The sequence below is a fragment of the Paenibacillus sp. GCM10027628 genome, from assembly GCF_042676385.1.
Lineage (GTDB): Bacteria > Bacillota > Bacilli > Paenibacillales > NBRC-103111 > Paenibacillus_E.
The window spans coordinates 403,701-519,043 of the sequence record NZ_JBHTHA010000002.1; the positions used below are offsets into that span (position 1 = coordinate 403,701).

Annotated in this window: 100 protein-coding genes and 1 pseudogene (1 of these 101 only partly in view); 23 read left to right on the top strand and 78 right to left on the bottom strand. The window is 47.2% G+C overall.

Translation table 11 applies throughout. The features are described 5' to 3' along the window. Positions 1-63: 63 nt before the first annotated feature. Entirely contained in the window at positions 64-1,161 is a 1,098-nt protein-coding gene (locus tag ACFQZT_RS02995) for an AbrB family transcriptional regulator (RefSeq protein WP_379296389.1), read from the top strand. Here ACFQZT_RS02995 and ACFQZT_RS03000 read toward each other — a convergent pair. From ACFQZT_RS03000 to ACFQZT_RS03030, 7 genes are all read right to left on the bottom strand, one after another. Further along, a complete protein-coding gene (locus tag ACFQZT_RS03000; RefSeq protein ID WP_379296391.1) occupies positions 1,118-2,347 on the bottom strand; it encodes an aminotransferase-like domain-containing protein in 1,230 nt (409 codons plus the stop codon). The two genes, ACFQZT_RS02995 and ACFQZT_RS03000, sit on opposite strands and share 44 nt — an antisense overlap. Before the next feature lie 54 nt (positions 2,348-2,401). After that, positions 2,402-3,184: an ABC transporter permease subunit gene (locus ACFQZT_RS03005; protein ID WP_379296393.1), complete on the bottom strand. Its 783-nt coding sequence runs from the start codon at positions 3,182-3,184 to the stop codon at positions 2,402-2,404. Between the two features lie 32 nt (positions 3,185-3,216). Continuing rightward, positions 3,217-4,278, bottom strand: a complete 1,062-nt coding sequence (locus ACFQZT_RS03010) for an ABC transporter substrate-binding protein (protein WP_379296395.1) — start codon at positions 4,276-4,278, stop codon at positions 3,217-3,219. 33 nt (positions 4,279-4,311) lie between these two features. Next, on the bottom strand, positions 4,312-5,421 hold the full coding sequence (locus ACFQZT_RS03015) for an iron-containing alcohol dehydrogenase family protein (RefSeq protein ID WP_379296397.1): 1,110 nt from the start codon (positions 5,419-5,421) through the stop codon (positions 4,312-4,314). Next, a complete protein-coding gene (locus tag ACFQZT_RS03020) occupies positions 5,418-6,749 on the bottom strand; it encodes an LLM class flavin-dependent oxidoreductase (RefSeq protein ID WP_379296399.1) in 1,332 nt (443 codons plus the stop codon). The genes ACFQZT_RS03015 and ACFQZT_RS03020 overlap by 4 nt, the downstream gene beginning before the upstream one ends. A gap of 19 nt (positions 6,750-6,768) precedes the next feature. After that, positions 6,769-7,299: a GNAT family N-acetyltransferase gene (locus ACFQZT_RS03025; RefSeq protein ID WP_379296401.1), complete on the bottom strand. Its 531-nt coding sequence runs from the start codon at positions 7,297-7,299 to the stop codon at positions 6,769-6,771. 282 nt (positions 7,300-7,581) lie between these two features. Further along, positions 7,582-7,989: a carboxymuconolactone decarboxylase family protein gene (locus ACFQZT_RS03030; RefSeq protein WP_379296403.1), complete on the bottom strand. Its 408-nt coding sequence runs from the start codon at positions 7,987-7,989 to the stop codon at positions 7,582-7,584. Between the two features lie 125 nt (positions 7,990-8,114). Here ACFQZT_RS03030 and ACFQZT_RS03035 point away from each other — a divergent pair, with 125 nt between their 5' ends. Next, a complete protein-coding gene (locus ACFQZT_RS03035) occupies positions 8,115-8,567 on the top strand; it encodes an Lrp/AsnC family transcriptional regulator (protein WP_379296405.1) in 453 nt (150 codons plus the stop codon). A gap of 920 nt (positions 8,568-9,487) precedes the next feature. Here ACFQZT_RS03035 and ACFQZT_RS03040 read toward each other — a convergent pair. The 6 genes from ACFQZT_RS03040 to ACFQZT_RS03065 form a co-directional block, all read right to left on the bottom strand. After that, positions 9,488-10,216: a nucleoside phosphorylase gene (locus tag ACFQZT_RS03040; RefSeq protein ID WP_379296407.1), complete on the bottom strand. Its 729-nt coding sequence runs from the start codon at positions 10,214-10,216 to the stop codon at positions 9,488-9,490. 1 nt (position 10,217) lies between these two features. Beyond that, a complete protein-coding gene (locus ACFQZT_RS03045) occupies positions 10,218-10,883 on the bottom strand; it encodes a sulfite oxidase-like oxidoreductase (RefSeq protein WP_379297926.1) in 666 nt (221 codons plus the stop codon). Between the two features lie 50 nt (positions 10,884-10,933). Beyond that, the gene (locus ACFQZT_RS03050; protein ID WP_379296409.1) at positions 10,934-11,857 is read right to left on the bottom strand and encodes an ABC transporter permease; all 924 of its coding nucleotides are present in this window, start codon (positions 11,855-11,857) and stop codon (positions 10,934-10,936) included. Continuing rightward, positions 11,841-12,914, bottom strand: coding sequence for an ABC transporter permease (locus ACFQZT_RS03055; RefSeq protein WP_379297928.1), 1,074 nt, complete (start codon positions 12,912-12,914; stop codon positions 11,841-11,843). The genes ACFQZT_RS03050 and ACFQZT_RS03055 overlap by 17 nt, the downstream gene beginning before the upstream one ends. Beyond that, a complete protein-coding gene (locus tag ACFQZT_RS03060) occupies positions 12,901-14,400 on the bottom strand; it encodes an ABC transporter ATP-binding protein (RefSeq protein ID WP_379296411.1) in 1,500 nt (499 codons plus the stop codon). The genes ACFQZT_RS03055 and ACFQZT_RS03060 overlap by 14 nt, the downstream gene beginning before the upstream one ends. 91 nt (positions 14,401-14,491) lie before the next feature. After that, positions 14,492-15,538 carry a BMP family lipoprotein gene (locus ACFQZT_RS03065; RefSeq protein ID WP_379296413.1) on the bottom strand — a complete coding sequence of 349 codons (1,047 nt, stop codon included), beginning with the start codon at positions 15,536-15,538 and terminating at the stop codon, positions 14,492-14,494. A 177-nt stretch (positions 15,539-15,715) separates the two neighbouring features. Between ACFQZT_RS03065 and ACFQZT_RS03070 the strand changes: the two genes are divergently transcribed. Beyond that, a complete protein-coding gene (locus ACFQZT_RS03070; protein ID WP_379296415.1) occupies positions 15,716-16,138 on the top strand; it encodes a GNAT family N-acetyltransferase in 423 nt (140 codons plus the stop codon). A gap of 85 nt (positions 16,139-16,223) precedes the next feature. Beyond that, complete coding sequence (locus ACFQZT_RS03075) at positions 16,224-17,582, top strand: S-layer homology domain-containing protein (RefSeq protein WP_379296417.1); 1,359 nt, start codon at positions 16,224-16,226, stop codon at positions 17,580-17,582. Between the two features lie 56 nt (positions 17,583-17,638). Here the strand turns inward: ACFQZT_RS03075 and ACFQZT_RS03080 are convergent, their stop codons facing one another. From ACFQZT_RS03080 to ACFQZT_RS03140, 13 genes are all read right to left on the bottom strand, one after another. Then, positions 17,639-18,670 (bottom strand): LacI family DNA-binding transcriptional regulator, encoded by a 1,032-nt coding sequence (locus ACFQZT_RS03080; protein ID WP_379296419.1) that lies wholly within the window; start codon positions 18,668-18,670, stop codon positions 17,639-17,641. Between the two features lie 74 nt (positions 18,671-18,744). Next, positions 18,745-20,361: an ABC transporter substrate-binding protein gene (locus ACFQZT_RS03085; RefSeq protein WP_379296421.1), complete on the bottom strand. Its 1,617-nt coding sequence runs from the start codon at positions 20,359-20,361 to the stop codon at positions 18,745-18,747. A gap of 59 nt (positions 20,362-20,420) precedes the next feature. Then, complete coding sequence (locus tag ACFQZT_RS03090) at positions 20,421-21,317, bottom strand: carbohydrate ABC transporter permease (RefSeq protein WP_379297930.1); 897 nt, start codon at positions 21,315-21,317, stop codon at positions 20,421-20,423. 31 nt (positions 21,318-21,348) lie between these two features. Then, positions 21,349-22,224, bottom strand: coding sequence for an ABC transporter permease (locus ACFQZT_RS03095; RefSeq protein ID WP_379297932.1), 876 nt, complete (start codon positions 22,222-22,224; stop codon positions 21,349-21,351). A gap of 131 nt (positions 22,225-22,355) precedes the next feature. Continuing rightward, a complete protein-coding gene (locus tag ACFQZT_RS03100; protein ID WP_379296423.1) occupies positions 22,356-25,133 on the bottom strand; it encodes a beta-galactosidase in 2,778 nt (925 codons plus the stop codon). A gap of 272 nt (positions 25,134-25,405) precedes the next feature. After that, positions 25,406-26,746 (bottom strand): alpha/beta hydrolase, encoded by a 1,341-nt coding sequence (locus tag ACFQZT_RS03105; protein WP_379296425.1) that lies wholly within the window; start codon positions 26,744-26,746, stop codon positions 25,406-25,408. Beyond that, positions 26,706-28,085 (bottom strand): alpha/beta hydrolase, encoded by a 1,380-nt coding sequence (locus ACFQZT_RS03110; RefSeq protein ID WP_379296427.1) that lies wholly within the window; start codon positions 28,083-28,085, stop codon positions 26,706-26,708. Before ACFQZT_RS03110 ends, ACFQZT_RS03105 begins: the two co-directional genes overlap by 41 nt. 23 nt (positions 28,086-28,108) lie before the next feature. Continuing rightward, a complete protein-coding gene (locus ACFQZT_RS03115) occupies positions 28,109-29,023 on the bottom strand; it encodes a LacI family DNA-binding transcriptional regulator (RefSeq protein WP_379296429.1) in 915 nt (304 codons plus the stop codon). Positions 29,024-29,060: 37 nt separating this feature from the next. Further along, positions 29,061-30,827, bottom strand: a complete 1,767-nt coding sequence (locus ACFQZT_RS03120; protein ID WP_379296431.1) for a glycoside hydrolase family 13 protein — start codon at positions 30,825-30,827, stop codon at positions 29,061-29,063. Positions 30,828-30,861: 34 nt separating this feature from the next. Next, positions 30,862-31,695 (bottom strand): sugar ABC transporter permease, encoded by an 834-nt coding sequence (locus ACFQZT_RS03125; RefSeq protein WP_379296433.1) that lies wholly within the window; start codon positions 31,693-31,695, stop codon positions 30,862-30,864. Positions 31,696-31,712: 17 nt separating this feature from the next. Continuing rightward, on the bottom strand, positions 31,713-33,011 hold the full coding sequence (locus ACFQZT_RS03130; protein WP_379296435.1) for a sugar ABC transporter permease: 1,299 nt from the start codon (positions 33,009-33,011) through the stop codon (positions 31,713-31,715). Between the two features lie 12 nt (positions 33,012-33,023). Continuing rightward, positions 33,024-34,316 carry a sugar ABC transporter substrate-binding protein gene (locus ACFQZT_RS03135; protein ID WP_379296437.1) on the bottom strand — a complete coding sequence of 431 codons (1,293 nt, stop codon included), beginning with the start codon at positions 34,314-34,316 and terminating at the stop codon, positions 33,024-33,026. A gap of 178 nt (positions 34,317-34,494) precedes the next feature. Beyond that, the gene (locus tag ACFQZT_RS03140; RefSeq protein WP_379296439.1) at positions 34,495-35,406 is read right to left on the bottom strand and encodes a YVTN family beta-propeller repeat protein; all 912 of its coding nucleotides are present in this window, start codon (positions 35,404-35,406) and stop codon (positions 34,495-34,497) included. A gap of 178 nt (positions 35,407-35,584) precedes the next feature. Here ACFQZT_RS03140 and ACFQZT_RS03145 point away from each other — a divergent pair, with 178 nt between their 5' ends. Continuing rightward, positions 35,585-36,637 carry an LLM class flavin-dependent oxidoreductase gene (locus ACFQZT_RS03145; RefSeq protein ID WP_379297934.1) on the top strand — a complete coding sequence of 351 codons (1,053 nt, stop codon included), beginning with the start codon at positions 35,585-35,587 and terminating at the stop codon, positions 36,635-36,637. Positions 36,638-37,166: 529 nt separating this feature from the next. Here ACFQZT_RS03145 and ACFQZT_RS03150 read toward each other — a convergent pair. The 10 genes from ACFQZT_RS03150 to ACFQZT_RS03200 all read right to left on the bottom strand — a co-directional run bounded on the left by ACFQZT_RS03150 (position 37,167) and on the right by ACFQZT_RS03200 (position 49,062). Beyond that, positions 37,167-38,723 (bottom strand): response regulator transcription factor, encoded by a 1,557-nt coding sequence (locus tag ACFQZT_RS03150; RefSeq protein ID WP_379296441.1) that lies wholly within the window; start codon positions 38,721-38,723, stop codon positions 37,167-37,169. 73 nt (positions 38,724-38,796) lie between these two features. Beyond that, the gene (locus ACFQZT_RS03155) at positions 38,797-40,608 is read right to left on the bottom strand and encodes a sensor histidine kinase (protein ID WP_379296443.1); all 1,812 of its coding nucleotides are present in this window, start codon (positions 40,606-40,608) and stop codon (positions 38,797-38,799) included. Between the two features lie 27 nt (positions 40,609-40,635). Further along, positions 40,636-41,937: an ABC transporter substrate-binding protein gene (locus ACFQZT_RS03160; RefSeq protein ID WP_379296445.1), complete on the bottom strand. Its 1,302-nt coding sequence runs from the start codon at positions 41,935-41,937 to the stop codon at positions 40,636-40,638. Between the two features lie 449 nt (positions 41,938-42,386). Next, complete coding sequence (gene pckA, locus ACFQZT_RS03165) at positions 42,387-43,955, bottom strand: phosphoenolpyruvate carboxykinase (ATP) (protein WP_379296447.1); 1,569 nt, start codon at positions 43,953-43,955, stop codon at positions 42,387-42,389. Positions 43,956-44,084: 129 nt separating this feature from the next. Beyond that, positions 44,085-45,125, bottom strand: a complete 1,041-nt coding sequence (gap, locus tag ACFQZT_RS03175; RefSeq protein ID WP_379296451.1) for a type I glyceraldehyde-3-phosphate dehydrogenase — start codon at positions 45,123-45,125, stop codon at positions 44,085-44,087. Positions 45,126-45,352: 227 nt separating this feature from the next. Then, positions 45,353-45,850, bottom strand: a complete 498-nt coding sequence (locus ACFQZT_RS03180; protein WP_379296453.1) for a DinB family protein — start codon at positions 45,848-45,850, stop codon at positions 45,353-45,355. Between the two features lie 69 nt (positions 45,851-45,919). Beyond that, positions 45,920-46,918 carry a helix-turn-helix transcriptional regulator gene (locus tag ACFQZT_RS03185; RefSeq protein WP_379296455.1) on the bottom strand — a complete coding sequence of 333 codons (999 nt, stop codon included), beginning with the start codon at positions 46,916-46,918 and terminating at the stop codon, positions 45,920-45,922. Between the two features lie 45 nt (positions 46,919-46,963). Continuing rightward, a complete protein-coding gene (locus tag ACFQZT_RS03190; RefSeq protein WP_379296457.1) occupies positions 46,964-47,548 on the bottom strand; it encodes a YdeI/OmpD-associated family protein in 585 nt (194 codons plus the stop codon). Positions 47,549-47,621: 73 nt separating this feature from the next. Beyond that, on the bottom strand, positions 47,622-48,224 hold the full coding sequence (locus tag ACFQZT_RS03195) for a hypothetical protein (RefSeq protein ID WP_379296459.1): 603 nt from the start codon (positions 48,222-48,224) through the stop codon (positions 47,622-47,624). Between the two features lie 76 nt (positions 48,225-48,300). Next, positions 48,301-49,062, bottom strand: coding sequence for a hydroxypyruvate isomerase family protein (locus ACFQZT_RS03200; protein ID WP_379296461.1), 762 nt, complete (start codon positions 49,060-49,062; stop codon positions 48,301-48,303). Between the two features lie 156 nt (positions 49,063-49,218). Between ACFQZT_RS03200 and ACFQZT_RS03205 the strand changes: the two genes are divergently transcribed. Genes ACFQZT_RS03205 through ACFQZT_RS03220 form a run of 4 tightly spaced genes read left to right on the top strand, consistent with a single transcriptional unit; the run spans position 49,219 to position 52,702 of the window. After that, a complete protein-coding gene (locus ACFQZT_RS03205; protein ID WP_379296463.1) occupies positions 49,219-50,139 on the top strand; it encodes a decaprenyl-phosphate phosphoribosyltransferase in 921 nt (306 codons plus the stop codon). Positions 50,140-50,161: 22 nt separating this feature from the next. Then, positions 50,162-50,521 (top strand): SMR family transporter, encoded by a 360-nt coding sequence (locus tag ACFQZT_RS03210; protein ID WP_379296465.1) that lies wholly within the window; start codon positions 50,162-50,164, stop codon positions 50,519-50,521. Continuing rightward, entirely contained in the window at positions 50,508-52,289 is a 1,782-nt protein-coding gene (locus ACFQZT_RS03215; protein ID WP_379296467.1) for a hypothetical protein, read from the top strand. The genes ACFQZT_RS03210 and ACFQZT_RS03215 overlap by 14 nt, the downstream gene beginning before the upstream one ends. Positions 52,290-52,294: 5 nt before the next feature. Next, positions 52,295-52,702 (top strand): divergent PAP2 family protein, encoded by a 408-nt coding sequence (locus ACFQZT_RS03220; protein ID WP_379296469.1) that lies wholly within the window; start codon positions 52,295-52,297, stop codon positions 52,700-52,702. On the opposite strand, the gene ACFQZT_RS03225 is transcribed toward ACFQZT_RS03220, so the two are convergent. From ACFQZT_RS03225 to tdh, 3 genes are all read right to left on the bottom strand, one after another. Beyond that, complete coding sequence (locus ACFQZT_RS03225; RefSeq protein ID WP_379296471.1) at positions 52,699-53,463, bottom strand: SDR family oxidoreductase; 765 nt, start codon at positions 53,461-53,463, stop codon at positions 52,699-52,701. The two genes, ACFQZT_RS03220 and ACFQZT_RS03225, sit on opposite strands and share 4 nt — an antisense overlap. Positions 53,464-54,154: 691 nt before the next feature. Then, entirely contained in the window at positions 54,155-55,333 is a 1,179-nt protein-coding gene (locus ACFQZT_RS03230) for a glycine C-acetyltransferase (RefSeq protein WP_379296473.1), read from the bottom strand. A gap of 15 nt (positions 55,334-55,348) precedes the next feature. Beyond that, complete coding sequence (tdh, locus tag ACFQZT_RS03235) at positions 55,349-56,389, bottom strand: L-threonine 3-dehydrogenase (RefSeq protein ID WP_379297936.1); 1,041 nt, start codon at positions 56,387-56,389, stop codon at positions 55,349-55,351. A gap of 141 nt (positions 56,390-56,530) precedes the next feature. On the opposite strand from tdh, the gene ACFQZT_RS03240 reads away from it, so the two are divergent. After that, entirely contained in the window at positions 56,531-57,091 is a 561-nt protein-coding gene (locus ACFQZT_RS03240; RefSeq protein WP_379296475.1) for a helix-turn-helix domain-containing protein, read from the top strand. 1,044 nt (positions 57,092-58,135) lie between these two features. Here ACFQZT_RS03240 and ACFQZT_RS03245 read toward each other — a convergent pair. From ACFQZT_RS03245 to ACFQZT_RS03265, 5 genes are all read right to left on the bottom strand, one after another. Next, the gene (locus ACFQZT_RS03245; protein ID WP_379296477.1) at positions 58,136-59,404 is read right to left on the bottom strand and encodes a Gfo/Idh/MocA family protein; all 1,269 of its coding nucleotides are present in this window, start codon (positions 59,402-59,404) and stop codon (positions 58,136-58,138) included. 75 nt (positions 59,405-59,479) lie between these two features. Then, entirely contained in the window at positions 59,480-60,319 is an 840-nt protein-coding gene (locus ACFQZT_RS03250) for a carbohydrate ABC transporter permease (protein WP_379296479.1), read from the bottom strand. Between the two features lie 12 nt (positions 60,320-60,331). Next, positions 60,332-61,216, bottom strand: a complete 885-nt coding sequence (locus tag ACFQZT_RS03255) for a carbohydrate ABC transporter permease (RefSeq protein WP_379296481.1) — start codon at positions 61,214-61,216, stop codon at positions 60,332-60,334. A gap of 75 nt (positions 61,217-61,291) precedes the next feature. Beyond that, positions 61,292-62,614, bottom strand: a complete 1,323-nt coding sequence (locus tag ACFQZT_RS03260) for an ABC transporter substrate-binding protein (RefSeq protein ID WP_379296483.1) — start codon at positions 62,612-62,614, stop codon at positions 61,292-61,294. A 156-nt stretch (positions 62,615-62,770) separates the two neighbouring features. Further along, positions 62,771-63,817, bottom strand: a complete 1,047-nt coding sequence (locus ACFQZT_RS03265; RefSeq protein ID WP_379296485.1) for a LacI family DNA-binding transcriptional regulator — start codon at positions 63,815-63,817, stop codon at positions 62,771-62,773. 279 nt (positions 63,818-64,096) lie between these two features. Between ACFQZT_RS03265 and ACFQZT_RS03270 the strand changes: the two genes are divergently transcribed. Beyond that, positions 64,097-64,894, top strand: coding sequence for a polysaccharide deacetylase family protein (locus ACFQZT_RS03270; protein ID WP_379296487.1), 798 nt, complete (start codon positions 64,097-64,099; stop codon positions 64,892-64,894). A 44-nt stretch (positions 64,895-64,938) separates the two neighbouring features. Here ACFQZT_RS03270 and ACFQZT_RS03275 read toward each other — a convergent pair whose 3' ends face one another. The 12 genes from ACFQZT_RS03275 to ACFQZT_RS03330 form a co-directional block, all read right to left on the bottom strand. After that, complete coding sequence (locus ACFQZT_RS03275; RefSeq protein ID WP_379296489.1) at positions 64,939-66,060, bottom strand: Ger(x)C family spore germination protein; 1,122 nt, start codon at positions 66,058-66,060, stop codon at positions 64,939-64,941. A gap of 26 nt (positions 66,061-66,086) precedes the next feature. After that, positions 66,087-67,196 carry a GerAB/ArcD/ProY family transporter gene (locus ACFQZT_RS03280; protein WP_379296491.1) on the bottom strand — a complete coding sequence of 370 codons (1,110 nt, stop codon included), beginning with the start codon at positions 67,194-67,196 and terminating at the stop codon, positions 66,087-66,089. 13 nt (positions 67,197-67,209) lie between these two features. Beyond that, positions 67,210-68,676: a spore germination protein gene (locus tag ACFQZT_RS03285; protein ID WP_379296492.1), complete on the bottom strand. Its 1,467-nt coding sequence runs from the start codon at positions 68,674-68,676 to the stop codon at positions 67,210-67,212. Between the two features lie 226 nt (positions 68,677-68,902). Continuing rightward, a complete protein-coding gene (locus ACFQZT_RS03290; RefSeq protein ID WP_379296494.1) occupies positions 68,903-69,451 on the bottom strand; it encodes a hypothetical protein in 549 nt (182 codons plus the stop codon). A 122-nt stretch (positions 69,452-69,573) separates the two neighbouring features. Then, entirely contained in the window at positions 69,574-70,383 is an 810-nt protein-coding gene (locus tag ACFQZT_RS03295; protein ID WP_379296496.1) for a carbohydrate ABC transporter permease, read from the bottom strand. Then, positions 70,380-71,330 (bottom strand): carbohydrate ABC transporter permease, encoded by a 951-nt coding sequence (locus ACFQZT_RS03300; protein ID WP_379297938.1) that lies wholly within the window; start codon positions 71,328-71,330, stop codon positions 70,380-70,382. Before ACFQZT_RS03300 ends, ACFQZT_RS03295 begins: the two co-directional genes overlap by 4 nt. A gap of 35 nt (positions 71,331-71,365) precedes the next feature. Next, positions 71,366-72,679 carry an ABC transporter substrate-binding protein gene (locus ACFQZT_RS03305; RefSeq protein WP_379296498.1) on the bottom strand — a complete coding sequence of 438 codons (1,314 nt, stop codon included), beginning with the start codon at positions 72,677-72,679 and terminating at the stop codon, positions 71,366-71,368. Between the two features lie 250 nt (positions 72,680-72,929). Continuing rightward, a complete protein-coding gene (locus ACFQZT_RS03310; RefSeq protein WP_379296500.1) occupies positions 72,930-74,063 on the bottom strand; it encodes a response regulator transcription factor in 1,134 nt (377 codons plus the stop codon). Further along, complete coding sequence (locus ACFQZT_RS03315; RefSeq protein ID WP_379296502.1) at positions 74,064-75,773, bottom strand: sensor histidine kinase; 1,710 nt, start codon at positions 75,771-75,773, stop codon at positions 74,064-74,066. 124 nt (positions 75,774-75,897) lie between these two features. Further along, entirely contained in the window at positions 75,898-77,589 is a 1,692-nt protein-coding gene (locus tag ACFQZT_RS03320) for an amylo-alpha-1,6-glucosidase (RefSeq protein ID WP_379296505.1), read from the bottom strand. 173 nt (positions 77,590-77,762) lie between these two features. After that, positions 77,763-78,050 carry a late competence development ComFB family protein gene (locus ACFQZT_RS03325; RefSeq protein WP_379296507.1) on the bottom strand — a complete coding sequence of 96 codons (288 nt, stop codon included), beginning with the start codon at positions 78,048-78,050 and terminating at the stop codon, positions 77,763-77,765. A 134-nt stretch (positions 78,051-78,184) separates the two neighbouring features. Next, positions 78,185-78,880 carry an aspartate/glutamate racemase family protein gene (locus tag ACFQZT_RS03330; protein WP_379296509.1) on the bottom strand — a complete coding sequence of 232 codons (696 nt, stop codon included), beginning with the start codon at positions 78,878-78,880 and terminating at the stop codon, positions 78,185-78,187. Between the two features lie 135 nt (positions 78,881-79,015). Here ACFQZT_RS03330 and pdxR point away from each other — a divergent pair, with 135 nt between their 5' ends. Further along, a complete protein-coding gene (gene pdxR, locus ACFQZT_RS03335; protein WP_379296511.1) occupies positions 79,016-80,437 on the top strand; it encodes a MocR-like pyridoxine biosynthesis transcription factor PdxR in 1,422 nt (473 codons plus the stop codon). Positions 80,438-80,514: 77 nt separating this feature from the next. On the opposite strand, the gene ACFQZT_RS03340 is transcribed toward pdxR, so the two are convergent. From ACFQZT_RS03340 to ACFQZT_RS03355, 4 genes are all read right to left on the bottom strand, one after another. Then, positions 80,515-81,225: an anti-sigma factor domain-containing protein gene (locus ACFQZT_RS03340; RefSeq protein WP_379296513.1), complete on the bottom strand. Its 711-nt coding sequence runs from the start codon at positions 81,223-81,225 to the stop codon at positions 80,515-80,517. A 3-nt stretch (positions 81,226-81,228) separates the two neighbouring features. Then, complete coding sequence (locus ACFQZT_RS03345; RefSeq protein ID WP_379296515.1) at positions 81,229-81,795, bottom strand: sigma-70 family RNA polymerase sigma factor; 567 nt, start codon at positions 81,793-81,795, stop codon at positions 81,229-81,231. Positions 81,796-81,938: 143 nt separating this feature from the next. Beyond that, the gene (locus tag ACFQZT_RS03350) at positions 81,939-83,618 is read right to left on the bottom strand and encodes a hypothetical protein (protein ID WP_379296517.1); all 1,680 of its coding nucleotides are present in this window, start codon (positions 83,616-83,618) and stop codon (positions 81,939-81,941) included. 866 nt (positions 83,619-84,484) lie between these two features. Then, entirely contained in the window at positions 84,485-85,921 is a 1,437-nt protein-coding gene (locus tag ACFQZT_RS03355; protein ID WP_379296519.1) for a serine hydrolase domain-containing protein, read from the bottom strand. Positions 85,922-86,068: 147 nt separating this feature from the next. Between ACFQZT_RS03355 and ACFQZT_RS03360 the strand changes: the two genes are divergently transcribed. Beyond that, complete coding sequence (locus ACFQZT_RS03360) at positions 86,069-86,266, top strand: carbon starvation CstA family protein (RefSeq protein ID WP_379296521.1); 198 nt, start codon at positions 86,069-86,071, stop codon at positions 86,264-86,266. A 36-nt stretch (positions 86,267-86,302) separates the two neighbouring features. After that, on the top strand, positions 86,303-86,674 hold the full coding sequence (locus ACFQZT_RS03365) for a YbdD/YjiX family protein (protein ID WP_379296523.1): 372 nt from the start codon (positions 86,303-86,305) through the stop codon (positions 86,672-86,674). An 86-nt stretch (positions 86,675-86,760) separates the two neighbouring features. Here ACFQZT_RS03365 and ACFQZT_RS03370 read toward each other — a convergent pair whose 3' ends face one another. Continuing rightward, positions 86,761-87,282 (bottom strand): hypothetical protein, encoded by a 522-nt coding sequence (locus ACFQZT_RS03370; protein WP_379296525.1) that lies wholly within the window; start codon positions 87,280-87,282, stop codon positions 86,761-86,763. A gap of 178 nt (positions 87,283-87,460) precedes the next feature. On the opposite strand from ACFQZT_RS03370, the gene ACFQZT_RS03375 reads away from it, so the two are divergent. Beyond that, positions 87,461-87,601, top strand: coding sequence for a hypothetical protein (locus ACFQZT_RS03375; protein WP_379296527.1), 141 nt, complete (start codon positions 87,461-87,463; stop codon positions 87,599-87,601). 208 nt (positions 87,602-87,809) lie between these two features. On the opposite strand, the gene ACFQZT_RS03380 is transcribed toward ACFQZT_RS03375, so the two are convergent. Both ACFQZT_RS03380 and katA read right to left on the bottom strand, forming a co-directional pair. Beyond that, complete coding sequence (locus tag ACFQZT_RS03380; protein ID WP_379296529.1) at positions 87,810-89,621, bottom strand: transposase; 1,812 nt, start codon at positions 89,619-89,621, stop codon at positions 87,810-87,812. 374 nt (positions 89,622-89,995) lie between these two features. Next, positions 89,996-91,447 (bottom strand): catalase KatA, encoded by a 1,452-nt coding sequence (gene katA, locus ACFQZT_RS03385; RefSeq protein ID WP_379296531.1) that lies wholly within the window; start codon positions 91,445-91,447, stop codon positions 89,996-89,998. Between the two features lie 229 nt (positions 91,448-91,676). On the opposite strand from katA, the gene ACFQZT_RS03390 reads away from it, so the two are divergent. Together ACFQZT_RS03390 and ACFQZT_RS03395 are read left to right on the top strand one after the other, a co-directional pair. Beyond that, entirely contained in the window at positions 91,677-92,051 is a 375-nt protein-coding gene (locus tag ACFQZT_RS03390) for a DEAD/DEAH box helicase family protein (protein WP_379296533.1), read from the top strand. Next, positions 92,029-92,157, top strand: a complete 129-nt coding sequence (locus ACFQZT_RS03395; RefSeq protein WP_379296535.1) for a hypothetical protein — start codon at positions 92,029-92,031, stop codon at positions 92,155-92,157. Before ACFQZT_RS03390 ends, ACFQZT_RS03395 begins: the two co-directional genes overlap by 23 nt. Here the strand turns inward: ACFQZT_RS03395 and ACFQZT_RS03400 are convergent. Beyond that, positions 92,154-92,447, bottom strand: coding sequence for a Dabb family protein (locus ACFQZT_RS03400; protein ID WP_379296537.1), 294 nt, complete (start codon positions 92,445-92,447; stop codon positions 92,154-92,156). The two genes, ACFQZT_RS03395 and ACFQZT_RS03400, sit on opposite strands and share 4 nt — an antisense overlap. A 392-nt stretch (positions 92,448-92,839) precedes the next feature. Here ACFQZT_RS03400 and ACFQZT_RS03405 point away from each other — a divergent pair, with 392 nt between their 5' ends. Beyond that, positions 92,840-93,427, top strand: coding sequence for a response regulator transcription factor (locus ACFQZT_RS03405; RefSeq protein ID WP_379296539.1), 588 nt, complete (start codon positions 92,840-92,842; stop codon positions 93,425-93,427). A gap of 7 nt (positions 93,428-93,434) precedes the next feature. Here ACFQZT_RS03405 and ACFQZT_RS03410 read toward each other — a convergent pair whose 3' ends face one another. After that, positions 93,435-94,892 carry a sensor histidine kinase gene (locus ACFQZT_RS03410; RefSeq protein WP_379296541.1) on the bottom strand — a complete coding sequence of 486 codons (1,458 nt, stop codon included), beginning with the start codon at positions 94,890-94,892 and terminating at the stop codon, positions 93,435-93,437. Between the two features lie 177 nt (positions 94,893-95,069). Here ACFQZT_RS03410 and ACFQZT_RS03415 point away from each other — a divergent pair, with 177 nt between their 5' ends. After that, positions 95,070-95,378, top strand: coding sequence for an ArsR/SmtB family transcription factor (locus tag ACFQZT_RS03415; RefSeq protein WP_379296543.1), 309 nt, complete (start codon positions 95,070-95,072; stop codon positions 95,376-95,378). 287 nt (positions 95,379-95,665) lie between these two features. Here ACFQZT_RS03415 and ACFQZT_RS03420 read toward each other — a convergent pair whose 3' ends face one another. Next, the gene (locus ACFQZT_RS03420; protein WP_185671303.1) at positions 95,666-96,010 is read right to left on the bottom strand and encodes a winged helix-turn-helix transcriptional regulator; all 345 of its coding nucleotides are present in this window, start codon (positions 96,008-96,010) and stop codon (positions 95,666-95,668) included. Between the two features lie 222 nt (positions 96,011-96,232). On the opposite strand from ACFQZT_RS03420, the gene ACFQZT_RS03425 reads away from it, so the two are divergent. After that, positions 96,233-96,871, top strand: coding sequence for a carboxylesterase family protein (locus ACFQZT_RS03425; RefSeq protein WP_379296545.1), 639 nt, complete (start codon positions 96,233-96,235; stop codon positions 96,869-96,871). Between the two features lie 65 nt (positions 96,872-96,936). After that, complete coding sequence (locus tag ACFQZT_RS03430) at positions 96,937-98,445, top strand: MDR family MFS transporter (protein WP_379296547.1); 1,509 nt, start codon at positions 96,937-96,939, stop codon at positions 98,443-98,445. 318 nt (positions 98,446-98,763) lie between these two features. Here ACFQZT_RS03430 and pruA read toward each other — a convergent pair whose 3' ends face one another. Together pruA and ACFQZT_RS03440 are read right to left on the bottom strand one after the other, a co-directional pair. After that, the gene (gene pruA / locus ACFQZT_RS03435) at positions 98,764-100,332 is read right to left on the bottom strand and encodes an L-glutamate gamma-semialdehyde dehydrogenase (RefSeq protein WP_379296549.1); all 1,569 of its coding nucleotides are present in this window, start codon (positions 100,330-100,332) and stop codon (positions 98,764-98,766) included. Positions 100,333-100,359: 27 nt separating this feature from the next. Continuing rightward, complete coding sequence (locus ACFQZT_RS03440) at positions 100,360-101,274, bottom strand: proline dehydrogenase family protein (protein WP_379296551.1); 915 nt, start codon at positions 101,272-101,274, stop codon at positions 100,360-100,362. Positions 101,275-101,512: 238 nt separating this feature from the next. Here ACFQZT_RS03440 and ACFQZT_RS03445 point away from each other — a divergent pair, with 238 nt between their 5' ends. Next, positions 101,513-103,258 (top strand): sigma-54 interaction domain-containing protein, encoded by a 1,746-nt coding sequence (locus ACFQZT_RS03445; protein ID WP_379296553.1) that lies wholly within the window; start codon positions 101,513-101,515, stop codon positions 103,256-103,258. Between the two features lie 46 nt (positions 103,259-103,304). On the opposite strand, the gene rocF (ACFQZT_RS03450) is transcribed toward ACFQZT_RS03445, so the two are convergent. The 10 genes and pseudogenes from rocF (ACFQZT_RS03450) to ACFQZT_RS03495 form a co-directional block, all read right to left on the bottom strand. Then, complete coding sequence (gene rocF, locus ACFQZT_RS03450) at positions 103,305-104,210, bottom strand: arginase (RefSeq protein ID WP_379296555.1); 906 nt, start codon at positions 104,208-104,210, stop codon at positions 103,305-103,307. A 32-nt stretch (positions 104,211-104,242) separates the two neighbouring features. Next, positions 104,243-105,430, bottom strand: a complete 1,188-nt coding sequence (locus ACFQZT_RS03455) for an ornithine--oxo-acid transaminase (protein WP_379296557.1) — start codon at positions 105,428-105,430, stop codon at positions 104,243-104,245. 17 nt (positions 105,431-105,447) lie between these two features. Next, positions 105,448-106,359 (bottom strand): arginase, encoded by a 912-nt coding sequence (rocF, locus tag ACFQZT_RS03460; protein WP_379296559.1) that lies wholly within the window; start codon positions 106,357-106,359, stop codon positions 105,448-105,450. Between the two features lie 175 nt (positions 106,360-106,534). After that, a complete protein-coding gene (locus tag ACFQZT_RS03465) occupies positions 106,535-107,407 on the bottom strand; it encodes a LysR family transcriptional regulator (RefSeq protein WP_379296561.1) in 873 nt (290 codons plus the stop codon). A 30-nt stretch (positions 107,408-107,437) separates the two neighbouring features. Further along, positions 107,438-108,553, bottom strand: a complete 1,116-nt coding sequence (locus ACFQZT_RS03470) for an S-methyl thiohydantoin desulfurase family protein (RefSeq protein WP_379296563.1) — start codon at positions 108,551-108,553, stop codon at positions 107,438-107,440. A 74-nt stretch (positions 108,554-108,627) separates the two neighbouring features. Continuing rightward, positions 108,628-108,861: an MFS transporter gene (locus tag ACFQZT_RS03475; RefSeq protein ID WP_379296565.1), complete on the bottom strand. Its 234-nt coding sequence runs from the start codon at positions 108,859-108,861 to the stop codon at positions 108,628-108,630. A gap of 3 nt (positions 108,862-108,864) precedes the next feature. Continuing rightward, positions 108,865-109,962: an MFS transporter gene (locus ACFQZT_RS03480; protein WP_379296567.1), complete on the bottom strand. Its 1,098-nt coding sequence runs from the start codon at positions 109,960-109,962 to the stop codon at positions 108,865-108,867. Positions 109,963-110,072: 110 nt separating this feature from the next. Beyond that, positions 110,073-111,815, bottom strand: coding sequence for a hydantoinase B/oxoprolinase family protein (locus ACFQZT_RS03485; protein ID WP_379296569.1), 1,743 nt, complete (start codon positions 111,813-111,815; stop codon positions 110,073-110,075). Beyond that, positions 111,816-113,861: pseudogene (locus tag ACFQZT_RS03490) on the bottom strand (hydantoinase/oxoprolinase family protein). 25 nt (positions 113,862-113,886) lie between these two features. Further along, on the bottom strand, positions 113,887-114,429 hold the full coding sequence (locus ACFQZT_RS03495; RefSeq protein WP_379296571.1) for a helix-turn-helix domain-containing protein: 543 nt from the start codon (positions 114,427-114,429) through the stop codon (positions 113,887-113,889). A gap of 305 nt (positions 114,430-114,734) precedes the next feature. Here ACFQZT_RS03495 and ACFQZT_RS03500 point away from each other — a divergent pair, with 305 nt between their 5' ends. Then, positions 114,735-115,343 carry the 5' portion of a ParB/RepB/Spo0J family partition protein gene (locus ACFQZT_RS03500; RefSeq protein ID WP_379296573.1) on the top strand. It continues 378 nt past the right edge of the window, so 609 of the gene's 987 nt are visible here — the first part of the coding sequence; the start codon lies at positions 114,735-114,737; its stop codon lies beyond the right edge, outside the window.

Genomic DNA, 115,343 nt, shown 5'->3' on the forward strand with positions numbered 1-115,343 from the left:
TGTTGTATGATGCAAGGATATTAAACCGGACGCTGAATGCTTGAACGGGAGTGAATGCTAGTCATGAAAATGAGTCTTAAACCAACGTCCAGGTGGATGCAATATCTATGGACCTGCGTAATATCTATCGCCGGCGGAGTCCTCTTTACCTGGATTCACATGCCGATCCCTTGGCTGCTGGGACCCATGATCGCCGTGCTGATCGCCTCCAAATGGGGCGGAATGCCGCTCGCGTGGCCCGGTCCCATACGGGATACGGGCATTCTGATCGTCGGATACTCGATCGGCTTATCGTTAACGAAGAATGCGTTCGTGGAAATTTTCCACCAGCTGCCTTCTATGCTGCTCATGACCGTCACCTTAATCGCCTTATGCGCGATCGTCGCTTTTCTCATGTCCAAGCTTACCGGCATTGACTTTCCGACCATGATGACGGGCAGCATTCCCGGCGGACTGACACAGATGATCACGCTTGCTGAAGAGTTCAAAAATATCGACATTACGCTTGTGACCTTTTTCCAAGTCATTCGGCTGATGATGATTGTATTCATTGTGCCGCTGCTCGTATTCAGCCCACTCTTCGGATCCGGTCATATGAGTACGGCCTTGCCAACCGCTCAAGTCGCAGTTGTCTCGTGGAGCGGACTCTTCCCCCATATGTTGGTTTATGCGCCGGTATGCATACTGTGTGCATGGCTGGGCAAGAAGATCAACCTGCCCACCGCTTATATGCTCGGGCCTATGATCGGGACCTCGCTTGTGCATATCAGCGGGTTTTATGGACCTCCGCTGCCAGCAACGCTGCTCAATCTTTCGCAATTTATGATTGGCAGCTACGTGGGATTGCTGCTTCAGCCGGGTCAATTGGAGCGCAAAGCGAGAACCATCACGATGGCGCTTATCGGCGGAGCAATCCTGATCGCCAGCGCACTCGGGCTTAGCCTGCTGCTTACTCGCATGCACGCTATTTCCGGGTCCACCGCTTTCCTCAGCATGGCTCCAGGCGGCATGGATCAAATGGGCATCATGGCGCACGAAGTCGGCGCCGACCTATCGGTTGTATCCGGCTACCAAACTTTCCGGATTTTGTTCATCTATTTCGTCGTTTCTTATGCACTTAAGATGTTATTCCGCTATTCGACGAAACGGGAGAGGCTTTAATATAGGCAAAATAAGCTGCCGCCATACTCTTTACGCCTTGAACGAGTTGATCTTCATTCACATAACTGAAACAAAGTCTTGCGTGGCGATGGCCTTCCGGGTTTACAAAAAAGCTTTTTCCGTCTACAAAACTAACGCCACGGTCTGCTGCATCCTGCAAAAATGCAGTCGTATTCACATGCTCGCGGAATGTAAGCCAAATATAGAAGCCTCCGTCCGGCAAATGGAACGTTACATGATCACCAAAGCTCTCTTTTACGGCTGCTGCCAAAATATCTCTTTGATTGCGGTAATGGTCACGAAGACGGTCTACATGCGCTTGGAAAGGTAAATGTTCCAACAGTTCGGCAAGAATCTCTTGGGTGAACACACCGATGCTGCCGCCGAGATTCAGAAGCTTCAGTTTATCAATGACGGTTGGATCGGCAATTACCCATCCAAGGCGAAGGCCAGGCCCTATGATTTTGGAGAACGTGTTCAGGTAAATGACTCTTTCGGGAACGAGCGTATACAAGGGCGGAAACTTATCGCCTGTAAAATTAAGTTCGGAATAGGCGTCATCTTCGAGAATAAAGAAGTTATACGTTTCAGCCAGACGGGCTAAACGCTTCCTTCTTTCAATCGAGAGAGTTACGCCTCCCGGATTATGGTAAGTAGGCATTGTATAGACAAATTTGGGGAGCGGCTTGTTATTCTGTTTCGCGTCCAAAAGCGCGTTCTCGATCAAATCGACACGAACGCCCTCCTCATCGATCGGAAACGAAGTGATTCGTGCTTCCGCCGTTCGGAAGGCTTGGAGTGCGCTGAAAAAGGATGGCGATTCCACCCAAACATGATCGCCCGGATCAACAAGAATGCGGGTCGCTAAATCAATGCCCTGCGTGGAGCCATACGTGACCAAAATTTGGTTCAAATCAGCCTGGATCCCGTGAACAAGGGAACGATTCTGAATCCATTTTAGAATCTTGCCGGGTCCTCCCGAGCCTGAATATTGCAGCGCTTTTCTCCCATAGAGCGTGACTGCGTCAGCCGCCGCTTGGGAGAGTTGCGGAATGGGGAACAGATCCGGAGCGGCGAAACCGAATGATAAATGAACATGATCCGGCTTCGTTATCGTTGTACTTCCGATGGATGGAGTCGCCGGTATCCGTTTGGCAAAAGAAAAAGGTTCTAAATTTCGAGTCATCAAATTCCCCACCTCTATTTGGTTATGTGATCCACCAGGCACGTTACCTTCCGTTCAGCGTTTGGAAAAGTTAGGATTCCACTGCAGCCACCATTTTTCCAGCAACTTGGCGATGCTGTCCGAAAGCTTCCCCAGCAAGGCATAGATCACAATGCTCAGAACAATCACATCCAGCTGAAAAAATTCTCTGGCACTATTCGCCATGTACCCGATACCTGATTTTGCCGCGACTGTCTCCGCGACGATCAAGGTCAGCCACATGATGCCGAGCGCATACCGGACGCCTACCAAAACCGATGGCAATGCGCCGGGCAAAATAATATGCCAGTAGAGAGAGAATCGGTTCAGCCCGTACACTTTACCCATCTCAATCAGCCCGGGATCGATGGATCGAATGCCATGGAAAGTATTCAGATAGACCGGGAAAAATACCCCCAGAGCTACTAGCAGCAGTTTGGCCGATTCCTCAATGCCAAACCAGATAATAACGAGTGGAATCAGCGCGAATAGCGGAATGTTCCGGATCATCTGGATCGATGAATCCGCCAGCTTTTCTGCCGTGCGTGAGAAGCCGTTCAGCAGCCCCAGCAAAAACCCGACCCCGCCGCCGAGTGCAAAACCGCTTAGCGCCCTTTTGGCGCTAACGCCGATATTCGTAAACAATTCGCCGTTTTTCAGCAAGACGATCAGGGTATTTAGCACTTTAATCGGCTGCGGCAATACATTCGCCGGAATGATACCGGTGGTCGTCAACACATGCCAAACCAAAATCGTTGTAACGGGAATGATCCAGGGGGCGACCTGATAGAAGCGTTCTAAGCCTCTTGATTCTTTCAACTCTTTTACCCTCCTTACGCTCGGCACGGATACTATGGAGCCGTTATTTTTTTCAGCTCTTCCTCAAAAGATTTGCTCCAAATGGCGTTGACGTCGATTTTGCTTTTCAGCAATCCCACGCTGCTTAAAGCATCCGCAACATCCTGCTGGGAAGCGATCGCCTTCTGGAAGTTCGCCGAGAGCTTGGACGGCCGCTGCGCCTCGCCTTGCTTAAGCGTATCCAGCGCTTGCTCGACCGGCTGTTTGGTATTTGACGCCGTGATCTCCGCCCATTTTTGCTGGTTGTTTCTGCTCCATTCATAGAACTTGTTCAACCGGGTCAGATAATCGACGATAGCTGCATGCTTAACCGGGTCATTAATCGCATCGGGCGTAGCCTCGTAAAGGAAATTTCCGGATAGGATATCCTTGGCGCTGGCCAAAAGGGTAGCCCCGTTCTGATGGGCGGAAATAATCGCATTTCCGTAGCTTGCCAAAGCATCGACTTTACCGCTGATCAAAGCGCTAAGTCCATCCGATGTGGATAAAGGCACCGCCTCGATATCCGTCCAGGACAATCCGGCTTGCTGAAGGATTTTGACCAGGAAATAATGAGCGGTTGTGCTGCTGACGTAAGCTACTTTTTTCCCCTTTAATTCAGCAACGCTTTTGAGCGGCGAACCTTTGGGGATGACAACCTCTTGATTTAAGGTGGTAGACTCAAACGATGCGATGACCTTGAAATTGCCCCCGTTCGCAGCCAGTGAAGCAAATAAAGGCGGGATTTCGCTCGTCGAACCTAAGTCCAGATTGTTTGCCGCCATTGCTTCCAACTGCAAATTGCCGCCTTGGAATACGCTGTACTGCACTTTGTATGGCGTATTATCCAGACCTGCTTCTTTAAACCCTAACTCCAAACTGCCCCATCCCGTTTGCCCGACCCGCAGCGTGACTTTACTCAGATCAACTGAAGGGGAAGCAGGTGCACCGCTTGCCGCCGCTGTAGATACGGGAACTTGGGAAGTTGGTGTTGTGTTGTTGGCGCATCCGGCTGCTAGACCAACGATCAATAACGAAAGAATTGTACGGCGGGCATACTTGTTAACTCGAAACATGAACGAATTTCCACCTTTCTGAATAACGCACAGTTAAGCTTTGGAATATGCTTCGCGGATGATCCGGTGACCCCATTGATCCGCTTTCTGAATCGCTTGGGCAATCAGGTTCTCATTGATTTCAAAAGACAATCCGCTTGTCGAGCCTTCCCGCAGCTGAACGCCTTTTGCAATTTCCACGGCAATGTTTGCAGATTCTTTATCGATGCCCAGTTCTTTCAATGTAATCGGCAGCCCAAGTTTATGGAGGAGAACCGCTAGTCCGTTTATTTCCGCTTCCGCCCGCCCTTCAAGAACAACCTGAGTCAGAAGCCCAAAGGCGACCTTTTCGCCGTGAAGTGTGTTCCCCGTTTCCGGAAAGTGCGTCAGGCTGTTATGAATCGAATGGGCGATCGCTGCGCGGGCTGTAGAGCCTTGAACGGTTCCGGCCAGTCCTGCCAATGCAATGATAGCATCGACGGTTTCTAAGAAGGCAGGCGTCACCTCGCCGGACCCGGCCGATTGGTACGCCTCCAAGGCATGGAGGTGCAGCCTGTCGAGCGCGATCTTGGCCGTTTGCGTAGCGATTCTGATATCCAGCCCATCAGGATCGTCGTTCAAATTCACGACAGTTTCATACCATTTCACGATCGTATCGCCGATTCCCGCGGCGAGATAACGCTTCGGGGCAGAGGCGAGAACATCCGTATCCGCAAGCACCAGTTCCGGCGATCGCTCGTTCAGCAAATACCCGGAAGATCGCCCAAGATCATCGTAGAGAACAGTGACAGCCGCCCAAGAAGCGCATGTAGCCGCTATGGTTGGCACTGCGACAACCGGGATCCCCAGCTTGCCGCCCACGGCCTTGGAGATGTCCAGCGCCTTTCCTCCGCCGACTCCGATAATGACGTCAGCCTGTACTTTCGCAGCTTTTTCAGTAAAACTGTCGATTTCAACTGATGTGACTTTCCCGCTAAATAAGGCTATTGTGTATGAAATCCCTGACTCATCTAAAGTGCTGATGAATGATGCATTTACTGCTTCCAGCGCTCTTCTTCCGGCAATGATCAGGGCGCGTTTGCCAATAGATGCGATCAACGGCCCGCTTTTAGCTAGAATCCCAGGCTCGTTCCAGTATTTTCCCGGTGCTTTCACTGTAATCATCTCTGGATCACCTTCGAATATCGATTTACAGGAATCTTCAAACCCAGATTTTCACGAAGCGTACCATGCTCATATTCTTCGCGGTATATGCCGCGTTCTTGCAAAATCGGCACGACGAGGTCGACAAAGTCATCCAAACCACCCGGTAAAGAAGAATGAATGATAAAGCCGTCCGCCGCTTTTTCCTCGAACCATTGCTGGATCAAATCAGCGACTTGCTCCGGCGTTCCAACGAACTCTCCGCGCGGCGTAGCCGATTGGAGAGCGACTTGGCGCAGCGTCAAACCCTGCTCCTTAGCATTTTGCTTGATTTTATTCGTGCCGCTTTGGAAGCTGTTGCTGCCGAAATCCCCTAAATCCGGAAATGGCTCATCCAGCGGATGCTGGGAAAAATCGTAATGCTCAAAAAATCGGCCTAAGTAATCCAGCGCGCGTTCAATCGTCACCAGGCTTGCAAGCTCCTGATATTTGCGCTCCGCTTCTTCTTCCGTACGCCCTACAATCGGACCGATTCCCGGCAAAATCACGATATCCTCTTCCGAGCGCCCAAATGCCGCGGCACGCCCTTTGACATCGGCGTAGAAGCTCTTCGCCTCTTCAATCGTCTCATGATGCGTGAAAACGGCGTCTGCCGTTTTGGCCGCCAGATTCTTCCCCGCTTCCGACGATCCGGCTTGGAACACGACCGGATGCCCTTGTTTGGAACGGGCAATATTCAAAGGCCCTTGAACGGAGAAAAACTCTCCTTTGTGATCCAATCTGTGCAGCTTTTCAGAGTCAAAAAATACACCAGATTCTTTATCCCGAACAAATGCGTCATCCTCCCATGAATCCCATAAGCCTTTCACGACTTCCAGATGCTCTTCGGCAATTCGGTAGCGTTCCGGGTGCGAAGGGTGCTCGCCTTTGTTAAAGTTTTTGGCTGAGCCTTCCAGCGGGGAAGTAACGACGTTCCAACCTGCACGACCGCCGCTAATATGATCCAACGAAGCGAATTGTCTGGCTACGGTGAACGGCTCGCTGTAGGACGTAGAAAGCGTTCCGACGAGACCGATTTTGGAGGTGACGGCGCCGAGCGCCGAGAGAATGGTCAGCGGCTCAAAGCGATTCAAGAAGTGAGGAATCGACTTCTCCGTGATATAGAGCCCATCAGCGATAAAGACGAGGTCGAATTTGCCCGACTCTGCTTTCAATGCTTGTTGCTTATAAAACTCCACATTTACGCTCGCATCAACGAGCGCATCCGGATGTCTCCAGCCTGAAATATTGCCGCCGACACCATGAATAATGGCACCGAACTTTACTTTTCTTTGTTTTGGATTTGTCAAATGTCTCTCTCCTCTTTTTCTAAATAATTGCGCTCTCCTTCAGGTGAAGCCTGAAACTCTTCACTAACGTCTGGCCATTGTAAAAATCCTTATCTTCAGCGCGTTCGAAGCCAAGTCGTTCGTACAGTCTGACTGCCGACTCCATCATGTCAGAAGTATGCAAATGGAGCGTCTCGGCGCCAAGCTCAAGCGAGCGGCGTACACTTTCCTTAATCAGAGCCGTCGCGATCCCTCTTCCACGCGTTTGGGGCGCAACAGCCAGAAGGCGAATAATAGGCGAGTGAATATTCAGATCAGGCAAGCCGTAGGCAACCTCTGAAGAAGTAAATAACTGAACGCTTCCCACAATCTGACCATCCATCTCTGCAACGATGCGGGCAATCGGGCCATCTCCGTCTACTGAAGCTCGTATATTAGCTTGGTAAAGCTCCCACCGCTCAGCAGGCAGTACAGCCGCATATTGCTGATAAGCCTCCACGACAAGCTTTTCAATGCCATCGCGATCCGCCTTCCGCGCTTCACGAATTCGTATTTCGCTCTGTAAAGCCATCTTCACCCCACCTGACTTTTTTTAAAATAATAATTACGATAATTCCTATTGGTTATATATGATTTATAGATAATACTGTATCACCGCACCATCTATGGCGTCTAATTGATGTTTTCTATTCATTTATAGAAGAGTTCTATTCAAGGAATTGAACCTTCTTGATATATCCCTTCCAACGGTTCATGGTTGTAAAAACAAAAAAACCTGACTCTGTAGCAGTGGGAGTGGGATCCACTTCCGCATGAGCAGGTTTTAGGTTGTCTATGTTTGTTTCGCCCTCTGTTACAGTTTCAAATTCATGATTGCGCCGAACAATTGCGAGCCTGTAGTGAAGCAAATGTAAGCACACAATTCTGCAATTTCAACTTCCGAGAATTGCTGCCTAAGGATATCAAAGTGACGGTCATCGAGCGACCCTCGGTCTTTGAGAAATACCTCGGCGAAAGCCACAGCTAGACTGATCCGCTCATCTTCTTGATGAAGCGCCGGCTTTCCTCTGGCTTGACAGTACTCGCATCCGTTGCCGAAGGCAAGTGTCCTGCGTACCTGCTCTTTCAATTCATCGCTTAGCAGCCCTTGATTGTAAAACGTTCCTTCCAGGCTCGCCCATTGTTCGAGTACCGCTTCATTGTGCCCCAACAATTTCTGAAATGGTGTAAGACCGTTTTCCGAGTATGAAATTCTAGCCATTGTAACTCTCCCCCTTCGCTATACATTTATCTTATATGCTTTTTAGGGATATTTACATTATAATTGAAACGAATAAAAGGTAATTGGATTATAAATGAAATACATTCTATCTAAGGAGTTCACATATGAAAATTGATGAAATTGATCTGGCTATTCTTAACGAGTTACACCAAGATGCCAGGATGTCCATGAGAGAATTAGGAAAAAAGATTAATCTTTCTCCCCCATCCGTCGCCGAAAGAGTCCGCAAGTTAGAAAGCGAAGGCATTATAGAAGGCTATACGATCAAAATCAACCGCAAGGAACTGGGTTTTCAACTGGAATGCATCATGGAAATTACAGTTAGAAACGGGGATTATGAAAGATTTAAATCCTTTGTTCAAACCCATCCGCGGGTTATGGGCTGCTGGCGGACAGCAGGACGAGCCTGCTTTTTTGTCAAGTTGAGTGTCGTAAGTCTTGGGGAAATCGAGGGGTTTGTGAACCAGGTCGCTTCGTATACATCTCCATCGACGAATGTCATTTTCTCGGAGGTGGAGATTCTTACAACATTGAAACAGCAACTTTCTAATCCTTAAGAACTGGCAAGCCTGAGAACGATGCGAAAAGCTGATTTATTTTTGTGAATCATGCAGATGCGAGTCATCGTCATTCGTCCCCGCGGTCGGGGCTTACGATGACGAAACTCGGTTGCTAAGCAACTAATGCAGCGCCAAGGTCCGTGCGGCTGGCTGGAATAACGAACAACCGTCGTTATTTGTAACACACTTTGACGCTAAATGATGGTGAAATGTCCAGAATCAGGGCTCGAGCCATCTTCCTGCATTTGCTGCTCCCCTGAACATAGAAAACTTGCAGCTGTACCTGGACAACTGTTGGGAACGAACTTGTCATTGTCAATCCGCCATCTTCTCGTCTGCAAAGATGAAAAATATCGTTAGAAACACGACTGCAGCATCCCTACATGTCTGTAACGATGAGGAACATCTTTCCAGCATCGCTCAGCGTACAAAGCTGCTTTTTTTCTCGTCTGTAAGCATTCAAAACATCGTTCGAGACTCGACTTCATTTCCCTCGTGCCACTGAAACGATGAAAAACATCTTTCCAGGTGTGCCCTTGCTGTTTGATGTCGTATGTTTTGAAACTTTCATGGTAGTTAGACCCTTATTCAAGGGACATTCCCCTTCACATGCTGCAAAGCTGTCTAGCTCACTCCAAATTTTGTTCGAAAAATGTGACCAAGGATCCATGAATATGCGTTTCAGTATGTTTGCCTCCATTAAAAGCATACCCAAAATTTCTTAGAAAGGGGCTTGTTAACGCTTTAAAATTCCTGTAAAGGATCTAAACATTCTTCTGTAAAGAATCAAAACATTCTAGCTGAACAAATAACCTGGCCGGCGGCCAGGTTAAGTTGTTTTAATCTGATCTGATTTTGAAGGTGATCGAAGTTCCGCAAGCCTAAACATGTGGCTTAATTGGTCTATCTCTTACCACTTATCCCTTAGCATGAAGCTTAACGATGGCTCGAATGGCCGACTGAATTTCCCTCTCCACTGCGTTCGCTACTACATCCGTATGCGGATTATACACTTCTTTCAGATCCGCATCGGCGTAGCCGTCTAATGCGACAATCGCTCCAGCGCGTACTCCCCGCAAAGAGGCAATTACATAAAGCGCTGCGATTTCCATCTCAACGGCAATCGCGCCGGCCTGTTTGTATTTGCGGTGAGGGAACTCCTCGACACCTAGGAAGAAAGCGTCCAGCGTAACGGTGATTCCTTTCCGTACGACGCCGTCCGTTTCGCAAGCTGCTTCATATAAAGCTTGACACACGTCCAGATCGGCAACAGCCGGAAATCCGTGCGGCACCAGTTGGCGAGTTAAGCCTTCTTCCCGAACTGCAGCCGTACTGACGACCAGACTGCCAGGCGGCACATCGGATGAATACGAGCCGGCCGTGCCGACGCGAATCAACGTCTTCACGCCGCCTTTGATCAATTCTTCGAAACATACGGCCGCCCCCGGCGAACCGACGCCATGGCTGACTACAGTGATCGGAACGCCCTGGGATTCCCCGACGAAGGTGCGGTATTCCCGACTGAAGGCGAGTTCCTTGCACTTATCTAACTTGCGGGCGATAGCTTCCGCTCGAAAAGGATCGCCGCATACGATCGCATACGGGGAGAGTTCCTCGGCATTTACCTGTAAAATCGGCAGCAGCATGTTAATCAAACTCCTTCTTTTCCCATTCGTCTTCCGGAATCGGGATCGCTTCACCGGAGAAGCGCTGCTCCAGGAATGGATCAGCCACGTTGTGGAAGCCGTTGCGCTCCCAGAACCCTTCCCGGTCTTCCTTCATAAATTCAATGCCCCGAATCCATTTGGGACTTTTCCAGAAATATAAGTGCGGCACGATGAGCCGTAGCGGCCATCCATGTTTCAGGGTCAACGGCTCGCCATCGTATTTCGTCGCCAGCAAAATATGGTCGCCCATAAGATCTTCAAGGGGAACGTTCGTTTCATAATTGTTATCTGCGTGCAGCATGACATATTGGCCCTGCGGCTCGATGTTCAACAACCTCAGCAAATCCCGGAATAATACGCCCTCCCACGCCGTATCGAGCTTGGACCAGCGTGTTACGCAGTGAATATCGCAAACGATCTTTGTTTGCGGCATGGCCAGGAGTTCTGCATAGCTGACGACCTTTTCCTCGTTCACCTCGCCAAAAACGCGCAAGGACCAATTCGTCATGTCGTATTCAGGCACTTCCCCTTCATGCAAAATCGGAAATCGTTCGGTCACAACTTGCCCCGGCGGAACTCGGCCCGCCATAGCTGCATCTACAACGGGAGCTTTCATGCGTTTGATTCGATCGGCTTTGCTGTCTATCGTCATCCGTTGGTTCACTCCTTCCAATCGATATAAATCTGCTTGCAGTGCTAGCGAGAGCTGCCATTAGCCTTCTGTGCTTCAGCGATATAACTGTTCTTGCGGAAAAAGAGCATCGCGAGCAGCGTCACCACATATGGGAGCATTTGTGTAAAATGAGTCGGCAGTGAAAAGCCCTGCAGCCTGATGCTGAATGCGTCCATTAACCCGAACAGCAAGCTGGACGCCATTACGCCTAGCGGGTTCGCCTGTCCCAGCATCGTCGCGACCAGCGCGATGAAGCCTCGTCCCGCGGTCATCCCTTCGGTAAACATCGTCACTTGGCCGAGTGACAGCTGGGCCCCAGCCAATCCGCAAAGCACACCGCAAATAAGTACGGCCAGATACTGCATCCGATTCACTTTAATCCCAATGCTTTTCGCCGCAACCGGATTCTCGCCTACCGCCAGCAAGCGGAAGCCCAGAACGGATTTAAACATGAAAAATTGCAGAACCAGAACTAACACAAAAGCTAAGTAGACCAGTGGCGAATGCCCCGATACGATGCCGCCGATCACGGGAACATCCTGGATGAACGGAATATTCCATTTCGGCAGCCCGACCATATTTTTATCGTAGAAGGCGCCTTTGACGTGGAAAATGGCTTTTAAACAAAACGCTGTCAAACCTAGGGCAAGAAAATTAAAGGAAATCCCCACGATAATCACATTTGCCTGCAAATGGATGCTAATATAGGCAAAAATAAGCGAGAACAACAATGTTGCCGCAGTAGCGATAAGCACAGCTGCATATGCATTGCCGGTATAATGATTGCCTACAATCGCGGAGAACGCGCCTACCAGCACGAATCCCTCCAAACCTACATTGAACAACCCCACTCTGGAGCAAATCGCACCGCCCAGCGCAGCGAGGAGAATCGGAGCGACCATGCGAATCATGGAATTGAATAACGCGACATCAAGAAGATGCTGCATCGTCATTTCCCCCTTTCCTGCCTTTCCAGATGCGAACGCTGAACTTGGCCGTGACGAACAAAATTAACAGCGATTGAATGACACTCGAAATTTCCAAAGGAATGCTTGTATTCCGTTCAACACCCATCCCGCCTGTCTGCAAAGCGGCAAGCAGGACAGCTGCAACAGTAGTAGCGAGAGGATGCGCACCGGAAAGCAGCGTCGCCATTATGCCCGACCAAGCATAGCCAGGGTTCGTCACCATGCCGTCGGTGTACCGATACTGCATGCCGAGCACTTCGACGGCGCCGGCAAGTCCGGCAAAGCCACCGCTGGCAAACATGCTGGCCAGCATGACCTTGCCCCTGTTAACGCCCCCGTATGCGGCGAATAGCGGATTGTAGCCGAGCATGCGAATTTCATAACCGGCTGCACTGTATTTAATAAACAAAAATAAGAGAACGGCAAGAACAATAGCGATAATAAAGCCCGCATGGATACTCATGCCTGGGAACAGCTTCGGCAGCCAGACGCTTTTATCTACCATCATCGTTTGTGCGAGTGCCGCCGAACCTGTTTTGTCCTTGAGCGGATAAGCGACCAGGTAACCGGCGAATAGGCTGGCTATGTAATTGAGCAGCAGCGTGGTAATGATCAAATTCATCCGAAACCGGGCATCGAGCCAGCCGGCAAATGCCGACCAAATCCCGCCTACAGCAATGCCGCCGAGCATGGCCGCGAACAATTTGAACATTGCCGGTCCTGGAAAATAAAGGGCGATCAACGCGCTGCTCAGGGCGCCGAGAATCATTTGCCCCTCCGAGCCCATATTGAAAAAACCGGCGCGAAACGCAATCGATACGCCTAAACCTACAAGAATAAGTGGTGTCGCTCTTGTCAGCGTATTTGTAAAGAAGTAGAAGTTGCCGAATGCGCCTTTCCACATCTGCACGTAGGTATCCGTTATAGACCCGCCAATCAGCGAAATCGCGACAGCGCCGCCAATCAAGCCAATACAGATCGCAATAAGCGGCTGCAGCCATGCACTTAAGTTAACCTTCCAATTAAGCACTTGAATCGCCTCCCGCCATCCATAGACTGATTTGTTCCTCAGTCGCATTCTCGGCAGACAATTCTCCCGCAACTCGACCTTCATACATAACAATAATGCGATCCGATAATTTTAGAATCTCCGTCAATTCCGAAGAGACCAATAGAATCGCTCCCTGTTCATCGCGCTTTTTCAACAATTCCTCATGAATAAGCTCCATCGCCCCGATATCGACGCCTCTTGTCGGTTCTGCGGCAATTAAGAACGGCCGATTCTGGGCGATTTCTCTGGCCACAATAAGCTTTTGAAGATTGCCCCCAGAAAGATACTTCGCTTTCGTTTCCTGAGAGCCCGCTTTAATTTGGAATTGTTCGATAAAGCGACTCACCATACTTCGCAGCGCTTTGCCTTGCAATAAGCCGCCACGGCGGTATGTTCGGTGATGCCCCATCGTTCCGTTCTCAAGTACGGTGCCTTCCTTCGCCGCCCCCCATTGGTAACGGTCTTCAGGAATATGAGAGAGCCCCGTATCTCTGACCTCGCGAACAGAGCGCCCTGCAATGTCCTTGCCCATCAACCGAATCTCACCTTGGTCGATCGTCTGAAGACCGGAGATGCTTTGGATCAGCTCAGATTGCCCATTACCTGAAATACCCGCAATACCGACGATTTCCCCAGCGTTCACCTTCAAGCTAACATGATCCAGCACCGGCTTCCCTTTCTTGCCGAGGATTGAGATGTTCTTCACCTCGAGAACGGTTTCACCGGTCTTAACCGTGCTTCGGGTCGGCTGCGCCAACTCTCTTCCGACCATGAGACGCGACAATACTTCCACATTCGTTGCAGAAGCATCAAGCGTACCCGTTACCCTGCCGTCGCGCAATACCGTGATCCGGTCGGCGACTTCCATCACCTCATGCAATTTGTGCGTGATTATAATGAAGCTTTTACCTTGGCTTGCCAGGCTTTTCATAATTACAAGCAGTTCTTTGGCTTCAAGCGGGGTCAAAACGCCAGTCGGCTCGTCCAAAATAATAATGTCTGCGCCCTGATACAGCACTTTCAAGATTTCAACCCGCTGCTGCAAGCCAAGCGGACAGTCGGCTACTTTTTTCAGCGGATCAATAGGCAGCCTGTACTTCTCACATAAAGCCTCTACTTGAAACGCCGCTTTCTTGCGGTCGAACTTCATCCCTGCTTTCGGCTCATTGCCAATGACGATATTTTCGGCCACGGTAAAAGAAGGAAACAGCATGAAGTGCTGGTGCACCATGCCGATTCCGCCTGCAATCGCATCGTTCGGATTCGTAAAAACAACCTTTCTTCCCCGCAGTTGAATCGTTCCTGCCGTCGGCTGCTCCATTCCGTACAGAATGCGCATGAGGGTCGTTTTGCCCGCACCGTTCTCACCGACCAATGCATGAATTTCACCTTCGCGCAGCGAGAAATCCACATTGGCATTCGCTGTCAAGCTTCCATATTTTTTTGTGATTCGGTTCATTTGAAGCAGCATAACGATTTCGCGCTCCTCTACCTAGACATGAGGAAACTGCCTACGTTTGACGTAAACAGTTTCCGGGGTCAATATGCGATTAACGGGCCTACTATTTAAGCGGATTAGGTACAGTCACTTTACCGGCAACGATGTCGTCTCTGATCGCCTTCACTTTATTCACGGCTTCTTGTCCAACAAACGGGCTAAGCGCAGACTTGCTTTCTTTCGTAACGAAGGTAAGACCTACGCCGTCTTCTTTCAAACCGTAATCGACAGCACCGAATTTAAAGGAGCCATTTACGAAGTCTTTTACCGTTTGGTAAGCAACGGCATCGGTTCCCTTTAGCTGGGAAAGGACGATATGCTCAGGATCGGTTACAGTACGGTCGATATCTTGACCGGAAGTGTAGAATCCTTTTTCCTTCGCTGCTTCAAACACACCCAGATCGCCTACTGCCGATGCGCCAGCGACAAAATCAGCGCCTTGAGAGAATTGCGTCAATGCAAGTTCCTTCGCTTTAGCCGGATCCGTGAAACTTCCTACATAATTAACGATGAATTTGGCATTCGGGTTCGTTGCCTTCAGTCCCTCTTGGAAGCCAACGGTATATTTCTTGATCAGCGGGATATCCACGGCCGCAACCATCCCGACAACATTTTTCTTCGTGGCTAAACCGGCAGCAGCCCCAAGCAGGTAAGCTGCTTCTTGCTCACGGAATACAACGCTTCTAACGTTTGGCAGATCAACGACAGTATCAATAATGGCAAAAGATTTTTTCGGATTTTCAGCGGCCACCTTTTTCAAGGCATCCTCGGATTCGAAAGAACTAGTAATAATCAGATCATAATTATCGGCTACCGCTGCACGCAGGTTTTGCTCAATCGCACTGGCATCCGTGGATTCTACGGTTTTTACATCAACGCCGAATTCTTTACCGGCTTTTTTCACGCCTTCATCTTCTTGAGCGAAAAACGGGTTCACGCCGATTTTTTCCGGTGTAATCAGAATGATTTTCTTAGCTGATTTCGTCTCCGGCGCTTTTGTTGCTTCAGCAGATTTGGTAGCTGCCGCTGTTGATGCAGGTTCTGTTTTTGGCGTACCGCAGCCTGTTACCATTAATGTAACGGCAAAGATGGAAAATAAAGCTTTTTTCATGATTCTTTTTCTCCCCTTTTAATATGTAGTTGTGTTCATATGAATAATATCCTACTAAATAACTCGGATATAGTCAAAGGAATTATTTTTCCTGTTCGACAAATTACGACTTATTAATTAAACTGATCGTAGTAAAATCCTTGTGTCATGTCAAGACATTTAAGAAGGCGGGTCCAAATGAACATTCAAATGATTACGAAAGAAATGGCCTGGGAAATCCGACATATTGTCATGTGGCCGGACAGAGATCTCTCGTTCGTTCAATTAAATAACGATGATGAAGGCTATCATTACGGCCTTTTCACTGAGGATCGCCTTGTCTCTGTTATCTCGCTATTTCTTGATCAGGATGGAGCGCAATTCCGCAAATTTGCAACGCTCGAACAAGAGCAAGGGAAAGGATACGGGAGCTTTCTTCTACATCACATTATGGAGGAAGCGCGATCACTGGGGGCAAAGCGAATATGGTGCAACGCCAGACTGAGTAAAGCCGCCTTCTATAAGAAGTTCGGGCTGGCAGAAACCACTGACATCTTCATGAAAAATGAAATACCTTATGTCATTATGGAAAAAAGCTTCTCAGAAACTTCCAAATCGTGATTGACACACTCTCGGATACTTGGTATATTGCATTAAAACATACTATTCCTATGCGAATTAAAAAACATTTGGAGGTGCTTTATCTGTGAAGTTACTAAATCCCGTTAAAACTGCGCGTACAGTCGCTTTAACCGCCGTTCTGCTCTCATCAGTATCCGCATTCGGCGCCTCGGCCTTTGCTGCTGAAACCAGTGAATCTACTGCATCGTACAAACAATTTTTGAAGGATCATTACAGCCTCAGCTTGGCCGGCTCCTTGTCCAAAGGTGATTTTGTCAATGCCGTTGACCGCATTTTGAAGCTGGAACCTAAAGAACAAACGAACAAGTTCACCGACTTGCAAAAAGACAGCCCTTACTACAAAGCAGCGAACGCTTTATTCGAGAAAGGGATTCTCACAGACGGCAAACTGCAAGGGGAACAGCCGCTTACGCAATTGCAGGCCACCTTCATCGCGCTGAAAGCCGCTGGCCTTAAAGAACTTGCTTATACATATCCGCAAGATAAAGTTAAAGCCGCTCTTGCCAAGTTACATATCGATTACGATCAGAATAACGAGCTGACCCTGCAAGCCGCACAAGAGCTCGCAGCCGCTGTAGATACCGGCCTTCTCTCCTCCGAACAAGAGGTGGGATTCAAGCCTGATGCAGCTGCGGATGATAACTTCGCCAGCGAGCTGCTGGGCAAAGTTCTTGCTTTCCAAGGTCAGTACAAAAATTATATCGGCACAACATCCGATGATGATATTTTCCGCAAGATCAATGAAGCATGGAGCACGGAGGATCTCATTGCGGCAACTGATTTGCGCGCTGTTTTCGATGAAGCGCTGAAGAAGAACCTGGTGACTGGCTATAACTTAAAGGATGCCCGCTTCGATGCGCACTTTGACCAGAAGCTCTCCTTAACCTACGGCCACTCGGACATTACGCACGCCCTTCAATTAATCGGCCTGCTTCGCAGCGAAGGCATTGAGGCGAAAGTGCAGCTCGAGCCCAAAACTTCCGCCTTTGTCTATTTGAAGGAATGGGGCGAGCCGACACAGACCGATGATTATCAAGTCGTGCAAATCGATAACGGCAATTTCATTGCCTATGCGAAAGAGTACGACATCGAATTTGAATTCGATAACGCCGAACAGAAAAACAAGTTTCAACAAACGATTCTCCAATACGCCAAAAAGAACAGCGAGGACCAAAAAGGACTTATCTACTCGTCCTGGTGGCAACCGCTCTACTATTCTTTGACGGATATTAAAGACTATAAAGTGATTTCCAACAATAAAATCAGCAAAGGGCATTATTACGCGCAATCTTTCTCCCTGAGCGATAAATCTACCGATGTCGCAGCCGGCATCAAAAAAATCAACCCAAGCTTTGAAGTCGAGTCCTATAAGTTCTGGGTAGACGAACCGTTCTATCATTATCTGCTGGGCGATTATAAATAAGCACATGGAAATAAGCAGTTGTGTGGGCTCTCCCACTCAACTGCTTTTCCTTTTGCCTAACTTTGCCCGAAAGCGCTTGTGCTCTGCCTAATCATGAGCTTGGGCTCCAGGATTGTAAGTTTCTTCACCTTCTCCTTCTGAATCAGCTGATTTAATATTTCCATCGCGCGTATTCCAAGCTGTTCGCTATTTTGCGAAACGGTTGTCAACTCCGGATTCATAGCAGCCGACAACTGCGTATTATCAAATCCGGCAATCGCCATCTCCTCGGGTATACATATTCCTTGGGCTAATGCGGACTTGATGGCCCCGATCGCTGTATAGTCGTTGATGCACATAACGGCGGTCGGTCGTTTGGGTACGCTGAGCAAGCGCTGCATGAGTTCATAACCGCACGGTATGGAGAAATCACGCAGCAAGACGTACTCATTATGAAAAGGAAGACCGTTTCGCTCCAAAGTGGCTCGATAAGCTTTCAGCTTTTCGGTTGTTGTTGTCATTCCTGGATGTCCCCCCAAAAAGGCGATTCGGCGATGCCCGGCATCAATGAGATGCTGCACGACCAACTGCGTGCCGGCGTATTCATCCGTTTTTACACGATGACAGGGATGGCCCGGGAGGCTGCCATTAATGAAAACGACCGGAATTCGCTTCCGGATGTCCACGACTTCCTGGATAAGCGCTTCCGGACAGTGACGTGCATTAATCCTTCCGCCCATGAAGATGATCCCTTCGACCTGCCTTTCGCAAAGCAGACTTAAATATTCGGATTCCCTGCCGAAATTACTAAAGGTATTGCATAAAAAGAGCGTGTAGCCGAGCTTCTGCGCCGCTCTCTCCGCGCCACCGAACACTTCCGGGAAAAACATGTTGCTGCTGTCGGGAAACAGCATGCCGATCATGCCTGTTTTCTTGTTGACGAGGCTGCGCGCCAACGCATTCGGCTGGAATTTATATTTCTCCATAATTTCCATGATGCGCATTCGAGTCGAATGTTTGACAGGCGCTGTATCATTCAGCACGCGGGAAACCGTTGAGACGGAGACGTTCGCTTCCCGGGCAATATCGTATACAGTTACAGGATCCATCCAGGAATAACCACTCTCCAATCCACGATAGAAAACCAAAGGTCTGCTCAGAGAACAGACCTTCGGCTTCGGCTTTATTTGCTGCTTTCCACTAATTGTTTGTATGCATCCAGCTGTTTTTGAACTTCTGCCATCAGCTTATCGAAGCCGGCGGCCTTCAGTTTGGCGCGGAAATCCTCGACTGCCTTTACAGGATCGCCAGCTTTGCCATACATGATGGCTGGCCCTTTTTGACCCACGATCTGTGTAATGGCCGTCAGCTCATTGCTAACCGAAGCTTTATCAAAGACGAATCGGCCGTAAGGGTATGGCTTTTTGATTTTGTCATAAGCCGCATAAATGTCTTTTTTCCCTGCATACTCGTTGCCGTCCGGAATTTCGTTCTTATCAATACGACCACCCCAGAAGTCGGTGTAGAAGTCATCTCTTTGCACGTCATAGCCATCCGGACGATAACGTTTACCGTCTTTAATGACATATTGTACGCCTTCCAGACCGTAGTTCATGAGCTTATACACTTCCGGATCTTGACGAATGAGCTCGTAGACCATCAAAGCACGCTCCGGATGCTTGCTGTGCGCGCCCACTGACGTTCCCCCGTGCGTGATGGACATCGAAACGAGGTTGTTGCGCGTAGCTGAAAATGGAAAGAATTGAAGGTCCGAACCCGGTTGCAGTTTATCCATTTTAATCCGCTCGCCGAGGAATGTTTGGGTATGGTGCTGATCGACGCTCGATTTGCCCGCTTCCAGCTCTGAACGGTTGTCGCCCTTGTAGTTCAGCACATCGTCTCGCCAGAAGCCTTTGTCGCCCCAATCTTTCATGAGCTTGGCATAATTGACGAACGTGTCATCGAAAATAGGGCTGTTAGCCGTATATTTTTCGTTATATGATTTACCGTAGATTAGATTAAACAATCCTGTGCTGACTGGCAGCTCAATCGCATCTGTATACGAATTGATATAGCCGCCGATACTTCCTGCGCTCGTGCCGTTCGAATCCCAAGGAATGACGCCTGGCTTCTTATCTTTCACGCCCTGGAAATACTTACCCAGCGTCTCCCAATCTTTAATCGGTTCGGTAATACCGAATTCCTTCGCCCAATCGCCACGGTACAGAAAGCCATGGTTGACCCACTGCGTGTAATGATCTTCCGGAATGAGCATGATCTGATTCTTGTACTTCGTTTCCGCCCAGTTTTCCGGCGGTACTTCTTTCCAGGTTTCGGGCGCATAGGTAGGCAGCAATTTATCAAGCGGCATAAATGCTCCTTTTTGCGCATTTTGCCAGGTGTCCAGCCAATCCGTAGCAACGGTAATGAGATCCACAGGCTCGCCGGAGGCTAACAGCAGGTTGTATTTGGTTTGCCAATCCGCCCATTCCACCCATTTGATTTCCAGCTTGGCGTTAATTTTTTGCTTCAAGATGGCATTGACTTTGTCCATGACTTTCTCCAGCTGACCATTCTTCGGTTTATCCCCCAACATGACGTATGAGATCGTTTGGAACTCCGAAGTGTCGATTTTGCCGGAATTGGCGGCTGTCGTGGCGGCCGGTTTATCCGTAGTCCCGCTTCCTTTATCCGGTGCCGTCGTAGCTGTGTTGTTCGTGCCACCGGTACTGCTGCAGGCTGCCAGGCTTAGTGCAAGAGCTCCAGTCATAGCGACATTCCAAATTTTTCTGGTTTTCATGACCATTTGTTTGCCTCCCCAATGTAATCATTTATCTGTAATGGCTCCGATTCACGTCGTCAGCCCTTAACAGCACCTACCGTAATGCCTTTGATGAAAAACTTTTGTACCATCGGAAAAAAGAGGATGACAGGTCCCGTCGCGACGACCGCTGTTGCCATTTTCATCGATTCGAGAGGCATATCCCTCGGCAAAACGTTAGACGATACCGACGAATTTTTGATAAAATCGGCGCTCGTGACGACGTTATACAGAAACAGCTGGAGCGGCCGGTACTTCATATCCGGCGACAAGAACAGCATGGAATTGTACCACTCATTCCAATAGCCAAGGGCAATAAACAAGCCGATCGTTGCGAGTGCCGGCGTCGTCATTGGTAAAATCAAGCGCAGAAATATGGCGAAGTCGCCCGCTCCGTCCATCTTGGCGGATTCCGTAATCGCATGGGGGATCGATCTGACAAAGCTTTTCATCATAATAATGAGAAAAGGACTCATCAGTCCGGGCAGCAGAACGGCCAGGTAGTTATCTTTCAGGTGCATCCACTGCGTCATGATCAAGTAAAACGGAACGACGCCGCCTTGAAAGAGCGTGGTGAAGTAAATAAAGAACGAAATGCGGTTCCGGTACGGGAAATCGGGACGCTGCAAGGAATAGCCCGTCATGGCTACGATAAAGAGCCCGACAGCCGTCCCTACGATAGTAATGCCCATCGTAACGCCATAAGAACCGACAATAAGTTGCGGATTCTCAAAAACAATTTTATAAGCGAACGTACTGAATTCACGGGGCCAAAGATTATAACCATGGAGCGTGATGGATTTCTCCGCCGTAAATGAAGTCCCGAGGACCAGAAGAAACGGCAACACACAACACAATGCGAATAAACTTATACAGATGTAGCCGAAGACTCGGATGCTTACCGAGGAAATATCGGATCCGCGTTGACGTGCGATGACTTGCTCCACTGTGGGTCCCTCCTTTCCTTTAAAAAAGTGTGTTTTCGGGTGATACTTTTTTGACAAGCCAGTTCGCTGTGATGACAATAAAGAAACCGAAAACGGATTGATACAGACTGACAGCGCTTCCCAATGAAAAATTGAAATTATTCATCAGGGAGCGGAATACAAACGTTTCAATAATGTCCGTCGCATCGAAGAGAGCGGTATTGTTCGCTCCAACCAGGTTGTAGAACAATCCGAAATTCCCGCGCAGAATTCCACCCAAAGAGAAGAGCAGCAAAATGATGAACGTAGGCTTTAGCCATGGAAGGACAATATACCGGATGCGCTGAAAAGCATTGGCTCCGTCAATCTCCGAGGCTTCGACGATCTCCGAATCCAGACCCATGATGGCTGCGAAATAAACGATGGATCCATACCCGGTCGACTGCCAAAGGTACGTAATGACGATGATGACCGGCCAGATGGTCGGATTCGAGTAGGTCTTTAATGGTTCCGCGCCCATGGATTTCAAAACGCCGTTCAGCAGCCCGAAATCATAGCTCAGAATGTTATAAGCAATCAAACCGACAAGAACGAAGGAGATAAAATAAGGTAAAAACATGAGCGATTGCGCCAGCTTTTTGAACCACTTTTTACGCAGCTCATTGAGCAAAATAGCGATAGCGATTTGCATTATATTTCCAATTACGATAAACGCCAAGTTATAGGCAACCGTGTTAAAGGTCAGCTTCCAAAGCGCGCCCGAGCTGATAAGAAACTTAAAATTATCAAATCCGACGAACGCACTATGGAAAATGCCATCCGAGTAGTTGTAGTTGATGAAAGCCAAATACAGTCCCGGCATGGGCAGGTACGACATGATTAAGAAAAATAAGATCGCTGGCACGCACATCAGCATTAACGTCCTGTAGCTCCAAAACCTTCGCAAGGGCGCGCTCTTCCTGCCGACGGAAACACTTGCATCCAAAACGTTTGCTTCAACAGCCGTTTTCATGCACATCCTCCTTCTTCATTCGTTCATTCCCATCGTTAGACTCCTGTTACAGCAACAAATCTTAATGGCTCCAACAGAGCATCCTCGTTCAACTCAACGGCTTCCAACAAAATCGTTAAGGCATTTCCAGTTGAATGGAACCATGGTCCCGGCACATAAAATGAGTCGTCGCTGCCCCCGCGGAAGGTCGGTCTGTTGGCACCGCCTCTCGTCCAGAGTCTGCCCACTAAGTGCCCGTTAAAGAACACAGTCAGCTTCATATTGACGCCTTCCACATATACGCGCCATCCAAGGCCTTCGTTATCATCACTGAGTTCACCGTACAGCCAGGACATTTGACCAGGCTTCAGCTGAACGGGGCAAGGTGCAGCGGTAGCAGCGCCCTTTGCTTCTTCGGCATGCTGCAGCAGTTCTGTCTCCTGAGCAGAGGATAATCTCCAATCCTTAGCCGAATTCCCTTCGTAGAGTAGGATGCTTCCGCTAGGAGATTCATATGTTTTTTCCAAAAATAAAGCGATCGTAAGCGCCTCACCCGCGCTGACAAAAGGCGTCAGATCCGCATATGGCTGCAGCGGATTCACTTGGCCGACCGGCTGACCATTCACGAATACATGAGCATGCGAGAATTTCCCATTGAAATGCATGACCCATGAATCAGCTTCCTTAGACGTTTCAACCTTTTTGCGGTAACACTCATACGAAGGGAGATTCGTGTTCAGCCATCCCCCGCAGCTCACAATCGGCCATAAACGGTCGTCATGGGCAGGGTCGGCGTAACGGGAAAACGGGTCGCCGGCTTGCAAAGGCTTGACTCTCCAATTTTGACCGATATCGATAATATTCGTTACCGCTGTAATGCCGGTAAGTCCTTTTAAAGCAGTCAGTTCAAGCCCTGGCAATCGGGTGTCATGAAAATTGGAATGGCCCCAAATTTCGGTACGAGCGATCAGGTTCGGCTCGACGCATGCACCTGTTGGCACAGGCAAGTATTGGCTTCCTCTGCCTGGTGTCGTCGTGCCGATATATTGCTCTCCCGCATATAGAGAGACTATGTCGCTTGCTTGTTGGAGCAAAAGCCCCTCGTATTGCCTGCCTTCCGGAAGCGTGATCGAAGACTCATACCAAGCGTAGCCACGGTAGATGCCATGCTTCTCCAAATAATCCGCGCGCTCGCCTAGGTGCGTCGGCACATCCGAGAGCGCAACGATTGGATTCACTAAGCTCTGCGTCCATTCAACCGTAACAGAGCGACTATCAGAAGGAGCATCGACACGATCCATCTTGCTAAAATGGAAAACGCCCGCTTCATCGATGCATTCCAGCAAAAGCGCCTTCGAACGGCTTAAACCAACCAACTCCAGCAGCTCGTTGCCGGAAAGCCGGATGAGCAGCGTGGAATCCTGATCTTCAGGGGTAAAGCTCACTGTGAGCCGTTCAGCTGATTCATGAACCGTCATACCACCGGAGACGATTTCAATCCCCTTGCTGAATTGCAGGCTGATCTCAGCCACATGCTCAGCATGAAAGACGGCAACTGTACGATCAGATAAACGTTTCACGCTGCATAACTCAGCCGTGGCATAATTCAATGTGCCATCCTCGATGCCCCAAGTTTGCAAGGGTACATTCAGCGGCAAGATCGGGCAGCGATTCGGATCTGAGACTAGTTTGGTATAGAGAGGAAAGCTCGAACCCGCGCTTTGAGGGTGAACCACTTCTTCCTGTTCACCTACATTACATAAGAAAAGCAACTGACCGCCCTGATTCAAAGCCAAGCGGTGGTGCGAATAACCAGATCGATCAGGTAGCGATTCTGCCAACGAATCGCCATAGGCGCGGATGACGTTGCTGAGCAGCCTTCCTTCATAAGCTTCCTCACGAATGTGTCCCTCAGGTGTAATCATCCCATGAAAATCGTAGTCCGAAGTGAGGAACGACAGCGGGTTCTCCCAGTTATTCGTCGCATTCGTGAAGCCGAAGTTCGTTCCGGATGCTTGCAAGTACGGACCGAGCAGCTTGACCCCGCAGGATAACAAACGGCGAAGCAGAAAGTGGGAGCGATTCGTTTCTGTTACAAGCAGCGGAAGCCCGCGCTCACTCAGCTCTGCCTGATAAGTCAGCACTTTCTCCTCAAAAGATGGATCCTTATCGTTCGGGTAAAAATTGCAGGTCGGCACCACATTTTCTGCGAATCCCGACGCTGCTTCCAAGCCCCCTTGTCCGGCACAGGCGATAAGCGGGACTGTGATTCCATGCTGCAAAGCCATGTCCCGCAACGCGGAAATGTAGCCCTTGGGGTCGGTACAAGGGTAAAAATCAAGCTCGTTCTCCAACTGAACAGCAATGATCGTCCCATTTTGATCGCTGCTGAATGTCCTTAGAATCGGCAGGATCCGGCCATACCAGCGAGATACATGTTGTAAAAAATGCGGATCATTCTCTCTGATGCGTAAGTTCTCCTTCACCAGCAAGTAGGCAGGCAAAGCGCCCCCGTCCCATTCGGAGCAAATATAAGGACCAGGTCTGGCAACGACCCAGAGACCCGCTTCGGCAGCATCGCGGAGAAATTGCTCCACATCCTTTTCCCCGGTGAAGTCCCACACGCCTTCCTCCAATTCGTGGAAATTCCAAGGGAAATACACATCGATGCAGTTATATCCAAAGGCTTTGACTTGGCGAAGCCGTTCTTTCCATAAGGCTCGGGGAATCCGAAAATAAAATAATGACGCACAGAGCAGCACTTCCGATTTCCCATTGATTCGAAATGCTTCCGGCGATAGCTGAACAACGGCTTCACTTTTTTGCAAGTTCAAGTTTATAACTCCTCCTCTTGACACAGTTAGGTCTTAATGAAACCCGTTTCATTTTCAAGTGGCACTTGGTTGATTCGCCTAAATTGATTATAAATTTGTTTTAAAGCGCTTACATTGAAATAAACTTCTAATTGTTTAACAAAACTACGAAGTTTGTGATCAGGGCAAAACAAAAACAGCCCCGGATTTTATCCAAATTCGAGACTGTTTGCATTCATGAAATCTATGATTTGTTATGCAAAACACGGAATGTGTGACTTTACTATCATTATCTAAGACCAATTTTCAACATTAATTTCTATTTTTGCATCCGATAAGGCTTTATAATAGCGCTCGATAGGTTTCCCTGTATGATCAACCTCGACGGTCCCATCTTCCCTGCTGATTCGGTAGACAAATTCCGCATGAATAGGTACTTGAAGTTGGTTGGAATATGTGTGATTTTCCGCGTTATTGACTAAGGGAAACCATGCAAATACTTTTATATTTTCAGGCGTACCCGCTGGGACATGAACGATCATTTCCAAAGTCACATATTCTTTCTGAGCTTCGATCACACGAATAGATTTGGAAGCTTTCAAATTCTGATATTTGACTGTTACCGAAGTTTCTCCTACTTGGAGCGGCACTATGGTTCCATCATCCAAAACATTCAGTATGCATCGATCTTCTACTTCGTAAGTCGTCCTTAACAAGGACATCTGAAAGCCGGATTCAAATTTAAGAATTGGATTTAGCCGGCAATTAGACCCGACAATGCCAACCTCATCTGGCCCATGTAAAGACAAAAAGCGTTCCTTACCCTTATTCCCAAATAAATGAATAAGTTGTGAAGATAATCGGGCAGCCCAATCTTTCTCCGAATGAACCGCTCCCGGATCATTGAAGTAGATGAGTTCGTTATCAGCTTCAAAACCCAAATTCAAGAGTTTCTCCGTAACTTCACGGACATGTTTTTCCATTACCAAGGTACCTTCGCTGCCCCCCAAATCAATCCATACTTTGGAGATTGGCTGTTTCTTGTCAAAAGTATGATAAACCGGCGTTTCTTCCAGTGTCAGAGGATCCACACAGTAAAAATACGGTGAAACGATGGCAAGCTTTCCGAAAATATCAGGCCGGCGAAATCCGATATGGTAGGTGACCTGCCCCCCTCTGGATGACCCCATTAATGCTGTATGATCAGGGTCTGTAAGCGTTCGAAACATCGAATCCACGTAAGGCTTTAACTCATCAATGATAAATGCTTCATATAAATGGCCTTTGGGTTTGATTGGAACTTTATCAGATTGATAGAGGACCCCTTCCAGCTCATGGGTAAATTCATCAGCCCTCTCCATCCCCATATTAGGAATGCCTACAACTATGATCTCTTCCATCCAATCATGGCGAATCAATCTATCAACGGTTTCGTTTACTTGCCATGAAAAACCGTTAAATGCAGGATGGAAAATATTTTGCCCATCATGCATATACAATACCGGATACTGCTTTTCCTTATCGTAGCGATAACTTGGGGGAAGATATATGAAAATATCTCTCTTATTCTCCAAATGCGCGGAGTAAAAATTTTCAATCCTCCAAATACTTGATCTGCTTCCCACCCTGGTCACCTCCCTCAGCCGCGGCTGCTACGTCTATCCAATTCTCCACTTCGTAATTCAAGATTAATCCATCGTCCGCTGTAAATATTCGGTAAGGAAGTTCCCGGCCTTGCCGGTCTACTTCATGCTTGCCCAAGCCTCGGGAAATGCGAAATTCAAAGGACATATCCCTGGGTACTTCAAAAGTTCCGCCGTACAGCCCTTCACGAATCATCGGCAATTGTATGCCGGCATATAATTGATCTGTTTTCGGCGTAAATTCCGGCACTTTTACAAAGACTTTAACTGTTGCAGTATCGGACATATAAGGGACAACGGCAATATCAAGAGCAGCCTCTAAGTTGTTATTCATATATGTGATTGTTGTTTTTCCTTCTTTTTTGGGAAGCAGTTTTCCGTCTGCAGTAACTTCTAATAAATCGGGATCATTAACTGCATATTGTGCGTTTAAATCCGTCATCAAAAAACCGCTGTCATAGTGAACAACCGGATTCAATGTCAGTTTAGGTCCCTCTAAACCAATAACTGCAGGACCATGTAAATCAACGCGTACAGGCTGGCCTATTTCCCCAAAAAAGTAAATCAGCGGCGCATGAACCCTTGCAGCCCAATCTTTTTGAGAGTGACCGGAACCGATTGCCAGGTAATACATGAGATCATCACCTGAAACATACCCGGCTTTTCTAAGAACATCCGTCACTTGCCTTACATGCTTTTCCATAACCGTAAAGCCTTCAGAGTCGCCTACGTCCATCCAAATTTTCAGGTTCTTCTTTTCCGTATAGATGCGGCTTAACCATCTTTCTTCCCTATTGCTAGGGTCGGTGCTGACAAAGAAAGGACAAAGGGCTCCTATCATTCCAAAAGTGTCCGGTTGACGGAATCCGATATTATAAGACACAAGCCCGCCGGCAGACGACCCCATCAGAGCCGTATGTTCTTTTCCCTTTAAAGTTCGGAGTGTCCGATCGATAAAAGGTTTAACTTCCCGAATAAGAAATTCCTCGTAAAGCTCGCCTTGATTGATGACATCAAAAATATTGTACCCTTCAGGGTTCGCGTGCATATATTCCGCAATCCTTGCGTCTTCCACGTGAGCAATGGCGACAACAATGATTTCTTGCATTTTTCCTTGAGAGACCAGGTTATCTACCGTTGTATGAACCTCCCACGATTCACCCTTCTGATCCTCGAAAAATACGTGCTGACCATCATGCATATAGAGGACCGGATATCGCTTTTCTACATTCTTTTCGTAATCAAAAGGCAAATAAATAAATATATTCCTGTAATTATTAAGGGTCTTGGAATAAAAATCTTTGAGCTCGATGAGCCTTGATGAATTCACAAAGCACTCTCCTCGTAAGAACGTCACAATATGGTGGACAATAAGAAAAACTTTTCAGGGTTTACGTAATCTTGCTCATTCATGTAACTGTCCATCATGTGCATAATCTCTTTGTAGTCATTTAAGTCAAACTTGATTTTAACGATTTCTTCAGAGAGAATTTCCGGGAAGTGGCAAGTGCATAAGGCCATGATGTTCTTATGGGTCCTGTATACTTCATTGGCCAAAAACTCGTTGATGACAATCCCGGGGCGATCGGAAAACTTGGATAGAAATATGTTCAACTCATTTTTGTTCTCGTAAACATGTATCCGATCTTCATCCAAGTTGGATTTTTCTTTAATGAGCTCCACCAGTTCGGCATTGTTGTATCCATCCATAATGAGAAACTGCGGGGATTGGGAGAACAAGTCATCTAACACGCGAAAGCTTTGCTCAAAATTCGGCATGATTTTGTGAAACAAATTGTCTTCAATGTAACTGTCAATGACAAAGATCGGGATGCCGAAGCCGAAATAGTGGGATATCGTCGTGAACATTTCTTTATCTACATTAATTAAGAAAACGCCGTCCAGATTTCTTTCCATAATGATCTTAGACGATGGTGCCGTACTGTCGATTTGCATAAATAGAACATGATAGCCTAATTGGCTGCATAATTGCTCGATTTTGAATATCGTTCTAACATATTTCAAATCGGACCATAAGCTCTGCTCTTTCTCCTTAAACAATAAGATGCCGATCAATCCGGTTTTCTTAATTTTTAACGACTGCGCCGTCCGGTTCGTCACATACTTAAGTTGCTGTGCGATTTTCAGAACTTTAACGCGCGTTTCATCGGAAATGGACTGCGTCTTGACATCATTTAGAATATAAGAAACTGTGGCAATGGATACGCCAGCCGCTTTAGCTATATCTTTTATGGTTGTTTTTTTCATTATGACCCACCTAACTTAAACGTTTAGGTTGATTTAATCATACCGAATTTTCTTTGTCAAATGCTTCTAACGATGCAGCCAAAACGATCCATCCGAATGGAGGCAAGCTCACGGAAATCTCATTATTGGAGACCTTGTAAGATCCGTCACCCATGCATATTTCAGGGGATGATTCACTGTGAATTGTGAAGTCCAATGAGGCCGAATGTTCGCTTTGATTAAAACAAATGTAAAGTGATTCTCTGGCATGCTGTCTGCGTACGACAAGTTGACGATTTTTTGCATACATAAATTGAAATGAGCCCTCTTGCAGCGCAAGATGTTTTTTTCTAAAGGAAATCAAATTCCGGTAAAAAGCAAGAAGATCGTGATTTTGTTCTTCCGCGTCCCAAACCATCGGTCTCCTGCAATCGGGGTCTTGTCCTCCCCTCATCCCCACTTCATCTCCGTAATAAATACACGGTACTCCTAGGAAAATAAACTGGAACAAAACGGCTAGCATAACTCTTTTTTCGTTACGAGCAGTGGTAAGCAATCTTGGAGTATCATGACTTCCGAGAATGTTAAAGGCCGCTTCGTTTACCTGCTGCGGATACTGGGGTAACAGTCTGCTTATCTGTTGAGAAAACTGCTCCGCATCCGTAGTTTCCTTTGCAAAAAAATCAATCATGGCTTCCGTAGCCGGATAGTTCATGACCGCATCGAACTGATCGCCTTGAAGCCACGGCATGGCATCATGCCAAATCTCGCCTAAAATATAAAAATCAGGCTTTAACGATTTTAATTCCTTTCGAAATTCCCGCCAAAATGCATGGTCGACTTCATTCGCAACATCCAATCTCCACCCGTCGATATCGCACTCTTTTACCCAAAATTGCGCTACATAGATCAAGTAATTCCTGACCTCCGGATTCGAAGTATTTAACTTCGGCATATGGGCCTCGAAAGCAAAGCAATGATAGAAGGGTCTTGGATCATATTGAATCGGATATTCCTGGACGTGGAACCAGTCCCAATAAGCCGAGTCAGGTCCTTTTTTTATTACATCTTGAAACGGCGCAAAACAAAATCCGCTGTGATTAAATACCGCATCGAGAATTACGCGAATACCACGGTCATGAAAAGCTCTGACCAACTTTTTCAATAGCTGGATGTCGCCAAAATGCGAATCCACTTTTAAATAATCCGTCGTGTCATATTTATGATTGGTCTTCGCTTCAAATATAGGTGTAAAATAAATCGCATTAACGCCAAGCGAGCTGATGTAATCAATGCGATCTAATACGCCTTGTAAATCTCCCCCGTGGAAATCTTGCTGACCCGGACTGGCATCTTTCCAAGGACGAACATGAGCCGGATCATTCGTGGGATCGCCATTCGCAAATCGTTCTGGGAAAATCTGATAAAAGATGGCCTCTTTTACCCACCCTGGTGGCTTTAGAACTTCACTCGACCATAGAAACGGGTAATCGAAAAATCGGAGCGGATCATTCGGCTTCTCTTTGAAAAATCCGCTCTCCGTATACCAATAGGTTAGATCTCCCGAAACCAATTCAAAGGCATATCTTAACCTTAAGTGCGGAGGGGCGATTTCCGCCTGCCAATAGTCGAAAAACTCATCGCTGGCCAGCTTGTATAAAAGCTTTTCACTTACCGTTCTTTCCCAATCATACTTATCTCCGTAGATGGCTTTAACGATTTGAAGATCATCTTTCTTTGTCCGTAGTCTAATATGGACCTGTTTGTCATCATAGGCATAGCAATAAGAATTACCGGATCTATGGTAAATGGCTTCGAATATCATGGCTGACTCCTTTCATGGGATTTATTTTCTTCCATTACCCTTTATCAGCACCTGCCGTAATTCCGTTAATTAAATACTTTTGGAAATACATATACAGCAAGGTGATTGGCAATGCCACCAGCACAGCACCGGCAGCAAAAAGCGTAAAGCTGGAATTCGTTTCGTTGGCCACCATATTATATAACCCTTGCGCCAAAGTCATTTTTTCCGATGATCTCAAAACGATTTGCGGCAATATAAAATCCATGAATGGCGTTATAAAACTATTTAGTGCAACAAATGTAATCGCCGGCAGCGATAAAGGAAATATAATCTTGAAAAACACATCCGTATTGCTTGCTCCATCGATATAAGCGGCTTCCTCAAGACTTTTCGGGATCGTATCGAAATGACCTTTCATCACCCATGTCCCCATCGAAACGGACCCACCTGCATAGACAAGGATTAAACCCAAATGGGTATCCAGCAATTTCGTCTGTAATAACAAAACAAAAATCGCCATGACGGATAAGAAGCCAGGGAACATTTGAAGAATCAACAAGATCATTAATCCTTGTTTCCTGCCCTTGAAGCGAAATCTCGAGAAAGCGTAAGCAGTCACAGCTACAAGAGTTGTCGACACAACCGCATTCGATAAAGCGATTTTTATTGTATTTTTATACCACAGCACAAAATCAGTGTTTCTTATAAGTTCCGTGTAATGAGCGATTGTCGGTTCAGCAGGAATCATCTTACTAACCAGCAGGGCATCGCCCGGGTTCAGAGAGGTGCCGACAACCCAAATGATCGGATAGAACACCGCTACCAGCAAAACGGCAAAAACCATGTAAATCCCAGTTACGATCAAGTTGGCTTTTAATTTAGACATGTAGACCAAATCCTCTTCTAGACTGACTTCATCCGCTTATAATTCCATAAAGAAAAAATCGCAATAAATATAAACATAATGACGGACACTGCAGAAGCCATGTTAAATTGACTTTGATTAAGCGTCATCTTAAAGATCCACGAGATGAGAATATCCGTGCTTCCTGCATAATAATAGGATGGACTATCCGGTTTACCGTCCGTAAGCAGATAAATTAAATTGAAGTTATTGAAATTAAAGGCAAATTGCATGATTAATATGGGTGCGGTAGCCTGCAGGACAAGCGGAAGAGTAATCTTGAAAAACTTTTGTTTGCCTGAGGCACCATCTACTTCAGCAGCTTCGTAAAGGTCGTGCGGCATTGTCGTTAAAACCCCCGACATCAACGCCATAAGAAAAGGCGTAGAAAACCACAAATTAACAAGGATAATCGAACATTTTGCCATCGTCGGATCGGATAGCCAAGGTACCGGTGAAAATCCAAATTTACCGATTACATCATTAATTGGGCCAAACGAACCATTTAATAATACCCTGAAAACCAGTATAGAAATGAATTGCGGGACTGCCCATGGCAAAATAAAGACGGTTCGCCAAAATCTTTTGAATTTGATCTTAGGGTGGTTCAGCATCATCGCCAAAATTAACCCGCTAAAAAATACAGAAGTGCTGGAAGCTACGGCCCATACTAAATTCCATACGGAGATGCCTAGGAACGTAGATCTCCATGCCTTTTGTGCAATTAAATCATAAAATGTTCGTAGACCCACCCAATTCACTAAAGCTCGATCAGGAATATGGGCAGGAGCCGAATAGTTCGTAAAAGCAATCAAAACATTAAAAACGAGCGGTATAATCGTAACAAAGAGTACGAAAAAAGTTGCAGGCATCAATAGTAAATAAGGGAAATGTCTAAATTTCGCTTTTCTTATAGAGTCCTTGAAGCCTGGGGGATTACCTCCTGCATCCCTAAGCCCCCCATTTTTATGGGCATCATAAATGTTGATTACGTAGAAGCCTAAGTACAAAAGTATAACCACAATTGTAATCAGACCGTTGATTAACATAAAGATGGAGTGATCGCCTTGGACCACTTTCCCATTGATGATTTGGGTTGGTACATGACCTAAAGTAATAAATCCCATAATACCTTTATAAGCAATTGGGTAATAAATCCAAAATAACCATTGAGCCAGGATGATGAATATTAAGCCTTTTAGATATTGCTTGTTATACAGTTGACCTAGACCCATAAAAATAGTAGAGCAGATAGCGGCTTTTGTTCGATGTCGAAGAACGCTATGTTTCAGATCCATACGTAGACCGCCTTATTTCTTAGTCTTCATTGCTGTCTTGATTTGTTCTACCGCGTTATTTAGAACAGTCGTCGGGTCTTGGTTGTCGTTCCAAATGGAAGCAAGCGCTGCTCCTGCGGGCACCCAAACATTACCCATTTCTGGAATTGACGGCATAGGTGTCGAATAATTCGCTTGTTCCAGGAAAGCAGATGCATTAGCGTCCTTCGTAATGATCGGATCATTCATAATGTCTTTCCTAGGAGGCAGCTGGGTCGTCATTTTATACCGGTTCATTAAATTCTCTTTACTTGTTGCATAACTGGCAAACAATTTCGCAGCAATCGGGTATTTGGTGTACGAGTTTACATACAACGCTCTAATTCCCGAAAAACTTTTTGGATGTTCTCCATTAGGTAAAAGAGGAAGTGGAGCGACCCCATACTCAAAATTCACCTTTGACAAGCTCGACATTAACCAGGGTCCATTGATGACGGCTGCCGTTTTTCCTTCTTGGAAGAAGCCAGTAATAATATTATCGTTGATGTCATTTACGTTTAACGGAAGTATTTTCTTTAACGATTGGAAGAACTTCGCCCCTTCAATCGCTTTTGTACTATTCAGGCCAATATCGGTTGCATCCGTACCATTCTTACCAAATACATATCCACCGTAACCGGCAAGGAACGAATAGGATTGATACAACTGGCCTACATCCCACATGAAGGCGTACTTTTTACTCTTTGGATCGTTATAGCCTTCAGCAAACTTGATGATTTCTTCGTAAGTTTTCGGTGCTTTTTCCATCAGCTTTTTATTGTAAAATAGCGCGTAGGTGTCAATGGCTGTAGGAAACCCATACAAATCTCCTTTATAGCTGACCCCTTCAATTGCCGCAGACATAAATTCATTTTTCTTGCCTTCGTTAAACAGATCGTTCTGTAAAACAAGTCCTGCCATAACGGCATTGCCTAATTGATCGTGAGGTGCTGAGAATACATCAGCCCCAATCCCGGCAGGGCCGTCTGTCGTAAGTTTTTTTACAGAGTCTATCGCAGGAACAGCTTCTACCTTCACTTTAACGCCATATTCTTTTTCAAAGCTTGCTGAGATCGCTTTCAAATAATCCAATTCAGGACCTTTTGACTCCCAAACGAGCAACTGAGCCCCAGCCTCCGGTTTAGCCCCTCCTTGCTTTTTGTTGTCTTGATCTGCTTGACCTTGCTCGGGTTGGGTCGGCAAATGATCACTCTTCCCACAACCGGCGAGAAATGAAAAGCTGAAAAGAGCAGCAATAACTGAGGTAATCAACAAACGTTTGGACATTCATATTCCCCCTTTAAATTTTACTGAATCGTTTAAGTACCTAAACGTTTAAGTAACGACACTGTAATAATAACTTTTAACCTTTATCGAAGTCAATGGAAAAATTCTGGGACAGCTCTGCTAATGCTTCTTGCCTAACAAAGAAGGAGCCACCTTGCGGTTAGCTCCAATAGTCCGGTTAAACAGGGATAATGGCCAGCCCCGAGGCTGCATTTCCAACTGTTATCGTGTCAATGACCTTATTATCTTTGATTCTTATAACAGATACTGTATTTTCTCCAAAATTAGCCACATACGCATATTTGCCATCTTGTGTAATGGCCACGATCCCGGGTCTCTTCCCCACAGGAACGGTAGCGATCACGATGTTCTTTTTTAACTTAATGACTGAAACTGTGTTATCTCCTTCATTGCCAACATAGGCAAATTTGTTGTTAGGGGTTATGGCTACACCTACCGGCATACTGCCGACTTGGATCATATCCTTGATTTTTCCGCTATGAGTACCTATGACCAAAACATTATTATCCGTGGTCACATAAGCAAATTTGCCATTTCTCGTGAAGGCAATTTGATCCGGACCCGCTCCAGCGGGGATAATGTCAATCACCCTATTGCGTTTCACTTCAATAACAGAAATCGTATTGCTGTCGTTATTGCTTACATATCCTAAAGTTCTTCTACCTGGTTTCTTAGGCATAATAGTAACACCTACGGGATTGTTGCCGACCATTATCGTATCAATGATCTTTTTTTTCTTTATACTTATAACTGAAACCGTGTTGTCGGCCGCATTCGTAACGTAGACGAACTTTTGCGAAGTACCTACATCGGACGGACTGTTCCCGACCTGGATCGTGCGGATAATTGTATTCGTTTTCCTATTGATGACTTGCGTGGTATTGTCGAGTTTATTGACGACATAAGCATACTTCCCATCGGGTGTGACAGCGATTTCAAAAGGTCCTCTACCGGTCTTGATTGTAGCCTTGACCTTTCTTGTCCGAGTATCAATCACCGAAATAGTATCATCGTTAAAATTTGTCACATATGCGAAATGAAATGACGGTGTTCGTTTCCGATTTGTCACTAATCTCCCTCCTCCGTTTCATGCGTTAATCTAGTTTATTTATTTGCCACAGGAGTGGCACGGCCATCACATAGATTATCGCCCCACGCTAACTTACTAAATTTGAGAAACCGTAAAAAAATGAGTAAACTGGAAGTAACGAAGGAGGAGAATCAAAATGGCCGATCAGGTAACAAACATGGAAATAGGAATCAGCACATTTTTGGAAACTACGCCCGACCCGGTGACAGGAGCGGTTATCAGCCATGCCGAGCGATTGCGGAATGCGGTTGAGGAGATCGTGCTCGCCGATCAGGTCGGTCTGGATGTCTATGGAATCGGGGAGCACCATCGGGCCGATTACGCAGGGACCTCGCCCGCGGTTGTTCTGGCAGCAGCTGCTGCCATGACCAAGCACATAAGGCTCACAAGTGCCGTTACTGTGCTGTCCTCAGACGACCCTGTACGAGTGTATCAAGCTTTCTCCACCCTTGACGGCATCTCTAATGGCCGTGCTGAAATTATGGCGGGCCGGGGTTCGTTCATTGAATCTTTTCCTCTTTTTGGCTACAGCCTGGATGATTATGATGAATTGTTCGACGAAAAGCTTGAACTGCTGCTAGCTATCAGATCTTCAGAGAAGGTGACTTGGAGCGGCCGTCATCGTCCTGCCATCCATAATCTCGGTGTCTATCCACGGTCCGTTCAGAACCCGCTCCCGGTGTGGATTGCAAGCGGCGGGACTGCACAATCGGCTATCCGGGCAGGCATGCTAGGACTTCCGATCGCATTCGCCATCATCGGCGGAATGCCGGAAAGTTTTGCTCCTTTGGTCAAGCTCTATAAGGAGGCTGCCGCGCGGGCCGGACACGATCCTGACAATCTGTCGATTGCGACGCACTCGCACGGATTTGTCGGAGAAACAACCGAGCAGGCTGCCGATCTATTCTTCCCTTCAACGCAGGCCCAAATGAATGTAATTGGGCGCGAGCGAGGTTGGGGGCAGAATTACACCCGCGCAACTTATGATGCCGCGCGCAGTCTACGGGGTGCCCTTTATGTCGGCGATCCCGAATATGTTGCGGAAAAGATTCTCCTACTGCGCAAAAATTTGGGAGTCACCCGTTTTTTCCTGCATGTCAATGTCGGCACGATGCCGCACCGTGAAGTCTTGCATGCTATCGAGCTGCTCGGCACCAAGGTTGCTCCGATCGTACGCAAGAAGCTCGCCCGCATCGGGGCGAAGGAATAAGCAAGGCTCTCAAGGCTCAACGGACAGCCTCTGACGTTTTCATAAGATAAGGACCTGAGGCTGGCTGTGCCTCAGGTCCTTATCTTATGCGGAAAATCCGCTTTAATTTTGCAAATCAAGCAGCCCTGAGTCAACGTCAATATTGCCTGCGATCGGATCTTCCGATGACGAGTTTCGGAGAAGGAATCACATGGTTGCTACGCTCCCTGCTGATAGCCAGAATAACGAACCAGGGTCGTTAATAGTAACACAATTTGACGCTAAATGAATGGCGAAGCGGTCAAATCATAGCTCCAGAGAACAAAGGTCCATATGTTAAGAACTTTGTTCGTTAAATATGGACCTTTGTTCTCTATCCTCTCATTCATAGGCAACCAGCTCGGAAATTGCGCCCCGCGGGTCTCTATTAGAGAACAATTGTTCTAATGAGGAAGCCAGAGGTCCTTTTTATGCGCAACCAGCGGCCATCAAAGAAGTATGATCACCAATCAACCCGATATAGCACTATCCGCTTCATTTCACCCTATTTTCAAGTATAGCTGTCTTTCATTGTTGACCTGAATTCCTTGACCGTCATTCCCTCCACCTCTTTAAATACCTTGCAAAAATAGGAAGTCTCCTGGAAACCGGTACGTTCTGCGACTTCGTACACCTTCAAAGTAGAATTGCGGAGCAGTTGTTTGGCCTTCTGAATCCGGCAGCGGTTCATATATTCAACGATTCGCATACCGGTCTCATTTTTAAATATATTCGATAAGTAATTCGTACTTAAGTTTAGCAAATCGGCGAGTTGAACGACGGTTACATCTTCCGCATAATGATCATGCATATATTCAATCGCCAGTTGAATTTCTCTGCGGAACGTCGCACGTTCCCCCACGCTCCCCATTACTTCGGAGACCATTTCCAGAAACAATTGCCTGATTCGAACCAGCGGTTGCAACGTTTCAATAGCTTCATGCAATTCCTTGTTCCATTGCTCCATCCGGCCGGAATGCTTGTTTTTTTCCAAGGCGAGCGCCTTGAGCAGTGAATATAAATCAATAAGCAGCTGCCGAAGTTCTGTAAATTCAGGCCGGCACTCGCTCAATTTTTGAAATAATGCTTCGATTTGCTTCTCCACATCCGGCCTGTGGCCGTTTTTCATCGTTGTAATTAAAGTCTCCAATGACGGAGCGTTCGCCGCGCTTTCCGCTGAGGACATTCCTAATGAAGGGATGGAAGAATACGTATACACATTTCCCGGTCCTTCGTAAACGGCGTAATGCAAAGCCCCCTCTGCCTGGCTGTACAGATCCGCCAAATCCTTCAAACCTGAACCAATGGAACTCGTACCTACCGTCAAGGTCCCACCCCGCTGCTTAACCCGGGCAAACAGCTCTGATACAATGGATTGCGTTTCCTCCGTACATTTCCGCTCGCTCTTCTCATCGGGAAAAGAGTAGATAACAGCCGTTCTACGCTCCGAAATCGGTACGATCACACACCGCCGATCATTGTCGCTGCGCCTCTCCTCGGCTGTCAGTTTACCTTCCGCCAACATCACCACGCAAAGTTCGTTATGAACAGGGAATTGAACGGCAGCGGCCTGGTCCTCCATCTCTATTGCATCCTTCCATTCTCCGAAAAGCAGCTTCCGGCCTACTATCCACCTCATCTCTTGCAGACTGGAAGCCAGAATCGTTTCTTTTTTCTTCCGTTCCTGATCGGCCGAAATCTGCGCTTTCATCTGCTGGAGAAGCTGCTTGATCGCCGCAGGTTCCAGATCATGTTTTAACAAATAGTCCTCCGCGCCAAGCTTCAATGCTTCTTTCACAAAACGAAAATCATCATACGAACTGAGCGCGACAATTTTAATGCCAGGGTCGGTTCGTTTCACGTTCTGAATGAGGTCAATCCCGTTCATTTCCGGCATCGTAATGTCGGTTACGATCAAATCCACGTGAGTGTGCTGAAGCAAGTCCAGCGCGTGGCAGCCGTTCAGCGCCTCGCTAACAATCTGGAAGCCGTAGTCTTCCCAACGGATTATGGATTTAATGGCATAACGGTAAATGGCGTTATCCTCTACAATCATCGCGTTCAACATATCCGTTCCTCCTAAAAGTTTTGCGTTTGCAAAACTGGCATCGTATGCATAAGCTGAGTTTTCCTCAGAAAACTCACTTCGTAAGATTAGGCATAGGCTTATACGGCAATCGCAAAATCGCCTTCGTCCATTGCCCAGGAACACTTTCGTAGCTGAGTCCATAACTTTCCCCGTAATACAAGTGAATCCGTTCGTTCACATTGCGAATACCTATGCTCGTCACCCCGGGCATGGCTTCTTTCCGATCTTCGCCGTTCAGAATTCGGGTAATTTGTCGATCGTCCATGCCGACCCCGTTATCCTCGACAATGATCACTAGCCGGTGATCTTCTTTATAGGCTCGGAGGGTAATGACCCCGCTTCCTTTGGACATTTCAATACCATGAAGAATGGCATTTTCCACAAGCGGTTGAAGGATAAAGTAGGGCACTTCACTGCCTAGAACCGTATCGTCAACTTCGTAATTTATCTGGAAAGCTTCGCCATATCCGATTTTTTGAATAAAGATATAGTTCTTCAAATGGTTCAATTCCTGATCCAAGCGATGGAACTCCCCGACGCGGCGGACCGAGTACTTCAACAAGTCGATGACCGCTGTCATCATGCGCTCGATTTCAGGCTGTTCGTGCATATGGGCATACCATTTGACAGTACCCAAAGTATTGTAAAGAAAATGCGGGTTAATTTGGCTCATCAACACTGTAAATTCAGCCTGCTGCTTGGCAATCCGCTCTTTGTAAACGGTATTGATCAAGTCGTTGATCCGGGCGACCATGAAATTAAATCTTACCGATAAACTGCCGATTTCATCCCTGCCCAGCGGGGCAATGCGAACGTCAAAGTTACCGTCCTCCACTTTACGCATCGTCTGCTCCAACAATTTAATATTCCTTGTAGTCGAGTTGGAGAGCAGAACCGCAATCCCAGTTGAAATCAAAATGGCTAACAGCGAGACAAGGACAATAACCATCACTAATACACGCGTATCCGAAAGCAAATTGGACATTGGAATAAAACAAAGTACCCGCCAGCCTAGGGTTGCTGTACGTTCTTGAATGAGCAGATAACCGCCTGCTCTGACATTTTCTACGGATGCCATCGAGGAACGGCCGTCTTGAAAACTATTTGAAAGGCTTCTGGTGATAAGATCATCCGTTTCCTCGGTTCCTCCGCCTGCAAGCAGCTCGTTGATTTGATTAAGAATGGCCATATTATTAGGCTGTATGATTGAACTGTTGGTATTTAAAGACGAGAAGTAACCCGAATCGATACTAAAGATAATCGTACCTAAGCTATGATCAATTTGGTTAACATCGCTGAAATCACGAACAAGAAACACTTCTTTATTTTGCCGAAAAGAGGGCGTCCATCCTTTACTGATTCCGTGCTTTTCCAAATAAGCGGATGCTTGATTCGTAATCTCATAGACGGTGTTTTGGTCATACGCATGATTAAGCCCTTTTTTATTTTCCCACCAATAGACACGTCCCCCCTTCGTTTGAATGAAAATCGAATTCATATAAGGGTTGCCATTCCCGTATTGAGCAAGCAGAAACTCCATACGGCTGCGAAACGCCGGATAATTCTCAGCGGTAACCGCTTCGCCTTTCTCCGATACGATTTGCCGGATCGCGCTGTCGCTCATGACATAGACCGATGAAGTGAACACTTCTTTCGCCCGGTTCTCAATATTATCGGAAACTTGATGAATGACCTGCATGGCGAGATCCTTCGTATTGGACTCGATGAATTGAATGGATGCATAGATGGCGGCTCCGCCGATTGTGGCCGTAATAAACAAGATAAGAATCATATTGGAAAGTAAAATTTTCGTCCTAATGCGGTAATCTTTGATCCGACTTATTTTCCATGGGCTAATCGGCATGACTGAACGCTCCTTGTTTACTTGTCATTACGCCCGTTTCCGAATCCGGTCAAAAGCTTGATCCAGCTCTTCGATACATCGATCCACATTGTGAGTTTTATCGATTACAAATTTTGTGAGAGCATCCACATATGTTCTAAGAAGATCCTGATTTGTAAAATCGCTCGTGTATGGAGACCAATCGTAGACCTTATCGGTCTTTATATATTGCTGATCCAATTCGACGTATGTGGGATCAAAATCGGTCGGCAAGCCCTTAATGACGGATAGCGCTTTTTTGTCCTTTTGGAACACATTGCCCATTTCCTGCGAAGCGAACAGCTCCAGCATTTGAAGCGCTGCTTCTTTATGCGGAGATTTGGGGTTGATCACGATACCGCCGGTTGATTTCAACCCAAATTTGGCGTCTTCCGGATTATCGGAATACGGAAAAGCGAATAGTCCGAGATTAGCAGCCGGATTTTTCGATTTCACCCCATCCACCGTCCATGTTCCGTTCAGGATCATCCCCGCTTTACCTTCTGCAAGCATCTGCTGCGCCTGATTCCAATCCGTTTCGAACGGCTTGTCATTGATATAAGCTAGCCGCTCTCCGAAACGCTTCAAAACATCCTTGAAATGGACCTGATCGTTTGCAAAAGAAGTTTTGCCCGTCTCTACGTTGGAAATCCAATTCTCCCCGCTGACAAACTGGTTCGCCATGAGATCGCCGGCGATGTCCCATAAAAGCGTCCAGCTATCCTTGTATCCGGCTGCAATCGGGACGATGCCCGCGTTTCGTAACTTGGCGCAAGCTTCCAGAAAAGCAGGCCAAGTCGTCGGTACCGCGCGGATGCCCGCTTTGGCAAATGCGTCCTTATTATAAATGACGCCAACGCCGTTCACATCAATCGGCAAGGCCCATATTTTCCCGTCTGCCGTTTTCACACCGTTCAAATATTTCTCATCGATTTGCGATAGAAACGGCTGACCGGTTAAATCCATCGCAAATCCCGAATGGATCAGATCCTTCGCATAGTCGATCGAATCCAGCATATAGATATCCGGCATATTGTCCGATATGGCACGGGTACGAAGCAGACTCATATAGGTTCCGCCGTCAACGCCCATCAGCCCGAAACTATACTCCGGATGCTTCTTCGCAAACAACTGCGTTCCGGTGTCCAACCATTTCCTTGCGCCCTCTTCGTCAAAATGATGAATCCACGTAAGTGCTTGCGGCTTGGTTGTGTTGGACCCCTGCAAAGGCATCAACGTTGACGATTTAGATTGACAAGCCGTAAGCGAACATGTCAGCAAAAGCAGTAGAGCAATCCAATAAGTCTTCATGATTCCCCTCACTTTAATGATAGCGGTTACAAGTATTATACCGGAAAATAGCGGAAAATGAATACAGTCTGGGCTCATACATTTGAGCAAGGAGAGGAATTGGGAACCCACACATGCTTATATCTGAAAGCCTAATCCGGTCTTTATCTCAGCCCAATAACTCTCCCTCTCAAATAAAGCGCCCAATGTTCTCTAATAAGACACTCAAGTGACTCTAAAAATGTGTGATTCAACCGCCAAAGATCGCATTGAGAACAAGATTCCATATATAACGAAAAGAGTTCTCTAATTATAGACTTTTGTTCTTTCGAGCTCGTTTTTGATCATTTTTCATTTATTTTGCGTCAAACTAGTTCGCTATTAGCGCCTCTTGTTCTCTCTTGCGAAACTCGCCTCAAATCATGACTATGGCAAAAAAGCATGCTGCCGCGGCAGCATGCTTTTCATGATTATTTATCCAAACGTGGTCCAGCCATTTTCACTTGTTCGTCAACATTTGTGAATTTCTTGAAGTTTCGGATGAAACGGTTGGCCAGATCCAACGCTGCTACCTCATAAGCTTCCGGATCCTGCCACGTATTTCGCGGCTGCAGAACTTCGCTAGGTACGCCTTCAACAGAATCAGGGCACATAAGTCCAAATATGGGATCAGCCTTGAAATCAGCGCCTTCAATCGTACCATTCAAAGCCGCAGTCACCATCGCCCGCGTATAAGCTAACTGCATCCGTTTACCTACGCCGACAGGCCCCCCAGTCCAACCGGTGTTGACGAGGTAAACTTTCACTCCATGCTCATCAATTTTCTGACCGAGCAATTGTGCGTAGACGGTTGGCGGAAGCGGAAGGAACGGCGCGCCGAAGCAGGAAGAGAAGGTCGCCTCCGGCTCCGTAACCCCTCTCTCCGTTCCCGCAAGTTTGGAGGTATATCCGGACAAGAAGTGATACATCGCTTGTTCTTTCGTCAGCTTCGAGATCGGCGGCAATACGCCGAAGGCATCTGCCGTTAAGAAAATGATGACGCCCGGATGACCGGCCGTTCCCGGAATCATCGCGCCAGAAATCGCCTCAATAGGATAAGCTGCACGCGTGTTTTCCGTAATGCTTGTATCCTGGTAATCCGCTAAGCCCGTCTTAGGATCAAGCACAACATTTTCCAAGACTGAACCGTACCCGATGGCCTGCCAAATTTGCGGCTCTTTTTCTTGAGAGAGGTTCGCACATTTGGCATAACAGCCGCCTTCAAAATTGTACACGCCGTGATCGGTCCAGCCATGCTCGTCATCTCCGATTAATCGGCGGTTCGGGTCGGCGGAAAGCGTCGTTTTCCCCGTTCCCGAAAGACCGAAGAACAACGCTACGTCACCATCCTTACCTACATTGGCCGAGCAGTGCATGGGGAGGGCGCCTTTTAACGGCAGCAAGTAATTCAATACGCTGAAAATCGATTTTTTCATCTCTCCCGCATATTCCGTGCCTCCGATAAGTACGATCTTTTTCTCGAAAGATAGGCAAATGAACGTCTCCGAGTTCGTACCGTGAAGAGCGGGGTCAGCTTTTAAGCCGGGAAGCGCGATGACGGTAAATTCAGCTTTATGGCTCTTCAATTCTTCTTCCGTCGGGCGGATGAACAGCTGCTTGACGAATAGATTATGCCACGCGTATTCATTAACGACCCGAATAGGCAACTTATAAGCATCGTCGGCTCCTGCAAACCCGTCGAATACGAACAGCTCTTTTTCCGCCATGTAGTCCTGAGCCTTCTGATACAACAAATCGAACTGCTGGCTTGAGATGGGTTGGTTCACAGATCCCCATTCCACTTTGTCCAAAACGGACGGTTCCTTGACGATAAATTTATCTTTAGGCGAGCGGCCGGTATATGCGCCAGTGAATACTTGGAGAGCTCCAGTGGATGAAAGCACCCCTTCCTTACGCTCTAGCGCCAATTCAGTTAATTGGGATACGGATAATTGAAAATGAGTGCTTCCTTCTTTAACAAGTTCTGCGTTAACCTTCATTGCTGATTTCATCCTTTCGCGTTTCCAAGCATTCTTGCTCTAGGCAATCTGAGTAAAAAGTTGTCACTTTTTCCGTGTCGAGCGTTCCAAGTGTGGTCTGACAGTGCTTACACAAAATGACTCCCAGTTCTAAACAAGCTGATGCGTTTTCCATCCTTGTTTCACCCTTTCCGCCATAAGTTGTACCAGTTCGGATACACGATTCGTGTAACCCCATTCATTGTCGTACCAAGCCAATACTTTAATCTGATCTCCCATGACCATAATTGAAGGTCCGTCAATCACAGCAGAATTGGAGCAACCGATGTAGTCGGCAGATACGAGTGGTTCATCCGTATAACCGACATACCCGGCCAGCTTTCCTTCGGATGCCGACTTGAACACGGACTTGACTTGATCCAGGCTGACTGGAGAACGAGACACCTTTACGGTTAAATCAACCAGTGATACATCCTGTGTCGGAACGCGCAGCGAAAGTCCTTGAATATGTGGAGCCAGATGCGGAAGCACATCCGCAAGCGCTTTCCCTACGCCTGTCGTTGTTGGAACAATTGACTCCGTGCATGCCCGGGCTCTGCGCAAATCTTTATGCGGGTTGTCCATATGATTCTGATCGGAAGTAAAGGCGTGCACCGTCGTCATCCAACCGGCTTGGACGCCAAAAGCTTGGTCCAAAATATGCAATGTCGGCGATAAACAGTTCGTGGTGCAGGAAGCTGCAGATAACAACCGATGTTTCTCAGGATCATACTGATGGTCATTGATTCCCATCACTACGGTAAGGTCCATATCTTTGCCTGGCGCGGTAATCAGAACTTGCTTTGCCCCTGCAGAAATATGTTTCTCCGCTCCTTCTCTGTCGTTAAACTTGCCAGTCGCATCCACAACCAGTTGAACGCCAAGTTCTCTCCATGGGAGCTGCGCAGGATCTCTTTCAAAAGTAACTTGTATTTCTATACCATTAATAATCAGCTTTCCATCCCGAATGGAGATGTCGGCATCCCATCTTCCGTGAACGGTATCATATTTTAAAAGGTGTGCAATGGTTTCAACCGGGTAGATGCTATTCATTGCGACCAACCGAAACGCTTGCTGTTTATCGGAGCATATTTTTCTGATGAGCAGTCTGCCTATTCTGCCCATACCGCTTATCCCAACACCAATTGTCATTTTGAATTCTCCTTCGCTGCCTTAATTAGTGTGTTCCATTTGTTATTTAGTGTACACTATTAATTATTTATTGTACATAATAAATCATTAATTGGGCTTAAAAAGAATTTTTATCAGTCCCCTTAATATATGTGCCACACTATTTAATAATCATCGTGAACTGCAATAAAAAAAACCACCTTAAGATAAGGCGGTTCATTAGCATTCACGGTTTTATTCAGCTATGATCAAGCATAAGGTTCGATTCCCTTCTCTATCCAATCTTCGCGCGTCGGCCCCAGAACATTGGGAACTCTTATACCCGCTTGACGCATCAGTACTGTCATCTGACCGCGGTGATGAATTTCATGCCGCAACGAAAAACGCAATGATGCGCCATTCTGCCAATCCTCACCGCCCACATAGACAATCTGACGAAGCGTATCATCGGTCCACTGGCTTCTCACGGCACGCAGCATAGCTTTTCCAACACGACGGTATTCACTTGCAATCCTGGCAGCCGTTGCAGGAGCATCCGCTTCCGCTAAAGGCTCATCGTAGGATAATCCCAGATAGGTCATGAAGTTAATCGAGGTTACGAGATGCCAAGCAATCTGTCCAAGCTTACGCTGATTGTCCGAGACGATTTGTTGCAGCGATTCGTCTGTCAATGCGTCCAGAACCCGTTCGGTAATGGCGGATTCCATTTCAAACTCTTGCACGAAATCATTGATGCTAGTAAACACGCACGATCCCTCCGAAAATGTAATTTTCTTTCATAGCCTATTATATAGAGGGATTGCTGACATTTACGGTCAGTCATTATTGCTTTGAGTTATTGCCGCTAATTTCATCGATTCGTAGTGCGCCGCGATTCCGGCACTGACTTCCGCCAGCTTTTCGACAAGAATGTCCGGCTCGAGTATGGTCAGCGATTTTCCGTAAGGAAGAAGGTAGTAAGGTACATAAGACTGCAAAGATGAAAGGCCAAGCCTGAACATAGCTTGTCCGTCTATGCGTACTACAAGCGCGTGGCTAAACAACCAATGTTGGCATAAGAGATCCAGCGCTTGTTCATGCCCTTGTATTTTTACCTCGATGAGTGATTCTGCATCGAGAGAGTCCGGAAGCAAATTCCGCAGCAGAAAATCTTTAGCGGAAAAAGCGTCCGGGCGCTCGAATTGACGCTCGGTCGGCGCCAAGCTTACAATACGGTCCGTCCTGAAGCTGCGCAATTCCTGGCGAAGGCAGCAAAAGCCGACGACATACCAGCTTCCTTTCCAATAAACAATGCCGTATGGATCAAATATGCGTACGCTGGGAACTCCGCTAGTGCCATTCGCGTACTCCATCTCCACGGACTTGCACTCCGCTGCCGCCTCCTCCAAAACCCGAAGCAAGTCCCGCTGCTTCCCTTCGACCGGCGGGTGAATCACGGACAGCCCCGCGATATGCCGCTCAATGTGATCGAGCTGCTCTTCATTCGTATAGCGCTTTAACTTATCGACCGCGCGGCTAAGCGCATCCTCGAACGGATAGCCTGCCTCCTGGGCGAACGTTGAAGCGTGTACGAGCGCTTTCTGTTCATCCATATCAAACAGTAGCGGGGATTCCGCGAAACGGCCCAGAATTTGGTAGCCACCGTTCGGCCCTGAATCGGCAATGATAGGGACCCCGCTCGCACACAACGAGTCGATACATCGGTATACCGTACGAATATGAATCTCCAGCTTATCCGCGAGCTGCTGGGCGGTCATTCTTTTGCCCGACCTGAGCAGCCATAAGATCGTCAACATGTTGTCAGCTTTGGACATACCCTTTCCGATACCTTTCTGTTATGGAAGGAACCATCCTTCCGTTTAGGGGTAAATTTTTTCGCCATTCTCCAGCATCACGACAAATTGCCGGATTCGTTTTTCTCGGGTTTCTTGCTTCTTGGCATTATGGATTCTGAACAGGATCGCATACTTATTTTGTCTGTCCAACTGCTCATAGAATGCTTTCGCCTTGACGTGAAGCTCCAGTTCCATAGCGAAATCTTCGGGAACAGAGGCAACGCTTTGCGATTCATAGGCTTTATCCCATAGGCCGTTCTGTTTGGCAGCTTCAATCGCCTTGAATCCAGAAGTTCTCATTTTTCCATTTGCGATAAGCTTCTCCGCTTTTTCTTTATTGATTTTCGACCAGATGCTTTTGGCTCCTCGCGGGGTAAATCGTTGAAGCCATGTTTGTTCATCGAACGCCTCCTTACGGCTGTCAACCCAGCCAAAACATAACGCACTTTCGAGCGCTTCATCATAGGAAACAGAATCGATGCCGGAATTTTTTTTCGCGATTTGCAATCGGATTCCGGGCGAAGAATCATGATGACTGTCGAGCCATTGCTCGAGTGCGTGAGTGTCATTAAACAATAGAATGGGGAGTTCACCGGACTTTTTGACCACTCGATTCACCTCCTGTCAATAGTATAAACAATAATTACTGACAGAAGCAGTCAGTAATTCATTCATCCTCCTATTAAGAGGATATCCCTTTGTCTTTCGTCGATTGGAACGTAAGCGAAATGATTTGGTCGACTTTCTTAATTACTTCATTGGAGCCAAACCCTACTAAAAAACCAAAACTGATTTGAAAATACAACGCTTGCGTATTCGTCGCTACCGCTTGCGACGTTGAGCTATCCGACAATGAAATAAATCCGGCATTCAGCATAGACAGCGTCATAATCGCCAAAGCTCCGCCCATCCACGGCTTATAATAAAATGTCGAAAACCAAAGCCGAATACGGAAGGCGTCCGATAATTCGAGATTATTTTTCCCGATCGGATTCGTTAATTTGGCATACAGTTTTCTAAGACCAAACATGGCACTGCCAAGCACTCCAGCGCAGCAGACATTAAAAAAATAATAATGAAGCGCATTCATTCCGACAGAATCTTGTGAAAATAACAGGCCTGTTAACCACATACTGACCCTTGGGAATAAGCAAATCGTACAGATTAACATGAGTGAAACCAAGTAGGCAATAATAATAAAAATATGTCTGCGATCCTTGTTGTCGAATAATTCGTAAACGTTTTTCATGACTCTTTCTTCCGGTTCTTTTTCCGAATCAGCCATCGAATATCCCCCCAGTAGATATAAACATGCATCCTTACATGAGTATAGCTAATTTAGGGTGTCACAAGCTCTCGATTTATGATGTCGAAAGGGTGAATGCCTGCTTGATGCCTTCTGCGGCGTCATTTTCCGGGAAATATTCAAGACCTACAGCACCGGTATAACCCGTATGTTTAATAACCTGAAAAATGCGATCGTAGGCTAGCTCGCCGGTACTCAATTCCCGCCTGCCCGGGATGCCTGCAGCATGAAAATGGCCAATCCACTCGATGTTATCCTGAATCGTCGCGATAATATGTCCTTCGGTAATTTGCTGATGATAAATATCATAGAGAACACGGACGTGCGGGCTCCCGACCTGCTTAATCACGTCAAAAGCTTCGGCGGAAGAGGCCAAAAAGTAGCCCTTATGATCAATTCGCGTATTCAAAGGCTCTACAAGCAGCGTGATGCCAGCCTGCTCAAGCAGCGGAATGCACTGACGAAGACCATCGATCAGGGACTTTTTTTGTTCCTCTCTGGAAACACCCTTGAGGTCCTGGCCGACCTGCGAGATTAATTGACGGCAATTCAATCTGCCCGCGACCTTAATTGACTCCTTTAGTCCCTGCAGATAGGACTCCCGTTGCGACGCATCTACCAAGCTGATGAATTTCGTGCAGATCGCAGCGATCGATACGCCCATTTCTCCCACAGCACGCCCCACCGCTTCCAGATCCTTATCCCACCACGTCCAAAACTCAATCGTGTCACACCCGGCAGACTTAATGCTCCTCACACTTTCAGCGAAATCCTGATTTCGGTACAACGCATCTACGCAAACGGAAAGCTTCATCATTCTCCCTCTCTCTTCTTCCGACTTCCTTCATGATCTATTTTCTCATAAAAACTATGTTGATCGTCAAGTTTATTCCTTTACAAAATCATCATAAAAAGTCAGCACAAATTTAATATCGCAATGACAAATATCAATTAATGTGTAAAAAAGGAGTTGATGGAATTGATCCCCAGTCGCGACGCGCTGCCGGCCAGATCTTCAGTCTCATTTGCAGAAACTGTGAAACTATTATTTTTACAGCTTCGTCCTAAACAATGGAGTAAAAATTTACTCGTTTTCGCCGCTCTTATTTTTTCCATCGATAAAGTCCAGATCGAGAATTGGTGGTTGGGCGCCGGCGCTTTTCTGCTCTTTTGCCTCGTTTCGGGATGCGTGTATATTTTGAATGATTATATGGATCGGGAAGCCGACCGTCTGCACCCGGAAAAACGCTTCCGTCCAATGGCTTCGGGAGCCCTTCATCCGGGGCTGGCGCTTACATTTGGAGCTATTCTGCTAGTTGGTTCCTTGATCGCTGCTTTCGCGATGCATCCGCTGTTTATGCTTCTGCTTATTCTTTACTTCATCATAAATGTCGCCTATTCCATCAAGCTTAAACATGTCGTCATTCTCGATCTGATGATTTTGGCCTCGGGCTTTGTCATTCGGGCGCTTTGCGGCGGCATCGTCGTCGGCTCGAAATTCACACCGTGGTTCTTGTTATGCGTGTTTCTCCTATCTTTGTTTCTGGCCATCGGCAAGCGCCGCCATGAGCTTTTACTGCTGCAAAATAACAAAGGCTCACACCGCAAAGTACTTGATTCGTATTCGGAACCGCTGCTGAATCAAATGTCGATGATCGTCACGACGATGGCGATTATGTGCTATTCCATGTTCACTTTCATGTCAGGCCACTCCATTTATTTGATGTGGACGATTCCGTTTGTCATTTACGGTATATTCCGGTATTTATATTTGATTCACGTTCTGGGCAAAGGCGGGAAGCCCGATGCGCTGCTTTTCGAAGATAAGGGCATATTGTCCTGCGCATTATTATTCGGCATTTCCGTTGTCGCGCTTTTACAAATGTTCGGTTAATCGCCAGAAAGGAGCTCCGCCGGTGCAAGCTTATGTATTCGTCTTTTCTTCAATTTTGCTCGGAGCGGTCGGGCAGGTGCTGATGAAGCTTGGCGCAACCAAGTTGAACACAGCGGCCTCCACGTCCTTGTTGGCGAAACTTCTTACAATGTTTACGCAGCCTTTTATTATCGAAGGGCTGATTTGTTATGGTTTATCTGCCGTATTTTGGATTTTCGGCCTGACTCGCCTTCCGCTCTCTGCCGCGTATCCGATGGTGGCTATCGGTTATGTCATCGTGTTTATTTTGGCGGTGCTGCTATTTAAAGAAACGGTCTCACTTATGAAAATCGGGGGCTTGTTGATGATTGTTGTGGGAGTGATTGTTCTTGCCAAATCCTAGCCTTGCACGCACGGTCGAGCCTGTAGGCAACACAAAGTTGATGACAATTGGGGCCGAATGGGGATTAGCCGTATCACTTGGCTTGATTGGAAGTATAGGGATTTTGTATATTTCCTCATATTTGATTCTACTTACACGGCTTCCTTTCCGGCCTCTAACGATAATTTCCGTTGCCATGCTGATGATCGCGGGCTTGTTGTTATGGGGGAAGCTCGTCAAACAAATGAAGTGGCGCAGTCTTGGGGCCACCCTGCTGCTTGTTGGAGTGTTCCTCGTATTGTCCGTTTGGGTTTCGGGGCTTATCTACGATACCTCCTTTGATGGACAAGGCTATCATCAATTAGCGGCATACAGCATTCATAATGGCTGGAATCCGTTCTATCAGCCGGATTATCTCGATTCAATCTGGGTGAAACATTATCCCAAAGGCATATGGGTACTCGCAGCAGCCATCTATTCTCTTACCGGTCATTTGGAATACGCTAAAGCAATCAATCTGATTTTGATGACGGCATCCTTTTGTGCAGTTCTCGGGGCATTGATGAAAGTCTGGTCTTTGTATGAAAAGAAAGAGTTTGTAGGGCCAATGAGTTACCTCCATCCCCTCATCGTATTTCTAGTAGCGGCTTGTGCAGCTTGCAATCCCGTGACCGTTGTCCAATTGCTCACAAACTATAACGACGGTGCGATTGCCAGCCTTTTGCTAACTTTGATAAGTGCGGGCATCTACTACGTGTTCACTTTTGATCGCAGAGCTCTTGCGATAGCTGCAATAGCCGTAGGATTCCTGGTCAATATTAAGTTCACAGCAATCGCCTACGCCGGACTTATTTGCGCCTGGCTTGTCGTAACTTTGATTATTTTAGAACTGAGAAAAGGCAGAGCAATAAGCGGGAAATCGGGAAGAAGACTGCTCCAAGCCTGGAAACAAGCCCCTGTTTTACGTGCGATTAGCGTTTTACTGTGCAGTGCTTTAATCGGGCTTCTTGTGTTCGGATGGAACCCCTATGTTACGAATACTTTGAAATATGGGCATCCTTTTTATCCGCTTGCCGGGAACAACGCGCTCGATATTATGACGTTGAACTCACCGGATAATTTTATCGGACATAGCCGTTTCAAGACGTTTTTGCTCTCCCTTACCTCAAAAACGGATGATGTCATCACACCGGCAAGCTCTGCTCGTGCTGAGTTATGGCCTATTCCATGGGATGACTTTCAAAAGGTGAACGTCGATACCCGTGTGGCCGGATTTGGTCCCCTTTCGCCGTGGATCTTGATCGGATCCGCTTGCTTGTGGGCTCTTCTTTGTGTATTCCGGATCAAAAAAGGTGTGGTCTCCACCCTGTTGATCTTAGCGTTGCTTACGACCGTATTCATCAATCCGGAGCCCTGGTGGGTCAGATATGTGCCGCAGCTTTGGCTCGTACCGCTGATTATCGTCATAATGGGCTGGTGGTCACAACAACGCTTTGTTCAGGCTATCGCCTTGTTGTTACTTTTCGTCTGCTGTACAGATGCTTTGAAATCCGCCGATTTTATCTTTCACTTACAGGTCAGACAAAGCGAACAAGTCCGACATCAGCTTTCAGGGTTGGAAGGGAAACAGCTGACGGTTTATCCCAATGGATTCATTTCCCTGATGGTGCGTTTGAAAGAACGAGATATCGCATTTACGGTTGTTGCCGATCAGACGAAACTGCGCTGCCTGAATCCCGTTCCATTCGCTTTTACGCCTGCCCTTTACTGCGAATCAACAGGAGAGTGAACACGATGTTTACGTATGCCTTAGCCCCATTTATTGCTTGGTTCAGTGCAGGAATACTGAAATTCGCCATCAATCAACTCCGTTACGGGAACGCCAGAGACCGGATCGGCAATGGGGGCTTTCCGAGCAATCACACAACGATCATGACAACAACCGTCATGCTGATCGGATTCCGTGAAGGCTTTGACAGCGCATTATTCGGCCTCGGAACGGCGATCACGTTCATTGTCATCATCGATGCGATGGGCCTTCGCCGGCATGTCGGCCGTCACGCGGAACGCATCAATGCGCTGCAAGCGACGAAAGATGGCCCTATGCTGCGCGAGAGCATGGGCCATAATCGAATTGAAGTATTAGGTGGTTTAGTACTCGGGAGTATACTTGGTTATGCGATGAGTCTTATCGTTTATTAGAGGTGTGATCCGCCGCTGGCATCGATCAATTGACCGGTTACCCAGCGGCCGTCAGAGGAAGCAAGGAAAGCGGCGATATCCGCTACATCATCCGGTTGACCCCATCTTCCAAATATCGAAAAATCCGCGCCGAATTTCCGAGCCTCCGGGTTTTCCAGCAATGCAGCATTCATGTCGGTTGCAATGAATCCTGGCTGGATCGCATTGACCGTAATCCCGCGCGGTCCGAGCTGTTTGGCCAAGATGGTCGTCAGCGTGTTGATTGCTCCTTTCGTCATGCTGTACGCAGAAATGTCTGGAATGGCAATTCTCGTAACTGCGGACGAGAGATTAATTATTCGACCTTCCTCCCGTAAACGAGGCAAAGCTTGTTGAATCAAGAAAAATGGCGCCTTCACATTGATTGTCATCGCTTCATCGAATGATGATTCCTTCATCGTTTCAATCGATCCGTGTACCGCAATCCCTGCGTTGTTAACCAAAATATCGAAGTCCGAACCGCCGGTGCGTTCTTGCAATTCCTTTGAAAATGCTGCGTAAAGCGCTTCTACACCGTTCAATGAACCCAGGTCCGACTCCATTGTGAAGGCTGATCCGCCATTCCGTTCAATCTCCCGAGCAACCGCTTCCGCAGCATCCCGGTTCTTATTGTAATGAACGCCAACTAAGGCACCCTCCTGTGCCAGACGCTGTGCGATTGCGCGTCCGATCCCCCGGCTTGCTCCAGTAACTAGGGCAACTTTACCGCTTAACTTACTCATAAGATCATCTCCTTGTTGATTTTTCCAGATTAATTGCTTAGATGGCATCTATTTCCTTCGTGCCTCTTGTATTAGTTGTATCACAAGTTGGCTTTGCAATTGTTGCCCTCTAATTCCTGTGCCAATGATAAAAACCCCGAGGCTGCGCCTCAGGTCCTCGTCGCAAACGATTATTGTAAATATTTCGATCCGTCAATCCGATGGATACCCAAACCAAAATAGACCAACTTCATGACACTAGCTGGATGCGATTTATTTTTACTGTATAAATGGGTGGGGGTTAGTCAGTACATGAGAGAAGATAAGCAACTGCGAACATGAGGCGCTATTAGTGCACTGGTTTGACGCTAAATTAATGGAAAACGGCCAAAAACGAGCTCGATAGAACAAAAGTCTATAATTAAAGAACCATGTTCGTTAAACATGGAATCTTGTTCTTTATACTATCTCTTACGGATGAATCGCACATATTTAGAGTCTCTTGGGTATCTTATTAGAGAACCGAGGGCCTTAGAATAAAGAGGGATTGTTAGAGGACCTGTGACCGAAGAAACCACTTAAACACATGAAAATTTTGTTGGAACAAACTACTATTAATCCTTTCGAGGATGAAAGATAAACTTTAGCCGCAAAAAAGCATAGACCGATCAGCTTAATCGCCGATTGATCTATGCTCCCTTTTTCTTCCTAATTATGAAATAAGCCCGAATTCACGGCCAACCTTCTGCAAGCTGTTCAAAGCAAAGGCGAGATCGTCCTTCGTATGCTGCGCTGTCACGATGAGGCGAACGCGGCCTTTGTCCATGGCTACTGTCGGATAGACGATGCCTTGGGCGAAGATGCCTTCTTCCAGCAGCCGATCGGAAAAGCGCATCGTTTGCGTCGGATCGCCGACAATGATCGGAATGATTGGAGTTTCGCTCGCTCCGGTATTGAAGCCTAACCCCTGCAGAGCAGCTCGAAACCCATTCGCATTCTCCCATAGCTTTGTCACTAAATCCGGGCTTTCCTTCAGCACTTGAATAGCGGCTAAACACGTCGCTGCGACCGCTGGCGTTTGCGAAGTACTGAACAGGAACGGCCGTGCCGAGTGGATCAGATGCTCCTTCAGCAGTTGAGCGCCTGCCACATAACCGCCGACGGCGCCAATTGCTTTGGATAATGTACCGATCTGGATATGCACCCTGCCATGCAGGCCGAAATGATCCGTCGATCCTTTGCCGTTTTTGCCTAAAACGCCGCTCGCATGGGCATCATCCACATACACGATGGCATCGTACGCTTCAGCTAATTGCACAATATCGGGCAGCGGTGCGATATCCCCATCCATGCTAAATACGCCATCCGTAACAACTACGCGCTTACGGTGATGCTGCGTTTCTTTCAGTACCGCTTCCAACTGATCCATATCCTTATGGGCAAAAATTTTACGGCTTGCCTTGGTTAGTCGGATGCCATCAATGATGCTCGCATGATTCAATTCATCGCTGATGACGACATCATCCGCTCCAAGGATCGCGGAGAGCGCCCCTTGATTCGTCGTGAAACCGGACTGGAAGACAAGCGCAGCTTCCGTCCCTTTGAATTTGGCGAGCTCGAGTTCAAGCTCATCGTGGATATCCAACGTACCGGTAATCGTACGGACCGATCCGCTGCCGACGCCGTATTTTTCAATAGCGGCGATGGCCGCTTCTTTCAGCTTAGGATGATGCGTGAGTCCCAAATAGTTGTTGGAGGACATCTGGAGAATTCGTCTTCCGTTCAGCGTCATCCAAGTATCGGAGCCGCTTTCCCATACTTTAATTGTCCGGTAACGCCCTTCCCGTTTCCACCCTTCGATATCCGCTGCCAAATCGTTTAAATATTTCATAGGTCGTCTCCCCTCTTAATGAATAAAAACAATTTTACCGCACTGTCCCCGGTCCATTAAATCAAAGGCTTCTTCATACTGATCTAATGTAAATCTATGCGTGATGACCGATGATAGGTCAATTCGCCGCTGGTTCAAGAGCCCTTTCATCTGGTACCAGGTTTGGTACATCTTCCGCCCTGTAATGCCTTCAACCCGGAGCCCTTTAAAAATAATATGATTGGTCACGTCCAGACTGACCTCTCTTGTCGGAATGCCGAGCAATGAAACCCTTCCCGCATTGGCGGCAGCTTCAAATCCGTCCGCAATCGCCTGAGGATTGCCTGACATTTCAAGAACAACTTCGACACCTTCACCGTCCGTCAATGTGCGAAGCGCTTCGGATGTACGCGTTTCCATCGCGTTGATCGTGACATCCGCTCCCATCTGCACGGCCATCTCCAGCCGGCTCGGATTAATATCAACGGCAAAGATAGTCCCGGCGCCACAGGCCTTAGCCACTTTAATGGCCAATAAGCCAATCGGTCCTACGCCAATAATGGCAACGGATTTACCCACGATATCTCCGGACAAAACCGTCTGAACGGCATTGCCAAGCGGGTCTTGAAGGCAGGCGATTTCAAAAGGCAGCTTCTCATCGTTATGAATGATGTTGCTCGCCTTCACAACCGCATACTCGGCAAAACAACCCGGCGCCGTTATGCCGAAGCTTTTCGTATTCGGACAGACATGCGCATTGCCGGTTCGGCATGCTTTACAAGTACCGCATACCATATGACCCTCAGCCGAAACGTGATCTCCAATCTTCACTCCCGTTACCCGTTCACCGATCTCGACGACAATCCCTGCAAACTCATGGCCGAACACATTTGGAGTAACAACCGTTTTGTCCGCCCAGGCATCCCACTTATAAATGTGCACGTCCGTTCCGCAAATCGAGGTCGCTTTAATTTGAACCAACACTTCGTCCGGTCCGCAAGTCGGAACAGGAACTTTTTTTAGAACCGCGCCGGGTCCCCGGTGCGCTTTGACCAACCCTACCATTGTAGCGCTCATCATGATTCCTCCATATCACAAATATACTATAGTATACATTTGTGCGTTTTGTTATCTATGTATATGATATTACACGAATGTATGTTATATTGTAAATAGGCTTTTTTAGTATGCGGAATTATGACAAAAGGAGTAACCGATATGAACGAACCCATCCATAAAATGGTAGGCAGAAAGTTGTTGAACATACGCAAAACCAGAGGATTAAGTCTCGATCAAGTTGCGGATCTGACAGGTGTCAGCAAGGCGATGCTGGGGCAAATTGAACGTGGTGATTCGAATCCGACCATCTCGGTGCTCTGGAAAATCGTGAGCGGACTTCAGATTTCTTTCACGAGTCTGATTGAAGACGACGAACCGAAGATCACGGTTGTCCGGGCTTCAGAACTCTCCCCTTTCGAGGAGGAAGACGGGCAATACCGAGCCTATCCGCTTTTCCCCTTTCACCCGCAAAAAAGCTTCGAAATATACACGGTTGAGATGGAAAGCAGCTGCTCCCATGAGTCCGAGCCTCACAACGAAGGCGTGGAAGAGTACATTATGATGGTGGCCGGCCGGATTGAATTGACGATCGCTCAGGAAAAATACATCCTGAATCCCGGCGACGCCATCCACTTCTCAGCCGATCGTCCGCATACGTATAAGAACATTTCGGATACAAAAGCGGTATACAAGACGCTGATTTATTATCCGTCTTCGTAGAGGAGATGCGAGTCCCTACATCTCGTCTGGGAAGCTGGGCGTTAAGACGGTTTTTCCGCGTTAACTACCCGGCCACCGGCGGAGTTTGGACTTTAACGCGGAAAAACAGCGTTAACCCCCGGTTTCCCACGCCCAGGGGCGAGGACGACGGGCGTTAAGACGGTTTTTCCGCGTTAACTACCCGGCCACCGGCGGAGTTGGGACTTTAGCGCGGAAAAACAGCGTTAACCCTCGGCTTCCCACGCCCAAGGCGGGGACGACGGGCGTTAAGACGGTTTTTCCGCGTTAACTACCCGGCCACCGGCGGAGTTGGGACTTTAACGCGGAAAAACAGCGTTAACAGCCGGTTTCCGTCGCCCAGGGGCGGGAACGACGGACGTTAAGACGGTTTTTCCGCGTTAACTACCCGGCCACCGGCGGAGTTTGGACTTTAACGCGGAAAAACAGCGTTAACAGCCGGTTTCCGTCGCCCAGGGCGGGGACGACGGGCGTTAAGACGGTTTTCCGCGTTAACTACCCGGCCACCGGCGGAGTTGGGACTTTAGCGCGGAAAAACAGCGTTAACCCCCGGTTTCCCACGCCCAGGGGCGGGGACGACGGGCGTTAAGACGGTTTTTCCGCGTTAACTACCCGGCCACCGGCGGAGTTTGGACTTTAACGCGGAAAAACAGCGTTAACAGCCGGTTTCCGTCGCCCAGGGCGGGGACGACGGGCGTTAAGACGGTTTTTCCGCGCTAACTACCCGGCCACCGGCGGAGTTGGGACTTTAGCGCGGAAAAACAGCGTTAACCCCCGGTTTCCCACGCCCAGGGGCGGGGACGACGGGCGTTAAGACGGTTTTTCCGCGTTAACTACCCGGCCACCGGCGGAGTTTGGACTTTAACGCGGAAAAACAGCGTTAACAGCCGGTTTCCGTCGCTCGATGAACTTTCCCCGCCCAGAGGCGGGTACAACAGGCATTAAGCCTGTTTTTCCGCAACCATCCCTGCGACGTTAAAAAAAGAACGCAAGCCAGCCAATCGCCCGGCCGCTTGCGTTCTTTTTTTATGCTTCCACTTTCACTAATTTTCGGTAGTAGTCCTCGATCTCAACAGGCGCGCCGCCGTTTAAGCGGGATGCTTCCGCCGCAAATGCCATGAGGTGGCTGCGGACGGAAACCGATGCGGAGGACACGCTTTCTCCGCCTGCGTAGTCCCTCACTTCCCGCAGGAAGCTGCGGACAATCCCCACATCGCCCCCGCTGTGCCCTTCTTCGGACGCATGTACCCGGATCGTATTCCGCTCGTTCGTCACAAAATCGTGAATGGAGAACTCGTTCTCCTCCATATTGCCGCGAATGTCGCCCTTCGTGCCCATGATCTGCACGATGCGCGTGTTATCTCGCGTGAATCCGCACATGCTGAACATCACGGTCGCCCCGCTCGCGAACTCCATGTTGACCACTTGATGGTCAACGACATTATTATCGCTGCGGTACACGCATTTGCCGTATGGCGTCGTGCGCAGCGCCTCCAAAATGCCTTCCAGGCTCGTATCCGTCGTAAACTTGGATGCCCAGCTGCGGCCCGAGCCCAAATAATACTTGGGCGCATAATATTGACAGGTCGCTTCCGCTGGACAGCCGTCCAGACAACGCGCCGTAGCCCCCTCAGGCGCATTCTCGCCCTTAAAATGCATCAAAGATCCGAATGAGCTTACACGCTCGCACGGCTCGCCCATAATATACGAGAGAATGTCCATATCGTGGCACGATTTGGCCAAAATCATCGGGCTGGACTTCTCCGAATTGTTCCAGTTGCCGCGTACAAAACTGTGTGCCATATGCATATTGCCTACATTTTCATTGAGTTGTATGGAAACAATTTGGCCTATTTTCCCTTCATCAATGACGCGTTTCATCGCCGTCCAGAACGCTGTATAGCGAAGTACATGGCAAATCGTCAGCAAGCGGTTATGCTTCTTGGCCATGCGTTCCATTTCAACGCATTCTTCGGGGCTCGGAGACATCGGCTTCTCCAGCAGAATGTGATAACCAATTTCCAGTGCTTTCAACGTAGGCTCATAATGCATCTGATCTTGTGTACAAATAATCGCGATATCCGCTTGCTTCGGCTGCTTCAGAAGCTCCGCCCAATCCGCGTAGGCATGCTCCTGCGGAATGTCATGGGCAGCAATAAACGCCGCCCGGCGCTCCTCATCAGGCTCAGCAACCGCAACGATTTCAAGCTCGTGCGGATAATTCAGTGCATAAGGCGCATAAGCTTGGGCACCGCGATTTCCGGCCCCCAACAGGATAGCTGTAACTTTTTGCATCGTAGATTCCTCTCCTTGTGACTTTCTATGTAACTTGCTTTGTAACTTGCTTTGTATCTTACCTTTTGACTCCTTCTACGACTTGCTCCCAGTAAACGCAATACCCTGAATGAATGAACGCTGGAAAACAAAGAAGATGACGATCATCGGCAAAATAGCCATCATGGAGCCGGCCATAATGATCGTATAATTCGTTTTGTGCTCCCCTTCCAGGAAAGCTAACCCTGCGGATAGCACCATTTTGTCCGGTGAACTGTTGACAATGAGCGGCCACATAAGGTCGTTCCAGGACCAGAGCATGGTGAAAATGGCGAGGGCAATCATCCCGGATTTGGCGAGCGGTAGCATGATTTGCCAGTAAATGCGGAATTGGTTGCAGCCGTCCAACTTCGCCGCTTCCTCAAGCTCGTGAGGCAGCGTCATGAAAAATTGGCGCAATAAGAATGTTCCAAAAGCGCTGAATAAACCGGGTACGATGAGTGCGGTCAGTGAATTCAACCAGCCCAGATTTTTCATAATCATATACTGCGGTATAAGAAACACTTGACCAGGAACCATCAGTACGGACAGCATCAAAATGAAAAAGAAATGACGCCCCGGAAATTGAATGCGCGCAAAGGCATAGGCGGCTAACGAACAAATGAACAATTGGCCGATCACTTTGACCAGCGTCGTGATGAATGTATTCCAGTAAAAGGTAAAGAACGGCAAGTTCACGAAAACCTTCGAGTAATTGCTCCATTGAAACGTTTTTGGCAGCAGGATCGGAGGTATAGCCGTTGACTCTCCTAGCGTTTTCACCGATGTGAGAAACATCCATATAAAAGGAGCGACCATCATAAGCGCGCCCACTATAAGAATAAGATGGATCAGCCCGGTCTGAACGGATTTCCGGTTGTGTAATTTAGTGTTCATACTGCTGCCCCCTTATTCATAATGAACCCATTTTTTCTGTATTTTCATTTGAATATATGTGATGAGTAGAATGATGACGAACAACAGCACCGCTATGGAGGATGCGTATCCCTTGCTATTTTTCAAAAAGCCGTATTTGAAGTACAAGTAAACGATCGACTGCGTCGATTCCATTACGATATCGCCAACCATCATATAAATGAAGTCGAAGACTTGAAAGGCGCTGATCAGTGAAGTGACCATGACGAAAAATATCGTCGGTGTCAGCAGCGGCAGCGTGATCCGCATGAATTTGGTGACTGCTCCGGCGCCGTCTATAGATGCCGCTTCGTAATAGGAAACAGAGATGCCCTGAAGACCGGATAAAAAGATAATCATGCTGCTGCCGATTGAACTCCAGATGGCGACAATAATGATCGATAATAGAGCCGTTCGGTTATCGGTTAGCCAATGCGGTCCTGAGATATTTAACAGGGACAGCACGTAGTTGATCAGACCGAAATCCGAGTTATACAGCCATTTCCAAACCATCGCAATCGCAGCCGGCATCGTTACGACAGGAAGGAAATACAGCGTTCGATATAAGGACAACCCTTTAATTTGCTGATTCAATAAGACGGCAAGCACGATAGAAAGGATGATCCCTACCGGGACGGCGGCTACGATATAGATACTCGTATTCCGGAAAGCGAAAAGTAATTCTTTATCCGTAAAGAGCTGCTTGTAGTTGGCTAAACCCGACCATGTATACTTGCCGAAGGCTCCCCAGTCCGTAAACGAAAAATAAAACGTTTGAAACACCGGCCATATATAGAACACAAGCAAGCCAAGCATTAACGGGGCTATCATGATGTACGCCCACATCCAATCGGATCGGCGTTTCGAGCTGAATCGCATGAGTACACACGCTCCCATGAGTGGATTGGAGGAGGGAGATTCACGATACTACGAATGAATCTCCACTCCACTGGCTTACTTCTCTGCTGCTAACGCTTGGTTCATCTTGGCGCCCAGCTCTTTGGCTGCATCCGCCGCAGATTTGTTTCCAAGCCACGCATCTTTCAAGATCTCTGTCTCAGCCGTCGTCCAAACGGACGTATTTTTCGATACCGGATATGGTGATGCATACGCTGCCATATCGATAAAAGCCTTCGCATGATATTGCGGGAATGCGGCTAACCATGCAGTCTCGCTGCCCTTATAAGCTGGAATCGCTCCGCCTTGCTTGGCGGCAATTTCCGCAGCTTCTTTAGAGCCTAGGAATTTCACGAATTCCCACGCCTCTTTCGGGTGTTTCGTATTCGCAGAGATAACGTGACCCAACCCGTGAATGACGACACCTTGCTTCTTCCCTTTTGGCAGCGGCGCAACATCGGCATTGTTCTTCATCTCAGCATTTTGATTGATGGTGAACGCAGCCCAGGAACCGTCAAAATACATCGCCAGTTTGCCGGATGTGAACATATCTGATGGACCTGTTTCTGTCATTTGGGCGAGAGTCGGCGAAACTTTATGAACTTGGATCAGATCCGTCAAAAATTTCAAGCCTTCGATGGCTTCCGGTTGATCGTAGCCTGACTTTTTATGATCATCGGATATAATGGAGCCGCCTGCTTGCAGAATCGTATTGTAATAGTCCTCTTGATTCATCATCGCTGCAGCAAACCCGTAAATGCCTTTTCCCGGATCCGTCAATTTCTTGGCGGCTTCCGTCAGCTTATTCCAGTCCCATGTGTTATCCGGATAAGAGACTCCTTTTTCATCGAATAGCTTCTTGTTGTACCACAAACCAACCGTATCGTAGTCTTTGGGAATCCCGTAATTTTTGCCGCCCAAACTATATAGGGATACAAGTGAGGTTGGGTAATTGGTCAGATCCAGTTGGTCCTTCTTGATGTTATCGGTCATATCCATAAGAATGCCGTTCTGTGCATACTTGATGAAGTTCGGACCATTCATCCAAAGCACATCAGGCATCGTACCGCCCTGCGCGGACGTTTCCAGTTTGGTAAAATATTGCTTGTAAGGCGTATTCTCCGGCTTAACTTCAATGTTCGGATGACTCGCTTGAAACGCCTTGATGACGTCGGTCATCGTATCCAAGCCCCAACCGCCATATGTAATCGTTACTTTCTCACCGGATGCAGCTGTTGTTGCTTTTGCATCGCCTTTTGGTGCTGATGTTGATGAACCTGACGCCGGATTAGATGAATTTGAACTACTGCAAGCGCTTACAACTACCATAGCCAATGAAAGCATGGAGATAGAAACTACCTTCTTCGCATTCTTTACCATTTCGCGATCACCCTTTTTTCAATTTTTTGTGATAGAAAGAATACTACATACCGTTGCATGCTTGGTGCGGCGGATAAGCAGGATCACCCCCTTTATATAGTCGACATTCATTGGCGCCAAACTCTGGATAACGTTTTCCATAGATCCAAAAAATTTTTAATCTCTTTTATACGTGGACGATTGCCTCACGATTAATTTATGTGGAAGCAGCACTTTAGAAAGAAGCGGCTGCTCGCCCTGCAGCATATCCAGAAGCGTCGAAGCGGCTGTCGTGCCGATCTCCACCTTAGGTACGTGTACCGATGACAGCGGAGGGGTCGTATATTGCGCGAAATCAATATTGTCCATAGAGACGAACGCAATATCTTCCGGGATACGCAGACCGTTTTCAATGACTGCCCGCATGGCCGGGATCGCTAATTGATCGCTTGCTGAAAAAATAGCAGTCGGGCGCGTCAGGTCTGTTTGCTTCAACCGCTCGGTAACACCTTCATAGCTTTGGTCGATCACCCAACGGGTATCAATCACCCAATCTCTATTCAAAGGAATTCCTGCGTCGTACATCGCAAATTTATAACCTTGGAATCTTTCCTCGCTGTTCAGCTCGCCCGTATGCCCCGGACCGCCGACAAAACCGATAGTTCGGTGCCCTTGCGCGATGAGATGATCGACAGCTGACTTGGCAGCATGAATCCGATCGTAATCGACCATGGTAATTTCCGTGCCGTTCGTACAAATGCCGATCAAAGCCATATCCTCTACTTTTTGCAGGTAATCGATGATCGCCGGCCCTATCTCGCCAACGATAATAATACCGTCTACCCCGATGTCGTGCACGCATTTATGAAGCAGAGCTTCATCGGAAAGCTCATCCGACGTATGAATGAAGGCTAGCGAATAGCCGGATTCCAATATTTTTTTGGTAAAAGCCGTAATGATCGGCGAGTAATAAGGGTGATCGTCATTCAAACGCGCCCCTTGGATGATGCAGCCGATTTGTTTCGATTGCTTCTTATCGGCTTTTTGTTTATTAACGAGGTGACGAGCCGATTCATTCGGTATGTAATCCAGCTGGCGCACAGCTTCCCAAATCTTAGCCCTAGTCTCCGGGTTAATGTGCCTGCTGGTGTCATTTCTTACCACACGAGAGGCCGTTGAGATCGAGACGCCAACCAAATCTGCTACATCTTTGAGAGTAGGCAATTCACACAGCTCCTTCTGTCCAAACCTTTAGCCAACCAATACCCAAACGTTATCCTGATGTTGGCGACAAATCTCTTAAATCTAGAATAGCTGATTCATTCAGAAGAAGTCAATATAAAGTTCACGGAAAATTAACACTTTGGCAGCAGGCCCATAGCCATTGTTAGCCCAACAAAAAAGGATTTGAAAAACATGTCGATTTTCATCATAATTTAAGGTATATATAGTAGATTAGAAGAATCTTACGAGAGTTCTTTAAACCGAAAGAAGTGTTCTATTATGAAATCTTATCTTGCCTTGGGCTTTCTATCATTTGCCCTCCTCGTATCCGGCTGCACTGGCGCCAAGAACAACGCCACTCCGGATCCGGAAACGGTGACTTCAGCCAAACTAAACGCGGCAGGTGCTGCGTCCGCGGTAACCGTTGCTGCTACAACAAAGGAATCGGCAGCCGCCCGCGTTATCAACCACGTTCCTCTGAAAGAGCGCAAAATTGCCCTTACCTTCGACGATGGGCCGGATAACAAGTATACGCCCAAAATACTTGATATTCTGAAAAAGTATAACATTCAAGCTACGTTCTTCGTGGTTGGCGAACACGCGGAAAAGTACCCTGAAGTCATCAAGCGAATCGCTCAGGAAGGCCACGTTATCGGCAACCATACCTGGGACCATCAAGATCTTGTCCATTTGCCAAATGATCAAATACAAGATGAGATCAAGAAAACGGATGACATGATCAAAAGCATTACCGGGCAGCCCCCTGCCCTTTTTCGGGCCCCCTACGGCGCCGTTTCCCAAGATGTAAAGGAAGATGCCGCTTTGTCAGGGCATCGTATCATTGGCTGGTCTGTCGACACATTGGACTGGGACGGTAAAAGCGTGAACCAGATCATGGCTGCCGTCAAAAAAGAAGCGGCGCCCGGAGCCATCGTGCTGCAGCACTCTGCCGGCGGTAAAAACGGTAATCTCAGCAATACGCTGGAAGCTCTGCCGCAGATTATCACTTATTTGCAAAAGAGCGGGTATTCGTTCGTAACTGTTCCCGATTTGTTGACATCTTTAGATTCCCGGTAATTGAGCTGAAATGGCCTCTGAGTGCAGCACTCAGGGGCTAATTTCTATTCAATCACTCCCGTACTTCTCAAGGTAAATTTAACGTTCACCTTAATTTTGGCGTCCTTGAACATGGCGTGCCATTTTTCTTTGGTCAAATGCGAGTTTCTGACTTTACTTCGATACACTTCTCCGAATCCGACAACATCGGATTCATGGATCTGAATGTCATGAATGAATCTTTCTATTTCCTTAGCCAGTTTTAACCCTATTTCTTCTTCTAGCGCAACCACGGCTTCATGCTTGTTAAATGAGTAGGCATCCGATATTTCCTGAAGATCGCCAAGGACGGAAATCGACATAGCAAACTCAGGGCCGCTCGTTTGCACAAGCTTGATTTGTCTGCTGCTCTTTCGATTTACGAATGCGATCTTAAGATCCTTACCCGGATGTTTCATGTATTTTGTTAAGCGCTCTGAACTTACCACAAGCTCATAGCTTCCGGTTTTCTTATTACCAAGAAGTACTTTTAGCAAAAAACCTTCTCTTGGCCTTACTTCATGCACCATTCGATCGTCGCGAAATAACGCAAGGCCATTGATGGCGACCTCGTTGCCCCTTCGTTTCAGCAACGGCACTATAGGATCCTTGCCCACACTGTAATAATCTCGTAGAAAATCATGAAGCGAAGGCGATGGAAGTTCCTCGAGATCCGAGTTTTGCCTTATATTTTCGTAGAGATAAATCCCTATATTCGAAACCTCGGGATAGCGACGCGTTAGAATATCCGAAGCTTTGTTATCGCTAACACATAGATAGATGATATCACCGAGCGTTGGATCACGGGAAAGTGTGTCAGCTAAGTCTATGATACCGCCCGAAGCAAGCTTTTTTCCATACATCACGACCCGTACCTGTCCGCCCACCAAATATTTACTAAGCTCCCGATTGGAAGAAATGCGTGCACCTTGGCTGGTATATGCCGTATTGGCCACGATTTGCGTTTTCTCTTTCGCTAACGGATCGATTTTATGCAGCACTGTAGTCGTAAGAATTCGGTCTTTCTCGATTGCGTCATACCCGATAATAATGCTTAAAGCCAAATTTTCTAAAATATATGGCTTCACACAACCCGAGAAGATAACAAGCGAACTCAATATGACAATTAAACAAAGCGGTCTTTTCACATGGTTCTCTCCTTCAAGAAATGCAGCTATTGGACCGTTGATTTTTTTCTCATAACATGCACAATTTTCACCACTAGAAAAAGAATAGCTGGATAAATAAGGCTCAGATAGGTCGTGACGGCATTCATCACATCGTTCATTTTGTTCACTTGTCCGCGTGTAGTGAAAAGAAAAGAAGAGATCAAGAGAATGAGCAAGAAAATGGCTAGTGTCCGCTTCTGGTTTAGCCCAAATATGCGTTTCATGCCACGCAGGATGACCCAAGTAAATAACATCATGTTGCATATCAAGATGAGCATCCATATCGGTATGATGATGTATTCGAAGCGTTCCAGAAACGGGAAACGAATAATTTTCAACAAACTTAATGTCCCCCAAATCGTCATCGGCATTTGATTCTGACTATAATACACGATGGAAACGACCATCACGAAGAGATACAACAAGTTTGTCGCAAGTATACCCAACTGTGCATAAAGATTCGCTTTCCACGGATCCTTAAGGAACGGATAGAGAAAGAAAATCACTTCAAATCCAGATAACGTTAGAGCCATTTCACGTGTTCCTTGAAGCAATTTGGAAGGCGACGCCTCCATGACAGGAAGCAGAAAACTCCACTGGGCATGCTGCATCGCCGCGTAAAAAAACAACGAAATTCCATACGTGAATACAAATCCGAATAGGCAAACTCCAACAATAATACGGATTCCGCCTGTCAAGCCGTAGGCGATTAATGTAATGAGCAGCAGCATAAGGAGCCAATTCGGGAAATCAGGAAAAACCCATGACTTTATCGTTTCAATATACGTAACGGATATGTTTAAAACAAAAAAAGCAAAATACGCCATGTAGATGAGATTGAGGAACCCGCCTATCCATTTGCCGAAAATCGCATAATGGATGCCGAACAAGTCTGCTGAATCGTAATGGCTGAGCGTTCGGATTATCAACCACATGATCAGATGTGCGGCCAAGCCTGCTATCAATACCGATATCCAAGCATCGTGTCCGGAAGATTTGAATATGACCCTCTGAAATCCGAGAACGCCAACTCCCAATTGAGCTTTGGAAATAACAAAAATAAGCAGAAACGATTGAAAAAGTAATCCTTGCCTCGGTTTATCCGAAATGTCCATTCCTTATCACCCGTTACTCGTCGATGTCTTTTTTATGTTTCGCTTGAGAGCGGTTAAACCTCGGCTTGTCCTCATTCCGCGTAAAATTTGAACGTCCGGACAGCCATGGAAAAGGAAGACGGACGACGGTATCCATCATGTCTCTCCATCGTGGTGGAAAAATCGGATGCATGTATGGATGTCCGAGACTCGTCTGACGTAATAGATGAATAAGTAAGAAGCAAAGTGAAAACATAATGCCAACCCCGCCCCAAATTCCTGCGGCGATTATCATTGGAAAACGGACAAACCGAATGCTGACCCCCATTAAATAGATCGGTGTCGTAAAGGAAGACAACGCGGCTAATGCGACTATCAAAATTAATATATTGCTCGTAAATCCGGCTTGAACGGCAGCTTGTCCAATAACGATACCTCCTACGATACCCATCGTCTGTCCGACCTTGGTAGGCAGTCTTGCCCCCGCTTCGCGCAGAAGTTCAATCGTCACTTCAAGAAATAAAGATTCGAACAATGGCGGAAACGGGACCCTTGACCGCGACTGTGCTAATGGCACGAGCAAACTGGGAGGAATAACCTCATAATGAAACGTTAAGGCAGCCACATAAGCAGGGGTGAGCAAGATGGAGATCAGAATCGCCAGGAACCTCAGTCCTCTAACGAACATGGCGATATTCCAGTGCAAGTAATGATCTTCCGGCGATTTGAAAAAATCCAGAAATGTGCTTGGACCTACAATGGCAAAATTGCCCCCATCGACAAGCACGACAACTTTGCCTTCCAGCAAGCTAAAGCTTACACGGTCCGGTCGTTCCGTTAGCATCAATTGAGGAAAAATGGTCATTGAATTATCTTCAATAAGCTGGGACAATAACGAACTGCCAACCACACCGTCTATTTTCAATTCAGAAATACGCTGCCGCATAGTCTGAGCGGTCTGTTCCTCGGCCACTTCTTTGATGTAAAGCAATTGGACCTGGGTTCTTGTTATCTCACCGATCTGGAACGATTCCGTGCACAAATTTTCATGCGAAATGTAGCTGCGGACGATTCCAAGGTTGGTTTGCAGCGATTCCGTAAAACCAAGCTGGGGCCCGGTCACATTCGTCTCGATTTCGGTGATAGAAGGAGCACGTTGCGGGCGTTTGGATGTATTGACCATGACGGCATCGGAATGGCCGACCTTATATACCAACGTCCAACCTCGCAAAATCATGGCAACCGCTTGTTCGATCAAACAAGTTAAACTTGTCTCACCGACGGGGATCGCTTGCGCAAGCTCCTCCATGCTGAGCGCTTCAAGATGGAGTTGCTGCAGCGTAGTCAGCAATTGTTGATGAACAAGTTCAGAGTCGATCAAGTTGCTGATATATATGAGATTCGCCTGATCCTTTACAGTCTTGATCACAAGATCCGAGCTTTGTTGGAGAGTACTTTTGATCGTTTCCTCGAGCAGTTCAGCAGAACCCGGTATATGCATGGAGTCACCTTTCACCCGTCATTCAGTCATACAGACATGCCAACTTTCTCCATTTTCAATTAGTATCCATCTTTTTACTGTAGACTATGCATGTAAGGTAGCGGATAGCTCCTGATTCTCCATCCTCTCGTCTGAAAAGATGAAAAATATCGTTGCACGAATTCAAACGCATAACCAATAAAAAAAACAGGCATGCCGGATCTCCAGCTGCCTGCTTCTTAAAATTTTATACAAATGCATGAATCAAAAATAAAACGGTAAATGCGATACCGGAGCGCAGATGCCATTTTCGATCTAACCGCTTGTACCTAAACAAGCCGGAGATCGGCACCGGAAGAAGAACAAGAAGCGCAAGTAGCCCGCTTAGGTTATGGAAGTCGAACTTAAAACCATACATAAATACGGCTGCTGCGTGGAGAACAATGAGCCCAATAGCAATAATTGCAACAGGCGTATGCCATCTGCGCGCAAAGCGGAGCAGCACTATCACCCATTTCTTGAGGACCTCCATTCGATCCCATATCCGCAGTCTGATTATGATTGCCAGTACATAATTAGCCAGAACGAAAAACAACGCAAGTCTGGCGTTCGAGCCGTAATTTTTATACGTATGCTCGAAAGACCGGCTATGAAGAGACACTGCGGGTAGCTTCATAATCCCCCATAGTCCCCATATGATGATTACCGCAGAAATGATGACGGCTACGATAACCCCGAGTCTTTCTTTTTGGGGAATCCAAGTTGATTCAGTTCGGGTTGCTTGCCGGAAAGCCACTTCAATTCATTCCTCTCCTGTCATTTGAAATTAATATACGTTATATTTCTTAAAAATAAATGAACAAATAAAAAAAGCCAGATCCCTCCGCGTCGGCGGATGGACCTGACCTTTGTGTGCCATTATTTAATACCTGTATTTGCAATTCCTTGTACAATATGACGCTGAGCCAGGAAGAAAATAAAGAGCGGCGGAATACAGATGAGAGTCGTTACCGCCATAATCGAGGTCATATCGACACCGAACATCCCTCTGAACTGAGCCAGACCTAGCGTAAGCGTATACTTGCTGGCATCATTTAAGAAAATTAGCGGCCCCAAATAATCATTCCACGTATCCATCATATTGAAAACGCTGACGAGAATAAGCGCCGGCACCATTAACGGCACAAAGATTCGCAAATAGATGCCGAATGCGCTGGCCCCATCTATGCTGGCCGATTCTTCGAGCTCGCGCGGCAGGGTCAACAGAAATTGGCGGAGCAAGAAGATAAAGAAGGGCGCACCGAACCATGCCGGCACAATCAACGGCTTTAAGGTATTGATCCAGCCCAGCAGATTAAACTCCATGTACAGCGGGATCATCGTTACATCCCAGGGGATCATCATCGTCGCAAGCAAAATCATGAAAAGGACATCTCTGCCTTTAAAGCGAAAACGCGCAAAACCGAAAGCGACCATTGACGATGAAATCAGCTGCCCCATATTGCAAAGAATCGTAACGGTCAAAGAATTTTTCAAAAATTCGTAAAAGGGCTGAATCGTCCAGGCATGAACGAAATTTTCCAAGTGAACGGCGGAAGGAATCCATTTCGGCGGAAACATGTAGATTTCTTCCGGCGATTTGACCGCAGTTGAGACCAGCCAATAAAATGGCATCAGAAATAACAAGGAGAAGAAAATTAATAAAAAGTAAGTGAGCGCTTTTTTCATTTGGAGCCCTCTTTTCCCCGTTTGCTTCCCTTATGCTGCTTGACTTCACTCTCGTAGAAAACCCACATACTTGAGGATTTAAACACAAGAAACGTGAGGCAGAGCACGATCAGAAACATAACCCAAGCATTCGCGGCGGAGTATCCCATGTGAAAATATTTAAACGCATTCTCATATACGTACATGGCGTAAAAATAAGTCGACTTGAGCGGTCCTCCGCTCGTTAATGTCAACGCCAGCGTCAATTGCTGGAAAGCCGCAATAATCGAAGTGATTAAATTGAATAAAATCGTCGGACTCAGCATCGGCAGTGTGATGGAAAAAAATCGTCTTACCGCATTCGCTCCGTCCATTGAAGCGGACTCGTATAGATCCGCAGGGATATTTTTCAAACCTGCCAGATAAATGAGCACCATCGAGCCCTGCGCCCATAAACTTGCGCCAACCATGGCAGCCAGCGCCCAATTCGGGTCGCGCAGCCAATCAGGACCGGTAATTCCAATCAAGGAAAGCACATAATTAAGCAGTCCATATTCCCCGCTGAATATCCAAGACCAGATCATCGAGAGCGCGACACCGGATATGACCGAAGGCAAGTAGAAAATCGTCCGGAACAAGCCGCTTGCTCTGATTTTCTGATTCAGCAGCATCGCCAGCAGCAGGGATACAGCGAGATTAAGCGGCACCAGCATGAGTGCGAACTTGACGGTCACCCCTAACGAATGCCAAAAAAGCGGATCATCCGTGAACATGTTGATATAGTTTTGCAGTCCGATAAAATGTCTTTGCCCTGTAATCGGCCAATCGTACAAACTGATGACCAGTGAAAATAACAATGGTCCCATGGTGAACGATACGAAACCTATGATCCAAGGAAGAACGAAGAGGTAGGGGGTGATCCTACCCCTCTTCAGTGTTGTCCGGCGGAGGCGGATGCTTTTGGCCATCTCTGTCTGCATGTTTCATTCTCCATTCCGGTTCGCTATTTAATAAATTTCTGTGAATCCTTGACCGCCATGTCCAAAGTTTCTTTCGCGTTTTGACCTGCAATGATCGCATCGATCGCGGAAGTCAAATTGCGGTTCACTTCATTCCATTTGGCATTAAGCAAGAAGGCCGGCGTGTTGTCGGAAGCTTCCAGCATTTTGTAGAACGGTTGATAGATCGGGTCCTGGTTCAGCTTGAGCTGATCCGCCACGCTTTTTCGAACAGGCAGATCGGCCGTTCTCATCTTGATAGCCACGTCAGAAGCGTAGAATTTCACAAAATCCCAAGCTTCTTGCTTGTGTTTCGAGTTTTTGGAGATCGAGATGGCCGACTCAGCAACGACGCCTTTGAGCGGTTTCCCCGGGAAGGACGGCATTACAACGGTGCCCACATCGATACCGGTCTTCTTGAAATCGTCCAATGGCCAAATGCCGCTTTCCCACATCGCAATTTTGCCGGCTTTGAACACATCGTCACCGGATTGCTGGTTTTTGCCGCCAACCACTACGCCGACTTTCTGCTTGAGCATATCGCCGAGAAGCTGCGTAGCTTCTACAGTTTCCTTGCCGTTCATAAATCCTTCGATGGTCTTGCCATCTGGGCTGATAAAGCTGCCGCCGTTGCTCCAGATCATACCTTGGAGATCATAAGGATCATTGGAGGCCCGAATTCCGATGCCGTACTGCTTTTTGGACGGATCCGACAATTTCTTAGCCGCATCCTTCAGGTCATTCCAAGTCCAGCCTTCTTTCGGGTAAGGCACACCGGCCTGGTCGAACAGCTTTTTATTGTAATACATTATCCTGGTCGTAAAACCGGCGGGCAAGCCGTACGATTTTCCATCTACTTTCACGTAATTAAAAAGTCCCGGATAAAAATCGTCGCGTTTCAAATCCGCATCTTTGTTCATCAGATCGTCGAGCGGCTCCAGATTGGCGTCATACGTAGGGAAATCCCACATGTACATAACGTCAGGGGCGTCATTGGCGCCGATGGCTGCTGCCAGCTTCTGATCAAAGCCGTCGCCATAGGCCTCTACCTGAATTTTCGTATTCGGGTGAGACTCCTCAAACTTTTTCGCGATATCCTGCTCAATCTTCAGCGCATCTCCGGTATCCCAAGTCGCGAAGCGCAGCGTCACTTTGGCGCCACCTCCGGAACTGTCTTTCGTCGTACCTGTACCGCTTGCAGCCTTTTCTGTTGCGGCCGCTGTCGGCTTGCTTGTATTTCCCTCTGAAGCTCCACACCCTGCTGCCATCATTGAAAGCGTCATCAAAACGGGAATCACAACTACCATGGAACGTTTCATGGGAACCCCTCCTTCATATATTGGTTGAATCGCTTTCATTATAAATCCGTATCCGTTTGGTCTGAACCGAGGATTGAACGGAATGTGGATGAATGATGTCCGTTTTTCTTTCCATACTCGGCGGCAGGTGGAAATTTGTTCGGCGTTTGGTTTCTGATTTTATGTTCTTGGCTCTTCACCTCAAGGGCGAGCGAGCATGATGAGAAAAAAGTTCTTTGCAAAACTGCTGCAAAGAACTCATTCACAATGCTTATTGCTTTTTCACGTTGCGGAACTCGCTCGGCGTTTTGCCTGTGCAGCGTTTGAACCATTTGCTAAAATATTTGGCATCGATCATGCCCAGCTTATCTGCAATATCTTGTATGGTCATATCGGTCGTCGTCAACAGCTGCTGGGCAGCCTTCAGCTTCGTTCGATACGTATAAGCAACGAATCCCTCGCCTAACGTCTTCTTGAACAAGCTGCTGAGATGGCTTCTGCTTAGACCCACCTCGCGAGCTACATCGGAGACGGACAATTTCTCTTCCACCCGCTCGACTATCAATTTGACGGCATGGGCGATCGGCTCTGGCCAGGATTCGGGGTTGACATTGTACGTATGCTCGATCTCCGTCTGGCGATATGCCCGTTTCACGGCATCCATCCATGCGGCGATCCCCTGAACAGGCCCTTCCTTGATCCAGCGCAGCTGCGGATACCGGCTTTTCATATCGTTCAGCTGCTTGTCAAACTCCTTGCCGTTAGCAGCAGGTACAAACAAAAAGTACCGGTCCTCGGCGAATTTGACCATCTCAAACGACCCTTGAGCGGCCATTTCCTTCAAATAAACTGCAGCATCCGCGGTTACATGGGCTGCCAGGTAGATGAAACTCGTCTCCAGCACCCACTGCCATTCCTTAGCACTAGGCATCGACTCCGTAAGGCTGCTATCGATCCCGTACAACCAGTCGAGAAATTGTTTTTGGCTCTCTTGCTTGCGCAGCAGCTTCGCATGGCCAATTTCATTTTGAAATTGCTGGAGAAACTCTTCTAATTCATCGTCATTATAGGATGTTTTCAATACATAACCCGAAGCGCCAAGCTTCAGCCCCTGCTGCACAAACCCGAAATCGCTGTGACAGCTTAGCAGCAAAATTTTGGTGTGAGGATCGTGTTCTTTAATTAATTTGGCGAGCTCAATTCCGTTCATTTCCGGCATGACAATATCGGTGATGACCACTTCCGGCCGCTCGGTCATATAAGCATCCCATGCTTTGGTCCCGCTGGGTGCATCTGCGACGACCTTCATCCCGTATTTTTCCCAAGGAATGGTCGCTTTTAACCCTTTGCGAATAATTGCTTCGTCGTCCACAAGCATGACGCCAATAAGAGTCTCTTGAACCATCTACAGCTGCTCCTCCCCATAAGGTAACCGAATCGTAATGGTCGTTCCCGCGCCCAGTTCGGATTGAATGCGAAGACCGTATTTATAACCAAAATGCAATTGAATGCGCTGGTCGACATTAAACATGCCAATCCGTTTCAACGATTGTCCGGATTCATTCGAATCCAGCAGACGAGCAAGCGTTTCAGGCTTCATCCCTTTGCCATTATCCGCCAAAGTCAGAATCGCATCTCCCTGATCCGCCTCGATCGTAAGTTCAATTGTCCCTTCTCCGTCTTCGAATCCATGGAAAAATATATTTTCGACAAGCGGCTGAAGCGTCATCCTTGGTATGTGTACCCGCTCCAAAGCAACCCCCTTATTCGTAATCGCATAAGAGAAGACGTTCCCGTAACGATACTGCTGAATGTTCAAAAAATGATCGATCAGCTCTAATTCCTTATCTAAAGTGACGATTTCTCGGGTAAAATTCAAATTCCCATCCAGCACCTTCGTCAGATGATAGATCATCTTGTTCACGTCCTGAGCGCCCTGCAGCCTCGCCTTCCATTGAATGGAGGCCAGCGTGTTTAAGAGCAGATGAGGATTGATCTGAAAATGCAGCGCCCGAAGCTCCGCTTCCTTCTTCAAGCCCTCCGCGCGGCGCACTTCACCGATCAGCGTTTCCAGCTGAAAAAGCATATTGTTGAAGCTGAACGCAAGCCTGCCCAGCTCATCTTCCGAATCTACCTCCACCCGTGTCTCCAATCGCCCGATGCCGACCAGCTGGATCGTTTCCTTCAGACGTTTGATACGCCGGATGAATCTGGAGGATATCACGAAGGAGAGAATGAGCGCAACTAGTAAAGCGACGGCTGCCGCCAGTATGGTGAACGTGCGAATGAGCACGGACGATTTATAAAACTCACTGTAAGGGATGCGAACCTCGATGCTCCAATCGGTCACTTCCGAGGATTTGACCCAAACGACGTCTGTCGGCTTGCCGCTAAAACCGGGCTCCGTTTGGTATATAATCCGGCCTTGTCGGTCCGTCAATTTCATATGCGCATGAGTATCTGCTTCGAATTCCTTGAATAACGCCAGAAGCTTATCGGCACTTCCTTCGATCAGGATATGACTGCCTTCCAGAAAGCTGTTCTGGTTCTTGATTTCAAACAACAGACCGATAACTTTCTCGCCGGGACTTGTCAGTCCGCTTTTATAATGCTGGGGTTCATAAATCCCAAACCAGTAGCTATCCGGATAGCTGTTCACATTTTCGAAAAGCCGCTCTTCCGTAATCTTCTGCACATCGATCATACTTTCACCGTAATAATAACCGGATTGGGTGATGATGAATATTCCTTTGGTATCGATCGTTTTATGCGCTTTCAAAAATTGTTCCAGCTGCTGCTCATCTTGAAAGCCTTTGTACGTTGTAGGCACTTCCTCATGCAGAATCGTAAATTTGGGGTCGAGCAAATAGGCCAAAATATCGGTTGCCGTATATTTCATCTGCCGCAAGCTGGAATCGATCTGAAACTGCAGTTGGGCCACGGAATTGTTGCCGTACAAACCAAACTGCTGATTGATCATCTGCGACGATTTCAAATAGGAGAAAAAACCAAACAGAAGCATCGGAATGGTGGCGACCAGCATGATAAACAGAGTGAGCTTGGTTTGCAGGCTTTGTTTTGTAAATTTCAATAGGCGACTGAATTGCAAACGCATACATCATCAACTCTCAATTTTCGACATATGAACTATTATAGCATGGGCTGCATGAAGAGGGGCACTGGCGAAAAAAGACAAGCCTTAAACCGGGGACCTGCATCCCCGGCATGTATGATTCGTATTAGGTTCGACCTGCTTGGAAAAGTTCGTTAGCCAGAATGAGAAACACGCTAGACGTCCAAGTAAAGGCGCGATCCCGCAGCCCTTCTCCTGTCTGGGCATCATAATTTTCCGCCATCCCGCTCTTCGCGGCCATGCGGCAGAAGCGCTCCGCGATATCAAGTGCAAACTCATGCTCTCCGCAAGCTTTCAACCCTTCCACGATCAGCATCGTGGAAGGCGCCCAAATCGGCCCCCTCCAATAGCCGTCCGCTTTATAAAATTCACTGCTCACGCTTTCGGTTGCAAAACCGTGCTCGGTCAGAAACCGTCCTTGCTGCTTCAAGCCGATCAGAAGCTTCTTGACGACGTCCTCCGGCAGCCTCGATCCAAGCACAATCGGCAGGAACAACTGCAGACTGTCGCCGACACTCGGCTTACGGCTTACGGAAAGTCTGGCTTCGAATGCCTCCCCGTTCCAGAAATGCTTCAGCATGGCTTGCAGCATCTCTTCCGAACGCTGGTTCCATCTCGATGCCTCGTCATGCAGCCCGAGCTTCTGCGCCAATTGGCCCAGCACATCCATCTGCAGTACGAGGAATGCGCATAAGTCCGGAGACTCCAGCGGTACACCCAGATGAAAAATCGTGCTGTTGTCCCAGCCGCTATCGTTGCCATGATTGTAAGCCGGAATCCCGTCATGATCGGTATCCCGGTAACGGAACCAGAAGTTCGTCCAACGTGCCAGAGGTTCGTACACATCCTGCACACGTTCATCCGTAATCCAATCGGTCTGCTTCATCATCCAAGCCAGCGTCCACCCGTGAATAGGCGGCTTGCAGCCGTTCCATAATGCATATTTATCATTCATGAAATCCGCCAACATGCCGGATTCATGCTGCCGGTCAAAAAAGATCATGAACTGATCCCAAGCGAGCTCGGGGTCGTTGTGTACGAGCGCCATCGTATTGAAGCAATGATCCCAACTCCAGATGTTGGTCATCCAGTTTTTGGACATATACATCGCTCTGCGCGGCAAATAACCCTCGGGTTCGACGACACATGACCACGTAATATAGGCGGCAAGCTCGCGCGCCTCCTGATATTCGGGCGGGCACGTCGGCGTCTTCGCGAGGTAGGATTGAAAGTGGGCTTCCGCACTATTGGAAGCGCATTCTTGAAAGTCCGATCTAGGTACGACTTCGTATTCATGAATCAACAGCTCCATGGAGTCCTTCTCTTCCACAGGGCAGATGTCAAACGTAATGCTCCGGCATCTTGAATGCTCCCATGGGGCATCCATTTCTATCTGGCCATGACGCATCTGAAGAGCATAACGCCGCTCCTTCGAGTAACTATTCAGTTCAATGAAATTCCCCATCGGAATGGCATAATCGTACGTATCGTTAACGACGATAAGCCTTAGACCGATCCCCTGCCCCTGAATCCGAATCACGTCATGCTCTAAGAATGAAATCGCGATTCTACCCCAGTCTGTCTCCAATTCCAGTAACGCAGGAGTAACTTGATAGCCGTACGGCACAGCCAGGCCCTCCCAAGTTGCTTCCATTCGAAAGAGGAGTCCGGACTTTTCATCGCCTCCGCGTACGCTTTTAATATAAATACCTTGATCTTGACCGTTTGAAGCGCTTTCGGTTACAGCCAAGAATGATCCAAATCTGCTGAATGGCACTTCACTTAATTGAAAAAGCATGGCTTCACCTAGTCTCTTCCCTTTTATAGTCGGCAAAACTTCATTTCACGAAAATATTACATAAAAAAAAGCCCCCTAAGAACGGTTTTCTTAGCGGACTTATGTGTCAATTCTTCGCTTTTTATTCGAAATTGACAGATCGGTGTCATTTTGTTTGATTTTTCGTGTCAAAATTAATGATGATCGATTTCGGCATTTACATGATTTTGGTTATGCTCTACGACCAAAGCCGCGCGCATCAGCTCTCTCATGACATCGGACTGCAGCTGGGGATTTAAATAAAGGGTTTTGATATAGAGTTGCCCTTTTTCGCTTGACGTGTATTTGGGAGGGATGCGATTTAAAACCAGCGCAAGAATATCCTCCTTGCATTGCTCACACTCGCATTTAAGCGCATAGCTTTTTTGAAACTCTTCGTACATATTGCTGACGATTGTTTCAACTGCATTATATAGTCCCATGTTTTTCAGACTCCCCTATTTAGAGATCGTTCAAAGTTCTCAAACCAGTATCGTCCTCCTATTAAATCATGGCGTCTGATCAATATCAATCCACCTTAATGCTTATATTTAAACACGAATATGTTTGGTAAGTGTTAGGTCATGGCTAAAGCAAACTCTACGCTTTCCTCTGCATGAATGCGAGTCGTATCGAATAGGGGGATGAGGGTATCTTCCTGCTGAATGAGTAATGGGATTTCCGTACAGCCTAAAATGATTCCTTCCGCACCCTCTATGTGCAATCGTTCTATGATTTCAAGAAACTTCGCTTTGGATTCGGGGTTGCAATTGCCTTTGAACAGCTCGTGAAACAGCACACTGTGGATGAAATCTCGCTCATCGCTTTCCGGAATGATCGCTTCTATCCCTTGCATTTGGAGTCGCTCCCGATAGAATGCCTGCTCCATCGTATACCGCGTCCCCATAAGGCCCACTCTGCGGAGTCCTTGCTTTCTGATCCTGTCCGCCGTGACGTCGACAATGTGCAGCAGCGGAATTTGAACGGATGCGCGTACGGCTTCAGCCATTTTGTGCATCGTGTTTGTGCAGATGACGATAACGTCCGCTCCGCCTGCCTCCAGCTTTTGCGCGGCTTCCACCATGATCCGGGTTGCGTCCTCCCATTCTCCGCTTTCCTGAAGCTTGGCGATTTCTTCGAAATCGAGCGATACCAGCATACATTTGGCCGAATGTAATTTGCCCAAGCGCTCATTCATGATCCGATTGATATGACGATAATATTCCGTCGTTGATTCCCAGCTAAGTCCACCAATTAAACCGATCGTTTTCATTTTACATGCTCCTCAACCTTTATTTGCAATACCATCTTGAAGACATCATAATATGAAGTAATCTGGTTTCAAAAGATCCACGTTTTCATCATTTTGATAGTGCCAGATTCATTCACCAAGGATGGGAGAGCCCTCATGCTGCTTATTGTGGACAGAGAGAAGGAGCACACATTAACAACTCAGGTTTATGAACAACTCCGCGAAGCCATTTGGAATGAAGTCCTTCAGGTAGGCATGAAGCTGCCATCCTCCAGAGAACTTGCTTCGCAAAGCGGCGTCTCCAGAAATATTATTATGGAAGCTTACGATCAGTTGCTTGCTGAAGGCTATTTGGAAGTGCGTCCACGCTCAGGTACCTATGTAGCGGAAGGTTCTTCGATGCGCTTGAAGCCCGTTTCCGAAGCAACTTCCGGCAGTGGTGCAGAGATATCTACCAAGCAATCCGGCCGCACCGTCATCGATTTTCATGCGAGCCGCCCGGCGACGGATTATTTTCCACGCCACCTTTGGGGGCGACTGGCAAAAGAAACTTGTTACGAATCTCCTGAGCATTCGTTTAGCTATATAGAGCCTGAAGGCGCTTTTGAACTAAGACGGGTATTGGCTCCTTATTTGAGACAAGTCCGGGGTGTCCGCTGCCAGCCCAATCAAATCCTCATTACGAGCGGTGCCACACAAGCTCTTTATCTGATTACCAAATTGCTCACGCATCCGCAATCCTATATCGCAGTCGAAGACCCCGCGGCAAGCGAAATGCGCACGATTTTCACATATGCAGGTGCAGAGGTACGACCCATACAAGTAGATGATAAAGGGATCCTCCCTGATCGGCTGCCTTGTACCGATAGACCCAGCTTCATCTTCGTCACCCCCTCCCATCAGTTCCCGCTTGGCGGCACCTTGCCGATTCAAAGACGGATTCAATTGATAGAATACGCGAGAGCGATGGATTGCTTCATTGTCGAAGACGACTACGACAGCGAGTTCACCTACGACGGCGTCCCCGTTCATTCCATGCAGGGGCTGGATCCGGAGAAAGTGATCTACGTTGGAACTTTCAGTAAAATCCTTTCTCCTTCCTTGAGAATCGGTTATATCGTTCTCCCTCACTCACTTTTGGCAGCGTTTCAGACGAACAAATGGTATTTAGACCGGCACACATCGGCGCTTGAACAGCTCATCCTCGCCCGATTTATCGAAAAAGGGCATTTGGAGCGGCACATTCGCCGCATGAGAAAAGTGTACCGCAAACGCAGAGAGGTGCTGATTAAAAGTCTGGCTGAACAATTCGGGGATGTGGAGATTCTTGGACATGCCGCAGGGATGCATCTTGTTGTCCGGTTCGAGGGCATTTCTTTTGACGACGAACTGCTGAGGCAGTTCAAAGAAGAGGATGTGATTGTGTATCCCGTCGAACAATTTGCTTTGGCTAAAGGCACCTATGCGAATAGCATCGTGCTCGGTTACGGAGGGCTAACGGCCGATAAAATTAAAGAGGGCATACGCAGAATGAAAGATGTCATGATGAGAAATGAAAGGTGGTTATCGCTACTTTAATTCAGCAGCCTCTCGTTTAAGATCAATTTCAAGCAGAAAGCTAGGCGGGAACGGAACCCTGCCTAGCTTTTATCCTGTTACGAAGTACCTAACACTTTTTTCCCCCTCGGCTGAGTGCCGTTCGGATCCGGCTCCAGCGTGACGCCGATGGAATCAATCTGCAATTCTTTGACACGAACATCATAGGTCAGAACGCCGGTGCCTTTATCATCTACGCGCAGCGTTCCGCAATTATATTTTTTTCCGTTATGATTCAGCCAAACCTGATAGGCCCAATCCCCTTGGGTTTCCTTAAGCCCGGACAAATTGACGACGACGTTATGGATGTCCCCGTGCTGAACAACCCATGCGGTGCCTGCGGCTAAAGGCATTGAACTGTCCACGGATTTCAGCGTATATGTGCCTACGATCTCGGCTGGATTTCGCAGCATTGCGCTTGCCTCTTCGTTCGACCGGGTGGTCGTGCTGTAGTTCCACCAAGCTCCAACGATAATGCCAAGCACGATAACTGCGACCGTTCCATAAAGCCACGTAAATGATTTTTTGTGTTTTGGCGCTTCGGCCGGCACAATCGATTGCATCACTTGCCGCTTCAAATCCGGCGGAACGTCCACTTCTTCCATCTGATAAGGGAGCGTTTGCCATACCGACTGGAGTTCGCGCAGCTCTTCTTGACAAGAGACACAAGTTCGCAGATGCCGTTCAAAAGCAGCACGCTCCAGCTCCGTACACTCGCCTGTTAAATAGTTGATAATAAAGCCGCAGTCTACAGGTTCATGTTCGTTCATACGTCATCCCTCCCTCAGTGATGTCAGATGCTTGCGCAGTATTTTTAAACATTGGTGCAGACGGCTTTTCACAGTTCCTACCGGTTCATTCTTTTGGATTGCAATTTCGCTTAACGAATAGCCCTCCCAGTACATCAGCTCGATCAATTCGATCTGATTCGTTGAAAGATGGACGTAAGCCTGTTGGATCTGCTCCCCCATCCATTTACGCGATAGAGCGGACTCTGGACCGGGTTCTCCGGAAATCAAAGTTTGCTCCCATTCTCGCGGCTCGAACCGTACCACTTCGTTAAGTTTGCGGTTCTTGCGTACATAATCGATCGTAATGTTACGAGTGATCGTAATGATCCAGTTGACAAAGCCGCCTTTACTTGCGTCATAACCTTTTTCTGTCGTCCAGAGCCGTGTAAACACCAGTTGCACGATTTCTCTGGCAGCTTGTTCATCCTTCATTGATTTCATAGCAAACGAATACACCAGCTTGGCGTAACGATCGTAAAGCTCTTCCAGTGCTGGAGACTCCTTGCGCATGACCAGCTTCATGAGCTCCCCATCTGTTCGATTTCGCATGGTTCGGCACACCCCGAGTCGAAAATGACGTTTTTTCCAGTCTACCATATTTTCAGCTGAAAAAGACAAACACTCCAACCCAGACTGCACAAGCAGCGAGTTGGAGCTTACGGAAACAGCTGACTTTTGGGTAGAATCTGAGTTTATCTAGTCTCGGTTTTAGCCGGATCGAGGACGAACCAGACCTTTCCTACATTTTGACCGGTTGTCTCGCCAGGGTTCTTATCCTTAATCCAATAATACAACGGCCAGCCTTTGTAAGTATTTTGTTTGGTGCCGTCGCCCCTGGTCAACACGCCGAAGTCGCTTCCATTCAAATCGCTGGACACAGTCAGGTTCGCATCATAGAAGATAGGCCAGTTGACCAGACACCCTCCGACGCATGAATTCGGGTCGGCTTTATCCTTCGTGAACAGGTACAAAGCCATTCCGTTCGAATCAACCAAATACGTGCCAAGCTGGTCGGATTTGCTCGTTTTCACCGAGCTGTTCACGGCTTTCGTGCCGCTGAACTTCACAGGATCGACAACGAACCATACATTGCCGATGTTTTGCCCAAGCGTATCTCCCATTTTCTTATCATCTACCCAATAGTATAAAGGGAAGCCTTTATACGTCGTTTGCTTTTTCCCGTCAGCGCGAACAATGTTGCCAAAATCAGCCTGATTGATTCCTGTTGGCGCCGAAATGTGGTCGGCGTAGAACAGCGGCCATTTCTCCAGACATTTACCGGCACAGTTGCTGACGCCTTTGGTGTCTTTATCATAATAATAAAGCGTCATTCCGTTGGCATCCGTTAAAAAGTTCCCCAAGTCGGTTTTCGTACCTAACGCGATTCCGTTAGAAGGCTTGATCACGTACCAAACTTTTCCTACAGCTTCGCCTTTGGTATCACCGGCTTTTTGATCTTTCACAAAATAGTATAAAGGCCAGCCTTTGTACGTGACTTGTTGTTTACCGTCCTTGCGAACGAAAACGCTAAAATCTGCTGCGTTGAAACCGGCGGGCACCAGCAATTGATCGTCATTATAGATCGGCCAATTGACCAGACAATCTCCCACGCACGAATTGATATCGGCAACATCTTTTGTAAAATAATAAAGCGTCATGCCTTTGGAATCGGCCAGATAATTCCCAAGCGATTCACTCTGCTTTAAATTCAACGACTTGTATGTAAGCGCGTCAAGTTTTTGAGATGAAAGGATTCCCTTTTCCGACAATGAGACTGCCAGTGTTTTGGAATCGCCTTTGAGCGGCGCCCGCAAGGCCTCGATTGTAGCGGTTGCAATATTCATGTTGACGACTTGTTGCACACCGGCAATTTTAGATAACCCTTTTTGCTCTGCGACCGCAATCGCTTGGGCGTACTCGAAATCTACACCTTGCTTGTAACCGAGAGATTCCAGCAAGACTTTGTAATAAGCCTGAGCTGTGATACCCGCTAACGGATCGAACAGGTTGTCGCCGGGCCCCTGCCAGCCCAGTTCAGGATGAGCTTTTAGATAAGCAAGTATCGACTGGCCTTCTTTGTAAACCAGGTTCGCATCATTAAAATTATCCGACCCGCTGTATGCGAGCGCTTCGCTTTCCAATCCTTTGAGCCGGAGAAACATGATCGCCGCTTGCAGCCTTGTTGTTGACTTGTTCAAATACTCCGCTGTAAGTCCGCTTCCATCCCCTTGCAAAATACCGAGATCGCCAGCGACATCAGTTTCGGATTTCACATGCAACGGCTCGGCTGCCGCCGCTGAAGCTGCTGACAGAACCATGACGACACCCAGAAGCAAGAAAGCTGATAAGATAAATTTTTTGAGATTCCACATACGTGATACCACGCCTCCTTAAATGATATAAGGCACATTCCATTTCTGTATGAATGCCTTTCCTGTTAAGGTAACGAAGCGTAGTGAGAAGCGGTTTGATGTTGCTGCAAGAAAAATATGAAACCACTCCATCAACTGTCTTAGAGGGTGCTACTCTATTGGAAAATGTACAGTGTTTTTAGGACGAGGAGTGAAATCATGCGTTCAGGTTGGATTTTATACAGCGAAACTATCTCGAAACAGCACTCAGCAAGAAATAATAGCGAATCTAATGGAATATTTCCAATAGAAAGCTATAAAAGCAGTTGGAAAGAAGCGTTTTATTGTACAAAATCCAACGGTAATGTGGAAACATCGCCGATTAGATCGTGCGATCATGATCGTCCCCGGTCATATGAGATAAAGCTTACCTGCAGCTTGGTCCTTGCCTAAAGCCGTTCGTTTGGGAACGAACTGCCTTTGACAACCTTCCATCTTTTCGTCTGGAAAGATGAAAAATATCGTTAGAGATGCGACCCCGGTATCCCCAGATGCCTGTAACGATGTTGAACATCTTTCCAGCTTCGCTCAGCGTACAGAGCTGCTTTTTTTCTTGTCTGTAAAGATGAAAAATATCGTTCGAGACACAACCCCAACATCCCCAGATGCCTGTAACGATGTTAAACATCTTTCCAGCTTCGCTCAGCGTACAGAGCTCCTTTTTTTCTCGTCTATAAGCACTATAAGCCTTCAGAAACACGACTTCATCTCCCCTTGCCAACGATAACAATGGGAAACACCTTGTTGGGACCCCTATGCAGCAAAAAACACAAACAAGCCGCCTCACGGCCGCCATGTTTGTGCTTTGCCCTTTTTACGCCAACTTATCAGCTGCGTGCCTTTCCTGTAAGGATATTCGGATCTCCTCCGCCGAACGAGACGTTCTGTTTAATCTGCAATTGGATTGTACCCTCAAGGAACGTGCAAGTAACAGTTAAACAGAATGGCGTCTCAACATATCTTAGCGTTAATACCAGTGTATTCGTATCCCGCCATGTCGCTGAGCCGAAGCCTGGATTTGCTTCTCTCATATGCAGCGTATAGGTCCCTTCGGACCATTCGTTTCTGCCGAAGTATACAGCATGCTTGCCTCTATCATTCTCTATATGTAAGGTGATAACCGCATCGTTAAAATCGAACGAACAAGCGCGCAGCCGTTCTTCGTTGTCCTCCAGCACATACTCGATTCCTGTAATTTCAGCTTCCAGGGATGAACTTGGATCCATTCTTGGCGATTCCAAACGAAGTCCCTGCAGCCGTTGGTCTAACGCTTCAACTGCTCCCTTGTCGGAGGCTGGCAGCGCCTCGTCTTTCATGGCAGGCAGCAATCGCTCCCAAATGACGTCGAGGACGATCTGCATATCGTTCACGCCCGACGTAATCGCGATGACAGCATCCTGCTCCGGCAGAACGATACAATATTGCCCAAAAGCGCCGTCCCCGCGATACGCTCCGTGTCGGCATTTCCAGAACTGATAACCATACCCTTGCGACCAGTCAGAATTGGAATTCGAGCCATTGTCGATCTGTTTAGACGTGGCCGCTTCTACCCATTCTTCCGGAAGGAGCTGTTTCCCTTGCCATTGCCCTTTTTGCAAATAAAGCTGCCCGAACTTGGCGATATCTTCAGTTGTAATTTTCATCCCCCAGCCGCCGATATTAATGCCGCGGGGACAGCTCTCCCAAGTCGCGCCCACGATGCCAAGGGTTTCCAGCAGTCGCGGTCCAAGGTAGTCGAGCAAGGTAATACCCGTAACCTTCTGTATAATGGCCGAGAGCAAATAGGTCGCTCCGCTGTTATAGACGAAATGCGTACCCGGTTCATATTCTACAGGAAGCGTTAAAATATGGCCGACCCAATTGTCAGAGCAATGCAGATTTGCGGACGCATCCTTCGCATGTCCTGTTCCCATCATGAGTAAGTGGCGAACCGTCATTGCCGATAAATTCGATGAAAGCTCATCCGGAACATCCTCCGGAAAAAAAGAAACTACACGGTCATCCAATGAGATTCGGCCTTCTGCCGCTAACAAACCGATAGCTGTTGACGTGAAGCTTTTACTTAAAGAGAACAGCATGTGCGGGCGTTTCGGCAAATAAGGCGACCACCAGCCTTCCGAAATAACATGACCATGTCGTACGAGCATGAAGCTGTGAAGCTCCAGGCTGCGGTCTTGAATCTCTTGAAGAAAACTTGCAATAGCACCCGCTGCAATACCTTGAGACTCTGGATGACTTCTAGGCAAAGCTTGATTTGCGCTCATTGTCTTAGCTCCTTTATAAGCATTACAAAATTTGTAAACTCAAAGCTATTATATCATTTCATGCTGCAAGAAGACTAAATATCTGCTAGGATTATTTTACTAGAACTTGATTATTCATATCCTCAAAGGTCTGGCATCTACTTCGCCATGAGCACCTCTCCGGCTGCAGTTGCAGCTAAAACCTCGTCGTGGGGCTTCACCGTCACACCAGAGCAAATTACGAGCACAGCTGCTGCCATCGGCGAGAAAACGATCCTCACCCGAACAGGAGGCGCACCGACACTGGCGGTGGTGATGGCGGAAATTTTCTCGACCTTCCTGTCCGAAGCCAAAGCCTTTTGGTAATGCCAAATCATTGCGCCTGCCAAAAATATGGTTGTCATGCATCAAATCGTGACGAACAACTATGTCGATGCCATACTTACGATCTTTTTCGGAATCGTCGTCATCCTCATGATCATTGAGTCTTTACGAGTCTGGTATCGAATCCTGATTCAAAACAACGGCCTCAGCTGCATGAAGCGCCGTTTGTACAGTCCACATTCGGAGCGTGACGCCTTGAGAACGATTATGAGCTTTGTAAGGAAGACCAGAGCTACCATCAAAATCATTTTCAGTATTCCGGACTATAACAATTACTTGCAGCATCAACAAGAGCACCATCCGGATGCAACGCCTATGACGGAAAAAGAATTTTATATATGTACGCTGCGCGACCGCTATGAAAGCGGAAAAATTAATCGCTGCTGTTAAAAAAAACGGGGCATCACGGGTAAGCTTCTCCGCTTCTCCCATGGTGCTCCGTTTCTCATGATTTAGTTGCAGGCGAGTCCCGCTTCTCAGATGGATTCCAGTCTGGCTCCCGAGTAAAAAGTCACTTCGGAGATAGATCCTACTGGAATGATTTCGCGCAAGCAATAGCCAATGAAACTCTGATCTTCTTCACTTACTGTAGCGGTAGCGTGGAAGTCAAAATGAATGATCCCCACGGCAGCATCGTACCTATTAAATGACAATCGGCCATTAGGAAACAATTTATTGATAACGGCGATGATTCCGTATTGATTCAAGTTCCTATTCATGGCCGCCTTGATGATCAGCTCCGGCAATTCATGTTCATGTACTTGCGGCACTTGATCGATCTGGACCATGTGATACGATTTAACCTTAAAACAGACGTACGGATGCAAATATTCGGAAGCAAATTGTTTCAAACTGCGGATTTCGGTATCCGGCAAATCCAAGTTTTCATTCCATGCGTAGATGGTTGCTGCATATTTGCCGGACGTATGGACTCTTACATACCTGATCTTGGGAAAATGCTGTTTAATTAAAGATTCGGATAATAATCGCGTCCCCATAAAGATCACCTCATTTTCTTGTTAACGCTTACAATTTCGCCCGTTTATGAGAATACCGTCAGTGTTTTCCAAGGCACTGAAAAAATCCCGGCGTCGTTTTATAGATGCAAAAAGGCCGTATATAGCCTGTGTGATGGCTTAAACGGACTTTTCGTTGTTTTTAAGTAGGAAATTAGGTATGGCATTTGCCCAGTTCATGTCAGTAACGATGGAAAACATCATTGCGGGCTCGATTCCATTTTCACTTACGTTTGTAACGATGAATAACATCGCTATGGCTTCGTTCTGGCTCACAGTACTGCCTATTTCTACTCTGTAACGATGGAAAACATCGCTATTCACTCGTTTCCATTTACTTTTTCTTCTGTAAAGATGAATAAGAGACTGTCGAACAACAATCATTCAAAACCATTCCTAGGCCCACACTTCAAAAAAATATCCAATTCTGGCTTCAAATTAAGTGCACTTTCCCCAGGAAATTTCACTTTTTTGGCTCTTTGCAGGATGTTCTTCCTGCAAAGAGCCGTTTATGCGCATGCGGCAATAGCCTTTGCCCTTGGCTTATGCCGGACAAAGGGATCTTTGTAAGCAACTTTCCCTAATTTTCTCACTATGAGCTTTACGTTCACCGCAATGCCTTTCATTTTAGCGGTAATGCGTAGCTTATCGCGCCTTCGGGTCTTTGGGTACCTCATATTGTGGTGGTTGGCGAGCTCATTGTTGGTTGGCTCAATCTGGCCTCTTGCACGTAAAATGGCTTGCCCTTCATCACTCTCGTTAAAGCGTTGCGCCTCTTCATAAACCTCATAATAGTTGCTTATGAAAATACTCCGCCCCTTTACACTTGGTGTACAGGCTTCTTTCATCGGACATTTTCCGCATACACTACGCTTGAAGACATATTGCACACCATCCTTTCGGCTTCTATCATAAAATTTCTTTGTTGTATTCCCTGCGGGACACGTCACTTCTTTGTTCTGCGCATCATAAATAAAGTGCTCACTACCGAGCAGTCCACTTGGATTCTTAGGCTTAGTAACTGGAGCCACGACCTGAATGCCCAAACCTAGATGATCAACCTGTTCGCGGTAGCATCCAAATCCATACATCGAATCGGCACCCAAATACTCCGGCACAATGCGATGGTGAGTCACAACACTTTGAATCAAACTCGCTAGGCGCTCGCCATCCGCCTCGTTTCCTGGGATGGGTTCAATCTCTAAAATGAATCCCGAGGCACATGACTCCACAACCTGTATTTTATCCCCAGTGAAGGGTTGACTCGCCGTTTTGCGACCATTTCGCACACTGGGATCATGCGCATTCACAATGCGGTTTTGGGGACGTTCTTTAGCTGGAATTTTTTCGTAATCCTCCGCTTCCGAGGTGTCTAGCTTTCGTGGAGAGTCCGGGTCGGTGGGATTCGTTGGCCGCGTGTTTTGCGCGAGAATGTCCGCCAACGTAGTTTGTAGCTCAAGAAAACGTGTTTGTTGTTTTTTGGTCGTTTCCTGCGTGCGCCACTGCTCGATCTGTTCTTGCTTGAGGTAAGAGAGAAGTGCATAGGCTCTAGCAACCAGTAACTTAAACGCGGCAAGCCGCTCTTCCGGCTTACTGTCTGCACCAAGCGGATCGAACCAGTTTTGCATCTGTAAACTCGCTACCATGGCGCTATGCAGCTGCCCGTGCGCACGCTTTAAGTGGTTCACCAGATTTAACATGCCATGAAAGACCAGTCGGTACGCACTCATACTGCTAGAGATGGCATGCGTATGGAAAGAATCCGCCAACCAGATCTCTTTTTCCCCTTTCCAGAGGCCTAGTTGCTTCGTTTGAGCGAGAATATAATGAAAACAAGCATGGAAAAGCTCATCGCCCAGGCGATTGCGATCAAAAGCAATCGTGCTATGATCAAAACCATTAAACGAAAATGGGACACCTAGGAAACGTTTAATCGCCATATCAAACATCAAACGAACTTCCGTTTCACGGTCGGACAAACTTTCCATTTCTTGGACAAGGTGTATTTTAAGTTTAAGAGATGGCGCATAGGCCCGCTGACCTTGAGAGGAGTACAGGTGGGCACAGAGCTCATCTGCAAAGGAAAAATCAACGAAACGCTCGACTTGACTCCACAACGGATGATCAGGGAGTTTAGCGAACAGCTCAATATCCGCAAATGAAAGTGCACCAAAATCCTTATACCGGACAGCATGAGACGCTGCCGTTCCCTTACGGGCAGGCAAAAGATGAGGGACCTGCTCAATTACGGTAGGGCGAATCCCTAGGTCATCTATAGATAGTTGATTTTGATCATCATTTTGGCTATGTTGAGCTGTCATTCACTATCCCTCTTTACATGTTTTCTTCTATTGTATAATAAAATGAAGTAATCATTAGTAAATAAAAGTAAAATAGAGTAAATATCGAATTATATCGATAATTTGGATGTATATAGATGAAATCAACCGAAAATAAGAACTTATTCTATGGGTTCTTCTCAAAGGTACAAAGTTGTTCGACAGTCTCAATAACATCGTTACGCATTGATCAGCATCGATCAGCGTCCCATATGGTCAAACTCGCTTAGAATGGTGAGCCACACGTCTTCCCTGAAAACTAATACCTCTATCGAGGCCGCTCAACAATGAGCGACCGCGTTTAGAGGTTGGTTTTATCGCCAATAAAATAGGGGGGGTTAGAGAACCGAAAACTTTTACTCAGGAACCGATAGACCGAGCCCTGCGGCCACACGCCCTCCATAATCAGGATCCGCTTTGTAAAAGTGCCCGATCTGTCTCAACTTGATTTCGTCGCTTTCAACGGGTTTCATCGCGCCTACAATCGTTTGTATCAACCGGCCGCGCTCTTCTTCGCTTAGTAGTCGATACAAATCGCCCGGCTGCGTATAGTGGTCATGATGATCGTAAGCCACGCTATCGGCAGCACCCGATACTTCGTACGGCGCCGGCTTGTTTTCGGGCGTTTCTTTAGGCCCCCCAAAGCTGTTTGGCTCATAATAAACGGAGCCTCCGCCGTTATTGTCAAAACGCATTTGGCCGTCCCGCTGGTAGTTGTTCACTGCATTACGCGCGGCATTGATCGGCAATGCCTGATGGTTCGCCCCTACGCGGTAGCGATGCGCGTCATGATAAGCAAACAGCCGGCCTTGCAGCATTTTATCCGGGGAGACGTCGATACCGGGCACTAAAGTGCCGGGCGAAAAGGTCGCTTGCTCCACCTCGGCAAAATAATTTTCCGGATTTCGATCCAAAACCATACGGCCCACTTCGATGAGCGGATAGTCTTTTTGAGACCAGACTTTGGTAACATCGAACGGATCAAACCGATACGTATTCGCATCCTCCAGCGGCATGATCTGCACGCACAGTTTCCATGCAGGAAAGTCGCCATTCGCGATTGCATTGAATAGCTCTTCCGTATGATAATCCGGATTCTCGCCGGCGATTTGCGCAGCAAGCTCAGGAGCCAGGTTCTGGATCCCTTGTTCCGTTTTAAAATGATACTTCACCCATACGCCTTGACCTTCCGCATTCACCCACTTGAATGTATGGCTTCCGAAGCCGTGCATATGGCGGAAAGTGGCCGGTATCCCGCGATCGGACATCAGAATGGTTACTTGATGCAAGGATTCCGGAGATAATGACCAGAAATCCCAGACGGCGTTCGGATTTTTCAAATGTGTCTGCGGATGGCGCTTCTGCGTGTGGATAAAATCCGGGAATTTTATTGCATCCCGAATAAAAAATACAGGCGTATTGTTCCCCACGAGGTCGTAATTGCCCTCTTCGGTATAGAATTTAACGGCGAATCCGCGTGGATCACGAACCGTATCCGCAGAGCCGTTCTCCCCGGCAACCGTCGAGAAACGCACAAACAATGGCGTACGTTTTCCCACTTCCGATAAAAAGTTGGCTTTCGTATACTGCGTTAAATCATTCGTCACTTCAAAATAGCCGTGCGCTCCGGCGCCCTTCGCATGAACGACCCGTTCCGGTACGCGCTCTCTATTGAAATGCGCCAATTTCTCCAGGAGGTGGACATCTTGAATTAAAGTCGGTCCGCGCGACCCCGCTGTGATGGAGTTTTGGTTATCTCCAACTGGGGCTCCCCAACTCGTCGTAAGTTTGTTCTTGTCCGTACTCATAATCGAATCACCTCATTGATAGATTTTGCTGTTGAACCTGAAGCGTTTGCATATATATTTATTCAGACGAGGTATCGTTCAGACCATTCGATAGACAAGTTTTTCGGGGGAATGAAAAGAAGCCTACATAAGTTAATGAGGCTTCTCTTGAACGTTTTTACTGTTGTATCCGACTAACAGGATGTTCGAACCGATAACGCGGTCCTGAAAATAAGCGAGGTGTGTTTTTGTGATCATATGGATCAACGGCGCATTTGGATCAGGAAAAACTCAGACCTCTTTTGAACTTTACCGAAGAATTCCTAATTCCTTTGTCTACGACCCCGAACATGCAGGCTACTTTATTAGAAAAAACATCCCAAAGGAGCTATCGGGCGGAGATTTTCAAAACTACCCGATGTGGCGCGAGTTTAATTATCAGATGCTAGCCTACATCAGCAAAGAATTTAAGGGAACGATTATTGTTCCGATGACTGTCGTAGACCCGCTATATTTCGATGAAATCGTGGGACGATTGAGAAATAATAACGTAACCGTTCATCATTTTACATTATGGGCTTCCAAGCCTGGATACGGAAGCTATGACCATCGAGAAGGTTGCTGAAACCATCGCCGCCATGTTGGACATCAGCCTGCTCCCTGCCGACAAAGGGCGAATAAGAAGAACCCTGAACCGTCTGAAAACGCAAATCAAACATATCCGTTTTTAAATCTCCATATCGACAATGAGGCTGTCCACTCTACCAACTTCTCTAATATAAGCAGCGACTGCTTGATGCTCCGGGTTCGGCCCATAAGCCGCCAATGCTGCCCGATCTTCGAAACGAACCGATAAAATAATTTGGTAGCCTTGATTTTTCTCTGAGAAGTTCAGGCCGGCTTGAAGATCGACGATACCGGTTAAGTGGCTTCTTAACGCTTTAAATCGGGTCACGACTTCCTGCAGCTGCTCCTGCGTCGTGGTTTCACTGAATTTAACAAGTACAATATGATCAATCATCGTTATGCCTCTCTCTATCTTTAATTTTGACTCTATCATTCTAGCTCATTATTAAGCTTTATTTCAATATTCGCTTGGCATAAAATGAGGAAATGCCCGGCAAGCTGTTGGAACAGCAAGCGGGCACCGGGAATGGAGCAATGAGGATGTAAGAAATCGATCGTGGAACATACAAGTTTACCGGGTAAAGCGGGGATAAGACTGGTCAATACATGAACATGGCGTTTCTGTATACATCGGATTATACAAGTAGCCGGGAGAGCTGAGTAGGATGATTTTTTTTCACCCCCCGGGGTGAGAAAAGATCACCCTTTAGATCGTCACAGCGTCTTGGTATACTATTCATATATGACGCATACTGCGTAGTTGGATGAAATTAGGGGTGGCTTGAAGTGAATAGCATTCGCGTAATGCTCGTCGAAGATGACCCGTTTTGGCAGCAAAATTTGACCGCCGATTTGGAGATAGAACCTGATATCGAGGTTGCCGCTTTGGCCGCTACGAAAGAACAAGCCGTCCAGTTCGCGCGTGACAAGCAGATCGACATTATTTTGATGGATATTAATTTGACAGGTAATAATTTGGATGGCCTCGAGGCAACAAGCGAAATTCTATCTTTATTTCAGCAAAACCGGATCAAAATTATCATGCTTACTTCACTTACGGAAAAAGAGATTGTGATGAAGTCGTTCCAGATGGGCGCCCTAAACTATATTAATAAATCAAGCTATAAAGACATCGTCCGTGCCATACGCGACGCCTACAGCGATCGTTCTTCGATCCATTTTGACGCCGCACAAATCATGCGAAATGAAATTCAATTAATGAATTTATCCCCTACAGAAAGAGAAGTATTCGAGTTGCGGAAAGAAGGCTTAAGCAAGCAGCAAATTTCCGAGAAGTTGCATAAATCCGCGAATACGATAAAAACACAACTCAAGAGTATTAAAGCCAAACTAACCCACACGAAAGAGGATTAACATAGATCTACAAGACGGAAGGAGATTTCCATTCGGAAGTAGGAATCACTTTGGAAGTCGGTTTGAATTTTTGTATAGGGAATTGCAGTCTCACTGTGGTTCCTTTATTTATTTCGCTCTCAGGTATGCTTAATTGCCCGCCGTGCTTTAACAATACACTGTAACAGTACGACAACCCCAGTCCGTGATTGAGCGTATTTTTTTTCGTCGTATAGAAGGGCTCAAAAATTTTGGACAGATTTTCTTTTGGGATCCCCGCGCCGTTGTCTTTCAGATCGATATACAGTCCTTTTTTGGTTACATAAGTGCGTATTTGGAGTATCCCCCCGCTGCTTGGCAACGCATCGATGGCGTTATGAATCAAATTGGACAGCGTTTCTTTCAGATGAACAGGATCGCCATACAGCTCCCCTTCCGCATCGATGTTCAAAATGATCTCTATCTCCTTATGTTCAAAGACCGGCTTCATGAAAGCAGCAGCTGCCTCGAGCAGCTCGCGGAGTGGAAATGGCCTCTCTTGGAGCACGATGTCATCGGCCTTTTCTTTGATACTGTTGACCATATTCAGCAAATGAGCCGTAATAGCGTGTACTTGCTCAATCGCTTGCAGCGATCGCTCCGGCTGATTGTCCCGAATCAAATCACTGCTTTTTTCCGTCAAATAATTGATTTTTTGAATCTCGTTCTTGATCGAATGATTAAGAATTGACACCCCCATCGTTAACGCCCGCATGGAATAGTCCAGTCGTTCCCGCTCAATTTTGAGTTTGATCCCCAAAAATCCGTAACGCACGGTGTTATAGATGACGAGACTGATCAAAGATAGAATCAAAATAAAATTGTATTGCCAGGTCCCGTTGCTCTGCAGATCGAACGTCCACATGCCCAGTTTCAAGGACTCAAATCCCACATAGTCGCTTATGAAAGCCCATGACATACCTGAACTAAAAATGATGCCCACGCGGCGTTTGCTTTTCTTAGAAAACGTATCCGTTTCTTTTTGAACAGACATATAGTAGAACATGCACCCAAGTGCCACATAAGCACCCGCCCACCAACGGAAATGGCTAGCTTCAAACTGATTCCATCCGTTTATCCAAGCATGATTCACGATCAGGACAATGGGGATGACTGCCAGCAGGCAAGAGATAAGGACCCTGTTCTTCGAGGAAAAGTTGTTGCTCAGCCATAACCCGCCCATGCAAAAGATATATGGAAGAAAATAAAAATAAATATTCATCGCGATCACACTCATGCGATAGAGCAGTTCACCAAAGAAAGGATGAACCAGATTGTAACTAAGCAGCACTGGCATGATAGACAAATGCACAGCGAACGCAAAGCTGGCCATCCCTCCGAACAATAAGCACATCCCGCTCCAAAAATTATTTTTATTGGAATTGAACAAAAACAAAATACCCGTCGTCCACATCGAGACGAACATCAGGACATAAATAACTTTCATGCGAGATCCCCATCCATTCATCCGGTCATATAGGAAAATTATAACATTTCATTTGGATGATTGCCTATGAAAAGGGAGGATTCGTATCTCTTATTTCAAAAATTTTAGAACAATTGAAATTCGATCTCTTATCCTGTTATACTTTAGCTATCCAAAATGTCCGGCAGGTGATCAATCTTGAGAACTCTCTATCATCCAGACTTGAATGAAATGAAGCTGACCACTGTGCTATATGCGCTAAGCGATCAGATAAGACTGGATATCATTAAGCATTTAGATGAAAATGGCGAGAAATATTGCGCCAGCCTGGTTATGCCCATTCCCAGTTCGACTCTCTCTCATCATTACAAGGTGCTTAGAGAATCAGGGGTTACAGCAACAAGATTAGAAGGAACGCAGCGGTTTATATCTATTCGATATGACGATTTAAATACACGTTTCCCCGGCCTGCTGCCAGCCATCCTGCATGCATTGAAAAGTAGCTGAGAAAACCTGGTAAGAAAAGTTCATCTTTAAAACGCATAACCAATGGGGGCTTTTCACAACATTGATGAGACTGGATCATCAATTTTACGACAAGTCATACCCGTATTTTCACAATTAATGTGAAAATCCATTGGGAAAGGTATAAATATTCACTATAAACACCACCTTTATTTTACGCAAAAAAGCACTAAATCCGGCGTAAATGACAACAGCGGCAGTCTAAGACTTTGATTTTTCAAGTCTTGGTCCGCCGCTGTTTGATTTTTTGACGACTGAATATTGCAATTTTATACGGAGTTCATCTCCGATTCTTTCTGAAAATGTTCTTGATACATTCCGCCCCAATCCGTAAGAGTCACCAGTATGGGATGAAGTGACAATCCGAGCTCGGTTAAAGAGTACTCTACTTTGGGAGGCACTTGGTTATATATCGTTCTTTTTACAATACCATCATCCTCCAACTCTCTTAAAGATTGTATCAACATTTTTTGTGTAATATTTACCACGAGCTTCTGCAGCTCAGTCGTTCGTTTTGGACCAAAATGCAAATGATATAGAATAAGTCCCTTCCATTTACCGCCGATCACTCTAATGCAGATTTCGAGCTTATTATAGCAAAAAGTCATAGCCATAAACTCCACTTCCTTTACAATTATTACTTTTGGGTATGTATATCACTAAAAAGTGGGTTCTTCCCTAATATTCATTATTGCACTAATATGGATTCAATTCCACTTCATGTTAGTGAAAGATTTAAAAAGGGGGAGAGATAGGCATGAATTAGTGATTAGAGAGTCTGCGATAAGAAGTTTTTTTTATATTGGACTTAGATCATTGGGGATGGTGATATTATTATGATTCGAATTGACGAGAAATTGCGAAAAGACGGTGCGAGTCTAAATTATTTGCTTCATTTACCGGATAGAATAGAGTCTTCTCAGCCATTGCCCCTGCTCCTTTATCTCCATGGCGTATCACAGCGGGGAAATGATTTGGATCTATTAAGATTAGATTTCCTTCCACAGCAACTCGAGAAAAAGTCAGACATCCCATTTATAGTCGTTACCCCACAATGTCCTAACCAATCCTCTTGGAATATGGAAACAGACTCAATAATAGCTCTTCTTGATGAGATCGTTGCAGAATACCCTGTGGATCACAAGAGAATCTATCTGACAGGAATCAGTATGGGCGGCTATGGCGTATGGGATTTAGCCATTAAATATCCGCAGCGATTTGCTGCATTGGCTCCTATGTGCGGGGGTGGGGAACCTGACAAAGCAGAGGTCTTGAAGAATATCCCGATATGGGCGTTTCACGGCGAGAAAGATGATGTAATTCCATTGCAGGAAACACTTAATATGGTAGAAGCCGTAAAACGACATAAAGGGAATGTAAAATTAACCATTTATCCAAATGCGGGTCACGATTTGTCAGAAACCTACGCTGACCCGTTGCTCTATAATTGGCTCTTAGAGCAAGTTTCCCACTAATATGGAGCTGCATTGATGAAGGAATAGAAAATATTATGAAGATGAAATGGGAAGGAAGACAAACAATGATTACACCTCGTAACAATGTGGGTGTTGTCGTCTCCGGCTTACTACTTGGGATTCTGATGGCATCCATGGACAACACGATTGTCACGACAGCGATGGGAACGATCGTCGGCGAACTCAGCGGGATGGACAAATTCGTCTGGGTCACGTCGGCTTACATGGTCGCCGAAATGGCGGGCATGCCGATCTTCGGCAAGCTGTCCGATATGTATGGGCGCAAGCGGTTTTTTATTTTCGGGCTTTTGATGTTCATGTTTGGTTCCATCCTGTGCGGAACGGCGCATTCCATCGTAGAGTTGAGCATTTATCGTGCTATACAAGGAATAGGCGGGGGAGCGCTAATTCCAATTGCTTTTACGATCATGTTTGATGCCGTTCCGGCTGAAAGTCGCGGCAAACTAGGCGGATTGTTCGGAGCTGTGTTTGGAATGTCGAGTATTTTCGGACCACTCCTTGGTGCTTACATTACCGACTATATTAAGTGGGAATGGATTTTCTACATTAACCTACCGTTGGGTCTGATTGCCTTTATCATGATCGCTTTCTTCTATAAAGAGTCCGTTCAGCATACAAAGCAGCGAATCGACTGGGGTGGCGCGGTTGCGTTCGTCGGCAGCGTGGTATGCCTCATGTTCGCGCTTGAGCTCGGAGGCAAACAGTATACTTGGGATTCTGGCTTAATTATCAGCTTGTTTGCCGGATTTGCCGCGCTTCTGGTTGCATTTATCTTCATCGAACGAACCGTTCAAGAGCCCATCATATCGTTCGGCATGTTTCGCAAGCGTCTATACTGGACCAGCAACGTCATTTCCATATTCAGCGGCGCTGCGTTCATCACGGCATCGGTCTACATCCCGATCTTCATCCAGGGCGTTCTGGGAGGAAAAGCGACGAACTCCGGACTCGTGCTCCTGCCGATGATGCTGAGTTCCGTTGTGTCGTCAACTATTAGCGGCTTCCTGATTACCAAGACGACGTTTCGTTTGCTTATGGTGCCAACTCTTGTTTTGCTTGCGGTCGGCACTATTTTGCTGACAACGCTTGGCATTGAATCACATAAATTCATGATTATCATCTTCATGATTCTGATTGGCCTGGGTATCGGGACGACCTTCTCCGTACTGAGCAATGCCGCGATCTTCTCATTCTCGCCTATGGAACGTGGCGCAGCTAGCGCCACTCTGAACTTCCTGCGTTCGCTAGGGATGACGATTGGAATCACGGTATTCGGGATTATTCAAAGCCATTCCATGAACAACAAGTTGACGGCATTGTTCTCGGGGGGCGGCGGTCAAAGCCAGATTCCAGCAGGCATCAATCTCAGCGATCCGAGCGCCATTCTATCGTCGGTAACGAGGGAAGCCATTCCACAGCAGGTTTTGGAGAAGATTACGACTGCGCTCTCGTCCTCCATCTCGCATACCTTCGCATGGGCGATTATTCCATCCGTACTTGCGCTGGTCTTCTCTTTCTTCATGGGCCGCGAGAAGCTGACGCAATTGGACTAAAAAATAAGTCCGGGCACGGAGATGATCTAAACTTGATGCCCGGACTTCTTTGTATTAATACCTATGGCTAGCAATGGAACGGTTTCATGCCGCACCTCACGATTGCCCAATTCTCTATCCACACAAGATGCTTCTTCGGGGAGAAATGAGAAAAACGTCTATCGACGTCCTTTCGAAGATGAGCGACCGCGTTTAGCGGAAGTTTTTTTCGCCAATAGGAAAGTTTGTTAAGCACTTTAGTGTTTTAACGAAGTTAAACTTTCCTATGTGGTAAAAAAAGAGCCCTCCGCACATTTAACCGGAGGGCTCTTATCATGATTATTTTTTTCGGGACGTCAATTTCGCTTGCGTAAACAACAAGAGGTAATCGTAGCCGCCTGCTTTTGAATCCGTTCCTGACATGTTGAAGCCGCCGAATGGGTGAACACCTACTAATGCGCCTGTGCATTTGCGATTGATGTACAAGTTACCACAGTGTACAGTCTCGAGAGCCTCGGCAATGCGATCCTCATCCGTGGAGAAGTAAGACCCTGTCAAACCAAATTCAGTGTCATTGTACATCGCGATCGCTTCTTGCCAATCTTGCGCTTTTGCGATAGCCAGAACCGGCCCGAAAATTTCTTCCTGCATGATGCGCGCTTTGCCGCTCACATCGCCAAATACAGTCGGCTGGATGTAAAAACCATTCCCCTCAGCCTTCTCGCCGCCGACCAGCAAAGTTCCTTCCCCTTTGCCGATTTCAATATATTCCAAAATTTTATTGTATGAATTTTTGTCAATTACCGGACCCGCGGAAAAGTTCTGTTCAGGAAGTCCGACTTGCAGCCCCTTCGTTAAAGCGACTACTTTTTCTACAACTTCGTCGTACACGGATGCGACAATAATCGCTCTGGAGCCCGCGGAGCATTTTTGTCCTTGGAAACCAAAAGCCGATGCGACAATCGCCGCCGCCGCTGCATCAAGATCAGCCGTTTCGTCAACGACAATACCGTCTTTGCCGCCCATTTCCGCAACAACGCGTTTAATCCAAATTTGACCGGGAACTGTGTCTGCGGCTAATTTGTTAATGCGCAGGCCAACTTCTTTGGAGCCTGTAAAGCTGATGAATCTTGTTTTCGGATGTGTTGTCAAGTAGTCGCCTACTTCGGCGCCGCTTCCCGGGATGAAGTTGATCACGCCGGCCGGAAGACCAACCTCTTGCATCAGGGCTACAAATTTATGTGCAATCACTGGTGTTGTCGATGCAGGCTTAAGCAAAACCGTATTCCCCGACACAACAGCAGCCGTCGTCATCCCTACGCAAATCGCTAGCGGGAAGTTCCATGGCGGAATAACTACGCCTACGCCAAGCGGGATATATGAAATGTGATTGTCTTCTCCGGCAATTTTAGTCAGCGGCTGCGTTTCATTAATTTCGCTCAAACGAATCATTTCACGAGCATAGAATTCCATGAAATCAATAGCTTCCGCAGTGTCTACATCCGCTTCTACATAGTTTTTGCCGGATTCCAAAATCATTAATGCAGAGAACTCATGCTTGCGCTCGCGCATCAGCTTGGCTGCTTTGAACAAGTATTCCGCACGTTCTCTGGCGGGAACCTTTTTCCAAGATTCGAACGTTTCCAATGCGACATTCATCGCTTTCTCCGCCAAAGCTTGATCCGCTTTGCTGACATAACCGATCACTTCATCTACATTTCCCGGGTTGATGGAAGTGATTTTTGCATCCGTCACTACTTTCTCAGCTCCGATATAGAGCGGATACTCGCGGCCAAGTTCCGATTTCACTTTTGCAATGGCAGCTTCCATCGCTTTTTTATTTTCTTCCAATGCGAAATTAGTAAAAGGCTCGTTTGCGTAAGTGCTTACTTTTGTAAATGTTGTCATTGTCGTTGCTCCTCTCCGAATGTGAACCTATTTGAACATATTTTTAAGAACAAACCAGACATTGGCTGGCCGTTCGGCTAAACGTCTCATGAAATAACCAAACCAGTCGACACCATAAGGAACGTAGACACGCACCCGGTAGCCTTCTTTCACTAGTTGCTTCTGCAAGTCTTCACAAATGCCGTAAAGCATTTGAAATTCAAATCGCTCTCTATCAATGCCATGTGCGCTTACGAATTGTTTCGTGTAGTTTATGATGGCCTCGTCATGACTGGCAACTGCGGTATAATTGCCGTTCGTAAGATGCATTTCGATAATTTTTTTGTAATTGTCATCCACATCCCGCTTTTCGGGAAAAGCGACTTGAGGGGATTCTTTATAAGCGCCTTTAACCAGACGCAAATTGGCTTTCAGTTCGTTCAGATCTTGGATGTCCTGCATGGTTCTGAACAGGTATGCCTGGATCACGATGCCCACATTATCGTACTGCTCCCGCAGCTCTCTATAAATATCCAGCGAGATTTGACAATGAGCGTAGTCTTCCATGTCAATGCGGACAAAATTGCCATGCTGTCTTGCGCGGTCAAGAATTCGTCTCATGTTCTTCATGCAAAGCTCACGGCTGATATCCAGACCTAACGATGTCATTTTCAAGGAAAGATTGGATTGAACACCTGAGCTCGCTATGGCATCCAAGGTCTGTATGCACATGTCGGCGGATTGGATAGCTTCCTCTTCGCTAAACACGAACTCGCCCAGATGGTCCAGCGTAGCCATTCTTCCATCCTTATTTAGCATGCGAACAGCGTCAATCGATTGTTTAACCGTCTCGCCGGCAACAAAACGTGCGGCACCAAATCGCAAACCGTATTTTTTCGCTAAACGATTCGCTGAGCGGCTTTTGCCCAATGCTTGAAACATGTTTTTCAGCATCATTTCCATTTGTGTGATTCCCCCGTCAGAATTGTACAATGTTGTATAATATAATGATTTTATTATACACTATCATCTTTAATTTGAACAGTTATTGTTTAAATTAAATGAATGTTGGACAAACCAACGAGACAACTTGTACACATCCGTCATTATTGTGAATCTTTGAACACCACCGGGATGTTGAATGCAAAAGGCATTCATGGTAAATTTATACGAAACGATTGCGATACGCGCGAGGTATTTTATGTTCAAAAATGAACAATTTCCGTTGAACACCCATTTTCATGTGCTTACGGTTGATGCAACAATAGAAGAGCTTGCATCCTATTTAGAAAAGGAACAAGCGGTTCTCGTGCACATGGACAGTCAGGCTTGTTTGTTTATCTCGGAGGATATTAGCTTGCTCCAGACAAACTCAGCACTGAGCATTGAAGCGTTTGTGCAAGCAAATAAGCATTTCAATTCCGCCGTCCTACCTTATGACGAGGCTCATTTGCTTGATTCGTTGCTGCTTCATCTCCCGCATACGACGAACCGTCCTCTGCTTTTCAAGGATTCGGCAGGAAAGATCCTGGGATATGCTCACTTATCGGATTTGCTACAATACTCCATCAGGGAGCAGCAAAAATGGTCCGCTTATTTTTCCACATTAGCCCAGACGGTTACAGATGCTGTCACGGTTGTAGACCGCAATGGCGAGGTCATCTGCTGGAACCCGGTTGCAGAAGAGCTTTATAATCTTCCGCAGGCAGATATATTGGGAAGGCGAATTGGTGAGCACTTCGAGACTGAAACGCTTATGGTCCTGAAAATTCTCGACGAAGGGCGAATGATTCGCAACACCTACCATCGTCCGCGGCCGGATACGCATGTGTTGATCAACGCCTCGCCGATCCGGGACGTACAAGGGATGATCATTGGCGGTATTGCTACCGAACAGGACATTACGCAGCTCGTTCGTTTAAACGAGCAATTGACCGCGTCCCACACATTCGAACCGCATCCTAAACCGAACACCGAAGATCTCTTTTCCTTTATCAAAGGTAAGGGACCGGCAATCGGAAAAGTCGTGCAGTGGGCTAAAAAAGTCGCTGCCACCGAAACCCCCGTACTGCTCATCGGCGAAACGGGTGTCGGAAAGGAGCAGCTTGCTCAAATCATCCATAATGCCAGTCCGCGTTCGGAGCAGCTGTTCCTTTCCGTCAATTGCGGTATTGTACCCGCAGGACTGCTTGAGACCGAGCTGTTTGGTTTCCAGGGCGGCGCCTTCACGGGCAATCAAACTGGACAGGCCGGCAAACTGGAGCTCGCGAAGGACGGCACGCTGTTCTTGAACGAGATCGACCGATTATCGTTGGATCTTCAAGCCAAATTGTATGACTATATGAATCAACAAACGTTCGTCCGCACGGGAGGCAGCACTCCGATAGCGGTTCGGACCCGCATCATTGCAGCCTCTACGCAAGACCTGGCGCAGCTTGTCGAAAAGCACGAATTCCGCTCAGACTTGTACTATGCGCTTCATGTCATATCCATTCGCATCCCGCCTTTGCGCGAGCGAATCGAAGACATACCGGCGATGCTGCAGATGTATCTCAAGCAGTTTTCCTTGCAGTATCAAAAACCGCTTCCGACACTTTCCCCGGAGGTAATCCTTGCCTTTACCAATTACGACTGGCCGGGCAATTTGCAAGAGCTTAGAAATATCGTTGAACGCTGCGTCATTCTAAGTGATGAGGACATGATTACACTCGACCACCTGCCTCCATCGCTTCAAGAACAGCAGCCAAGTCTTCTTTATCCAGAGACGGATGCCTTGCTCGTCTTGAACGACAAAACATTGAAGCCAAAAATATCGGATCGTGATGAAATCGGCTTGATCGAAGAAGCGTTGGTAAAAACAGCCGGAAACAAAAGCGCGGCAGCCAAGCTTCTGGGCATCTCCCGCGGGACGCTGTATAATAAAATGAAAGAGTACAATCTGGAATAAGAAAAGCCGTTACGAATGGTTTAACCCAATCGTAGCGGCTTTTTTATCATAAAATTCGCTTGCCCAGCAAGGAAGCGATCAATCCGACCGCAAGCCGCGCAGTACGCCGGCTTTCATCCTGCAGCGAATTGACTTCCACAACGTCGATGGAAGTAATACGTCCTGATTCCGCAAGCAGCTCACAGGCAAAATGCGCTTCGCGGTAAGTCAGCCCGCCTGGCACAGGCATGCCAACACCCGGAGCTTCTAGCGGGTCCAAGCAATCGGCATCGAAGCTCACATGGATGCCATCCGTTCCATCTCCGGCAATCTGCATCGCCTTTTCGATGACTTTCTCAATGCCCATCCGATCAATGTCATGCATCGTAAAACAAGTAATACCTTCGGATTGAATCAGCTCTCTCTCATCCGGTTCCACATCGCGGACACCAATGATAACCACGTTGTCGCTCTTAATCGAAATGGTGTTATCCGCAATCTCACTGAGTTTCAATTGTGCTTTGCCTAAAGCAACAGCGAGGGGCATCCCGTTTAGGTGCCCAGTCGGACTTGTTATCTCGGTATTCAAACCGGCGTGCGCATCAAAATATATAACGCCTAGGTTAGAGAACTGAGATGAAAGTCCTGCAAGGACACCGATAGTTATGCTATGGTCGCCACCCAGCACAAGCGGTATTGTGCCCCCAAGAACAGCTTGCGACACCTGCTTCGCAACCATCCTGCTTACCTCTTTCACTTCAGGCAGATGTTTCACTAAATCACCGCTTGAATGAGAAGCAGAAGGCAGCGGACATCTCACCTTATATTCACCGGCCAGTTCATAGTCTGTCTTGCGAATCTGCCGAATCAGGCCGGCTTGTATCATGCTTTCCGGCCCATCTTCCGTGCCAGGACGTCCCGCTCCAAGACCGAAAGGCACCTGAATGAGGCTAAGCTGTTTGTTGGTCGACATTACAATCACCCGTTCTTTCCTAATCGAATGGCTTAGAGCACTAGTTTTATTCGTTCAAGCGCCCAATCTAACTGCTCTTTGGTAATCGTTAGCGGAGGTGCAAATCGGATCGTCGTATCATGCGTTTCTTTGCACAGTAGGCCAAGCTCTTTTAATTTCTCGCAATAAGGGCGCGCTTTCTCATTTAGTTCAACTCCGATGAACAAGCCGCGGCCTCGCACCTCGCGGATACGCGGGCTCTCCATTTGACGCAACTTCTCAATAAAGTACTCCCCAAGTTCTAAAGAGCGCTCGACCAGCCCCTCATCCTTTAACACATCCAGAGCTGCAATCGCTACCGCACAACCTAGCGGATTTCCACCGAAGGTCGACCCGTGAGAACCAGGATTGAAAACACCGAGAATCTCCTCGTTGGCAGCAACCGCGGAAATCGGGAACACACCGCCGCCAAGCGCTTTACCCATAATATATACGTCCGGCTTCACCGCTTCCCAATCGCAAGCGAAAAGCTTACCCGTACGGCCAAACCCTGTCTGAATCTCATCCGCAACGAAGAGGACGTTATTTTCTTTACATACTTGATAGGCCTCAAGTAAGAAATCTTCCTGTGGAATGACTATTCCCGCTTCCCCTTGGATCGGCTCGACCAGAAATGCCGCTGTATTAGCTGTAATCGCTTTCTTTAAGGCCGCCAGGTCACCATAAGGAATGATCTTGAAGCCAGGTGTAAACGGTCCGAAACCTTCTTTGTATTCTTCCGAAGATGAAAAGGATGTAACTGTTATTGTCCGGCCGTGAAAATTGCCTTCGCAGACGATAATTTCCGCTTGATCTGCCGGTACTTGTTTGACTTGATAAGCCCATCGTCTTACCGCTTTAAGTGCAGTCTCAACCGCCTCGGCTCCGGTGTTCATCGGCAAAATCATGTTTTTCCCTGTCAATGCCGACAACTTTTCATAAAACTCGCCAAGTTGATCGTTATGAAACGCCCGCGATGTCAGTGTCACTTTATCCGCTTGATCCTTCAGCGCTTGAATGATCTTCGGATGTCGGTGCCCATGATTGAGTGCCGAATAAGCACTTAACATATCCATGAAGCGGTTGCCCTCCGGATCTTCGACCCAAACGCCATCCGCCCGCGAAATAACGATCGGCAGCGGGTGGTAGTTATGTGCGCCGAATCTTTCCGTTTGTTCAATGATGCTGCTCGTGTTACTCATGCCGCCACTCTCCTCTGCTATAATATCCGTTCTCCAAACACTGAGCCGATCAGCTCAACGGCTGTCTTCGCTGTTTTATTATGCTGGTCGAGCATCGGGTTCACTTCGACAAACTCAGCCGAGACGAGACACTCACGCTCATACAGCATTTCCATGGCCAAATGGCTCTCCCGATACGACATGCCGCCGGATACCGGTGTTCCTACGCCGGGAGCTTCACCGGGATCCATCCCATCAAGATCGAGGCTGAGGTGAACGCCATCGGTTCCGTTCGTTACGATCTCAAGCGTCTCTTCCATGACCTGCTTCATCCCGTTTCGGTCAATATCATGCATCGTAAATACGCGAATGCCTTTTTCTTTCAGAAACTTCCTTTCGCCTTGGTCAATCGATCTGGCGCCGATAATGACGACATTCTCGGGGCTAATTTTTTTCTCGACGCCTCCGATAGAAGTGAGCTCAGGATGACCATACCCAAGAGCAACCGCCAAGGACATGCCGTGAATATTGCCTGAGAACGTGGTTTCATCCGTATTCACATCCGTATGCGCGTCAAACCAGATAACGCCAAGCTTGTTCACATGCTGCAGAACCCCTTTAATCGTGCCGATCGCAATACTATGATCACCGCCAAGCACGAGCGGGAATTGTCCTTTGCCCATTTCCTCAGCAACAACATGGCACAACTGGCTGTTTACATTTTTGATTTCCTTGAGATGCTTGAGCTTTTCCCCTGCTGCATAAGCTTCAATCGTTTTATTTACATGAATATCGCCTAAATCTTGAATTTGATAACCGAGAGCTTCCAATCTTTGCTGTGCATTAGAACCTCTAATCGCACTCGGACCCATGTCCACACCTATGCGGTCTGCACCATACTGCAGCGGGACGCCGATTAACGAAATCTTGTTGTTTTTCACCGCATTCATCAGACGCACCTCTTTCTATCTCCCGTAGTACTGCCATTGTAACATGGGGAAATTTATTAAAAAAATTGAATATTCCAATCATAACGATTGAAAAACATTATGCACGCATCCCATAAAACAAAAATCCCCCGTCAGAATAAACCGTTAAGAACGGTCTATGCCTCAGGAGGAAGCCTTACATTTCGGTCCAGATTCGTTTGACAATCTCGGCGAACGAATAAATATTTTTCTCATCCAATCGTTTTTTCAAAATGACCATCGACGTTTCAATTTTGCCGGGAAAGCGATGAATTTCAGCGAGTGTTCCCTTTCTTAGTTCCTCCTCTACGAGGGCTGAGCCCAGCAAAGCAATTCCTGTATGATACAGAACCGTACGTTTAATCGTTTCATCGGTTACGCACTCAATATAGTTATCCGGCGTAAAGCCGTACTCTTCCAGGCATTCATTGACAAGTCTCTGGATGTTGGACCCTGACTTATAGGTAATGAACGGATACTTTTCCATCAAAATGTTCGTGTCATACTTGTCATAGAGCTCTCTGGTCGTTACCAGAACGAGATCCTCTTTACCGAGAGGAAGAGTTTCCAAAATCGGAGAGTCGCAAGGACCCGCGATGATCGCAAGATCCGCTTCATTCGCGGCGACCTTTTTCATCGCGTCGTTGCTGTCGCAAGAGAACAGCTGCAGCTTCACCTGCGGATTTTGCGATATATAGGAATGAATGATGAGCGACAAATATTGCGTGCAATAAAATTCGGGCGCCGCTACGGTCAACAAGCCGTGAGGATTATCCAGCTTCTTGAGTTCGCGCTCCATTTCTTCAAGTAAAGCAAATGTCTGATCGATATACTGCTTGACCAGTTTCCCGGACGGAGTCAAAAACGTTTTCTTCCCGACACGATTGAATAACGTGACGCCCAATTCACTTTCCAGCGATTGCAGCTGGAGCGTAATCGTCGGCTGCGTATAGCCTAATTGATCGGCAGCACGGGTTAAATTCAGACAATCCGCAACAACCTGAAAGGTTTTGTATTTTCTGAAATCCATATTCCTACACGCCTCTCATTTTGAGTTGATCTAAGTTTTTGACGCCCTTCTTTCCTTAATAGAAAAGTAAAGGTCATTCTCTAAACCGATATAAGACGGGCCAAAGATAGACAAGCCTTTCTCACTTTCCCAGTAAGTTGGAGCTGGTAACGTGATGACTGCGACTTCCATACCGGTTTGGCAATCCGGATTCAGAATAGGCATTCCCGTTCGGCGGTCCAATACCGAAATCAATTCCGGAATGACTGAGAGGATCTCATCACCTCGCCGCGCCAGCATGAATTCATTGCGGAACCAAATGTACAGCGGAGCAGCTTCGCCATCATCCGAGCCGATCAGCACATCGCCTTCAATAAATCCGCCCGCGTCCTTCCAATTGGCTTCTAAAACCTTGCCGATAGCCAAAAGCCTGCCATTTCCTGCCGCTACTATATTCTCGATGGGTGATCGGTCTTCCTCTAAGGATAAGCGTCTGGCCCGCCCAACACATTCAGATAGTGATAATGTACCCGGAATCACCGAATGTTTCAAGCGGCTGCCTTCAATCGGGTGATCGCAGACACCAGCCAAATTCCCGGAACTCGTGGCAAAAGAGCGGGCGATTTGCTCGGCGCGATCATGATTGACCGCATGCTGCACAATAATCGTATCGCCGAAACGATTCGCTAGCGCAAAAGGGGAAATCGACACATCAAAGATGTGAAAGGTGGTATGAGCAAGGTCCGGAACAGCCCGGCCCGCAGGATCCCCATCGATCAAAGGAACATTCAAACGTATCGCGGTTTCAATCGCGCAAGAAGTGTTCCCTCCTAACTCTGTCGCAATAACCGCTTGTATCGGTTTTCCCAGGTAGTCTTGCAACGCCTGGGCTGCCAAGGTCGAAACTTCATCCGGCAATTCGGTTAAACCGGCAAGACGCTTCCGAATATTTTCGCTTGGAGGCGCGACCGAGCCGACATAATACGGCGAAGCAACGAGCCAATCATCTCCGATATCTTCCAGCGAGGCAAGCGCGACTTGCTTCCCTTCCGCATACAGCCTGCGGACCGTTGCCAGCGCTTCTTCGAGACTTCCTCCCCCGCCTGTGCCGTAGATCCCCGCACCGTATAGTAAATCTTCCACTTCAATTAATTGTAGATTTCTCATGATCGTAAGCTCCTTTATTCATTTCTGACCCTAGCGTGGAAAAGAAGGGAGGAATGCTCCTCCCTTCTTCGCAATTATTCTAAAATTTTTCCTTCAGTTTCCGGAATGAAGAATATGATAAATAGCGTAATCAACATAAAGATTTGGATGAAGGAAACTGTCATATTGAATACCCAGCCCATCCCGATCACCATGCCGATGATCGAAGGAGCAAGTGTGTTAGCCCAGCGCTGAGCGCCGGCACCGAAACTGTATCCCGCCACGCGGCTCTTGGTCGGATAAATTTCACCGAACCATGCATTCCACACGCCTCATGCGCCAAGACTGAAGAACGATAGCGCAAAGTTGAAAATATATAGCTGCGGCATGTTGACCGCGTACGCAAATCCGAAGCCGCAGGCGACAGACAATGCAACGAAGATAACCATGATTTTCTTCCGCCCGTATTTGCCCGTCAGCTTTGAAGCTACCAAATAACTCGGGACTTGGAACAACGTGGAAAGCGTCAAGAACGTCAAGCTTTGAGAAAGCGACAATCCCTTTTCGGAGAGCAGAGTTGGAATCCAGGTGTAGAGACCCCAGTAACCAAAGGCGAAAGCAAAATTCACGATCGTTTGGAGGCTGGTTATTTTTCTGAATCTTTTCTTGAAAATGCTGAAATAATTCGCTTTTTCGAACGGCTCAACGACCAGCTCGTCCTGTTCTTTCACTTCGACTTGGCCTTGGCTTAGATAGCGTATCGCTTCCTTAGCTTCCTTTTGCTTTCCTTTTGCAGCGAGCCAGTACGGGGACTCCGGCAAGAAGCGAATCATGAATGCCCATAATCCGGCTAGCGAACTTAAAATGATTACGCCCCGCCATCCGCCATACACATGGCCTTGCGTGAATACGTAAGTGGCACCAATCGCCATCAGCGTGCCGAGCGGCCAGCCTGCGGAGAGGTAAACAATTCCTTTGCCGCGCTGCTTGACCGGCATCAATTCTTCAAAGTAAGGGAACCCGGAAATCATCACGCCGCCAAGCGCTAACCCGGCGATAAATCGTACAGTGTAGAGCATTGTAAAGTCTATTGAAAAAGGTGTGATTAACGAGACTACGGCAAAAATCAACAAGCTGTACATTAACGTCTTCTTCCGTCCGAGCTTATCGGCAATGAGCGCCCAAATATAAGTTCCGGGGATTTCCCCCAAATAAATCGCACCGATAAGCGAGCCTTCCTGCAGCGGGGTTAGTCCGAAATCACCGGCAATTGAGCTGCTGATAAAAATAATGAGCATGGCCTCCCAAGCTTCAATGACCGAGACGAAAAATAAAATGAATCCGACAAACAGATGTGTTTTCGTGAAAGGCATGCGATCAAACAGCTCGCCAACTTTGATTGAGGAACCCGGATTACGAGTATCTTCCATTCGTGAAACCCCCTTTTTAGTTCAACCCGTTCTTTGCCATGAATCTCTTGCGATCACACCCGCTTGTTAATTTACAGGAATAACGGGCTCATCGGATGCCCACTACCGTTTTACCTCGAATGATGGCGTCTTTCTGCCGTTTCATCCAATACCTGATACGTAGCCGGATCAAGTAAGACTCCAAATTTGTGTTCAGCCTGTTCTAAAGTGATATAGCCGTTCTTCGCATCACTGGCCACTCGCGCTGTTAGTCTGTCATACGGATTGCCGAATCCCCCTCCTGTTCCAGTCATCAGCCTGATAACGTCTCCTTTGTTCAAAGGATACCTGGCGTAAATGCCGAACGGTCCATCGATGTCACCATTCGCTTTATCGATATAAAACTCGTTAGGAGAACCTGACTCCCCGCCGTTTACGCCCCATGGCAAATACTTATTACGTCCAAAAGTGACGGTCACCGTTTGCTGATCGCTTAAAGCGCGATAGGAACGGATAACTCCTGAACCGCCAATGAACTCGCCTGCGCCTGTTCCGTTACAGTTCAGGCTGTATGCATCAACCATAATTCCATAGCGGGATTCGGCAATTTCGACCGGCATGTTGTAGGTTTCACCATCGCCGATACAGAATTGCCCGCGCAAGCCGTCCGCATCATTGCCTGCGCCCCAGCCGCCAACCGAAGGCTCGACGATCAGGAACGGTTCGTCCGTATCCGGGTGATTACCGGATAGCGTCACTGCGCAAACGGATAGGAAATGCCCCGCTGTCAACCTGTGCGGAAGGATCGGCGCCAATGCTTTCCATACCAGATCTCCGCCCGCAGAACCGCTTTCCCAATAGGCGGATACAGGTGCCGGCCGATCTGCGGAGAATATTGAACCCGGATCCGTGATGATCTCAAGTGGCCGGAACACCCCGTCGTTAATGTCTTTGGAAGGGTTCGTTATGCCCAGAAACACCGTACGCGTATCGGTCACAAGCGTCGTATACGAGCAGTTGATCGGTCCCGGCACCTGCGGGTGGCTGCCCCTGAAGTCACAAATAAACTGATCGTCTGTAATCGTCACCTTCACCTGAATCCGAAACGGACCGTTTCCCATGCCGTCGTCATCAATATAATCTACAGCCTCGTAAATACCGTTCGGAAGCTCTTTGAGCTCCTTGCGGGCAAGCTGTTCCCCCTGATCGAGCAAGTTTTCGACCGAGGCCAGGACGACCTCTTTGCCATACTTGGCACAAATCTCATGAAATCTCTTCTCCCCTGTACGGAGTGCTGCCACTTGCGCCCACATGTCGCCCAGAGACAGCTCAGGAAATCTGACGTTAGCCTGAATCAGATCAACCAAAGCTTGATTGAGCTCATCTTTGCTGAACAGCTTCACGCACGGAAATTGAAGACCTTCCTGAAAAATATCGGTCGAATCGTTCGTGAACGACCCTGGATCCTTGCCGCCTACCTCGGTCCAATGTGCTTTGTTCGCCGAGAAGGCAACAAGCTCGCCTTCATAGAAAATCGGCAGGACCAGTCCGACATCGGAAAGGTGTGATCCTCCGCCTTTATACGGGTCATTAATGATGATAATATCGCCTGGATACAGCTCTTTGCCTTGGCCGAACTTGGCAATCGTCTCCTGCACCATAAAACTCAGATTACTGATAAACCCGGCCACGCCTTGCCCTTGCGAAAGCAGCTGTCCCTTGGCATCCGTGATCCCGCAGGCATAATCCAGAACTTCATATATGATCGGGCTCATAGATGTCCGCCCCAAGGTGTAAAACATTTCATCGCCGATGGCGATCATGGCATCTTTTACGATTTCCATGCTAAACGGATCCACATGCTGTGCGTTCATCTAGTTCACTCCTGTATGAATGATCAAGTTGCCGTAATCGTCCACTTCCAGTTGTTGTCCCGGATGCAGAACGGTAGAGGAGGATTTCTCTTCTACGATCGCTGGTCCTTCGATGGCTGCCCCTGGCGATAAGCGCAATCGATCATAAACTGTCGTCGTGATCCAGCCCTCTTTTTCGTAATAAACTTCACGTTGTTCGACGATAGCAGATTCAGCCGACAATCCGGTTTGCTCCAGTTTTTTCAAAACAGGCTTGTCTACTTTCCCGAAAGCAATGACGTGCAAACTGACAACCTCAACCTCCGTATATTCCAATTTAAAGGTATACGACTTCTCGTGAAGCTCATGGAATCTTTGAACAGCTTCAGCAGCAGATTCCGTATCCCATTCCCGGTTTGGAACCTGTACCTTGACCGTATGCTCCTGACCGACGTAACGCATATCCGCATAGCGTACAAAAAGGATCGATGCTCGGTCCATACCGTCCGATTCGTACTGGCGGATGGCTTCCTGTTCAATGGAAGTCCAATTGTTGTTCATTTCCATAAGATCTATTTAACCGAATCTTCTGACATAAGTTTGTATAAAATCGCGTCGCAAATCCGTCATCAGCATCCCCCATGCGGAAAATACGGAAGCTGCTGTCGGTACGATCACTTTTTTAACGCCTAGCTCTTTAGCCAAAATCGGAGCATGCATGGGTCCGCCGCCACCAAATGCAACCAATGTGAACTCCCGCGGGTCGTGGCCTTTTCGTATGGAAACAAGTTTGAGCGCATTCAACATATTCGAATCCGCAATACGAATGATGCCCAGCGCCGCATCCTCGATCGAAATATCGAATGGATCCGCTACCATCTCCCGTATCGCTTGCTTCACCTTGTCGAAATCGACGTTATAGCCGAAATTCCGCGAAGCCAGCCGGCCTATCGCCAGATTGGCATCCGTCGTCGTTGGCTTCGTGCCGCCGTTCCCATATGCAACCGGACCTGGAACAGCACCCGCAGAGTGCGGTCCTACTCGTAAAGACCCGGCTTCGTCTAGCCAAGCGATCGATCCGCCGCCATTACCGATCTCCACAATATCGACGACCGGTACTTTTATCGGATATCCGGCGTAGCGTTCTGTTTTTTCGATATAGTAATCTGTGGAAACTTTCACTTCTCCGTTATCAATGAGCGAGCATTTCGCTGTCGTGCCGCCGATGTCGAAAGCGATCAGCTTCTTTTCACCGATCAGTTCACCCAAAATTGCGGCTCCAAAAACACCTGCTACAGGGCCCGATTCAACCAGATTGATCGGCGTTTCCTTCGCTTGCTGGAAAGTGGTCGTACCTCCGTTTGACTGCATGATGTAATTGTGGCTAGTTACACCATTTGTCTTCAGCTTTGCATAGAGCTGATCGATGTACGAAGCCGTTAACGGCTTGACGTAAGCGTTCAGCACAGCGGTGCTGGTTCGTTCGTACTCGCGCCATTCTTTCGTCACCTCGTGCGAAGCCGTTACGGCCGCTTCCGGCCATAACTCCTTGATCAAGCGCACAGTTTCCTGTTCATGCACCGGATTGAGGTAAGCGTGCAAATACGCTACGGCAATGGCTTTCACACCTTCTTGTTTGAAATAAGCAATCGCCGCCTCGACCTCATCGAGCGCCAAGGAGGTAACGACTTCACCTTTGTAGTTCAGACGCTCCGTAACCTCTAGCCTCAGATGTCTAGGTACAAACGGTTCAGGCTTCCGATAGCGAATATTGAATATATCCGGACGGTTGCCTCTCGCGATCTCCAAAACATCCCGAAAACCTTTGGTCGTGATCAGGCCCGTTTTTACCCCTTTTTTCTCCGTTAATGCATTTATGACAACTGTCGATCCGTGAATAAATGTTGTAATCGCTTTCTTTTCGATCCTGCTTGTCTCTATAACATCCATAACGCCCTGTTCAAAGTAAGGCGGGGTTGTCGGACTTTTGGCGACTCCAACTTCTCCCGCTTCATCCACATAGACGAGGTCTGTGAACGTCCCGCCAATATCAGTCGCTACTCTCATCCTTTTCTTCCTCTCCTGATGTTGTCTAGAAAATAACTGGCGTCAACACGCACAATAAGACAGACTCTTCATTTAACGGATTCTCGAACTCATGCGCAATATGGGAAGGAAAATGAATCGTTTCCCCTTGACGGACATAATAATCCTCCCCGTCAATTTCGAATAAAACCGCGCCGTGAAGCACGTAATAAAACTCTTCTCCCGGATGGGTAAAGGTATGCTCCTTTTGCTGTTTCGGTGCAAGAGTGACAATCAGCGGTTCCAAGGCCCTCTTGGGAAATTGCCCTCCAAGTCGTACAAAGGAGCTAGCCGAGTTCTCTACTCTGAATGCCTTTTGCTGCTCCAACTTTACATGGAAGCTTGACTTGACTTCCTCCTCGAAGAAGTAAGACATTGTCACATCCAGCGCATCAGCAATCTTTTTCAGCGAAGTTATCGCCAGAGAAGTCGCGCCTCTTTCCACGGAAGATAGGAAGCTGACAGATAGACCTGTTTTCTCAGCCAAGTCTTTTAAGGTCAAATCGTTACTTACCCGAAGTTCTTTTACTTTTTTATGAATCTCTTCCAAAGGTTCACCTTCACTCTTATGTTTATAATAGTTATTCAATTCTGTATTTTTTACTATCATACAATATTATTTTACAGAAATACAATAATTATTTTAGTAATATAGTAATTCTTATATTTATTCGCATTTATTTATGATGCCATCAGCCGTTTCTCGTTAACAGATGCGAACACAGCCTAAATTTTTACTTCATCTTTATAAATTTTCCTTCTCAACAGTTCGCTGCTCATAGAAATTAATGTATAATTCATATTGTTTATGAAATTTTTTCTAGCTTAGATCCATCAAACAATAGGAGAAATCATATGGATATTATCGAAATTAGAGCGGATTTAATTGATGAAGATACGGATCAGCCCCGCTATCAATTTGCCGAAGAATCGCTGCAAGAATTAATGAAAAGCATCGAGGAGCTCGGCCTTCTATCTCCCATTAAAGTGAGAACTACGAATAACGGCCGATATAAAATCATTTACGGAAACAGACGCTACAAAGCTTGCATGATGCTGGGCCGCCCGACCATTCCGTGCATCGTCTCTACGGCTACAGATGAAACGGAAATCTATCTGGAACAAATCGCAGAAAATTTAACGAGAGAAGGATTTTCCCCGATTGAAGAAGCGGAAGCGTTCGATAAACTTTTGAACAATCCAAAGTTTAATAGTTCGGTCAAATACCTTTCCAGCAAACTCGGCAAGCCGGAAGCGTATATTAAAAACAAATGCGAGCTACTAAAATTCAGCGGTCCTGTCAAAAAACTGATCGTCAGCGGAACGGAGATCAGGAAAGATAAGCTGACGGAAGATCAGCTGATGCCCCTTAAAGATTTGCCGATGGAGCATAGGGATTCGCTCGCCCTTATCGTAGCTAGAGATGAGCTGCCGGTGAGCGATGTCAAAAAGATCGCCCGCTTA

What these genes read in the sequence shown, in the direction of transcription:
- ACFQZT_RS03480 (WP_379296567.1), bottom strand. Translation starts at nt 109,962, where the DNA reads ATGGAAGATACTCGTAATCCGGGTTCCTCAATCAAAGTTGGCGAGCTG.
- ACFQZT_RS03420 (WP_185671303.1), bottom strand. Translation starts at nt 96,010, where the DNA reads ATGGCTATGACTTTTTGCTATAATAAGCTCGAAATCTGCATTAGAGTG.
- ACFQZT_RS03030 (WP_379296403.1), bottom strand. Translation starts at nt 7,989, where the DNA reads ATGGCTAGAATTTCATACTCGGAAAACGGTCTTACACCATTTCAGAAA.
- ACFQZT_RS03400 (WP_379296537.1), bottom strand. Translation starts at nt 92,447, where the DNA reads ATGATTGATCATATTGTACTTGTTAAATTCAGTGAAACCACGACGCAG.
- ACFQZT_RS03025 (WP_379296401.1), bottom strand. Translation starts at nt 7,299, where the DNA reads ATGGCTTTACAGAGCGAAATACGAATTCGTGAAGCGCGGAAGGCGGAT.
- pckA (WP_379296447.1), bottom strand. Translation starts at nt 43,955, where the DNA reads ATGAAGGTTAACGCAGAACTTGTTAAAGAAGGAAGCACTCATTTTCAA.
- rocF (WP_379296555.1), bottom strand. Translation starts at nt 104,210, where the DNA reads ATGTCGACCAACAAACAGCTTAGCCTCATTCAGGTGCCTTTCGGTCTT.
- ACFQZT_RS03000 (WP_379296391.1), bottom strand. Translation starts at nt 2,347, where the DNA reads ATGACTCGAAATTTAGAACCTTTTTCTTTTGCCAAACGGATACCGGCG.
- ACFQZT_RS03040 (WP_379296407.1), bottom strand. Translation starts at nt 10,216, where the DNA reads ATGCTGCTGCCGATTTTACAGGTAAATGCCGAGGAACTCTCCCCGTAT.
- gap (WP_379296451.1), bottom strand. Translation starts at nt 45,125, where the DNA reads ATGACAATTGGTGTTGGGATAAGCGGTATGGGCAGAATAGGCAGACTG.
- ACFQZT_RS03120 (WP_379296431.1), bottom strand. Translation starts at nt 30,827, where the DNA reads ATGATATTCGAAGCCATTTACCATAGATCCGGTAATTCTTATTGCTAT.
- ACFQZT_RS03285 (WP_379296492.1), bottom strand. Translation starts at nt 68,676, where the DNA reads ATGCATATACCGGGTTCTGCTGAACTGCTCGAGGAAACGATCAAAAGT.
- ACFQZT_RS03155 (WP_379296443.1), bottom strand. Translation starts at nt 40,608, where the DNA reads ATGCCGATTAGCCCATGGAAAATAAGTCGGATCAAAGATTACCGCATT.
- ACFQZT_RS03340 (WP_379296513.1), bottom strand. Translation starts at nt 81,225, where the DNA reads ATGAACGAACATGAACCTGTAGACTGCGGCTTTATTATCAACTATTTA.
- pruA (WP_379296549.1), bottom strand. Translation starts at nt 100,332, where the DNA reads ATGACAACATTTACAAAAGTAAGCACTTACGCAAACGAGCCTTTTACT.
- ACFQZT_RS03280 (WP_379296491.1), bottom strand. Translation starts at nt 67,196, where the DNA reads ATGGACATTTCGGATAAACCGAGGCAAGGATTACTTTTTCAATCGTTT.
- ACFQZT_RS02995 (WP_379296389.1), top strand. Translation starts at nt 64, where the DNA reads ATGAAAATGAGTCTTAAACCAACGTCCAGGTGGATGCAATATCTATGG.
- ACFQZT_RS03015 (WP_379296397.1), bottom strand. Translation starts at nt 5,421, where the DNA reads ATGATTACAGTGAAAGCACCGGGAAAATACTGGAACGAGCCTGGGATT.
- ACFQZT_RS03035 (WP_379296405.1), top strand. Translation starts at nt 8,115, where the DNA reads ATGAAAATTGATGAAATTGATCTGGCTATTCTTAACGAGTTACACCAA.
- pdxR (WP_379296511.1), top strand. Translation starts at nt 79,016, where the DNA reads ATGCTGCTTATTGTGGACAGAGAGAAGGAGCACACATTAACAACTCAG.
- ACFQZT_RS03465 (WP_379296561.1), bottom strand. Translation starts at nt 107,407, where the DNA reads ATGGATTTCAGAAAATACAAAACCTTTCAGGTTGTTGCGGATTGTCTG.
- ACFQZT_RS03200 (WP_379296461.1), bottom strand. Translation starts at nt 49,062, where the DNA reads ATGATGAAGCTTTCCGTTTGCGTAGATGCGTTGTACCGAAATCAGGAT.
- ACFQZT_RS03295 (WP_379296496.1), bottom strand. Translation starts at nt 70,383, where the DNA reads ATGAAAAAAGCGCTCACTTACTTTTTATTAATTTTCTTCTCCTTGTTA.
- ACFQZT_RS03375 (WP_379296527.1), top strand. Translation starts at nt 87,461, where the DNA reads ATGGCATTTGCCCAGTTCATGTCAGTAACGATGGAAAACATCATTGCG.
- ACFQZT_RS03230 (WP_379296473.1), bottom strand. Translation starts at nt 55,333, where the DNA reads ATGAAATATTTAAACGATTTGGCAGCGGATATCGAAGGGTGGAAACGG.
- ACFQZT_RS03240 (WP_379296475.1), top strand. Translation starts at nt 56,531, where the DNA reads ATGAACGAACCCATCCATAAAATGGTAGGCAGAAAGTTGTTGAACATA.
- ACFQZT_RS03115 (WP_379296429.1), bottom strand. Translation starts at nt 29,023, where the DNA reads ATGAAAAAAACAACCATAAAAGATATAGCTAAAGCGGCTGGCGTATCC.
- ACFQZT_RS03070 (WP_379296415.1), top strand. Translation starts at nt 15,716, where the DNA reads ATGAACATTCAAATGATTACGAAAGAAATGGCCTGGGAAATCCGACAT.
- ACFQZT_RS03365 (WP_379296523.1), top strand. Translation starts at nt 86,303, where the DNA reads ATGCATCAAATCGTGACGAACAACTATGTCGATGCCATACTTACGATC.
- ACFQZT_RS03330 (WP_379296509.1), bottom strand. Translation starts at nt 78,880, where the DNA reads ATGAAAACGATCGGTTTAATTGGTGGACTTAGCTGGGAATCAACGACG.
- tdh (WP_379297936.1), bottom strand. Translation starts at nt 56,389, where the DNA reads ATGAGCGCTACAATGGTAGGGTTGGTCAAAGCGCACCGGGGACCCGGC.
- ACFQZT_RS03305 (WP_379296498.1), bottom strand. Translation starts at nt 72,679, where the DNA reads ATGAAACGTTCCATGGTAGTTGTGATTCCCGTTTTGATGACGCTTTCA.
- ACFQZT_RS03315 (WP_379296502.1), bottom strand. Translation starts at nt 75,773, where the DNA reads ATGCGTTTGCAATTCAGTCGCCTATTGAAATTTACAAAACAAAGCCTG.
- ACFQZT_RS03205 (WP_379296463.1), top strand. Translation starts at nt 49,219, where the DNA reads ATGGAATTGATCCCCAGTCGCGACGCGCTGCCGGCCAGATCTTCAGTC.
- ACFQZT_RS03260 (WP_379296483.1), bottom strand. Translation starts at nt 62,614, where the DNA reads ATGGTAAAGAATGCGAAGAAGGTAGTTTCTATCTCCATGCTTTCATTG.
- katA (WP_379296531.1), bottom strand. Translation starts at nt 91,447, where the DNA reads ATGAGTACGGACAAGAACAAACTTACGACGAGTTGGGGAGCCCCAGTT.
- ACFQZT_RS03135 (WP_379296437.1), bottom strand. Translation starts at nt 34,316, where the DNA reads ATGTCCAAACGTTTGTTGATTACCTCAGTTATTGCTGCTCTTTTCAGC.
- ACFQZT_RS03250 (WP_379296479.1), bottom strand. Translation starts at nt 60,319, where the DNA reads ATGAACACTAAATTACACAACCGGAAATCCGTTCAGACCGGGCTGATC.
- ACFQZT_RS03065 (WP_379296413.1), bottom strand. Translation starts at nt 15,538, where the DNA reads ATGAAAAAAGCTTTATTTTCCATCTTTGCCGTTACATTAATGGTAACA.
- ACFQZT_RS03445 (WP_379296553.1), top strand. Translation starts at nt 101,513, where the DNA reads ATGTTCAAAAATGAACAATTTCCGTTGAACACCCATTTTCATGTGCTT.
- ACFQZT_RS03220 (WP_379296469.1), top strand. Translation starts at nt 52,295, where the DNA reads ATGTTTACGTATGCCTTAGCCCCATTTATTGCTTGGTTCAGTGCAGGA.
- ACFQZT_RS03085 (WP_379296421.1), bottom strand. Translation starts at nt 20,361, where the DNA reads ATGAAAACCAGAAAAATTTGGAATGTCGCTATGACTGGAGCTCTTGCA.
- ACFQZT_RS03145 (WP_379297934.1), top strand. Translation starts at nt 35,585, where the DNA reads ATGGAAATAGGAATCAGCACATTTTTGGAAACTACGCCCGACCCGGTG.
- ACFQZT_RS03010 (WP_379296395.1), bottom strand. Translation starts at nt 4,278, where the DNA reads ATGTTTCGAGTTAACAAGTATGCCCGCCGTACAATTCTTTCGTTATTG.
- ACFQZT_RS03325 (WP_379296507.1), bottom strand. Translation starts at nt 78,050, where the DNA reads ATGGGACTATATAATGCAGTTGAAACAATCGTCAGCAATATGTACGAA.
- ACFQZT_RS03245 (WP_379296477.1), bottom strand. Translation starts at nt 59,404, where the DNA reads ATGCAAAAAGTTACAGCTATCCTGTTGGGGGCCGGAAATCGCGGTGCC.
- ACFQZT_RS03350 (WP_379296517.1), bottom strand. Translation starts at nt 83,618, where the DNA reads ATGTGGAATCTCAAAAAATTTATCTTATCAGCTTTCTTGCTTCTGGGT.
- ACFQZT_RS03130 (WP_379296435.1), bottom strand. Translation starts at nt 33,011, where the DNA reads ATGGATCTGAAACATAGCGTTCTTCGACATCGAACAAAAGCCGCTATC.
- ACFQZT_RS03380 (WP_379296529.1), bottom strand. Translation starts at nt 89,621, where the DNA reads ATGACAGCTCAACATAGCCAAAATGATGATCAAAATCAACTATCTATA.
- ACFQZT_RS03185 (WP_379296455.1), bottom strand. Translation starts at nt 46,918, where the DNA reads ATGTCCAAAGCTGACAACATGTTGACGATCTTATGGCTGCTCAGGTCG.
- ACFQZT_RS03410 (WP_379296541.1), bottom strand. Translation starts at nt 94,892, where the DNA reads ATGAAAGTTATTTATGTCCTGATGTTCGTCTCGATGTGGACGACGGGT.
- ACFQZT_RS03195 (WP_379296459.1), bottom strand. Translation starts at nt 48,224, where the DNA reads ATGGCTGATTCGGAAAAAGAACCGGAAGAAAGAGTCATGAAAAACGTT.
- ACFQZT_RS03360 (WP_379296521.1), top strand. Translation starts at nt 86,069, where the DNA reads ATGAGCACCTCTCCGGCTGCAGTTGCAGCTAAAACCTCGTCGTGGGGC.
- ACFQZT_RS03455 (WP_379296557.1), bottom strand. Translation starts at nt 105,430, where the DNA reads ATGAGTAACACGAGCAGCATCATTGAACAAACGGAAAGATTCGGCGCA.
- ACFQZT_RS03370 (WP_379296525.1), bottom strand. Translation starts at nt 87,282, where the DNA reads ATGGGGACGCGATTATTATCCGAATCTTTAATTAAACAGCATTTTCCC.
- ACFQZT_RS03310 (WP_379296500.1), bottom strand. Translation starts at nt 74,063, where the DNA reads ATGGTTCAAGAGACTCTTATTGGCGTCATGCTTGTGGACGACGAAGCA.
- ACFQZT_RS03485 (WP_379296569.1), bottom strand. Translation starts at nt 111,815, where the DNA reads ATGAACGCACAGCATGTGGATCCGTTTAGCATGGAAATCGTAAAAGAT.
- ACFQZT_RS03225 (WP_379296471.1), bottom strand. Translation starts at nt 53,463, where the DNA reads ATGAGTAAGTTAAGCGGTAAAGTTGCCCTAGTTACTGGAGCAAGCCGG.
- ACFQZT_RS03255 (WP_379296481.1), bottom strand. Translation starts at nt 61,216, where the DNA reads ATGCGATTCAGCTCGAAACGCCGATCCGATTGGATGTGGGCGTACATC.
- rocF (WP_379296559.1), bottom strand. Translation starts at nt 106,359, where the DNA reads ATGAATGCGGTGAAAAACAACAAGATTTCGTTAATCGGCGTCCCGCTG.
- ACFQZT_RS03060 (WP_379296411.1), bottom strand. Translation starts at nt 14,400, where the DNA reads ATGCTGCTTCAAATGAACCGAATCACAAAAAAATATGGAAGCTTGACA.
- ACFQZT_RS03300 (WP_379297938.1), bottom strand. Translation starts at nt 71,330, where the DNA reads ATGGCCAAAAGCATCCGCCTCCGCCGGACAACACTGAAGAGGGGTAGG.
- ACFQZT_RS03430 (WP_379296547.1), top strand. Translation starts at nt 96,937, where the DNA reads ATGATTACACCTCGTAACAATGTGGGTGTTGTCGTCTCCGGCTTACTA.
- ACFQZT_RS03395 (WP_379296535.1), top strand. Translation starts at nt 92,029, where the DNA reads ATGACCATCGAGAAGGTTGCTGAAACCATCGCCGCCATGTTGGACATC.
- ACFQZT_RS03440 (WP_379296551.1), bottom strand. Translation starts at nt 101,274, where the DNA reads ATGGAAATGATGCTGAAAAACATGTTTCAAGCATTGGGCAAAAGCCGC.
- ACFQZT_RS03160 (WP_379296445.1), bottom strand. Translation starts at nt 41,937, where the DNA reads ATGAAGACTTATTGGATTGCTCTACTGCTTTTGCTGACATGTTCGCTT.
- ACFQZT_RS03080 (WP_379296419.1), bottom strand. Translation starts at nt 18,670, where the DNA reads ATGGATCCTGTAACTGTATACGATATTGCCCGGGAAGCGAACGTCTCC.
- ACFQZT_RS03320 (WP_379296505.1), bottom strand. Translation starts at nt 77,589, where the DNA reads ATGCTTTTTCAATTAAGTGAAGTGCCATTCAGCAGATTTGGATCATTC.
- ACFQZT_RS03345 (WP_379296515.1), bottom strand. Translation starts at nt 81,795, where the DNA reads ATGCGAAATCGAACAGATGGGGAGCTCATGAAGCTGGTCATGCGCAAG.
- ACFQZT_RS03470 (WP_379296563.1), bottom strand. Translation starts at nt 108,553, where the DNA reads ATGAGAAATCTACAATTAATTGAAGTGGAAGATTTACTATACGGTGCG.
- ACFQZT_RS03150 (WP_379296441.1), bottom strand. Translation starts at nt 38,723, where the DNA reads ATGTTGAACGCGATGATTGTAGAGGATAACGCCATTTACCGTTATGCC.
- ACFQZT_RS03270 (WP_379296487.1), top strand. Translation starts at nt 64,097, where the DNA reads ATGAAATCTTATCTTGCCTTGGGCTTTCTATCATTTGCCCTCCTCGTA.
- ACFQZT_RS03050 (WP_379296409.1), bottom strand. Translation starts at nt 11,857, where the DNA reads ATGCAGCATCTTCTTGATGTCGCGTTATTCAATTCCATGATTCGCATG.
- ACFQZT_RS03355 (WP_379296519.1), bottom strand. Translation starts at nt 85,921, where the DNA reads ATGAGCGCAAATCAAGCTTTGCCTAGAAGTCATCCAGAGTCTCAAGGT.
- ACFQZT_RS03425 (WP_379296545.1), top strand. Translation starts at nt 96,233, where the DNA reads ATGATTCGAATTGACGAGAAATTGCGAAAAGACGGTGCGAGTCTAAAT.
- ACFQZT_RS03125 (WP_379296433.1), bottom strand. Translation starts at nt 31,695, where the DNA reads ATGTCTAAATTAAAAGCCAACTTGATCGTAACTGGGATTTACATGGTT.
- ACFQZT_RS03095 (WP_379297932.1), bottom strand. Translation starts at nt 22,224, where the DNA reads ATGCTGATGTGCGTGCCAGCGATCTTATTTTTCTTAATCATGTCGTAC.